The following is a 114,271-nucleotide window of genomic DNA, read 5'->3' as shown; positions in this document are numbered from 1 at the left end:
CCGTCGCGGTTCAGCAGCAGCGCGTGGGTGAACCCGCGCGGGATCTCCTCGACGTGGTGGGTGACCATCACGATGGCCGGCGCCTCAGGAGCCGAGGCATAGCCGCCGAGGAGCTGCAGCAGCTCTTCGCGGGCGCCGAGGTCGAGGCTGGCGGCCGGTTCGTCCAGCAGCAGCAGCTCGGGGTCGGTCATCACCGAACGGGCGATCTGCACGCGCTTCTGCTCGCCGTCGCTGAGCGAGCCGAACAGGCGCTCGGAGAGGTGGTCGAGCTTCCACTCGTTCAGCACGCGCTGGGCGCGACGCAGATCGATGTCTTCGTACGACTCGTTCCAGCGGCCCGTCACCGAGTAGGCGGCGGTGAGCACCACGTTCAGCACGGTCTCGTTGGCCGGAAAACGACGGGCCATCGCGCTCGACGCGAAACCCACCCGCGGGCGGAGTTCGAACAGGTCGACTTCGCCGAGCTTGCCATCCAGAACCTGCACGGTTCCGCCCGAGGGATGGTTCATCGCGGCCGCGATCTGGAGCAGCGTGGTCTTGCCCGCACCGTTGGGCCCGAGCACCACCCAACGCTGATCGCCGTCGACTTTCCAGTTCACTCCGCTGAGGATGGGATTGCCGTCGCGGACCACTGAAACGTCGTCGAAATCGAGCACATTGGGCATGCCCCAAGCCTAACCACCCGAGGCGGACTAGTTGACCAACGACCGGTAGATGTCGGCCGTCTGGGCGGCGATCGCACCCCAGCTGAACTCGGCCTCGGCGCGCGCCCGGCCGGCCTCGCCCATGGCCTTCGCTCGAGCCGGGTCCGACACGACCTCGGTGAGCGCCCTGGCGAGGTCGGCCACGAACCGGTCGGGGTCGGTGGGGGTTCCCGTGCCGTCCTGCGCCTGGTCGATCGGCACCAGCAGACCGGTCACGCCGTCGTCGACGACCTCCGGGATGCCGCCGGTGGCGGTGCCCACCACGGGCAGCCCGCAGGCCATGGCCTCGAGGTTCACGATGCCGAGGGGCTCGTACACCGACGGGCACACGAACACCGTGGCGGCCGTGAGCACCGCGGTGAGCGACGGCTGCGGCAGGATGGCGTCGATCCAGACGATGCCCGAGCGGGTCTCCTGCAGCAGCCGCACGGCGCTGGACACCTCCTCCAGGATGGCGGGCGTGTCGGGTGCGCCGGCGCAGAGCACCACCTGCACCTCGGGGGGCAGCAGGGCGATCGCGCGCAGCAGGTAGGGCAGGCCCTTCTGGCGGGTGATGCGACCCACGAACACCACCGTGGGGCGGTCGGGGTCGATGCCGTGCTCGGCCAGCACCGCGTCGTCGTGGTGGGGCTTCCAGCGCTCGAGGTCGATGCCGTTGTAGACCGTGGTCACCTTCGACTCGTCGAGCGCGGGATACGAGCGCAGGATGTCGCGACGCATGCCGTTCGAGACGGCGATCACCGCATCCGCCGACTCGAACGCATCCTTCTCGATCAGCGACGAGATGCGGTAGCCGCCGCCCAGCTGCTCGGCCTTCCAGGGGCGCAGCGGCTCGAGCGAGTGCGCCGAGACCACGTGCGGCACGTCGTGCAGCAATGCCGCCAGCCGGCCGGCGGCATTGGCGTACCAGGTGTGCGAGTGCACGAGCGAGGTGCCCGCCACAGCCTCGGCGATCTGCAGGTCGACGCCGAGGGTGGTGAGGGACGGATTGGCGCCCTGGAGCTCCTCGGGAACCCGGTAGGCGTACACCCCGGGCTCGTCGCGGGGGGCGCCGAAACAGCGCACGGCCACGTCGAGATGAGCCCGCAGGCTCTTCACCAGCTCGGCGACATGCACCCCCGCTCCTCCGTAGACCTCGGGCGGATACTCTCGGGTGATCACGTCGACTCGCATAGTCGAACCGTAGTACGACCACGGCCGAAACCTCAGTAGGGTTTGGGCTATGGCTGCATCAAAGAAGATCTTCGGCATCGTCCTCGCCGGAGGCGAGGGCAAGCGACTCATGCCCCTCACGGCCGACCGTGCCAAGCCGGGCGTGCCGTTCGGCGGCGGGTACCGTCTCATCGACTTCGCCCTGTCGAACCTCGTCAATTCGGGGCTCCGGCAGATCGTGGTGCTGACGCAGTACAAGTCGCATTCGCTCGACCGCCACGTGTCGCAGACCTGGCATCTCGACGGACTGCTCAACTCCTACATCGCGTCGGTGCCGGCGCAGCAGCGCCTCGGCAAGCGCTGGTTCAGCGGCTCGGCCGACGCCATCCTGCAGTCGCTCAACCTCATCCGCGACGAGAAGCCCGACATCGTCGTCGTGGTGGGCGCCGACCACGTCTACCGGATGGACTTCGGCCAGATGATCCAGGCCCACATCGAGTCGGGTGCGGGGGCCACGGTCGCCGCCATCCGTCAGCCGATCGAGCTCGCCGACCAGTTCGGCGTCATCCAGACCGACCCGGCGAACCCGCTGCGCATCGCCGAGTTCCTCGAGAAGCCGAAGAACCCGGTGGGGCTCGACGACGCCCCGCACGAGGTGCTCGCCTCCATGGGCAACTACATCTTCAACACCGACCAGCTGATCGACGCGGTCATCCGCGACGGTGAGCGCCCGGAGTCGAGCCACGACATGGGTGGCGACATCATCCCCGACTTCGTGGCCCGCGGCGACGCGGCCGTGTACGACCTGAACCGCAACGAGGTGCCGGGCTCCACCGACCGCGACCGGTACTACTGGCGCGACGTGGGAACCATCGACTCCTTCTACGACGCCCACCAAGACCTCATCTCGGCCTTGCCGGTGTTCAACCTCTACAACGAGCGCTGGCCCATCTTCACCCAGCAGCTCAACTCCCCGCCGGCGAAGTTCGTGCGCGACAGCAAGGGCAACCCGGGGGTCACGGTCGAATCGATCGTCTCGCTCGGCTGCCTCATCTCCGGCGCCCGCGTCGAGGGCAGCGTGGTGGGTCCGTGGAGCCGGGTCGACTCCGGTGCCCTCGTGCAGCAGTCGGTGCTGTTCGACCGGGTGCACATCGAGCCCGACGCCGTGGTTCGGCGCGCCATCCTCGACAAGAACGTGGTCGTGGCCGCCGGTGCGCAGGTGGGTGTCGACGCCGACCGGGATCGCGAGCGGGGCTTCACGGTCACCGATTCGGGCATCACCGTGGTGGGCAAGGGCGTGCACGTCCTGCCGTAGCCGCGCGGCGCATCCGGTCTGCCCGGTACGCTCTGCCCACTCGGGTCTGCCCGGCCGGGCGCCGGATGCGCCCCGGCCGTCAGCCGCGGAAGCCCACCAGCGGCAGCAGCTGCGAGAGGTCGCGCACGTCCATCACCACGTCGGCCTTGGCCCGCACGATCGGTTTGGCGTCGAACGCCACCGACAGCGCGGCGACCTCCATCATGCGGAGGTCGTTGGCGCCGTCTCCGACAGCCACGGTGCTGCTGAGCGGGATGCCGCGCCGTTGCGCCCACTCGATCAGCGCATCCGCCTTGCTCTGCGGATCGACGATGGGCCCGCTCACGGCGCCGGTGAGCCGGCCGTCGGCCGAGCCGAGCCGGTTGGCTCGCCAGTGGTCCAGGCCCAGCTCCTCGGCCAGCGGATCGAGGATCTCGTGGAACCCGCCCGAGACCACCCCCACGAATCCGTCGCGCTCGTGGATGCCCGCGATCATCTGCGGCACCCCGGCGGTCACCCGGATCTGCTCCCCCACCTCGCGGTAGCTCTCCGTGCTCAGTCCCTCGAGCGCAGCCACCCGGGCACGCAGGCTGGTGGCGAAGTCGAGCTCACCGAGCATGGCGCGCTCGGTGATGGCGGCCACTTCGGCGTGGCGGCCGGCACAGTCGGCGAGCAGCTCGATCACCTCGTTCTCGATCAGGGTCGAATCGACGTCGAGAACGACGAGCAGCGGCGCCATCGTCAGTGGCCCATGCCGAGGCCGCCGTCGACCGGAACGACTGCGCCGGTGATGTAGGCGGCGTCGTCGGAGGAGAGCCAGGCGACGACCTTGGCCACCTCGGCGGCCGAGCCGTAGCGGCCCGCCGGGATGCTCTTCTTGTACTCGGCCTGCTGCGCCTCGGGCAGCTCGGCGGTCATGTCGGTCTCGATGAAGCCGGGGGCCACCACGTTGGCGGTGATGCCGCGGGCGCCGAGCTCGCGCGAGATCGAGCGGGCGAAGCCCACCAGGGCGGCCTTCGAGGCGCTGTAGTTGGCCTGGCCGGGGCCGCCGTAGAGTCCCACGACGCTCGAGATCAGCACGATGCGACCGAAGCGGGCCTTGAGCATGGCCTTCGACGCGCGCTTCACGACGCGGAAGGCGCCCGTGAGGTTGGTGTCGATCACGTCGGTGAAGTCGGTCTCGCTCATGCGCATCAGCAGCATGTCGCGCGTGATGCCGGCGTTCGCCACCACGACCTCGACCGGGCCGAGCCTGCTCTCGACCTCGGTGAAGGCCGCGTCGACGGAGGCCGCGTCGGTGACGTCGCCCTTCACGGTGAGGGCTCCGGCGGGGCCGCCCTCCCCCGAGCGCGCGGTCACGGCGACGCGGTGGCCCTGGGCCACGAACTCCTCGGCGATGGCGTAACCGATTCCGCGGTTTCCGCCGGTGATGAGCACGGTTCGGGGGGTGGTGGCTGTAGTCACGGATACCAGCATAGAAGCAGCCGGAGAAGCGTAGGGTTGAGGAGACCATGAAGAGCACCCAGCCCTCCCTCACGAGCCTGCCGCCGTCGCCCGACGCCGAGCGGCACGCTCGCATGATCAAATACCTGATCACGATGTCGATCCGCATCGTGTGCCTGGTGCTGATGCTGTTCGTGCACGGCTGGTGGTTGGCCATCTGCGCGGCCGGTGCCATCCTGTTGCCGTACTTCGCCGTCGTGCTGGGCAACGTGGGCACGTCGTCGGTGAAGCCGCACGAGGCGCCCACGGCCATCGAGGTCTACCGTCCGATGCCCGGCGACGGGCCCTCGCGGTGATCTCGCTCGGGCTCGAGCCCGCCGCAGAAGAGTGCTCGCGGGCGGGGTGCCGCACGCACGCCGAGCACCGCATCGAGTGGCGCAATCCGCGCATCCACACGGATGAGCGCCGCAAGGTGTGGCTCGCCTGCGACGAGCACGTCGAGTTCCTGCGCGGCTTCCTCGCCTCGCGGGATTTCCCGCTCGAGGTGCACCGGATGAGTGGAGTCCCGTCCGCATGACCGGCTGGCGGTTTCTGCTCTCCCGCCGCTGGGCCGGGTACCTCGCGCTCACCGTGGTGTTCGCGCTGGTGTGCGTGCTGCTGGCGATGTGGCAGCTGGCGCGCCGAGACGAGGCCGTCGCCGAGATCAACCGCGTCGAGATGAACTACGACGCCTCCCCCACGCCGCTCGGCGAGGTGCTGCCGACGCTCGACTCCTACGACGAGTCGCAGGAGTGGCTCACCGTCACGATGACGGGCGAGTACCTCGTCGACGACCAACTGCTCGTGCGCAACCGCCCGCTGGGCGGCGACGTGGGCTTCGACGTGCTCGTGCCGCTCCGCCTGGCCAACGGCGACGTGTTCATCGTCGACCGGGGCTGGCTGCCCACGGGGCAGACCGAAGACGTGCCAGACACCATCCCCGCCGCCCCCACCGGCACCGTCACGGTCGTCGCTCGGTTGAAGGCCGGAGAGCCCGAGCTCGCCGGGCGCGGAGCCGTGGCGGGCCAGATCGCCACCATCGAGCTCCCGCGCATCGCCGAACAGGTCGGGCAGCCCACCTACACCGCCGCCTACGGACTGATGGCGAGCGAGACCCCGGCCCCTGCCGAGCGGCCCACCGCTCTGCCCAAACCCACGCCCGACGAGGGGGCGCACCTGTCGTACACGTTCCAGTGGTTCTGCTTCGGCCTGCTGGGCTTCGTGGGGCTCGGCTACATCGTGCGCCAGGAGTTCCGCCGCATCAACGAGGACGACCCCGAGGAGCAGGAGCGCGCCGCCGAGCGGGAGCGGCGCCGGGCTGCGCGCAAGAGCGACGCCGACGTCGAGGACGAGATCCTCGACAGCTCGCGCTGAGCCTCTGCGTCTGGGGCTGATCGGCCCGACCCGATCAGGCCAGCGAGATCAGGTCGGCGTAGTCCTTGTTCCAGTGGTCTTCCACCCCGTCGGGCAGAATGAGCACCCGTTCGGGGTTGAGGGCCTCGACGGCCCCCTCGTCGTGACTCACCAGCACGACCGCACCTTCGTAGTGGGCGAGTGCATCCAGGATCTCTTCGCGGCTGGCCGGGTCGAGGTTGTTGGTGGGCTCATCCAGCAGCAGCACGTTCGCGCCGCTCACCACGATCATGGCCAGCGCCAGACGCGTCTTCTCGCCACCGGAGAGCACGCCGGCGGGCTTGTGGCCGTCGTCCCCGGTGAACAGGAACGAGCCCAGCACGCGGCGGGCCTCGGTCTCGGTGAGGTTCGGTGAGGCCGACACCATGTTCTGCAGCACCGTGCGGTTCACGTCGATGGTCTCGTGCTCCTGGGCGTAATAGCCCACGCGCAGGCCGTGGCCGGGTTCGATGCGCCCGGTGTCGGGCTTGTCCGCCCCACCCAGGATGCGCAGCAGCGTCGTCTTGCCCGCACCGTTCAGCCCGAGGATGACCACCTTCGAGCCGCGGTCGATCGCGAGGTCGACGGCCGTGAAGATCTCCAGCGAACCGTAGCTCTTCGACAGGTTCGACGCCATCAACGGGGTGCGACCGCAGGGTGCCGGGGTCGGGAAGCGCAGCTTGGCCACGCGATCCGCCTCGCGGACCTCCTCGAGTCCGGACAGCATCTTCTCGGCGCGAGCCACCATCTGGTGGGCGGCGGCGGCCTTGGAGGCCTTCGCGCCGAAGCGGGCGGCCTGCATCTGCAGCTGACCGGCCTTCTTCTCGACGTTGACGCGCTCCTTCTTGCGGCGCTCCTCATCGGCGGCACGCTGCTTGAGGTAGTTGCGCCAGTTCATGTTGTACACGTCGATCACCTGACGGTTGCCGTCGAGGTAGAACACGCGGTTGACCGTCTCGCCCACGAGCTCGATGTCGTGGCTGATCACGATGAAGCCGCCGGTGTAGTTCTTCAAGAACTCCCGCAGCCACACCACCGAGTCGGCGTCGAGGTGGTTGGTGGGCTCGTCGAGGATGAGCGTCTCCGCGTCGGAGAACAGGATGCGCGCCAGTTCGATACGGCGCCGCTGGCCGCCCGAGAGCGTCTTCAGCGGCTGGTCGAGGATGCGATCGGGAAGGCTGAGGTTGCTCGCGATCGACGCGGCCTCCGCCTCGGCGGCGTACCCCCCGAGGGCGTCGAAGCGCTCGGTGAGGTTGCCGTACTTCTTCATGGCGGCTGCACTGATCTTCGGGTCGTCGCTCGCCATGGCCATCGACGACTCGGTCATGCCCTCCAGCAGCGAACCCAGTCCGCGGGCGTTCAGGATGCGCGTGCGCGCGAGCTCCTCCGGATCACCCGAGCGCGGGTCCTGCGGCAGGTAGCCGAGTTCTCCGGAGCGCTGCACGGCTCCGGCCGCGGGCTGCAGGTCGCCTGCGAGCACCTTCGTCAGAGTGGTCTTGCCCGCTCCGTTGCGGCCCACCAGCCCGACCTTGTCGCCGGAGCCGACTCGGAAAGACACGTCCTCCATGAGGGTTCGTGCCCCGACGCGGATCGCGAGGTCAGTAACGCTGAGCACAGAGATATCCAATTCTTTCGTTGCGTCGCCACAACGCGGGGGGAGGGGGAATCTCTCTAGTATATTTCCATGTCCTCCCTCACTGCGGCCGATGGCCGCTTCTCCCTCGGCCGCGCGACGCTGGCCGACCGGCTGATCAGCCGCAGCGTCCTCACCGACGTGATGCTCGTCGCGGGCGGCGCCGCCTTCACGGGGCTGCTCGCCCAGATCGCCGTTCCGCTGTGGCCGGTGCCCATCACGGGCCAGACCCTCGCCGTGCTCCTGGTCGGTTCGACCCTCGGCGCTCTCCGCGGCGTGCTCTCGCTCACGCTTTACGCCGTGCTCGGCGTCGTGGGCGTGCCGTGGTTCAGTGAGGCCACCTCGGGGTGGCAGGTCGTGGCGGGCCCGACGGGCGGCTACATCATCGGCTTCATCGTGGCCGCCGGCCTCACCGGCTGGATGGCGCAGCGCAGCTGGGATCGCAAGGTGCTCGGCGCCCTCGCGGCGTTCGCCACCGGCACCCTCGTCACCTTCGCGATCGGCCTGCCCTGGCTCGCCGCCTCGCTCGGCCTGAACCTCGAGCAGACCCTGCAGGCCGGCCTCTACCCCTTCATCGTCGGTGGCATCGTGAAGACGCTGCTCGCCGCCGGCATCATCCCGGCCGCCTGGAAGCTCACCGACCGCCTCCCGAAGTAGCCCACCTCCTGCTTCGCGCACGTCTCGCGGCCGCCGACCTTTTCACGGGGTCGGCGGCCGTTTCTCGTGCGGCAGCGTCTCGGCCCGCCTCGCCACCCGATGCCGCGCAGCCCACCGGTGCTCGCCGCGGGCGACGATGCCGCGGACGACGTCGAGGGTCGCCGTCCAGTCGTGCCCCACCTGCGAATAGCTCAGCCGCACGACGAGGTAACCGAGACGCGCGAGCTCGAGGTCGCGTCGGCGGTCGGCAGCGAATGCCTCGTGGCCCGAGTGCCACGCGCTTCCGTCGACCTCGATGACGAGCCGCTCGCCCACCAGGATGTCCACCCGCCCCACCCCGTCGATACGCACCTGGAGCCGGAAGGCGATCCCGACCGAGCGGAGCCCGAGACGCACGAGCGACTCCAACCCCGACTCGGCGGCGCCGTCGACGAACGGGCCGTACTCGCGGTAGCGGCCGGGCAGCTGATCCAGCAGAACCAGCAGCCTCCTCCGGGAGATCAGACGAAGATGCAGGGCGGAGTCGAGGGTCGCGATGGCGGTCGACCGCGTCTGACAGAGGGTGGAATGCACGAGCGCCGACTCGACCGAGTCGACTGCGCCCGACGCGGGCAGCACGCTCCCGAAGACACCCAACGGGCGCAGAACCGACAGGCATGTCACGACTCCGCCGAGCGCCACCGCGTTCACTGCGGCACCGGATGCGCCGGGAAGCGAGACCCAGCCGCGTCGAAGGCGACACAGCTCGCCACGCGCGACCAGACGGTCGACTGCCTGCATCCGGAACCCCAGCGCCACGAGGTCGAAGACGCGTGCCACTCCCCCGGAGTCGCCTACAGCCTGCCCGATCGTCTGCACGAGCCCAGACTCGCGCGGTCGGTCCTCCGGCGGTGGGCGGCGGCCCGATCTGTGCAGGGTGGCGTGCCGACCCGGTCGGTGGAGGAGTGGACTCGCGCACGTGAAACGGCCGCCGACCCCCTGAAAGGGTCGGCGGCCGTCATCCGTGCGCGAACCGCGCGTGGCGGGTCAGATGGAGAAGCCGAGGGCGCGCATCATGTCGCGGCCGTCGTCGGTGATCTTGTCGGGGCCCCACGGCGGCATCCACACCCAGTTGATGCGGAACTGCTCGACCACGCCGTCGAGCGCCTCGGCCGTCTGCTCCTCGAGCACGTCGGTGAGCGGGCAGCCGGCACTCGTGAGCGTCATCGAGATGACGAGGGCGTTCTGGTCGTCGTCCCAGCCGAGGTCGTAGATGAGGCCGAGGTCGACGATGTTGACGCCGAGCTCAGGGTCCATCACGTCTTTGAGAGCTTCTTCGACCTGGTCGAAGAGCTTCGGTTCCAATGTGGTGACCATGTTCTCAGCCTACGTTCGTGCCCTGGAGAAAGCGATCGTAGCCCTCGTTCTCGAGCTGCACGGCAAGCTCGGGGCCGCCCTGCTCGGCCACACGGCCGGCCACGAACACGTGCACGAAGTCGGGCTTCACATAGCGCAGGATGCGGTTGTAGTGCGTGATCAACAGGATGCCCGCGCCCGTCTTCTCCTTGACCCGGTTGACACCTTCGGAGACGATCTTCAGGGCGTCGACGTCGAGACCGGAGTCGGTTTCGTCGAGCACCGCGAACTTGGGCTTGAGCAGCTCGAGCTGCAGGATCTCGTTGCGCTTCTTCTCGCCGCCCGAGAAGCCCTCGTTCACGTTGCGCTCGCGGAACGAGCGGTCCATGCGGAGGTCGGTCATCGCGGCGTCGACCTCTTTGAGCCAGCCGCGGATGGGCGGGGCCGCTCCGTCGATCGCGGTCTTCGCCGTGCGGAGGAAGTTGGCGTTCGAGACCCCGGGGATCTCGACGGGGTACTGCATCGCCAGGAACAGTCCCATCCGCGCGCGCTCGTCGACCGACTTGTCGAGCAGCTCCACGCCGTCGAGGGTGACCGAGCCGCCCTCCACATGGTACTTGGGGTGCCCGGCGATCGCATAGGCGAGCGTCGACTTGCCCGACCCGTTGGGGCCCATGATCGCGTGCGTCTCGCCCTCGCCGATGGTGAGGTCGACGCCGCGGAGGATCTGCTTGGTCCCCTGCTCGGTGTCGACGCTCACCTGGAGGTCTTCGATCTTCAGAACCGACATGCTACTCAATCACTTTCGTCACGGTTGGGTCGATGTAGATGTCCCCGTCGACGACCTCGATCGCGAAGACGGGAACGGGCTCGTAGGCCGGAAGCGTCAACGGCTTCCCGGTCTCGAGCGAGAACTTGGAGCCGTGGGCCCAGCACTCGAGGGTGTCGTCCTCGACGAATCCCTCGGCCAGCGAGATGTCACCGTGGGTGCAGGTGTCGCCGATGGCGTGGCACTCCCCCGCCGAGTCCTTCACCAGGGCGATCGCCACGCCCCCCACGACCACGCGGATCGCCTGGTTCACCGGAACCTCGTCGAGCGCACAGACCTTCTCGGCGCTCATGCGTGGGCTCCGGCGGCGGCGCGAACGACCTCGGCCTGCACGAGCTCGGCCTCGACGGCGGCGGAGAGCCGCTCTTCGAGAGCGGGCGAACCGATCTGGGTGATGATCTCCGCGAGGAACCCGCGAACCACCAGGCGGCGGGCCTCCTCCTCGGAGATGCCGCGCGACTGCAGGTAGAACAACTGCTCGTCGTCGAACCGCCCGGTCGACGAGGCATGCCCCGCACCGACGATGTTGCCGGTCTCGATCTCGAGGTTCGGGATGCTGTCGGCCCGCGTGCCGTCGCTCAGCACCAGGTTACGGTTCTGCTCGTAGCTGTCGGTGCCGTCGGCGTGCGGGCCGATGAGCACGTCGCCCACCCACACCGTGTGCGCCTTCGCGCCCTGCAGCGCACCCTTGTAGTTCACGCGGCTCCGCGTGTTGGCGGCCTGGTGGTCGATGTAGGGCCGCTGCTCGAGGTACTGACCGGCGTCGGCGAAATACAGCCCGAGCGAGTCGGTCGACGAACCGGTGCCGGCGAGGTGGAACGAGGGGTTCACCCGCACGACGGAACCGCCGAGCGACACCACCACGTGGCGCAGGTTGGCATCGCGGCCGATGGTGGCGAAGTGGCTCGACAGGTGCACGGCCGTGTCGGCCCACTCCTGCACGGTCACGACGGTGAGCTGGGCACCGTCTCCCACCACGATCTCGACGTTCTCGGTGAGGTTCGCGTCGCCGCTGTGCTCCAGGATGACGGTACCGCGGCTGTTCGGGGCGGCCTCGATCACGATCTGGGCCGCTCGGGGAGCGGTGTCGAAACGATCGCGTTTCACCACGAGCTCCGCCGAGTCCTCGCCCGAGACGAGGATGTGCAGAACCTTCTCAACGCTCGACCAGGCGAGAGCGGATGCGCGGTCCTCGGGCGCCCCCGCTCGTCCGATCAGCGGCGAACTCCGGTCGATCCACTCGACCGAGGTTCCGGCCGATTCGGAGTACTGGAACGCCACCGGGCCGCCGTCGACGGGCCCTTCGGTGAGGTGCCGAATGCGGTCGAGAGGAGCGAATTTCCACTCGAACTCGAGCCCGGTGACCGCCGGGAAGTCGGCGACATCGGTCGACGAAGGTCGTTCCGATCGGGTCTGAACGGGAACGAACGACGGTGAAGCGATGGCCATCTAGCCTGCATGTCCTTTCGGCGGAGTGAGCGGAGCGGGAGCGGTCAACCGACCGATCCCTCCATGCCCATCTCGATCAGCTTGTTGAGCTCGAGGGCGTACTCCATGGGGAGCTCGCGGGCGATCGGCTCGATGAAGCCACGCACGATCATCGCCATCGCCTCGTCTTCGGGCATGCCGCGCGACATCAGGTAGAACAGCTGTTCCTCCGACACCTTCGAGACGGTGGCCTCGTGGCCGAGCTGCACGTCGTCGACCCGGATGTCGATGGCCGGGTAGGTGTCCGACCGCGAGATGGTGTCGACCAGCAGCGCGTCACACCGCACCGTGTTGGCGGAGTGGTGGGCGTTCTCGGCGATGCGCACCTCGCCGCGGTAGCCGGCACGGCCGCCGCCACGGGCGATCGACTTCGACACGATCGACGACTGCGTGTACGGCGCCATGTGCACCATCTTGGCGCCCGCATCCTGATGCTGACCGGGGCCGGCGAAGGCCACCGACAGGGTCTCGCCCTTGGCGTGCTCGCCGACGAGGTAGATCGACGGGTACTTCATGGTGACCTTGGAGCCGATGTTGCCGTCGACCCACTCCATCGTCGCGCCCTCGTGGGCGATGGCCCGCTTGGTGACGAGGTTGTAGACGTTGTTCGACCAGTTCTGGATGGTCGTGTAGCGAACGCGTGCGTTCTTCTTCACGACGATCTCCACCACGGCCGAGTGCAACGAGTCGCTCTTGTAGATGGGAGCCGTGCAGCCCTCGATGTAGTGCACGTAGCTGCCCTCGTCGGCGATGATCAGGGTGCGCTCGAACTGACCCATGTTCTCCGTGTTGATACGGAAGTAGGCCTGCAGCGGGATCTCGACGTGGACGCCCTTGGGTACGTAGACGAACGAGCCGCCCGACCACACCGCCGTGTTCAGCGCGGCGAACTTGTTGTCGCCGGAGGGGATGACGGTGCCGAAGTACTCGTCGAAGAACTCGGGGTGCTCGCGCAGCGCCGTGTCCGTGTCCATGAAGATGACGCCCTGGGCTTCGAGGTCTTCGCGGATGGTGTGGTACACCACCTCGGACTCGTACTGCGCGGCGACGCCGGAGACCAGGCGCTGACGCTCGGCCTCGGGGATGCCGAGCTTCTCGTACGTGTTCTTGATGTCGTCGGGCAGGTCTTCCCAGGTCTGGGCCTGCTTCTCCGTGGAGCGCACGAAGTACTTGATGTTGTCGAAGTCGATTCCCGACAGGTCGGCGCCCCAGGTGGGCATGGGCTTGCGGCCGAAGATCTGAAGGGCCTTCAGGCGCGTCTTCAGCATCCATTCTGGCTCGTTCTTCAGCGCCGAGATGTTCTCGACGACGGCCTCGTTGATTCCGCGTTTGGCCGAGGCGCCCGCCGTGTCCGAGTCCGACCATCCGAACTCGTACACTCCGAGGTTCGCGAGTTCTGGCCGGTCGATGAGTACGTCTGACATGACTGACTCCCTTCCTTACTGCTGACAACCTCGAAGAGGTCTCCGACATTCCATCGTCACATCGAAGACGACCGTTGAGACGGGACTCAGGGCGGATTGTGTGTCGGGGTGGAGGCTAAGCGCTGAGCGCTGCTTCCTGGGATTTCATTGTATACGGCGTGACCGACACCGGGGCCCAGAGCTGAGGATGCAGATCCAGCATCACCCGGAGCACGCCCACCCACACCAGGGCCGAGCCGAGCAGGTGCAGCACCACCATCCACTCCGGCAGGCCGAGCAGCGCCTGGGCGAGGCCGAGCACGGCCTGCAGCACGACGACCACCACGAAGGTGACCACCCGACGGCGGGCGAGGGCGGCACCAGGGATGCGCGAGACGGCCGCGAGCAGGACGACGCCGAGCACGAGCACCGCCGCTCCCAGGATGCCGTGCACCGTGGTGACCTCGGCCCACACGAACGCCATCCGGGGCACATCGGCCGAGTCGCCCGCGTGCGGACCGGTGCCCGTGACCAGGGTGCCCACCAGGATGAGCACCGCCGTGACGAGCACGAGCACCCACGACAGGCGGGCGACCCACGAGGGGATGAGCACCTCGGGCGACTGCCCTCGGTGCGCCCGGTGCCAGGTGAGGGTGGTGGTGGTGAGCAGGGCGATCGCCATCACGAAGTGCATCGCCACGACCCACGGGTTCAATTCGGTGAGCACCGTCACTCCCCCGGCCACGGCGTTGGCCACGACCAGCCAGAACTGCGACCAGGCCAGGCGGGTCATGCTGCGGACGCGCGGTTTCTGCAACCGGGCGGCCACGATGGCCCAGCCCACGGCGGCGATGAGCACGCCGGTGAGGGCACGGTTCGCGAACTCGATGAAGCCGTGGATGCCGAGCTCGGGCGTGGTGGTGAGCGAGCCGTCGTCGCAGGCGGGCCAGGTGGGGCAGCCGAGCCCCGACCCGGTGACGCGCACGACACCGCCGGTGACGATGATCAGGATGCTGACGACGAGCGCCGCGGTGGTGCCCCAGCGCAGGGCGCGGGGAGTGAGCGTGACGCGGTCGGCCAGCCAGCCGAGAGGAGTCTTCATGGCGTGCCTCCTACAGCGGGAAGATCGTGACCAGCGGGTCGATCGCGACCGCGAGGAACACCAGCGTGAGGTACGTGATCGAGCCGTGAAACACGCGCATAGGCTTGATCGTGAGGTCGCGGATGGAGCGGCTGTACAGGCGGTGCGACTCGTAGAGGAACCAGGCCCCCGCGGCGATCGCCGTGACGGAGTAGATCAGGCCCATGTGGCCTACGGGGATGAGCAGCAGCGAGCACGCCACCATCGCCCAGGCGTAGAGCACGATCTGCAGCCCCACGACCACGCGGCCGCGAACCACGGCGAGCATCGGGACCCCGGCCGTCTTGTAGTCGTCGCGGTACTTCATCGACAGCGGCCAGTAGTGCGGCGGCGTCCAGAGGAAGATGATGCCGAAGAGGATCAGCGCCTCCCAGGACAGCGAGTTCGTCACGGCCGCCCAGCCGATCAGCACCGGCATGCAGCCGGCCGTGCCGCCCCAGACGATGTTCTGCGGGGTGCGGCGCTTGAGCACCAGGGTGTACAGGAGCACGTAGATGAGGATCGCGACCAGGGCCAGCCCGGCAGCCAGCAGGTTCGTCGTGAGCGCGAGCCACAGGATGGCCACGACGCCCGTGGTCCACGAGAACACCAGCGCCTCACGATCGGAGAGCACCCCGGTGACGAGGGGCCGCTTGGAGGTGCGGTTCATCAGGCGGTCGATGTCGCGATCGATGTAGCAGTTGAACGCCGAGGCGCTGCCGGCGGAGAGCGCCCCGCCGACCAGGGTCGCGAAGACGAGCCAGAGATCCGGGATGCCGCGTTCCGCGAGGATCATCACCGGGAAGGTCGTGACGAGCAGCAGCTCCATCACCCGGGGCTTGGTCAAGGAGATGTAGCCCTTGACCTTCTCCTTCGGGCTGATGCGCCGCTCGGCCACCAGGCCGTCAACCGCTACGTCCATTACTCCTCTTTACGTACCCGATGCCATCCCCGGCCCCAAGTCTATTGGATCGAACGGGCTCGCCCGTCCGCGTCGATATGATTGGAGGACGTGGGCCTGGAACTGGTCCGCACTAGAGAAGGGGTCCATTTCCTCGTGGCTACACTCCAATGGGATTCCATTGACGACAAAGCAGTTTCGACCGCCAAGATCCTCGCGGCAGACGCCGTAGAGAAGGTCGGTAACGGCCACCCCGGTACTGCGATCAGCCTTGCGCCCGCTGCGTACCTCCTGTTCCAGAAGGTCATGCGCAAAGACCCGGCCGACCAGGACTGGCTCGGCCGTGACCGCTTCATCCTCTCCGTGGGCCACTCCTCGCTCACCCAGTACATCCAGCTCTACCTCGGCGGCTACGGCCTCGAGCTCGACGACCTCAAGGCGCTCCGCACCTGGGGTTCGCTGACGCCCGGCCACCCCGAGTACGGGCACACCAAGGGTGTCGAGATCACCACGGGCCCGCTCGGCCAGGGCCTCGCCTCCTCGGTGGGCTTCGCCTACGCGCAGCGCTTCGAGCGCGGTCTGTTCGATCCGGATGCCGCGCCCGGCACGAGCCCGTTCGACCACTTCACGTACGTGATCGCCGGCGACGGCGACATGGAGGAGGGCGTCACGAGCGAGGCCTCGTCGCTCGCCGGCCACCAGCAGCTCGGCAACCTGATCGCCATCTACGACTCGAACCAGATCTCGATCGAGGACGACACGAACATCGCCTTCACCGAGGACGTCAAGGCGCGCTACGAGTCGTACCACTGGCACGTGCAGGTCGTCGACTGGAAGAAGACGGGCCAGTACGTCGAAGACGTGCAGTCGCTCTTCGACGCCATCGAGGCGGCCAAGGCCGAGACCTCCAAGCCCTCGCTGATCATCCTCAAGACGATCATCGGCTGGCCGTCGCCGAAGAAGCAGAACTCCGGCAAGATCCACGGCTCCGCCCTCGGCGCCGACGAGCTGCGCGGCCTCAAGGAGGTCGTGGGCTTCGACCCCGAGCAGACCTTCCAGGTCGACGCCGACGTCATCGAGCACACGCGCAAGGCGCTCCAGCGCGGCTCGGAAGAGCGCGCCGAGTGGCAGAAGGGCTTCGACGCCTGGGCCGAGGCCAACCCCGAGAAGAAGGCCCTTCTGGACCGCCTCGAGGCCGGCGAACTGCCCGAGGGCCTCGAGGACGTGCTGCCCGTGTTCGAGGCCGGCAAAGAGGTCTCGACCCGTGCCGCCTCCGGCAAGGTCATCAACGCCCTCGCTCCCGTGCTGCCCGAGTTCTGGGGCGGCTCCGCCGACCTCGCCGAGTCGAACAACACGACCATCGAGTCGGCGGCGTCGTTCGTGCCCTCCGAGCACTCCACCCACGAGTGGACGGGCAACCCGTACGGCCGCGTGCTGCACTTCGGCATCCGCGAGCACGCGATGGGCTCGATCCTGAACGGCATCGTGCTGCACGGCAAGACCCGCCCGTTCGGCGGCACCTTCCTCATCTTCAGCGACTACATGCGCCCCGCAGTGCGTCTGGCCGCCCTGATGAAGGTGCCCTCGATCTTCGTCTGGACGCACGACTCCGTCGCCCTCGGTGAAGACGGCCCCACCCACCAGCCGGTGGAGCAGCTCACCGTGCTGCGCGCCATCCCGGGCCTTGACGTGGTTCGCCCCGCCGACGCCAACGAGGTGGCCTACGCCTGGCTCACGATCCTGGGCCGCAAGCACAACCCGGCCGGCATCGCCCTCACCCGCCAGAACATCCCGGTGTTCGAGCGCGGCGACGGAGAGGCCTCTGGCGACGTGTTCGCCTCCGCCAAGAACGTCTCGAAGGGCGCCTACGTGCTCGCCGAGGCCGCCAACGGCACCCCCGACGTGATCTTCATCGCCACCGGGTCCGAGGTTCAGCTGGCCGTGAACGCCCGCGAGATCCTGGCCGGCGAGGGCATCAACGCCCGCGTCGTGTCGGCTCCCTCGCTCGAGTGGTTCGAGGAGCAGACCGAGGAGTACAAGGAGTCGGTGCTCCCGGCATCCGTCAAGGCGCGCGTCTCCATCGAGGCCGGCCTCGACATGGGCTGGCGCAAGTACATCGGCGACGCCGGTCGTAGCGTCTCGATCGAGCACTTCGGTGCCTCGGCCGACTACAAGACGCTGTTCCGCGAGTTCGGCATCACCACTGAAGCAGCGGTCGAAGCCGCCAAGACGTCGCTCGCCGCGCTCTGAGCCGGCAACGCACTAGGAGATAGAGAACATGACTGAGAACACCCAGAACCTGTCCGATGTCGGCGTGTCGATCTGGCTCGACGACCTGTCGCGCGAGCGCATCACCTCGGGCGGGCTGCAGAAGCTGATCGCCGAGAAGAACGTGGTGGGCGTCACGACGAACCCCACGATCTTCGCCGCGGCGCTGTCCAAGGGCGAGTCGTACGACGCCCAGGTCGCGGAGCTCGCCAAGGCGGGCACGGATGTGACCACCGCGGTCTTCGAGATCACCACCGACGACGTCGCCGACGCCAGCGACATCTTCAAGCCGATCTACGACGCCACCAAGGGCTTCGACGGTCGCGTGTCGATCGAGGTCGAGCCGGGCCTCGCGCACGACGCTCAGGGCACCATCGATCAGGCCAAGGCTCTGTTCGAGAAGGTCAACCGTGAGAACGTGCTGATCAAGATCCCCGCGACGGTCGAGGGCCTCGAGGCCATCACCGAGACCATCGCGGCCGGCATCTCGGTCAACGTCACGCTGATCTTCTCGCTGGAGCGCTACCGCGACGTCATCAACGCCTACCTCACGGGCCTGGAGAAGGCGAAGGAGGCCGGGCACGACCTCTCGAAGATCCACTCGGTCGCCTCGTTCTTCGTGTCGCGCGTCGACACCGAGATCGACAAGCGCCTCACCGACATCGGCACCGACGAGGCCCTCGCCCTGAAGAGCAAGGCCGGCATCGCCAACGCCCGGCTCGCCTACGAGGTGTGGACCCAGGCGTTCGCCACCGAGCGCGCCCTGCTGCTGCTCGAGGCCGGCGCCAACACCCAGCGTCCGCTCTGGGCATCGACCGGCGTAAAAGACCCGAGCGTGCCCGACACGGCCTACGTGATCGAACTGGCGGCGCCCTCGGTGGTCAACACCATGCCCGAGAAGACGCTCGACGCCCTGTCCGACCACGGCGACGTGCGCGGTGACACCATCGCGAACTCCTACGAGGAGGCCAACAAGGTGCTCGACGCCATCGGCGCCCTGGGCATCTCCTACGCCGAGGTCACCGAGCTGCTCGAGAAGGAGGGCGTCGAGAAGTTCATCGTGTCCTGGAACGAGCTGCTCGACACGGTCACGGCGAACCTCGAAGCCGCGAAATGACGATCGCCGTCCATACCTCGGGCGACGCGAAGGCGGCCGTGCAGTCGCACGTGCCGCAGTTGGTGGCCGACCTCGTCGCCTCCGGGATCACAGCGGCGAACCCCGCCCTGTGGGGCCCGGAGGCCGAGGCCGAAGCCGGGACGCGTCTCGGCTGGACCGAGGCCGTCTCGATCTCCCGGCCGCTGGTCGCCGAGGTCGCGGCGCTGCGTGAGCAGTTCGTCTCGGCCGGCATCGACCACTTCGTGCTCGCGGGTATGGGCGGCTCGTCGCTCGCCCCCGAGGTGATCACCGCGACCCTCGGGGTCGAGCTGACCATTCTCGACTCCACGGCCCCGGAGCAGATCCGCGCCGCTCTCGACGACCGGCTGGCCACCACGGTGCTGATCGCGTCGTCGAAGTCGGGCGGCACGCTCGAGACCGACAGCCAGCGCCGCGCCTACGAGGCGGCCTTCGCGGCCGCCGGCATCGACCCGGCCGAGCGCATCGTGATCGTGACCGATCCCGGTTCGCCGCTGGAGGCATCCGCTCGCGAGGCCGGTTACCGCGTGTTCCTGGCCGATCCGAACGTGGGTGGCCGCTACTCGGCGCTCACCGCCTTCGGACTCGTGCCATCCGGACTCGCGGGAGCCGACATCGGCGAGCTCCTCGACGAGGCCGAGGCCATCTCGCTCAACCTCGCCGAGGACGGCTCGGAGAACTTCGGTCTGATCCTCGGATCGGCCCTGGCCGGAACCTCGCCCCTCCGCGACAAGACCGGCATCGTGGCCGACGGAACCCACATCGTGGGCTTCGCCGACTGGGCCGAACAGCTGATCGCCGAGTCGACGGGGAAGAACGGCACGGGACTGCTGCCGGTCGTGCTCGACCTCGGCTCCCCGGAGCTCACAGAGAACCTCCCCGACCTGCAGGTCGTGCGGTTGGTGGCGGATGCGGGTGCGCGGCACCTGCACGAGCGTCACCCCGGCGAGGTGCTGATCAGCGGTTCCCTCGGTGCGATGTTCCTCACCTGGGAGTATGCGGTCGCGGTGGCAGGGCGCCTGCTCGGCATCAACCCGTTCGACCAGCCCGACGTCGAGTCGGCGAAGTCGGCCGCTCGCGGTCTGCTCGAGAACCGGCCGGAGGCCGAGGCTCCGGCGTTCGTCGAGGGCGGCATCGAGGTGCGCGGCACGGCCGACGTCGTCTCGGTGGCCGACACCCTCGCCGGCTCGGTCGACGCCCTCCTGGCGTCACTGCCCGAAACGGGTTACCTGGCCGTCATGGCCTACGTCGACCGACTGCAGCAGGCCCGACTGGTGGAGCTCCGCGACGTGCTCGCAGCGCGATCGCACCGCCCGGTCACGTTCGGTTGGGGTCCGCGGTTCCTGCACTCCACCGGCCAGTACCACAAGGGCGGTCCGGCCGACGGGGTGTTCCTGCAGATCACCGCCGACACCGTCGACGACCTCGCCATCCCCGACCGCCCGTTCACCTTCGGTCAGCTCATCCAGGCCCAGGCCGCCGGTGATGCCGCCGTCCTCCAGCAGCACGGTCGACCCGTGCTGCGCCTCAACCTCACGAACGCGTCCACCGACGTCGACACCCTGTTCAGCGCCCTGCGCTGACGGTTGCCGACCGCACACTAGGAGTTCAATGCCTCCCGTTGAGATCACCCCGGAGTACAACCCGCTCCGGCTACCCACGGATCGCCGCCTCAACCGCATCGCCGGGCCCTCTGGCCTCGTGATCTTCGGCGTGACCGGCGACCTGTCGCGCAAGAAGCTGATGCCGGCGGTCTACGACCTCGCCAGCCGCGGCCTCCTGCCGCCCGGCTTCTCCCTCGTCGGCTTCGCCCGGCGCGACTGGGAGGACCAGGACTTCGAACGCGTCGTGCACGACGCCGTGAAGGAGCACTCGCGCACCCCCTTCGACGAAGACGTGTGGCGTCAGCTGTCGGAGGGCATCCGCTTCGTCTCGGGAGAGTTCGACGACGAGACGGCCTTCGAACAGCTCAAGGAGACGATCGACGAGCTCGACCGCGACCGCGGCACGAAGGGCAACTACGCCTTCTACCTCTCGATCCCGCCGAAGGCGTTCCCTCTCGTCACCGAGCAGCTGCGCCGCTCCGGCCTCGCCGACCAGCGCGAGGGCTCCTGGCGACGCGTCGTCATCGAGAAGCCCTTCGGCAGCGACCTCAAGACGGCCCGCGAGCTGAACGACGTGGTGGAGTCGGTCTTCCCGCCCGACTCGGTGTTCCGTATCGACCACTACCTCGGCAAGGAGACCGTCCAGAACATCCTGGCGCTCCGTTTCGCGAACCAGCTCTACGAGCCCATCTGGAACGCCAACTACGTCGACCACGTGCAGATCACGATGGCCGAAGACATCGGAGTGGGCGGCCGGGCCGGCTACTACGACGGCATCGGTGCAGCCCGCGACGTCATCCAGAACCACCTGCTCCAGCTCCTGGCCCTCACGGCCATGGAGGAGCCGATCTCGTTCGACGCCGCCGACCTGCGTGCCGAGAAGGAGAAGGTGCTCGCCGCCGTCAAGCTCCCGGATGACCTCAGCACGGTCTCTGCACGCGGCCAGTACGCGGGTGGTTGGCAGGGCGGCGAGAAGGTTCTCGGCTTCCTCGAAGAAGACGGCATGAACCCGCATTCGACCACCGAGACCTACGCGGCCGTGAAGCTCGACATCGGCACGCGCCGCTGGGCGGGTGTTCCGTTCTACCTGCGAGCGGGCAAGCGTCTGGGCCGCCGTGTCACCGAGATCGCGGTCGTGTTCAAGCGTGCGCCGCAGTACCTCTTCGCGGAGAGCCAGACCTCGGAACTCGGCCAGAACGCTCTCGTCATCCGGGTTCAGCCCGACGAGGGTGTCACGATCAGGTTCGGGTCGAAGGTTCCCGGTGCCGGCGTGCAGGTGCGCGACGTGACCATGGACTTCGGTTATGGCCACGCCTTCACCGAAGCCAGCCCCGAGGCCTACGAGCGACTCATCCTCGACGTGCTGCTGGGAGACCCGCCGCTCTTCCCGCGTCAGCGCGAGGTCGAGCTGTCGTGGATGATCCTCGACCCGATCGAGGAGTACTGGAGCACCCAGGGCCAGCCCGAACAGTACCGACCCGGCACCTGGGGCCCGAGCTCCGCCGACGAACTGCTGGCCCGCGATGGAAGAACTTGGAGACGTCCGTGATCGTCGATCTGCCCGACACCACCACCAGCAAGATCTCGAAGTCGTTGGTGAAGATCCGCGAGGAGGGCGGCGCCGTCGCTCTGGGCCGTGTGCTCACCCTCGTGATCGTCACCTCGCTCGGCGAGGAGGAAGACGCGATCGAGGCGGCCAACGACGCCTCCCGTGAGCACCCCATGCGGGTCATCGTCGTGTCGACCGACACCGCGAACGACGGCATGAACACCGGCCGGGGCGCACGTCTCGACGCCCAGATCCGCGTGGGTGGCGACGCCGGCGCGAGCGAGGTCGTCGTACTCCGCGCCTACGGGGCGGCCGCGAGCGACCAGGAAGGACTGGTCACCGGCCTGCTCCTCTCCGACGCGCCGGTCGTCGTCTGGTGGCCGGGAGCGGCCCCCGACGACGTGTCGAACTCCGACCTCGGCCGCATCGCGACCCGTCGCATCACCGACTCGTCGAACCAGCCGAACCCGTACGAGGCGCTGCTGCGCCGCGCGGAGGCCTACGCTCCCGGCGACACCGACTTCGCCTGGACCAGGCTCACCCTGTGGCGCGCCCAGCTCGCCGCGGTGCTCGACCAGCCGCCGTACGAGCCGGTCACGGGCATCGAGGTCTCCGGCGCATCCGACTCGCCCTCCACGCTGCTGCTCGCCTCCTGGCTCCGGCACCAGCTGCAGGTGCCGGTGAAGTACGGGCTGCTGTCGCGCTCGAACGGCTCCAGCGGCATCCACGGCGTGATCCTGAGCCGGCAGAGCGGTGACATCGAGCTCGTGCGTGACGTGCCCAACGTGGCCCGTCTCAGCCAGCCCGACCAGCCCACCCACGACCTGGCGCTGCCGCGACGCAACCTCCGCGACTGCCTGGCCGAGGAGCTGCGACGACTCGACCCCGACGACCTGTACGGTGAAGTGATCACCCAGGGCCTGTCCGAGCTGCTGGAGAACGACGACGCCGGCGTCCGCGACGCGGTCTGAAAGGCTGAAACCCGATGACGACAGATCGCCGAGTCCTGGTCGACCCCGACAAGGAGTCGCTCGCCGGCTCCGTCGCGGCCCGGTTCATCACCAAGATGATCGACATCCTCGACGAGTACGAGGAAGCGAACGTGGTGCTGACGGGCGGCACGATGGGTGAGAAGGTCCTTGCGGCCATCCGCTCCTCCCCCGCCTGCCAGTCCATCGACTGGTCGCGCATCTCGTTCTGGTGGGGTGACGAGCGCTTCGTCGCCCGTGACGACGCCGACCGGAACGAGCTGCAGGCTCGCCGGGCGCTGCTGGACCACGTGGGTGTCGACGAGTCGAAGGTGCACGCGTATCCCTCGACCGACGATCTCGACGACCTCGACGAGGCCGCCCGCATCTACGCGCGCGAGCTCGCCGAAGCAGCACCCGAAGGGCGTGAGTACCCGCGGTTCGACATCATGTTCCTCGGTGTCGGCCCCGATGGCCACATCGCGTCCCTCTTCCCGGGCCACGACGAGATCCGAATCACGGATGCGACGGTCGTACCGGTACGCAACTCCCCCAAGCCGCCTCCGGAGAGGCTCAGCCTCACCCTCCCCGTCATCCAGTCGGCCGACCGCATCTGGATGGTGCTGGCCGGTGCCGACAAGGCCTCGGCGATCGGCCTGGCCCTCGCCGGCGCCAGCGTCGACGAGGTGCCGGTGGCGGGAGCCCAGGGTCGCAAGCGCACCGTGTTCTTCGTCGACCAGGAAGCGGCCTCCGAGGTGCCGGCCGCTCTCATCGCGCCCAGCTACTGATCAGCGGCCGGACCGGGCAGGCACGACGAAAAGGGAGGCCCTCACATCTCTGTGAGGGCCTCCCTTGTGCGTGCGTGACGCGAACTACTTCGTGACGGTGCCGCGTCGCTCGCGCAGTTGCTGGAGCGCGTCTTCGAGAAGCTGCTCCGCCTCCTGCTCGGTGCGGCGCTCCTTCACGTAGGCGAGGTGCGTCTTGTACGGCTCGAGCTTGACCACCGACGGGGGGTTGGCCTTGTCGCGGCCGGCGGGAAGGCCGGACGCGGGGCAGTCGATGACCTCGGGGATCTCTTCGTCGGGCAGGTTCGCCGCGAAGTACCGCACCGTCTCGTTGCCGAGCGCATCCCAGTACGAGATCTGCACGCGCTCGGCGTGGAACCCGCGGTCCTGCTCCCCCATCGGGCCTGCGCCCACACGCGATCCGCGGATCGCGCTTCCTCCTGATGCCATGTCTATTCCCCTACAGGCTGGTGTCGAACTTGGTGATCAGACCGAGCACGACGATACTGGCGACCCAGATGAGTCCCAGGATGACGGTGATTCGATTCAGGTTGCGCTCGGCGACGCCGGACGCTCCCAGGTTGGAGGTGACGCCTCCGCCGAACATGTCGGAGAGGCCTCCACCACGCCCCTTGTGGAGCAGGATCAGAAGAGTCAGAAGCAGGCTCGTGATGGCGAGAACCACCTGAAGGATGACCTGAAGGATTTGCACTGCTTGCCTTTCACGTACGGGAGCGGGGCCGCCCCCGAAGACCAGAGGTTAGTCTACACTCCCACGTGCTTCTGGTAACGGACGATGGCCGCGAACTCGGCCACGTCGAGGCTCGCGCCTCCCACGAGTGCTCCGTCGACGTTGGGCTCGCGCATGAAGCCGGCGATGTTGCCCGACTTCACCGAACCGCCGTAGAGGATCCTGGTCGCGGCGGCCGCCTCGGCCCCGAGCTTGTCGGCCAGCACGGCACGCAGGGCCGCGCCGACGGTCTCGGCCTGCTCCGGCGTGGCGGCCTGGCCCGAGCCGATGGCCCAGACGGGCTCGTAGGCCACGACGATGTCGGCGCCGGGCTTCAGACCCTCGATGGCGGCGGTGAGCTGGGCCACCGGCACGGCGCTCTGGCCGTGCTTCTCCAGGTCGTCGGCCGTCTCGCCCACGCAGATGATGGGCACGATGCCGTTCGCGATGGCCGCCTTGGTCTTGGCAGCGACGATCTCGTCGGTCTCGGCGTGCAGCGTGCGCCGCTCGGAGTGGCCGATGATGACGTACTTGGTGTCGAGCTGGGCCAGGAACTGGCCTGAGATCTCGCCGGTGTAGGCACCGGACTCGTGCTCGGAGATGTCCTGTCCGCCGTAGGCGAGCGACAGCTTGTCGGCCGAGACCAGGGTCTGCACCGAACGCAGGTCGGTGAACGGGGGGAAGAGCGCGACCTCGACGTCGTCGAAGCTGTGCTTCGCATCCTCCAGCGACCAGGCGAGCTTCTGCACGAAGGCGATGGCCTGCAGGTGGTCGAGGTTCATCTTCCAGTTGCCCGCGATCAGGGGCGTGCGCTTCAGGACCATCCGAGGACCTCCAGGCCGGGGAGACGCTTGCCCTCGAGGAATTCGAGACTGGCACCGCCTCCAGTTGAGATGTGACCGAACTGGTCGTCTGTGAAACCGAGGGCGCGCACGGCCGCAGCCGAGTCACCGCCCCCGACCACGCCGAGGCCGTCGACCTCGGTGAGTGCTTGCGCCACGGCCTTGGTGCCCGCGGCGAACGGCTCGAGCTCGAACACACCCATCGGGCCGTTCCAGAACACCGTCTTGGAGTCGGCGATGATGCCGGCGAAGGTCTTCGCGGTGTCGGGACCGATGTCCAGGCCAAGGCCCGAAGATCCGAACGGGGTCTCCTCGATGGCGTCGGCGGCCGTGACGGCGGTGTCGGCATCCGCGCCGAACTTCGAGGCCACCACGATGTCGGTGGGGAGCACGATCGTGACGCCGAGTTCGTCGGCCTGGGTGAGGTAGCCGCGCACGGTGTCCAGCTGGTCCTCCTCGAGCAGGCTGGAGCCCACCGGGTGACCCTGGGCCTTGAGGAAGGTGAAGAGCATTCCCCCGCCGATGAGCAGCGTGTCGACCTTCGGCAGCAGGTGGCCGATGACGCCGAGCTTGTCGGAGACCTTCGAGCCACCGAGCACCACCGTGTAGGGGCGCTCAGGTGTGGTCGTGAGCCGGTCGAGCACGTCGAGCTCGGCCTGGATCAGCAGGCCCGCAGCGCTGGGCAGCAGCTCGGCGAGGTCGTAGACGCTCGCCTGCTTGCGGTGCACCACGCCGAAACCGTCGGAGACGAAGGCGTCTCCGAACGCAGCCAGCTGCTCGGCGAACGCGCGACGCTCCGACTCGTCCTTGCTCGTCTCACCCGCGTTGAACCGCAGGTTCTCCAGAACGGCGATCTCGCCGTCGCCGAGCCCGGCCACCGCATCCGTCGCCGACTGCCCCACCGTGTCGGTCGCGAAGGCGACCGGCCGGCCCAGCAGTTCGCCGAGGCGCTTCGCCACCGGCTCCAGGGAGTACTTCGCCTCGGGCGCGCCGTCGGGCCGGCCGAGGTGGCTCACCACGATGACACGGGCGCCCTGCTCGAGCAGCGCGGTGAGGGTGGGGAGGCTCGCGCGGACGCGTCCGTCGTCGGTGATGACCCCGTCCTTCACAGGAACGTTGAGGTCGCACCGCACGACGACGCGCTTGCCGGCGAGGGATCCGAGGGAATCGAGTGTTCGGAGCGTCACGGGACTGCTTTCATCAGAAGACGGTGGCGCCCCGACAATACTCCGCCGCTACAGGCGGGAGTATCGGGGGCGCCACCGGCTGGGTGGCACTGGGTCAGAGCTTGGCGCCGACGAACTCGGCGATGTCGACGAGGCGGTTGGAGTAGCCCCACTCGTTGTCGTACCACGAGGCGACCTTGACCTGGTTGCCGATCACCTTGGTGAGGCCGGCGTCGAAGATCGAGGAGTGCGGGTCGGAGACGATGTCGCTCGAGACGATCGGGTCTTCGGTGTAGCTCAGGATGCCGGCGAGTTCGCCCTCGGCTGCGTTCTTGTACGCCGCGTTGATCTCCTCGACCGTGGCCGGGTTGGTCAGCTCGACCGTGAGGTCGGTGATGGAACCGGTGGGAACCGGAACGCGCAGCGCGTAGCCGTCGAGCTTGCCGACGAGCTCGGGGATGACGAGACCGAGGGCCTTCGCCGCACCGGTCGAGGTGGGGATGATGTTGACGGCGGCGGCGCGGGCGCGACGCAGGTCGCTGTGCGGACCGTCCTGCAGGTTCTGGTCGGCGGTGTAGGCATGCACCGTCGTCATCAGGCCGCGCTCGATGCCGAAGTTGTCCAGCAGCACCTTGGCGAGCGGCGCGAGGCAGTTCGTGGTGCAGGAGGCGTTCGACACGATGTCGTGCACCTGCGGGTCGTAGGTGCCCTCGTTCACGCCGAGGACGATGGTGGCCACGTCGTCGCCGGTGGCCGGAGCCGAGACGATGACCTTCTTGGCGCCGGCGGTGATGTGCTTGCGTGCATCCTCGCTCTTGGTGAAGCGGCCGGTCGACTCGATCACGATGTCGACACCCAGCTCACCCCAGGGCAGGTCGGCGGGGTCGCGCTCGGCGAGCACGATGATCGGCTTGCCGTTGACGACGATCTTGTCGCCGTCGAGCTCCACCTTGGCGTCGAGACGGCCGGTGATGGAGTCGTACTTCAGAAGGTGCGCGAGCGCCTTGTTGTCGGTCAGGTCGTTGACGGCGACGATCTCGATGTCGCTGCCCTTGGCGAGGGCGGCGCGGAAGAAATTACGGCCGATACGGCCGAAGCCGTTGATGCCGATCTTTACGGACACAGATTGCTCCTGTTGCTGGGGCCCTGGCGGGCAGTTGTGGTGGTAAGCCGTGGAGAAGGATGCCGGGGCGACCTGCGTGGTCGGCCCCGGCATCCGGCGTCGCTATGACAGTACCAGCAGGCCTTCGGTCTTCGTGCGAGCCGCCTCGAGGCGGGCGGCGACGTTCTGCCAGTTGGCGATGTTCCACACGGCCTTGATGTAGTCGGCACGCACGTTGAGGTAGTCGAGGTAGTAGGCGTGCTCCCACACGTCCAGCATGAACAGCGGGACGACGCCGAACGGCACGTTGCCCTGCTGGTCGAACAGCTGGAAGACGGTGAGCTGCTGGCCGATGACGTCCCAGCCGAGCACGGCCCAGCCTGAACCCTGCACACCGAGCGCCACGGCGGTGAAGTGCGCCTGGAACTTCTCGAAGGAGCCGAAGGCGTCGTCGATGGCCGAGGCGAGCTCACCCTCGGGGGTCTGGGTGTCGGGAGTCAGGTTCGTCCAGAACACGGAGTGGTTGACGTGCCCGCCGAGGTTGAAGGCGAGGTCTTTCTCCAGCTTGTTGACGTTCGCCAGGTTGCCCGATTCGCGGGCCTCGGCGAGCGACGCCAGGGCGGTGTTGGCGCCGGCCACGTAGGTGGCGTGGTGCTTGTCGTGGTGGAGCTGCATGATCTTGCCGCTGATGTGGGGCTCGAGCGCAGCGTAGTCGTACGGCAGCTCAGGCAGAGTGTACTCAGCCATTGATGATCTCCTCGTGTTAGAGGCCGCCGACCAGATGCGCGGCGGCTGTGAGTGACCTGTTCAGTCTATTCCTGCTGCGCTGTGCCGCGGCCCGGCATCCAGCCACCGTTCACCTGGCGGATCGCTGACCGAGAACCGTCGGCAGCTCGCTGCGGTTCCGGATGCCGAGCTTGCGGTACACCCGCAGCAGGTGGGTCTCGACGGTGCGTACCGAGAGCACCAGTTCGGAACCGATCTCGCGGTTGCTGCGGCCCTCGGCGGCCAGCGCTGCGATCTCCTGCTCCCGCCGCGAGAGCAGGGTGCTCGTGAGAGCGGGCATCAGGGGTGCGGAGGTGATGCCGCAGACAGCGAGCTCGCGCGCGGCGCATCGCGACGAGGCAGCTGCCTGTCGCTCGTGTCCGGCCTGCCCGTGCAGGAGCGCTGCCCGGCTGAAGGCCTCTGCAGCGTTCAGGTGGAAGCTCACCGCTGCATAGTCGGCGCCGACGGCGTCGAACTCGTCGGCCATCCGCTCCGGGACGTCGCCCTCGTGGACGTCGCCCTCGTGCGCTCGGGCATTGTGGGCCTCGAACCACGCGAGGACGCGTCCGTGTCTGATCAAGACCGCGCAGTTCGCGCCCTGCACCACCTCTGCTCGCTCGTCGAGCCGGGCCAGAACCCGGCGGGCCGCGCCCGCACGAGCCGCCTCCACGAGCGGCACGACCGCGATGAGCTCGTGACCCAGCGAGTCGTAGGTGTCCGCCGCGGCGATGAAGCTCTCGACGGCATCGTCTCGTCGACCCGCCGCGGCGTGGATCCAGCCGGCCGCCTGATGGGCGGTCGCCACGATGGCGAAGCGATCGTCCGGAGCGACCAGGGCGGGAGCGAGGGTCTCGGCCGCCGTGACCGTCTCCCCGAGCTGGCCGAACGCGATGGCCGCCTCGGCTCGAGCCAGGAGCGCGGTGCGCTGCATGCCGGTCCGATCCATCATCCTGGCTGAGGCGGTGAGCGTGAGGGTCGCATCGACCAACCGGCCGGAGTAGAGCAGGAGGTGACCGGTGAGCCAGGTGGCGACGGCCTGGTTGACCGCCTGTCCCTCGACCGCCGCCTGCTCCGCCAGGGCTTGGGTGATCTCGATGCACTCGCCGAGCTTTCCGTCGAGACTGTCGGCGAACAGGCGCCGGAGCTGCAGTGCGAGCGAATCGGCATCCACGTCGGTGACCAGGGCCTCGCCCGCGTCCAGGTGCTCGTGCGCGACGATCAGATCGCCCTTCATCGCCGCGATGATCGAATCCTGCACGTGGCGCTCTCCCCCGAGCATCGCGTGCAGCCGTTCGGGCACCGCAGGTTCTCCATCCCGCACCGGCGCCAGCTTGTCCCGCGTCCAGTCCAGCCGAAGGACCGAGGCGAGGTCGAGCCCTCGGGCGTCGACGAGCGCGTCGGAGGGCAGATCCCACCCGAAGACGGGTTCGCCCAGTTGCTCGAGAACATCTCCCGTGAGGGTCGTGAGCGCCTCCAGTCGCGCCGGGTCGCCCCCGGCCTCCTCGACGAGCGCATCCAGCCGGGTCAGGGCGGCTCGTCCTTGTCCCAACCGGGACTCGGCGGCAGCGAGCACCAGCTGAGCGTCGAAACCACCACCGTGTCGAACGGCAGTCGAGCCGAGTTGCAGGGCGAGCTCAAAACGAGACCCTTTCATGGCGGCGACGGCTGCGCCGGTCATGGCAGCGGGGTCGATGGAACGTCCGAGCGGCAGCGCATGCTTGGCGAGCGCTGCGAGTTCGGGCCCTGCCAAGTCGTCGAGGACGTAGCTGCCGAGCAGATCGACGAGCGCGGTCGTCAGCCGGTTGCGGCGAAGCACACCGATCGTCTGGGGCATCACGAGTTCGACGACAGGATCATGGATGCGCAACCGCAGTTCGTCCGGCGCACCGAGGACATCGATGACCCCGCAGCTCTCGAGCTGCTCGAGCACCGCCAGCATGTCGTCGGTGCGCGCTTCGCCCGCAGCCACCGAGACGCAATGACCCAGACGCAACTCCGGTGCGAGTCCGAGAACATCCAGAACGAGCGCAGCCTCCGACTCCATCGCGGGCGGCAGATCCAGCCGCGAATGGATCAGACGGCGGAGTCGCTCACTCGGCGGCACGAGGGTCGTCAGTCGCCAGTATCCGTCGTCCTCCTCGAGCGCGCCGGCCTCGATGGCATCGAGAACGGACTCCCGCAGCACCACGAGATCACCGCCGCGGCGTCGCGGAAGGAACGCGGGGACGCACTCAGGATGCAGCGGCAGATCCAGTGCCCCCTCCACGAACCGCAGCAACTCGCCCGCAGTGAGCTCGGGGAGCTCGATCGTGATCACCAGACCCTCGCCGCAGAGCCGCTCGATCTGTCGGGGAAGCGGGTGACGCGAAAGCGCGGTGACCAGGGGCCGGGTCGTGCCGGCTCTCACCGCACGGGCGAGCCGATCGGCCTGCTCCGGCTCGAGTCGGTGCACGTCGTCGTCGATCCAGAGCGATCCGCGCGTCTCGGGGCTCGACTCCGCGAGCACGCTCTGCAGGAACCGGGTACGGCCGGAACCGCGCTCTCCGACGATGACGACTCCGGAACCGCGCCGCAGGGCGGCCAGCGCCGCGGTCAGCGTCTCTGATCGAGCGGTGCCCTGGCCCTCGCGCATGTGCTCCCCCACCCGATCGGCCGCCCGCCGCGATCGGCGGGTGGAGGCATGTCTACCACCGCTGGGGTGATGGCTGCCACTGGGGATGCTCGCCGATAGGCCGAGTCCGCCGAACTCGTCGTGATCGACGAGCGCGGTGCTGAAGAACGCGGCTGATCAGTCGTCGAGGTCGGGCGGGAGATTCGCGTCCGTGCCCGGGATGCCCTGGTCGACTGCCTGCTTGTCGGCCATGGCCAGCAGCCGGCGGATCCGGCCGGCGATCGCGTCCTTCGTCATCGGCGGGTCGGCGTGGTGGCCGAGCTCGTCGAGGCTGGAGTCCCGGTGGGCCAGCCGGAGCTCGCCGGCATACTTCAGGTGGTCGGGGATGTCGTCGCCGAGGATCTCCATCGCGCGCTCGACCCGGGCGCAGGCGGCGACCGCGGCCTGCGCCGAGCGGCGCAGGTTGGCGTCGTCGAAGTTCACCAGGCGGTTGGCGGTGGCGCGCACCTCGCGGCGCTGACGCATCTCCTCCCAGGTGGTGACCGTCTGGGCGGCACCCATCACCGAGAGCATCGCGGCGATGGCCTCGCCGTCGCGGATGACCACGCGATGCACGCCACGCACCTCGCGTGCTTTCGTGGCGATGCCCAGGCGCGAGGCGGCACCCACGAGGGCCATGGCAGCCTCGTTCCCGGGACAGGTGATCTCCAGCGCGGCGGAACGGCCCGGGTCGGTGAGCGAGCCCGCCGCGAGGAACGCGCCGCGCCAGACGGCGGCGAGATCGTCGCGACCACCCGTGGTGAGCCGATTGGGCAGGCCGCGGATGGGGCGACGGCGCGCATCCAGCAGCCCCGTCTGACGGGCCAGGGTCTCACCGCCGTCGATCACGCGCACGAGGTAGAACCCCTCGCGCCGGGCGCCTGAGGGCGCCACCTTCGACACGTCGCCCTTCACGCCGTACAGCTCGGCCAGATCGCGCAGAACGCGCTTGACGATGTCGGGGGTGTCGAGTTCGGCCTCGATGGCGATGCGGGAGGAGATGAGGTGCAGCCCGCCCGCGAACCGCAGCACGGTCGCCAGCTCGGCCGCCCGGGTCGTCGTCTTGCTGACGACAACGCGGGCGAGCTCCTCTTTCACGTCGGCGGTGAGTGCCACTATGCAGAACCTTCTTCTATTGCTCGATGCGCGTTCGCGCGATGTTCGTTCGGAGTTCGCGCCGCGTCACTCGCGGCCGAGGTCGCGGTGCTTGACGTTGACGACCACGCCGGGGAATGCGCCGATGAGCTCGGAGAGCTCGCGCGCGATGGCCACGGAGCGGTGCTTGCCACCGGTGCACCCGATGGCGATGGTGGCGTGACGCTTGTTCTCGCGCTGATAGCCGGCGAGCACGGGTTCGAGGGCCTTGGCATAGGCCTCCACGAACTCGCGGGCGCCGGACTGACCGAGCACGTACTCGCTGACGTCGGCGTCGAGACCGGTGTGCGCCCGCAGCTCAGGCACCCAGAACGGGTTCGGCAGGAAGCGGGCGTCGGCGATGCCGTCGGCATCGGTGGGAGCTCCGTACTTGAACCCGAAGCTCATCACCGTGACCTGCACCCCCGCGGTGCCGGCGTGCGAGAACTTCTCCTGCACGACCGTGGCGAGCTGATGGATGTTGAGGTCTGAGGTGTCGATGATGATGTCGCTCGACTCGCGGATGGGGCTGAGCCGCGAACGCTCTGCCCCGATGCCGTCGAGCAGGGTGCCGTTGCCCTGCAGCGGATGCGGCCGGCGCACCTGTTCGAAGCGGCGCACGAGGGCCTGGTCGGTGGCCTCGAGGAACACCACGCGCAACTGGGTGCCGCCACGCAGCGCCTGGATCATGTCCTGCAGGTCGGCGAAGAAGTCGCGGCCCCGCACGTCGACCACGGCGGCGATCCGCGGCAGCGTCGATCCGGCGTGCTCCGCCAGGTCGACCAGCGGGCGCAGCATCTGCGGCGGCAGGTTGTCGACCACGTACCAGCCGAGGTCTTCGAGGGCGTTGGCCACGGTGGAACGGCCCGCCCCCGACATGCCCGTGACGATCAGCACTTCCTGCTGCTGGGGGGAGTCGGGAGACATCACGCGCTTTCGCTTCGGGTAATTCGGACGGGGAGGTTCCAGACTACCGGTCGAGGGTGGTACGGATCTGCTCGGCGAGCACCGGACCGATGCCCTTCACCTCGGCGATGGCCGCGGCATCCGCCTTCTTCAGCTCGGCGACCGAGCCGAAGTGCTTGAGCAGCTCACGCACCCGCGACGGGCCGAGGCCCGGTACCTCAGTGAGCACGCTGTTGATGTCGCGCTTGCGCCGCGATCGCTGGTGCGTGATGGCGAAGCGGTGGGCCTCGTCACGGATGCGCTGGATCATGAACAGGGCCTCGCTGCCACGGGGCAGGATGACCGGGTAGTCACTGTCGGGCAGCCAGATCTCTTCGAGCCGCTTCGCGATGCCGGCGAGGAAGATGCCCTGCACGCCCGACTCCTCGAGGGCCCGGGCGGCGGCGTTCACCTGGGGCTGGCCGCCGTCGACGATGAGCAGGTTCGGCGGGTAGGAGAATTTCTTCTTCTTCTCGGGCTCGACCGGCCCCTCGCCGTCGCTGAAGATCTGCGCCTGGGCGGCAGCGGCCGCCGCGGCCTTCGCCTCGGCGCTCTCGTCTGACTTCAGGTAGGCCAGCCGCCGGGTGATGACCTGGTAGATGGACTCGGTGTCATCCGTGGAGTCGGCGATGGAGAAGCGCCGGTACTGGTCTTTGCGCGCCAGGCCGTCTTCGAACACCACCATCGAGGCCACGATGTTCGTGCCCTGCAGGTGCGAGACGTCGTAGCACTCCATACGCAGCGGGGCGTCGGCCATGCCGAGCGCCTCCTGGATGTCGGTGAGCGCTTGCGACCTCGCCACGAAGTCGGACGAGCGGCGCATCTTGTAGAGCATCAGGTTGTTCTTGGCGTTCATGGTGGCGGTCGACATCAACGCCGCCTTCTCGCCGCGCTGGGCGGTTCGCAGGTGCACCTGGCCGCGACCGCGGCGCTGGCCGAGCCAGGCCTCGAGCTCGTCGGTGTCGTCGGGCAGGGCCGGCACGATGATCTCCTTCGGCGGAGTCTCGTCGTCGTAGGCCTGCAGCAGGATGGTGTCGACGAGCTCACCGGTGTCGATGTCGATCTCCTTGTCCACCGTCCACGAGCGTTCACCCCGGATGCGCCCGGCACGCACGATGAACTGCTGAACGCTGGCGGCCAGCTCGTCGTGCTCGATGCCGAACAGGTCGGCGTCGACCTTGTCGCGCAGCACCACCGCGCTCTTCGCCAGCACGGCCTCGAGCGCCTGCAGCTGATCGCGATACTTCGCCGCCGACTCGTAGTCCTGCTGTTCGGCTGCAGCCTTCATGTTCTTGGTGGCGGCGGTGACGAAGCGCTTGTCGCCACCGGCCATGAAGGCCACGAAGTCGTCGACGATCAGCCGGTGCTCGGCGATGGTGACCCTGCCCGAGCACGGCCCGCCGCAGCGGCCGATCTGGCCGGGGAAGCAGGGCCGCCCCGTCTGCATGGCCTGCTTGTAGCTCGAGTCGGAGCAGGTGCGGATGGGGAAGGCCTTCACCATCAGGTCGATGGTGTCCCGAACCGCCCAGATCTTGGGATAGGGGCCGAAGTACCTCGCGCCCTTGATGCGGTGGTTGCGGGTCACCATCACCCGGGGTGCCTCGTCGCCGAGCGTGACCGCCAGGAACGGGTAGGTCTTGTCGTCGCGGAACTTGACGTTGAACGGCGGGTCGAACTCCTTGATCCAGGTGTATTCGAGTTGCAGCGATTCGATGTCGGTGGCCACCACCGTCCACTCCACGCCCGAAGCGGAGAGCACCATCCGCCGGGTGCGCTCGTGCAGGCTGCGCAAGGGGGCGAAGTAGTTGCTCAGCCGTGCGCGGAGGTTCTTCGCCTTGCCGACGTAGAGCACGCGGCCGTTCGCATCCTTGAACCGGTACACCCCGGGCTGGGTGGGGATCTCCCCCGCCTTCGGGCGGTACGAGACGGTGTCTGCCATGGTTCCTTACTTCGGCCGTGCGTGGACGCTTACTTCGTGAGGGCGGGCCGCTTCGCGGCGTGCTCGCCCTTCTCGCCCGTGACCGTGCGCGGGCGGCGGGTGGAGGCTCTGCCCGTGCTGGCCGGGCTGGGGAGCACCTCGGCGAGGAACCGGCCGGTGTGGCTCGCCTCGACCTTGGCCAGCGCCTCCGGAGTACCCGAGGCGATGATGGTACCGCCTCCCGAGCCGCCCTCGGGCCCGAGGTCGATGAGCCAGTCGGCCGACTTGATCACGTCGAGGTTGTGCTCGATCACGATCACCGAGTTGCCCTTGTCGACCAGGCTGTTCAGCACCATCAGGAGCTTGCGCACGTCTTCGAAGTGCAGACCGGTGGTGGGCTCGTCGAGCACGTAGATGCTGCGGCCGTTCGAGCGGCGCTGCAACTCGGTGGCGAGCTTGACGCGCTGCGCCTCGCCGCCACTGAGCGTGGTGGCGCTCTGACCGAGCCGCACGTAGCCGAGGCCCACCTCGACCAGGGTCTTCAAGAAGCGGTGGATGGCCGAGATGGGCTCGAAGAAGTCGGCCGCCTCGCTGATCGGCATGTCGAGCACCTCGGCGATGTTCTTGCCCTTGTAGTGCACGCTCAGGGTGTCGCGGTTGTACCGCGCTCCCCCGCAGACCTCGCACGCGACATAGACGTCGGGCAGGAAGTTCATCTCGATCTTGATGGTGCCGTCACCCGCACACGCCTCGCAGCGGCCGCCCTTGACGTTGAAGCTGAACCGGCCGGGCAGGTAGCCACGGGCTTTCGCCTCTGCGGTCTCGGAGAAGAGCGTGCGGATGCGGTCGAAGACTCCCGTGTAGGTGGCAGGGTTCGACCGCGGGGTGCGGCCGATGGGCGCCTGGTCGACGTGCACCACCTTGTCGAGGTTGTCGAGGCCCGTCACCCGCTTGTGCTTGCCGGGCAGCTTGCGCGCCCCGTTCAAGCGGTTCGCGAGCACGCGGTACAGGATGTCGTTCACCAGCGACGACTTGCCGGAACCGCTCACACCGGTGACCGCCGTGAGAGTGCCCAGCGGGAAGTCGGCGGTGACGTTCTTGAGGTTGTTCGCCTCGGCGCCCACCACCGAGATCATGCGCTTCTTGTCGATCGGGCGCCGCTTCTTCGGCACCTCGATCGACTTGCGGCCCGACAGATAGTCGCCCGTGAGCGACTCGGTGTTCGCGAGCAGCTCGGCGTAGTGGCCCGAGTGCACCACCCGGCCGCCGTTCACCCCGGCGCCGGGGCCGATGTCGACGATCCAGTCGGCCGTGCGGATGGTGTCTTCGTCGTGCTCCACCACGATCAAGGTGTTGCCGAGATTCTTGAGCTTGACGAGCGTGTCGATCAGCCGCCGGTTGTCGCGCTGATGCAATCCGATGGAGGGCTCGTCGAGCACGTAGAGCACGCCGGTGAGGCCGGAGCCGATCTGGGTGGCCAGCCGGATGCGCTGGGCCTCGCCGCCCGAGAGCGACCCGGCGGCGCGGGCGAGATCGAGGTAGCTGAGGCCGACCTCGATCAGGAAGTCGAGGCGGGCCCGGATCTCGCGCAGCACCTGCGCCCCGATCATGGCCTCACGGTCGGTGAGGGTGAGCGTGCCCATGAAGTGCTGGGCGTCGCTCAGGCTGAGCTTCGCCACCTCGGCGATGTTGAGGTCGTTCACCGTCACGGCGAGCACCTCGGGCTTCAGGCGGTTGCCGTTGCAGACGGGGCACGGCACCTCGCGCAGGTACTCACCCCAGCGCTGACGCTGCGAATCGCTCTCGGCCTGCAGGAACTGACGCTCGATGTAGGGCATCACGCCCTCGAAGCCGGAGGTGTAGCTCATCTCGCGGCCGTACCGGTTCTTCCACTTGACCTTGACCTCGAAGTCGTTGCCGCGCAGGATCGCCTCCTGCACCTCGGGCGACAACTTCTTCCACGGGGTGTCGAGCGAGAACTTCAGGTCGCGGGCGAGCCCGTCGAGCAGCTTCTCGTAGTACTGGAACAGGCCCTTGCCCTGGGTGGTCCACGGGATGATGACACCCTCGTTCACGCTGAGGTCTTCGTCGCCGAGCAGCAGGTCGGCGTCGACCGACATCCGCGTGCCGAGGCCGGAGCACTCGGGGCAGGCGCCGAACGGGGCGTTGAACGAGAACGTACGGGGCTCGATCTCGGTGAGCTGGATGGGGTGCTGGTTGGGGCAGCTGAGCTTCTCGGAGAACGTCGCCCACGCCTCGGGGCCGTTCTCGTCGACGTAGTTGATCTGCACCAGGCCGTCGGTGAGGCGCAGCGCCGTCTCGAGCGAGTCGGTGAGGCGGCCGAGGATCTCGGGCCCGGCGACCAGGCGGTCGACCACCACGGAGATGTCGTGCTTGAACTGCTTCTTCAGCTTCGGCGGCTCGGCGAGCTGGATCATCTCGCCGTCGACGATGGCGCGTGAGTAGCCGCTCGCGCTCAGCTCCTTGAAGAGGTCGACGAACTCGCCCTTCTTCTGCGACACCACCGGGCTGAGCACCTGATAGCGGATGCCGGCGTCCAGCTCCATCAGCTGGTCGGCGATCTGCTGCACCGTCTGCGCCGAGATGCGCTCCCCGCAGATGGGGCAGTGGGCCACGCCGATGCGCGCCCAGAGCAGACGCATGTAGTCGTAGATCTCGGTGATGGTGCCGACGGTCGACCGCGGGTTGCGGTTCGTCGACTTCTGGTCGATCGACACCGCCGGGCTCAGACCCTCGATGAAGTCGACGTCGGGGCGGTCGACCTGGCCGAGGAACTGGCGGGCGTAGGCGCTCAGGCTCTCGACGTAGCGGCGCTGACCCTCGGCGAAGATGGTGTCGAACGCCAGGCTCGACTTGCCCGAGCCCGACAGCCCGGTGAACACGACCAGCGAGTCACGCGGGATCTCGATGTCGACGTCCCGCAGGTTGTGCACTCGGGCACCGTGGACACTGAGTTTTCCAAGGGAATCTACGTTCGAAATCGACACCCTCCAACACTACGGTGACCCACCGACACTCACGTCGCCGTTCGCTCGGAGCACCACCCCACGGCCGTCCTCGACACCCGACAACGAAGGAGTTTCGTGCCGGATGCCGCGAACGACGGAGCCTCGACCCGTCAGTGCCGTGATGCTCCGTCGTTCGCGAACCGGCTAGTTGATGTGGCCGGCCTTCTCCATCTGGCGGAGTTCGCGCTTGAGTTCGGAGACCTCGTCGCGGAGGCGGCCCGCGAGCTCGAACTTGAGCTCGGCTGCCGCCTCGAGCATCTGGCTGTTGAGGTCGGCGATGATGGCCTCGAGGTCGTTCGCGCCCTGCGCCGCGATGCCCTCTCGCCGGAGGTTCGGGGTGGGGCTCTTCTTGCCGCGGCCCGACCGCTCCTTGAGCAGCTCGGCCGTGTCGGCACCCTCCCGTGCCAGCGCCTCCGTGATGTCGGCGATCTTCTTGCGGAGCGGCTGTGGGTCGATGCCGTGCAGCGTGTTGTACGCCACCTGCTTCTCGCGCCGCCGGTCGGTCTCGTCGATGGCCAGGCGCATCGAGTCGGTCATCTTGTCGGCGTAGAGGTGCACCTCGCCCGACACGTTGCGGGCCGCGCGGCCGATGGTCTGGATGAGCGACGTCGACGAGCGCAGGAAGCCCTCCTTGTCGGCATCCAGGATCGACACCAGCGACACCTCGGGAAGGTCGAGACCCTCGCGCAGCAGGTTGATGCCCACCAGCACGTCGTACACGCCCATCCGGAGCTCGGTGAGCAGCTCGACCCGGCGCAGGGTGTCGACATCCGAGTGCAGATAGCGCACGCGCACGCCGGCCTCGGTGAGGAAGTCGGTGAGCTCCTCGGACATCTTCTTGGTGAGGGTGGTGACCAGCACCCGCTCGTCGCGCGCCGCCCGGATGCGGATCTGCTCGAGCAGGTCGTCGATCTGGCCCTTCGACGGCTTGACGATGAGCGTGGGGTCGATGAGGCCGGTGGGGCGGATGATCTGCTCGACTACGCCGTCGGCGATGCCCATCTCGTAGCGACCCGGGGTGGCCGAGAGGTACACCGTCTGGCCCACGCGGTCTTTGAACTCGTTCCATTTGAGCGGCCGGTTGTCCAAGGCGCTCGGCAGCCGGAACCCGTGGTCGACGAGGGTGCGCTTGCGCGAGGAGTCGCCCTCGTACATCGCGCCGATCTGGGGCACGGTGACGTGCGACTCGTCGATGACGACGAGGAAGTCGTCGGGGAAGTAGTCGATCAGGCAGTGCGGGGCCTCACCGGGGTTGCGCCCGTCGATGTGGCGGGAGTAGTTCTCGATTCCGGAGCAGAAGCCGATCTGCTGCATCATCTCCAGGTCGAAGGTGGTGCGCATGCGGAGCCGCTGCGCCTCGAGCAGCTTGCCCTCGCGTTCGAGCTGGGCGAGCCGGTCGTGCAACTCGGTCTGGATGGTCTCGATCGCGCGGTGCATCACGTTCGTGTCGGCCACGTAGTGCGAGCCGGGGAACACCGAGACGCTCTCGAGCTTCTGCACGATGTCGCCGGTGAGCGGATGCAGGCTGTACAGCCCCTCGATCTCGTCGCCGAACATCTCGATGCGGATGGCCAGCTCTTCGTACATCGGGATGATCTCGATGGTGTCGCCGCGCACGCGGAAGTTGCCGCGCGAGAAGTCGACGTCGTTGCGCTGGTACTGCATCGACACGAACTTGCGGATGAGCCAGTCGCGGTCGACCTTCTGACCGAGCTGCAACGCCATCATCGCGTTCAGGTACTGCTCCGGCTTGCCGAGGCCGTAGATGCACGACACGGTCGACACCACCACCACGTCGCGCCGGGAGAGCAGGGAGTTGGTGGTGGAGTGCCGCAGCCGCTCGACCTCGGCGTTCACCGACGAGTCCTTCTCGATGAAGGTGTCGGTCTGCGGAACGTAGGCCTCCGGCTGGTAGTAGTCGTAGTAGGAGACGAAGTACTCGACGGCGTTGTTGGGCATCAACTCGCGGAACTCGTTCGCCAGCTGCGCCGCCAGGGTCTTGTTGTGCGCGAGCACGAGCGTGGGCCGCTGCACCTGCTCGATCAGCCACGCGGTGGTGGCCGACTTGCCAGTACCGGTCGCGCCGAGCAGCACCACGTCGGTCTCTCCCGCGTTGATGCGGCCCGCCAGTTCGGCGATGGCTGCAGGCTGGTCTCCGCTCGGCGTGTATTCAGAGATGACTTCAAAGGGGTGCACGGAGCGGGTGGGTTCCATGCAATAAGTTTAGGGAGGGCCACCGACACCAGCGTCGGTGCTCGCTCTCAGCGTCATGCCGAGCGTCCCACCCTCACCACCACAACGAGGCAGACATCACCATGCGAATCGGAATCCTCACCAGCGGCGGCGACTGCCCCGGTCTGAACGCCGTCATCCGCGGCGCCGTGCTCAAGGGCACGGAGATCAACGACCAGGAGTTCGTCGGCTTCAGAGACGGCTGGCGCGGCGTCGTCGCGGGCGACATCCGCCCGCTCGATCGCAGTGACGTGCGCGGCATCGCGAAGCAGGGCGGCACCATCCTGGGCACCTCCCGCACGAACCCGTTCGAGGGCAACGGCGGGCCCGAGCGCATCCAGGAGACCCTCGACCGGCTCGGCATCGACGCCATCATCGCCATCGGCGGCGAGGGCACGCTCGCCGCGGCGAAGCGGCTGACGGATGCGGGGCTGAAGATCGTGGGCGTTCCCAAGACCGTCGACAACGACCTCGACGCCACCGACTACACCTTCGGCTTCGACACCGCGGTCGAGATCGCCACCGAGGCGATGGACCGGCTGCGCACCACGGGCGACTCGCACAGCCGCTGCATGGTGGCCGAGGTGATGGGCCGACACGTCGGCTGGATCGCGCTGCACTCCGGCATGGCCGCCGGCGCCCACGCCATCCTCATCCCCGAGCAGAAGACGAGCATGGAGCAGGTGGCCGCCTGGGTGCGCAGCGCCGCCGATCGCGGCCGCGCCCCCCTGGTGGTGGTGGCCGAGGGGTTCACCCCCGACCACGCCGACGACGCGCACTCCGAACGCGGCCTCGACGCCTTCGGCCGGCCCCGCCTCGGCGGCATCGGCGAACGACTCGCCCCGATGATCGAGGAGATGACCGGCATCGAGACGCGCGCCACCACCCTCGGCCACATCCAGCGCGGCGGCGTGCCCACGGCCTACGACCGGGTGCTCGCCACGCGCCTCGGCATGGCGGCCAGCGACATCGTCCAGGAGAGCCAGTGGGGCAAGATGGTCGCGCTGCGCGGAACCGAGATCGAGACGGTCGGCTTCGAAGAGGCGCTCGGGAAGCTCAAGACGGTGCCGCAGCACCGCTACGAGGAAGCGGCGATGCTGTTCGGTTGATGCCGATGTCGGTTCCGGTGCCGGGCACGGTGCCGGTGCCGGGCACTGCGGCTCTGTCGCCGGCTCAGGCGGCTCCGCGGATGCCCGGGCCGTCGCCGTCGCCGAACCGCACGGGGTCGCCCGGGCGCAGCTGGGCCGCGAGGTCGATCGACGCCTCCGTCAGCACGCCGATCACGGGGTAGCCCCCGGTCACCGGGTGATCGCGCAGGAAGACCACAGGTTGACCGCCCGGGGGCACCTGCACGGCCCCGGCGACCATCCCCTCGCTCCGTCCGGTCGCCACGGCGGCCCACCCCGGTGCCGCCGGGTCAGGCGCATCCAGCCGCACCCCCACCCGGTTCGACCGGGCCGACGTCACCCACGCCGTCTCGACCAGCTGCCGCCATCCGGCCGCCCCGAACCGGTCGTCGTGCGGGCCGCGGAGCACCGTGAGCACCCCGCTGGGCCGCCATCCGATCGTCGACGGGAGCAGATCTGCCGCGGGCCACTCCCCAACCGAATCGCCCAGGTGCAGCACGTCGCCCGGTCGGATCGGTGCCGGCCCGAGCCCGCTGAGCACGTCGGCGGAACGGCTGCCGAGCACAGCCGCCACCTCGATGCCGCCGCGCACGGCGAGCACGGTGCGGAGACCCGTGGCGGGCGGATCGAGCCGCAGCACCTCCCCGTTCCGCACCACCATCGATGAGCCAGAGGGATGCCTGATCGGAGCCCACGACCCGCCTCGCTCCAGCCAGGCCGACGTGGGAGCACCCGTCACCGCCACGAGCAGGGTTCCCCACGCCCGCACCACGAGGCCGCCGAGCACCGACTCCAGCACCGCGGCCCCGGGTTCGTTGCCGACCAGCCGGTTCGCCGCGCGCAGTGCGCCCCGGTCGGCGGCTCCGGATGCGGGCACGCCGAGGTGAGCCCAGCCGGGCCGGCCGGCATCCTGCACCAGGGTGAGCGGCCCGGTGGCCAGCACCTCGAGGGCCGACTCGAGCGGCATCGACGCAGCACGAATCGACTCAGGCGGCATCGACGAACCTCACGTGGGTGCCTGGCGCGATGAGTGCGGGGTGGGCGCGGTCGAGGTTCCAGAGGTCGGCGTCGGTGCGGCCGATCAGGTGCCAGCCACCGGGTGACTCCCTGGGGTAGATGCCGCAGTAGCCCGCCGCCAATGCCACCGATCCGGCGGGGACACGGGCCCGGGGAACTGCGCGCCGAGGCAGCGTGAAGCGGTCGTCGCCGCTGGTGAGGTACGCGAAACCGGGCGCGAAGCCGATGAACGCGGCTGTCCACGGTGCTGAGGTGTGGGCCAGCACGAGCTCTGCCGCGCTCATGCCGAGCGCCTCGCCCGCCTCGTGCAGGTCGATACCGTCGTAGTGGACAGGGATCTCGACGAGGGTGCGAGCCCCGGCCGGCTCGTTCCTCGGCGCGACGCCAGCGGGCCGCGGCGCGGAGGTGCGGTCAGAAGCGGCACGCACCCAGCGCTCCACACCGGAGGCACTCACGCGAGCGGGGTCATAGGTGACGAGAACGGTGCGTTCGGCGGGGACGACGTCGACGATGCCGTCGAGCGCCGGGGCTGCTGCGGGGTGCGCCCGCAGTCGGGAGTAGGCGGCGAGCACCGCTGCGGCATCCGGGAACTCGGCGAGGAGTGCCGCCTCGCCGACGCGGCGAAGCCGGAGCGGCTGCACGGTGGGGTCCTCGGCGTCGGGCTGCTGGGGCCCGGGTCGTTCGGAACCGGCCATGCTCAGCGCGGCGCGAAGGCGCCCACGACCAGGCCCGACCGCTCAAGGGCGTCGCGGACCGCCCGGGCGATACGCACCGACCCCGGGGTGTCGCCGTGCACGCAGATGGTCTCGGCCGAGAGGGGCAGGTCGGTGCCGTCGACGGCGGTCACGATGCCCTCGGCGGCCAGCCGGAGCATCCGGTCGGCGATCTCATCGGCGTCGTGCAGCACGGCGCCGGCCTCGTTGCGCGGCACCAGGGTTCCGTCGGGCCGGTAGGCGCGATCGGCGAAGGCCTCGGGCACGAAACGCAGGCCCTCGGCCTCGGCGATGCGGCCGACCTCGGAGTCGGGCAGCCCCACGATCGGTAACGTCGCGTCGATCGCGAGCACCGCTTCGACCACGGCCGCGGCCTGCTGCTCATCGTGCGCGATGCGGTTGTAGAGGGCCCCGTGCGGCTTGAGGTACGCCACCCGGGTGCCGGCTGCGGTCGCCAATGCCTGCAGGGCACCCAGTTGGTAGATCACGTCGGCCGTCAGGTCGGCCGACGGGAGGTCGAGGTCGCGCCGGCCGAAGCCTCGGAGGTCGGGGTAGGCGACATGGGCGCCGACGGTCACCCGATGGGCGACCGCTTGGCGCAGGGTGTCGAGCAGCCCCGTGGGGTCGCCCGCGTGGAAGCCGCAGGCCACGTTCGCGCTCGAGACGAGCTCGAGCATCGAGCGGTCGTCGCCCATGGTCCACGCGCCGAACGACTCGCCGAGGTCGGCGTTGAGGTCGATGGAGGCGATGGGCGTGGTCATCATGGTGCCGGCGTTCAGCGCGACTGCGCGTCGTCGGCTGCGGTGCGGATGCGCAGCCAGGCCTGGTCGGTCTGCTGCAGCGTCTCGTCGAGCGTGCCGCCGCTGTCGATCACGACGTCGGCGAGGGCGCGCCGCTCGGTGTCGCTCGCCTGGGCGTGCACGCGCCGGGAGGCTTCCTCCTCGGAGAGTCCACGCAGCTCCACCAGGCGCTGGATCCGCTGCCCGACCGGAGCCTCAACCACCACGACGAACTCGAACAGCCCGTCGCGGCGCCCACCCGACTCGGCGAGCAGCGGAACGTCGTAGACGACGACGGCGTGCGCATCCCGCTCGGCCGTCTCGGCCAGTCGTGCCGCGAAGAGCTGGGCGACAGCGGGGTGGGTGATGGCGTTGAGGTCGAGCCTCGCCGCCTCGTCGGAGAACACGACGGCACCGAGGGCCGTGCGGTCGAGCCGCCCCTCCGAGTCGAGAACGGATGCGCCGAACCGCTCCCGGATCGCGTCGAGCCCCGGGGTGCCCGGCTCCACCGCCTCGCGGGCGAGCCGGTCGGCGTCGATCACCACCGCTCCGTGCTCGGCGAAGCGGCGGGCGACGGTGGATTTTCCGGCGGCGATGCCCCCGGTGAGCGCGATCACGAACACGGTGCCCATGCTAGCGGGAGGCGGACAGCCGGTGTGGAAACGACGGATGGCCGCCCCTCGAAAGGGACGGCCATCCGGTGCTGATCAGCTCAGGAGCCGATCGTGCGGAGCGACTCAGTTGTTCGAGCTGAGCTTCTCGCGCAGTGCGGCGAGGGTCTCGTCGTCGGCGAGGGTGCCGGCGCCGGTCGACTCGCTCGAGAACGAGTTGCCCGCGGACGGCACGTCGCTGGTGAGCGCCTCGGCGTTCGACGTGGCGACCTGCTTCTTGTGGGCCTCCCAGCGGGCCTGCGCCTCGGCGTAGTCCTGCTCCCACTTCTCGCGCTGGGCCTCGAAGCCCTCTTTCCACTCGTTGGTCTCCGGGTCGAAGCCCTCGGGGTACTTGTAGTTCCCCTGGTCGTCGTACTCGGTGAGCATTCCGTAGAGTGCCGGGTCGAACTCGGTGCCCTCGGGGTCGACGCCGTCGTTCGCCTGCTTCAGCGACAGGCTGATGCGGCGACGCTCGAGGTCGATGTCGATGACCTTGACGAAGACCTCGTCGCCGACCGACACGACCTGCTCGGCGAGCTCGACGTGCTTGCCGGAGAGCTCGGAGATGTGCACCAGGCCCTCGATGCCCTCGGCGACGCGAACGAACGCACCGAACGGAACCAGCTTGGTGACCTTACCCGGAGCGACCTGACCGATCGCGTGGGTGCGGGCGAACACCTGCCACGGGTCTTCCTGCGTGGCCTTGAGCGACAGCGAGACGCGCTCGCGGTCGAGGTCGACCTCGAGGATCTCGACGGTGACCTCCTGGCCCACCTCGACGACCTCGGAGGCGTGCTCGATGTGCTTCCAGGAGAGCTCGGAGACGTGAACCAGACCGTCGACGCCGCCCAGGTCGACGAACGCACCGAAGTTGACGATCGACGAGACGACGCCCTTGCGGACCTGCCCCTTCTGGAGGTTGTTGAGGAAGGTGGTGCGGCTCTCGGACTGCGTCTGCTCGAGCAGGGCGCGGCGCGACAGAACCACGTTGTTGCGGTTCTTGTCGAGCTCGAGGATCTTCGCCTCGATCTCCTGGCCCAGGTACGGGGTCAGGTCGCGAACGCGGCGGAGCTCGATGAGCGAGGCCGGGAGGAAGCCCCGGAGGCCGATGTCGACGATCAGGCCACCCTTGACGACCTCGATGACCGAACCGGTCACCACGCCATCGGCGTCCTTGATCTTCTCGACGTCGCCCCATGCACGCTCGTACTGAGCCCGCTTCTTCGACAGGATGAGGCGGCCTTCCTTGTCCTCCTTCTGGAGGACGAGGGCCTCGACCAAGTCACCGACCTTGACGACCTCGGTGGGGTCGACGTCGTGCTTGATGGAGAGTTCTCGCGAAGGGATGACGCCCTCCGTCTTGTAACCGACGTCGAGGAGGACCTCGTCGCGGTCGATCTTCACGACGGTGCCCTCGATGAGGTCTCCGTCGTTGAAGAATTTCAGAGTCTTTTCGACCGCGGCGAGGAAGTCTTCAGCAGATCCGATGTCATTGATGGCGACCTGCTTGGTTGCCTTTTCGGTCGTTGCGATTGTCATGTAGTGGTTGCTCCGTTGTGGACATGAATCGGGCCGGTCGCGGGTGTTCATTCGTGGTTTTCCGCGACTGGCAGGCGGATAGGAGTCACAGAAGTGACGCTCTAGTCTAGCTGTGCGCTTCTGTGCTGTGCAACGCCCCGTCGCCGCCGGCCATTCCCGGTGGCGAGTAGTCCATCGCCGCCGCCAGATCGGAACGCCGACGTACGCCCAGCTTGCGGAACGCCCGCAGGAGATGGGTCTCGACCGTTCGCACCGAGAGCACCAGCCGGTCGGCGATCTCACGATTGGATGAGCCCGCCGCCGCCAGCAGCACGATCTCCTTCTCTCGCAGAGACAGGCCGGTCGACGCAGCTGTGCCGGGTACGTCCGGCAGTGTGGTTCCACAGATCGAGGCCTGACCGGCAGCGAGCCGGGCCGAAGCGGCCGCGGCCCTGGGATCACCGCCCGCGGCACGGTGGAGCTCGGCCGCCCTGCTGTAGGCCTCCGCCGCATGGCCGTGCATCCCCAGGTCGACCGCACAGAGACCGACATCGTCGAACTCCGCTGCGAGCTCGGGCCCGCCCCGACCCGTGATGGATGCCTCCGCTCTCGCCTGTCTGACCAGGAGCGCGACGCACCGACCGTCGACGGTGTCGGCGAGTGCGTCGATCGTGTCGATGACCTGGAGCGCGGCGCCCGTTCTCGCCGCGGCACTGAGCGCGATGATCTGGGAAAGAGAGAAGCCCAGTGCGCCGTGCAACGACGCCGCGGTCATGAACGCCTCGGCGGCCTCGGCGACCCGCCCCGACCCGCGCAGAACCCAGCCACGAGCCTCGTGGGCCCAACCGTCGACGAGCGGCTTGTCGGCGGAGACCTCGAGGACGGGCGCCAGCACCGCATCGGCCTCGTCACTCTGGCCCAGAGCGGCTAGAGCCTCGGAGAGCGCGACCCGTGCGAGCAGTGCCGCTTCCGCGAGGTCGAGTTCTTCGAGTGTGGTGAGGGCGCACCGCAGTTCGGACACCGCCTCCGCGGCCTTGCCCGCATGCCCGAGTGTCAGCGCGGCCGACCATCGGCACAAGACCTCCTGCTCGGCCTGGCCCAGACTGGCTGCCTCGTCGGCCAGAACGGACAACTCGTCGTACGTTGTGCCGAACGGCTGATCCCAGAGGCGCGAATAGGCCTGGCCCCATCGAACCCGGAACGTGTCGGCACCGGCATCGCGCAGCATCGACTCGGCCCGGGTCAGCATGGCGATCGCCTCATGGGATCTCCCCTGCATCACGGCCAATGACGCCTCGAAGGCGTTCCTCTCGCCTTCGAGGACGGCCGCGTGGTCGACGATCGAGCCAGAGGCGAGAGCGCCCTCGACACGCCGGCGATCATCGGCGTCGGCAGTCGTCAAGCCGGTCAGACCGGCGGAATCGCCGTGGGAACCGCCGGGCTCGAAGGGTCGGTCAGGGAGACTCCACGCCATGGTGGGATCGCTCACCCGGGCGGTGACGAGACGGATGAGCTCGCGTCGCGTCCGGGCGCGTCGCGGTTCTGCGGTCTCGTCCACCTGGAGGCTCTCGAGTCTCGCCAGCGCCTCCTCGGAGCGGCCGGACTGCGATTCGGCTGCCGAGAGCACGAAGGAGGCCTCGACCGGCGCGCCGGTCGCGATCGCCGCGGTCGCGAGACGAGCGGCCAAGTCCACTCGCGACGCCCGGAGAGCCGTCTCCGCGGCCGTGGTCAAGGCCTCAGGATTGACCTCCCACCCCAACGGCAGAGCGAGTCGGGCTATGGCGAGGAGGTCGCTCTTCGTGGAATCCTCCGCCGGCCGATCGGAGAGAGCCCGGACGATCGCGCTGGAGAGTCGTCGACGGCGCAGGCGTCCGATGGTGTGCGGCAGGTGGAGCTCGACGATCGGGTCACGCACCCGGCATCTCAGGTCACCGTCCTGATCGATCACGTCGATCACCCCGGCCGCCTCGAGACCTTCCAGAAGAAGGTCGGGGTCGATCACCTCCATGTCTTCGAGCAGCCGCCCGGTGCGGGCGACTCCCAGCTCGGGGGCGAGAGCGATCAGGTCGAGTGCGGTTTCGGCATCCGACGGAAGTACCGCCGCCATCCGGTTCACGATCACTCGTCGGAGCCGTTCGAGTGGCGGCATGGTTCCGGAAACGGTCCATACGCCGTCCTGCAGAGCCAACGAGCCCTTTTTCCGGAGCTCGATCACGGCTTCCCGGAGCACCACCAGGTCTCCGCCCGCCCGTCGGGGAATGAGCTCCGGAACCGCCTCCGGGTGGAGCTGCCCGTGCAGGAATCGCTGGCAGATGCCGAGGACGGCCGACGGGGTGAAGGGATCGAGGTCGACCCGGGTGAGATCCCGCTCCCACGACCTCGTGACACTCCGGCCATCGATCCGGCCGCGGCCGACTCTGACGACCACCGGAAGGACGTCGTCACCCGACGGGGCATCGCGCGCTCGTCTCGACGACTCGTCGTTCATCGTCTCGTCGCGGATCCACAACCGAGAACGGAGTGCCGGATCGAGCTCGGACACCAGCGATCGGACGAAACGGGTGCTACCCCACCCCGGCTCGCCCACGACCAGAACTCCTCGGCCGTTCTCTAACGCCTGCCTCGCCAGTCGACGCGCCTCGCCGCGTTCGGCATCTGCTTCTCCTCGGTTCAACCGGGCCCCTCATCCGTCGCGATCCGCCCCGCCGCAGAAACTCATCGTATGGAGGCATCATTCTGTCGTACCGGCCGCGCAGAAGCCATCGCCATCTCGCCGCCATCCGGCGTGGACTACCTCGGCGCGCGACCGGAGCGGCGCTCGGCGACGACGGCCGCCAGAGCCGCGTCGTGGTCGCGGTAGCGGAACTCGTAACCGGCGGCCTCGAGGCGCTCGGGCAGAACCCAGCGGCTCTTCAGCACCAGCTCGGTCTCGGTGCGGATGACGAACGAGCCGAGCTCGAGCATCCAGCGCCAGGTGGGCAGGCCGAACCGGGCGCCGACGGCCTTCCGCACCGAGGCCATGAAGGTGCGGTTGTCGGTGGGGTTCGGCGCCGAGACGTTCAGCACGCCCTCGAGCGACGGATGCTCGTCGACGAACCGCACGACGCCCACCACATCGTCGAGATGCACCCAGCTGAACCGCTGACGGCCGCCGCGTGATGAGCGGCGGTAGCGGTGATGGGTGCCCGCCGCGAGGCGCGAGCGGGTCGTCGGCCAACGGCCGTCGAACTGCGGACCCCCGAGACCGAAGCGCGCGAGCATCATGATGGGTGCCAGCGCGCTGCCGTCACCGAGCACGATCGCGGTGCGCAGCGCCACCCGGCGGGTTCCGGGCAGCTCGCCGCGGAAGAATTCCGTCTCCCAGCTCGTGGCCACGTTCACCGAGAAGCCCTCGCCGATCTCGCCGGTGGACTCCGTCATCGGCCGATCGTCGGCGTGTCGGTAGACGGTGGCCGTCGAGGAGTTGATCCAGAGCCGGGGCGGATGGGCGGCAGCCGCCACCGCGGCGTGCAGCGCCCGGGTGGTCTCGGTGCGCGAACGGAGGATCTCGGCACGGTTCGCGGCGTCGTAGCGGCAGTTCACGCTCTTGCCGGCCATGTTGATCAGGAGATCGGCACCGTCGACGGCCGCCGCCAGGCCTGCCGGGTCGTTCCAGCGCGCATCCGGACCCCGGCGGCCGATCAGCACGACCCGAGCGCCCTCGTCGCGGAAGGACTGGACCAGCCGGGCGCCGATGAACCCCGAGGCTCCGGCGAGCACCACCGTGCGCGGCTCGGTCACCGTGCCCGCCCCGGCTTCGCGGCGGCCCGGGCCCGCGACCGGTGCGCGCCCGGAGGGGTGCGGACCGCCGGCGCCGGCTCGGGCCGGATCTCGTAGTGGAAGGTGCCGGTGTACTCGTAGACCCGCCCGATCAGCGGCACCTCGACCGTGGCGGTGACGCGCTGGGCACCCTCCCCCGCATTCGCCGCGTCGTCGAACCGCTCCACCACGCGCACGCGGGGCGACAACGCCGCGGGCACCGGCAGGTGGTGGCGGCCGAAGCGCAGCTCGAACGCCGTGGAGGTGAGGTGCAGCTCGCCGCGCACCACGCGGGTGGACAGGCGCATCCGGAACCGCCGGTCGAGGCCGAGGTGGTCGACCAGGCCGTCGGGGCCGGGGTTCTCCGCGGTGATGGCGTCGACCATGGCCCCGGCTCCGCCGAGGAAGTGGAATCGGCGCACGGCCACGATCGCGGTGCGGCCGTCGCGGTCGGTGAGGGGCGCGTTGACGACGCTGAACGGCACGTTGTGCTCCCACACCGGGAACAGCATGCCCTGACGGGCGAGCAGCCTGAGCGCCGGCCACAGCCAGCGCCTCGGTGTGCCGACCTGCTCGAACACGCCGCTGCCGTAGCCGCGGAAGCCGGGCTTGACGCCGGAGACGTAGCGGCGCACCTCGGGATGCAGGTCGTCGAGGGCCGAACCGGAGGTGAGCTCGTAGGGGGAACGCGATCGGGGTGCCATGTCAGCCCAGCAGCGCCGTGCGCAGGGTGTCGAGGCCGACGCCGCCGATCTCGAGGGCGCGACGGTGGAACGCCTTCGACGAGAAGGCCTCCTTCTCGCGGGCGCGCAGGGTGTCGCGCACCTCCTCCCAGATGCGCTGGCCGACCTTGTACGACGGGGCCTGGCCCGGCCAACCCAGGTAGCGGTTGACCTCGAAGCGGATGAAGGCGTCATCCATGTTCACGTTCTGGCGCATGAACTCGAGAGCGTATTCCGCATCCCACACGCCCCGGCCGTCCAGGCGCGGCTTCTGGAGGTGCACGCCGATGTCGAGCACCACCCGGGCGGCGCGCATCCGTTGGCCGTCGAGCATGCCGAGGCGGTCGGCCGGGTCGTCGAGGTAGCCCAGTTCTTCCATCAGGCGTTCGGCGTAGAGGGCCCAGCCCTCGGCGTGGCCGCTGGTGCCGGCCAGCTGACGGCGCCAGGTGTTGAGCTGGGCGCGGTTGTAGACGGCCTGGCCGACCTGCAGGTGGTGGCCGGGAACACCCTCGTGGTAGACGGTGGTGAGCTCGCGCCAGGTGTCGAACTCGGTGACGCCCTCGGGCACCGACCACCACATGCGGCCGGGGCGGGAGAAGTCGTCGGTGGGGCCCGTGTAGTAGATGCCGCCCTCGTGCGTGGGGGCGATCATGCACTCGAGGGCGCGGATCTCGTCGGGGATGTCGAAGTGCGTTCGGCCGAGCTCGGCCACCGCGCGGTCGCTGGTGGCCTGCATCCATTCGCGCAGGGCCTCGGTGCCGTGCAGCTTCCGGCTGTCGTCTCCGTCGAGGAAGGCGATGGCCTCGTGAACGGATGCCCCGGGCGTGATCTCTTCGGCGATGGCCTCCTGCTCGCGCACCATCCGGCCGAGCTCCTCGATGCCCCACTCGTAGGTCTCGTCGAGGTCGATCGTGGCGCCGAGGAAGCGGCGGGACTGGAGGGCGTAGACGTCGCGGCCCACCGCATCCTGCTCGCCGGCGACCGGGGCCAGCTCGTTCTCGAGGAACTGGGCGAGCTTGGAGTAGGCCTCGGAGGCGGTGCCGGCGGCGCGTTCGAGGTCGGCGGCGAGGGCGGTGGGGAGTGCCGTGCCGTCGCTCACGCTGGCGCTCGCGCGTGCGGCGAAGGCGGTGAAGAAGCTGTCGGGGCCGGAGTTGCCGCGCGACTGGGCCAGCACCTCGACCACCTGCCGGCGCGCGGGAACGACCGAGCGGCGCATGCCCTCGCGGAGGGTGAGGATGTAGCCGTCGACGGCCTCCTCGACGGCGGAGAGCCGCTTCGCGATCACCGACCAGTCGTCGACGGTGTCGGTGGGCATCAGGTCGAACACCTCGCGGATGTGCTGGCTGGGCGAGTCGATCACGTTGAGGTCGCGCAGCGGCAGCTCGGCCTCGATGCTCGCCACACTCAGACGCAGCTCGTTGGCGAGGTCGGTCTTGGTAACCTCGTCGACGACGTCGACCGTTTTGGCCGAATCGAGCTCGGCCAGAACCGCCTTGGCGGCGCCGACCCGGCGCTCGTGCCCGGCGGGTGAGAGGTCGCCGAAACGGTCGTTCACCTCGGTTCGGCCGATGTAGGTGCCGAGCACCGGTTCGAGCTCGACCACGGTGTCGACCCAGCGCTCGGCGATGCGGTCGATGTCGGTCGGCGGGCGTACTGTCGAACTGCTCATCCTTCGACCCTAGGGCACCCTGACGACACCGGCTCGAGGGCTGTGTGCACAGGCTCCGGATGCTCTCCACAGCCTTCCTGGCCCGATTGACTTCTTCGAACATATGTTCGAAGCTGAGGGCATGACAGACGCGGCGCGCAGCCTCTCCTCCTCCGTTCCGGCGGGCGAGGAGATCCGCGCGCTGCAGTCCCGCATCTCGCAGATGCAGGCCACCAAGCTCGACACCCGGGCCGTGCGCACCCATCCGGCGATCGCCTCACTGCTGCCCGGGGGCTCGCTGCGCGCCGGCGCCGCCTACTCGGTCGAGAACTCGACCGCGCTCGTGATGGCCCTGATGGCCGGTCCCTCGGCCGACGGCATCTGGTGCGGGGTGGTGGGGCTGCCCGATTTCGGGGTCGAGGCGGCCTCACGGTTCGGGGTCGCCCTGGAGCGGCTGGCGCTGGTGCCGCATCCGGGAGACGAGTGGCTCACCGTCACCGCGGCGATGGCCGATGTGGTGGGAGTGGTCGTGACCCGGGTGCCGGGGCGGGTTCCCGCCGCCGCGCTGGCGCGGCTGCAGGCACGCATCCGGCAGCGCGAGGCGACACTGATCGTGCTCGGCGACTGGCCGCAGAGCGAGGCGACGCTGCGCATCACCGAGAGCAGGTGGACGGGCATCGGCTCGGGGCACGGCTACCTGGCCGGGCGGCAGGCGATGGTGTCGGTCAGCGCGCGCACCGGCAACGGGCGGCCTCGGCGGGGGCGGCTGTGGCTGCCCGACGGCGACGAGCTGTTCCGGCCGGTGATCGAGCTGCCGGGGATGGCGGGGCGCGATGAGACATCTGCCCCCATGAGGCTGCTGCACGAGGTGAACGGATGAGTGCGGGCGCGGCGGCCGGCGCCGTGCGCACCATGGTGCTGTGGTGCCCCGACTGGCCGGTGGCGGCCACGGCCGAGGCGGAGGGGCTGACACTCGACGACCCGATCGCGGTGATCGAGAAGGGGCTGGTCTACGCCTGCTCGGAAGGGGCGCGCTCCGACGGGGTGCGCCGAGGGCTGCGGCTGAGGGAGGCGCAGGCGCGGAGTCCGCGACTGCGCGACTTCCCCTACGATCCGGTGCGGGTCAACCGCGCCTTCGAGCCGCTCATCGGCGCCCTCGAAGAGATGAGCCCGAACGTGCAGGTCATGCGTGCGGGCAGCTGTGCCCTGCGCGCCCGCGGTCCGAAGCGGTTCTACGGCAGCGAGCACGCGGCGGCCCTCGCCTTCCTCGAGCGCTTCGCCGAGCTCGGGGTGACGGAGGCGCGAGTCGGTGTGGCCGACGGGCTGTTCGCGGCCGAGCAGGCGGCACGGTTACCGGGGGTCGACCTCATCCGCATCGTGCCGGAGGGGGCCTCCCCCGAGTTCCTGGCCAGACTCCCGCTGCAGCTGTTGGCCGAGGACGAGCTCTGCACCCTGCTCTGGCGCCTGGGCATCCGCACCCTGGGCGACTTCGCGCGGCTGCCGGCCGAAGACGTGCGGTCCCGCTTCGGTGAACCAGGGGCACGGGCGCACGAGCGGGCGAGCGGCACCGATCCGCGACGGGTCATCCCGCGCATCCCGCCCGAGGTGCGCGAGAGCGTCAACGCCTTCGAACCGCCGCTGGAGCGAATCGACCAGATCACCTTCAGCATCCGGGCCGAGGCCGATCGCTTCGTCGGCGAACTCGCGGCCGCCCGCCTGGTCTGCACCGAGCTGCGGGTCGAGATCGCGACCGAGCGGGGTGAGGTGCGGGAGCGCACCTGGCTGCATCCGCGCTGGTTCGGTGCGAGCGATGTGGTCGACCGGGTGCGCTGGCAGCTGCAGGGCGGCAGCACCATCGAGAGCACGCTCTCGGCCCCGGTGGTGCGGGTGCGGCTCACCGCCGAGACGGTCGACGACAGCGCCCGCCACGAGGTCGGTCTCTGGGGAACGGGCTCCGAGGAGCGCATCCATCACGGCCTCTCGCGGGTGCAGAGCATCGTGGGCCACGAGGGGGTGCTCACCGCCTCCATCGGCGGTGGTCGCTCCTCGCACGAGCGTCAACTGCTCGTGCCGTGGGGCGATCGCCCGCCGGTGCCCGTCGCCACCCGTCCCTCGCCCCCCGCGCGCGCCGCCGCGCAGGCGGCGGCGGCCGGTTCCCGAATCGCACTGGCCGGAACGGACGCCATGATCGGGCCTGTCGCTCCAGCCGGCACGGCCAGGCCTTCGTCGGCCGGTGGCCGGCGCCGTGGGCCGACGAGTTCGGCCGGAGCCGAGGTGGCACCCTGGCCGGGCAGCCTTCCGCCGCCGCTGCCGACCACGGTGTTCGAGCATCGCCGCCAGGTGCTGCTCGTGACGAACCGGAACGAGCTGGTCGACGTCGACGAGTCCGGTGAGCTCGTCGGGGTGCCCGCACGATTCTCCCCGGACGTCTCCAGCCGGTCGCTCCGCCCGGTGCAGGCGTGGGCCGGCCCCTGGCCGATGTCCGAACGCTGGTGGGACGACCGCAAGGCCCGTCGTCTCGATCGCCTCCAGCTCGTCGACGCCGACGGCGTCGCCTGGCTCCTCACCCTCGACCGCCACCTGTGGTGGGCGGAGGCCCGCTATGACTGACGGTCTCCGTCTTCGCCTACACCCCTGCATCCGCCCACGCCCGGGTCGAACGAGGGGGTGCTGATGGGGTTCAACAATCCTGCGATCCCGTGGTCGGAGCTCGAGCGCACCCTGTCCGACCGCACGCGGCCGGGGCCGCCGCCGGGCGACGGAGTGACCGAGTCGGCCAAGCGGTCTCCCTACGATCCCGAGGCCGTCGAACCCGGCCGGCCGAGGGAGCCCGTCGAGCCGGCGGTGCCGTACGCCGAGCTGCACGCGCACTCCAACTTCAGCTTCCTGGACGGCGCGTCCTCGCCCGAGACCCTCATCGAAGAGGCCGCGCGTCTTCGCCTGAACGCTCTCGCGCTCACCGACCACGACGGCTTCTACGGCATCGTGCGTTTCGCCGAGGCCGCCGAGAAGCACGACGTGGCCACGGTCTTCGGCGCCGAGCTCTCGCTCGACCTCAGCAGGCCGCAGAACGGCGTGGCCGATCCCGAGGGCTCCCACCTGCTCGTGCTCGCCCGGCAGAAAGAGGGCTACCACCGCCTGGCCGGCGCCATCACCTCCGCCCAGCTCGCGCCGATGGCCGAGAAAGGCCGCCCGCTGTACGACCTCGACGACCTCGCCGCCCAGGCCCACGGCGACTGGATGGTGCTCACCGGCTGCCGCAAGGGCCCCGTGCGCCAGGCGCTCGAGTTCGAGGGGGTCGACGGCGCCGCCCGCGAGGTCGACAGACTCGTCGCGCTGTTCGGCCGGGAGAACGTGCTGGTCGAGCTCACCGATCGCGGCGATCCGCTCGACAGCACCCGCAACGACGCCCTGGCCGGTATCGCCGACCAGCAGGGTCTCGGCACGGTCGCCACCGGCAACGTGCACTACGCCACCACGAAGCAGCACCGGCTCTCCCAGGCACTGGCCGCGGTGCGCGCCCGACGCAGTCTCGACGAGCTCGACGGCTGGCTGCCCGCCGCGCCCACCGCCCACCTGCGCTCCGGCGCCGAGATGGCACGGCGCTTCGCCCGGTACCCGGGCGCCGTCGAGCGCACCGTCGAGGTGGCGGCCGACCTGTCCTTCGAGCTGCGCATGGCGAAGCCGCGGCTCCCCCGGCAGAAGGTGCCCGAAGGCCACACTCCGATGTCCTGGCTGCGCCGTCTCGTCCGTGACGCGATCCCACGCAAGTATCCCCGCGCGAGCGACGACGACCTGGCGCGCATCGAGCGGGAACTCGACGTGATCGAGCTGAAGGACTTCCCCGGCTACTTCCTCATCGTCTACGACATCGTGCGCGAGGCCCGCAGCCGAGGCATCCTCTGCCAGGGTCGTGGCTCGGCCGCGAACTCCGCCGTCTGCTACCTGCTCGACATCACCGCGGTCGACGCGATCGCATGCAAACTGCCCTTCGAGCGCTTCCTGTCGAGCATGCGTGACGAAGAGCCCGACATCGACGTCGACTTCGACTCGGAGCGCCGTGAGGAGGTGATCCAGTACGTCTACGAGAAATACGGGCGCCGGAACGCCGCTCAGGTGGCGAATGTCATCCAGTACCGCCCCAAGTTCGCGGTGCGCGACATGGCGAAGGCCCTCGGCCACAGCCCGGGCCAGCAGGATGCCTGGTCCAAGCAGATCGAGCGTTGGGGGCCGGCCGTCGAGAGCGACGACCACGACATCCCCGACGAGGTGATCGCCCTCGCCACCGAGGTGCTGAAGTTCCCGCGCCACCTCGGCATCCACTCGGGCGGCATGGTGCTCACCGACCGCCCGGTGGGCGAGGTCTGCCCGATCGAGAACGGCCGCATGGAGAACCGCACGGTGCTGCAGTGGGACAAAGACGACTGCGCGTGGATGGGCCTCGTGAAGTTCGACCTGCTCGGCCTCGGCATGCTCTCGGCGCTGCAGTACTGCTTCGACCTCGTGCACGAGTCGACCGGCCGGCGGTGGACCCTCGACACCCTTCCGAAAGAGGAGGAGGCCGTCTACGACATGCTCTGCCGGGCCGACTCCATCGGTGTGTTCCAGGTGGAGAGCAGGGCGCAGATGGGCACGCTCCCCCGGCTGCAGCCCCGCGCCTTCTACGACCTCGTGGTCGAGATCGCGCTGATCCGGCCCGGTCCGATCCAGGGCGGTGCCGTGCATCCGTACATCAGGCGCAAGCTCGGGCAGGAGCCGGTGACCTATCTGCACCCGAAGCTGAAACCGGTGCTGGAGCGCACCCTCGGGGTGCCGCTGTTCCAGGAGCAGCTGATGCAGATGGCCATGGCCGTCGGCGACTGTTCGGCCGAGGACGCCGATCTGCTCCGCCGGGCGATGGGCTCCAAGCGCGGGCTCGAGAAGATCTCGAGCCTGCGCGAGAAGCTCTACGAGGGCATGGCGAACAACGGCATCAACGCGGCCGACTCCGACATCATCTACACGAAGATCGAGGCCTTCGCGAACTTCGGTTTCGCCGAGAGCCACTCCACGAGCTTCGCCCTGCTGGTCTACGCGAGCTCGTGGTTCAAGCTGCACTACCCAGCGGCCTTCCTCGCCGCGCTGCTCCGGGCCCAGCCCATGGGGTTCTACTCCCCTCAGACCTTGACGGCGGATGCCCGTCGCCACGGTGTCGAGGTGCGTCGCCCCGACATCCAGCGCTCGGGCGTGCAGGCGGGGCTCGAGCCACTTCTGCTCGCCGGGAACCCCGCGGGCGGTTCGGGGGCAGAAGCCTTCGTCGCCGAAACCGGGCTCGACCCCTGCCTCGAAGAGCCGGGGCCGGTGCCGGTGGTCTTCGACCGCTCGAAGCCCGACCGCACAGCCGAGCACCGGCGCGACGGCAACGTCGCAGTGCGGCTCGGTCTCGCCGAGGTGACGTCGATCGGTGCCGCCCTGGCCGAGAAGATCGTGGCCGAGCGCGACGAGAACGGTCTCTTCGAGAGCATGTCCGATCTGGCCCGACGGGTGGGTCTCAGCACCCCTCAGCTCGAGGCCCTCGCCACCGCCGGTGCCTTCGAGAGCCTCGGACTCACCAAGCGTGAAGCGCTCTGGGAGGCGGGCAACGCCGCTCAGGAGAAGGCGGAGTATCTTCCCGGCACCTTCGTGTCGGTGCAGCCGCCGCTCTTGCCGATGCTCTCGGACGAGGAACAGGTGGTCTACGACCTCTGGGCCACCGGCATCTCACCCGATGACCACCCGCTCGCCCACGTGCGCGACGAGCTCCGGCAGCGCGGCGCCCTCTCGGTGGCCGATCTGGCGACGGCGGAGAACGGTCGGCGCATCGAGGTGGGCGGCGTGGTGACGCACCGGCAACGGCCGGCCACCGCGAGCGGAATCACGTTCATGAACATCGAAGACGAGACGGGCATCCTGAACGTGATCTGCGGGGTCGGGGTGTGGAAGCGCTACCGCCGCATCGCGCGCGACTCCCCCGCGCTGGTGGTGCGTGGCATCCTCGAACGCTCGGAAGAGGGAATCACCAACCTCGTGGCCGATCAGCTCGAGCCGCTCACCCTCACCGCCAAAACCGCCTCCCGTGACTTCCGCTGACCCACGCCCCACGCCCCACGCGCGTTGCGTCGCGAAAAGTCGCTCCCAAGAGCGCTCGAGCACGACTTCGCGCGACTCTCCGCGGCGCAGCGGCTGTGCAGAGCTTTGGGTGCAGGGCTAGTGGGCTGCTTCGTTCCAGTTCTCGCCGCGGCCGAGCTGCACCTCGAGGGGTACGCGGAGGGAGGCCGCGGTCGACATGCGCTCCGTGACGATGGCGGCCAGCGCATCCCACTCGCCCGGCGCCACGTCGAACACGAGTTCGTCGTGCACCTGAAGCAGCATCTTCGACGCCAGCCCCTGGGTCGCGATGTCGGCGGCCACGTTGATCATGGCGATCTTGATGATGTCGGCCGCCGTGCCCTGGATGGGTGCGTTCAGCGCGGCCCGCTCGTCGTTGTCGCGCAGCACCCGGTTGGCGCTGTTGAGGTTCGCGAACGGCCGGCGGCGGCCGTAGATGGTCTCGGTGTACCCATCGACCTTGGCCTGCACGACCACGTTGCGGAGGTAGTCGCGCACCCCGCCGAAGCGTTCGAAGTAGTCGCTCATCAGCTGCTTGGCCTCGGCGGTCTCGATGCGCAGTTGTTTCGACAGCCCGAACGCCGACAGCCCGTAGGCCAAGCCGTACGACATGGCTTTCACCTTCGTGCGCATGTTCGGCGTGACGTCGGCCGGGTCGACCGAGAAGATCCGTGAGCCCACGAAGCGGTGCAGATCTTCACCCGACTGGAACGCGTCGATCAGCCCCTGGTCGCCCGAGAGGTGAGCCATGATGCGCATCTCGATCTGCGAGTAGTCGGCGGTGAGCAGGCACTCGTAGCCCTCACCCACCCGAACGGCGTGACGGATGCGACGGCCCTCCTCGGTGCGCACCGGGATGTTCTGCAGATTCGGGTCGGTCGAGGAGATGCGCCCCGTCGACGAACCGGTCTGCACGTAGGTGGTGTGCACGCGACCGTCGGGGGCGATGGCCTTGTCGACGCTCTCGATGATCTGACGCAGCTTCGTGGCATCGCGATGCGCCAGCAGCAGCCCCAGGAACGGATGCGGGTTCGACGCCTGCAGATCGGCCAGCGCGCCCGCATCCGTGGAGAACCCGGTCTTGGTGGCCCGCGTCTTCGGCATGTCGAGCTGGTCGAACAGCACTTCCTGGATCTGCTTGGGTGAACCGAGGTTCACCTCGCGGCCGATGATGCCGAACGCCTCCGTGGCGATGGCGGCCGCCGACTCGCCCAGTTCGTTCGACAGGGCCGTCAGTTCGTCGTGACTGACGGTCACGCCGGTGAGCTCCATCTCGGCCAGCACCATCAGGGTGGGCATCTCGATCTCGGTGAGCACCCGGAGCGTGCGCTCGTCGAGCTGCACGGCGAGGGCTCGGGCGACCCGCAGCGCGTACCAGGCCTCGCCGGCCGGGCCCACCACGAAATCGCTCTCGGGCACGAGTTGATTGGGGTCGGGCGTGGGCAGGGTCTCGAGCAGGTGCCGATCGACGAGCTTGTCGAGCGAGCGGTCGGCGCTGGACTCGGGCTTGAGCAGCCACGCGGCGATCACAGGGTCGAACGAGAGGCCGGCGACGGCGAGCCCGGCCGAACGGAGAGCCTTGATCTGGCGCTTGGCATCGAAGAAGACCTTCGGGGCGTCGCCGGCCAGCCACTCCTCGAACGGCGCGTAGTCGCGGCTGTTCGGCGTCCACGGAAGGAACACCGTCTCGTGCAGCGTGGCCAGCCCGACCGCGACGGGGAACCCGTCGATCGTCTCGACCTGCACCGAGATGGCTGCGGTGACATCGGCGGCAACCTCGGCGTCGGTGGCGGTGGAGTGCCGTGCCAGCCAGGCCGCGAGCTCTTCGTCGAGCAGCGTGACGGGTGTAGGGGCGTTCTCGGCCTTCTCGGCGGCGGCCGCCGCCGCGGCCTGGCCCACCTCGGAATCACCGGCGATGCCCTCGAGCTTCAGCACCCGGTCGAGCAGGGTACGGAACTCGAGCCGGGCGAACACGTCGCGCACCTGCTGCTCGTCGGCCGGTGCGCGCAGCAGCTCCGACGGGCCGACCGGGAGCTCGACGTCGGTGAGCAGCCGGTTCAACCGGCGGTTGCGGATGGCGTTCTCGGCGTAGGTGCGGAGGTTCTCGCCCACCACGCCCTTGATCTCGTCACGATGCTCGAGGATGGCGTCGAGCGAGCCGAACTGGTTCAGCCACTTCACCGCGGTCTTCTCGCCCACCTTCGGGATGCCGGGCAGGTTGTCGCTGGTCTCCCCCACGAGCGCCGCGATCTCGGGGTACTGCTCGGGGCGGATGCCGTAGCGCTCGAACACCTTCTCCTGGTCGTACCGGGTGAGGTCGGAGACGCCCTGGCGCGACGGGTACAGCAGCGTCACGTCGTCGTTCACGAGCTGGATCGCGTCGCGGTCGCCCGAGACCACGAGCACCCGGTAGCCCTCCGCGCGACCCTGGGAGGCCAGGGTGGCGAGGATGTCGTCGGCCTCGAAGTCTTCTTTCTCGATGGTGATGATGCCGAGCGCGTGCAGGCACTCCTGCAGCAGGGGCACCTGCCCGATGAACTCCGCCGGCGTCTCGCCGCGCGTGCCCTTGTACTCCGGGTATTCGCGGGTGCGGAAGGAGAAGCGCGAGATGTCGAAGGCCACCGCGAGGTGGGTGGGCTTCTCGGCTTTGAGGAGGTTGATCAGCATCGCCAGGAAGCCGTGGATGGCGTTGGTGTGCTGCCCGTCGCGGGTCTGGAAGCTGTCGACCGGAAGGGCGTAGAAGGCCCGGAAAGCGAGCGAATGACCGTCGATGAGGAGGAGGGTAGGCTGATCTTTGTCCGGCACAGGGCCAGCCTAGCAAGGCCCTCCGACAGTCCTTCGAGACAGGAATCCGCACCGATGACGCAGCCAGAGACCTCCGTTCCGACGCCTGAGGCCGAGCCTCTTCCGATCGATGTGATGGAGGTGTTCGGCTACCGCGGCATCGGCGCGTTGGCGGAGCGGATGGGCATCCAGTTCCTCGAGCTGAGCGCCGAGCGCTCGGTGGCGCGGATGCCCGTGGAGGGCAACACACAGCCGCTCGGTCTCGTGCACGGCGGCGCCTACGTGGTGCTCGCCGAGAGCCTCGGATCGACGGCGGCCAACCTGCACGCCGGCCCCGGCAAGGTGGCCATGGGCATCGAGATCAACGCCAGTCACTCCGGTTCGGCGACCGCGGGCTGGGTGATCGGCACATGCACCGCCATCCACCTCGGCAAGAGCCTCGCCACCCACCAGATCGAGATCGACGACGAGAACGGCCGCCGGCTCTCAACGGTGCGCATCACGAACATCATCAAAGACCGACGGCCGGGCCAGGTCTTCGAGTCGAAGTAGCCGCTGCCGAGGGAACGGCTAGCTCTTCTTCGGGCTCAGCTGCTCGATGATGGCCTGCGCCACGTCGTGCATGGTGAGGCGGCGATCCATCGACGCCTTCTGGATCCAGCGGAAGGCCTCGGGCTCGGTGAGCCCCATCTTCTCGTTGAGCAGGCCCTTGGCCCGGTCGACGAGCTTGCGGGTCTCGAAGCGCTCGACGAGGTCGGCCACCTCGGACTCGAGGGTGATGATCTGGGCGTACCGCGAGAGGGCGATCTCGATCGCGGGCAGCAGGTCGTTCGGGGTGAACGGCTTCACCACGTAGGCGAGGGCACCGGCCTCGGTGGCGCGCTCGACCAGCTCTTTCTGGCTGAACGCGGTGAGCAGCACCACGGGGGCGATGTGGTCTTTCGAGAGGCGCTCCGCGGCGGAGATGCCATCGAGCTGGGGCATCTTGACGTCCATGATCACCAGGTCAGGCCGCAGCTCGGTGGCGAGGGCCACGGCCGTCTCACCGTCTCCGGCCTCACCCACGACATCGAACCCGTTGTCGCGCAGGATCTCGACGATGTCGAGGCGGATCAGGGATTCGTCTTCGGCCACCACTACACGGCGGGGCACTGCTGTCGTCGGTTCTTGGTCAGTCACATTTCAACCCTACGGTATTCTTGACCTCGCTCGTAGCAAGCCGGTGTGGCGGAATGGCAGACGCTGCGCACTCAAAATGCGCTGTCCGAAAGGGCGTGTGGGTTCGAGTCCCACCACCGGTACGGCCGAAGAACACCTGAAAAGACGAACGGATGCCCGGGTTCAGAACCCGGGCATCCGTCGTTCGGGGCGAACCCCGGTGCTGTGGTGCTAGCCCGCCGGAATGGGTGTGGGGGTGACGGTCGGCGTCGGTGTGGTCTTGGCGGCAGCCACGTCGGCCTCGGAGAAGATGGCCACCGGAACGTACTGGTGCACCACCTGGGTCATGTAGGTGTTGGCCAGCGGCGCCGTCTCGAACGACACCTGGAAGGCGAAGTCGAGCATCAGGCCCTGGGTGTCGTCGGCCACGACGCCGATCTGCTGCGACTCCAGCTGGAACCCTCCCTTGGGAGAGGTGATGAGCAGCCCAAGGCCCTGCTCCGAGCGGAGCGCCTCGGGGTCGAGGGTGATCTTCAGCGGGTCGGTGTTGAGGGCGTAGGGCGTCTCGACGGTGCCCGAGGCCGTGGTGGTCTTGGCGGTCACCGTGATGTTCGACATGTACACGCGGCGCTTCTGGTCGAACGGCGCCTCGGGGGCGACCTTGTTGTCGTAGACGCCGATCACGAACGAGAACCGCTTGTCGGCCATCGGCGTCCAGTCGTGCGTCTTCTGTTCCGTCCAGACGTCGAGCCGCAGCTGCAGCTTGTCGGCGATGTCGACGGTGGGGTGAACCGAACCCATGTCGGTGAACACCGAGGCGAACTGCAGCGCCTGATCGGTGGTGTTCGCGCTGAGGTCGGCGGCGGTGGAGTCGGCCGAGGTGGAACCGGCGGACGCGCCCGCTGCCCCCGGGGCCTGGGTCGGCTGCACTCCGAGGAGGGGCATGATCGTGGAACAGCCGGAGAGGGCGACAGCCGTCGCAATGGCCGCTCCCGCGCCGACGAGGCGCAGGATGAGTCGCTTTCTGGGCATGGCGTGTGTGTTCTTTCACTCGGATCGACAGCAGTCGCACCGGGGTACGGCGCGGCATCCGAAATCTATCGGTCGGTGACACGCCGCAACAGGAAACGGCCAGGAACCGATCAAAGCTTGATCGAATCCTGGCCGAATCCTGAGGTAGCCTCCGAGCCGAAAGCCGTGCCCTAGTTGTCGAAGGTCTCGGGCACCAACGGGTTGTGTGCCGAACCGATGATGTGCACCCGCATGTCGTTGGTGGTGCCGGCCACTCCGGGAGGGGAACCGGAGATCACGATCACCTTGTCGCCGATCTGGGCGCGGCCGAGGCCGAGCAGCACGTCGTCGACCTGGCCCATCAGCTCGTCGGTGTGCTTCACACGATCGACCAGGTACGACTGCACGCCCCAGCTCAGCGCCATGCGGTTGCGGATGCCGGGCTCGGGCGTGAAGCCCAGAATCGGGATGCTCGACCGCAGGCGCGTCATCCGTCGCACCGAGTCTCCCGACTCCGTGAACACGCAGAGGAACTTGGCGCCCACGAAGTCGCCCACCTCGGCGGCGGCGAGGGTGACCGCGCCGCCCTGGGTGCGGGGCTTGGTGCCGAGAGCGGGGATGCGCTCCAGGCCGTGCTCCTCGGTGGACTCGATGATGCGTGCCATGGTCTGCACGGTGATCACCGGGAACTCGCCCACGCTGGTCTCGCCCGAGAGCATGACCGCGTCGGTGCCGTCGAGCACCGCGTTGGCGCAGTCGGAGGCCTCGGCGCGGGTGGGGCGGGGCGACGAGATCATCGATTCGAGCACCTGGGTGGCCACGATCACGGGCTTCGCCATGCGGCGGGACAACTCGACCGCACGCTTCTGCACGATCGGCACGGCCTCCAGCGGCAGCTCGACGCCGAGGTCGCCACGGGCGACCATGATGCCGTCGAAGGCGTCGATGATCTCCTCGAGGTTTTCGACCGCCTGCGGCTTCTCGATCTTGGCGATGACGGGCACACGACGGCCCTCCTCGTCCATGATGCGGTGCACGTCGTCGACGTCGGCGGCGTTGCGCACGAACGAGAGCGCGATGTAGTCGGCGCCGAGGCGCAGGCCCCAGCGCAGGTCGGCGATGTCCTTCTCGCTCATGGCGGGCACGTTCACGGCCACACCGGGCAGGTTGATGCCCTTGTTGTTCGACACGGCGCCGGGCACCTCGACCACCGTGGTCACCACGGTGCCGTCGGTCTCGAGCACGCGGAGGGTGACCTTGCCGTCGTCGATCAGCAGCGGATCGCCGGGCGAGACGTCCTGCGGCAGACCCTTGTAGGTCGTAGAGGAGATCTCCTTGTTGCCGATGATGTCGTCGACGGTGATCTTGAAGATGTCACCCTCGGCCAGATCGTACGGACCGTTCTCGAACTTGCCGAGGCGGATCTTCGGGCCCTGGAGGTCGACCAGTACCGCGATCGCGCGGCCGGAGTCCTCCGCCGCCTGACGCACGTTGCGGTAGACCGACTCGTGCACGTCGTAGCTGCCGTGGCTCAGGTTCATGCGGGCCATGTCGACGCCCGCATCGATGATGGCCCTGATGGTTTCATAGGTCGACGTCGCCGGCCCGAGTGTTGCGACGATCTTCGCGCGTCTCATCTGTGTCAACTGCTCCATGTTCTGCGCCCTGGGGCGCATGTGGTGGTGGTGGAGGTGGAGGTCGGAAGTCCCGGGCGAGGCTATCAGACCGCGATGGCGCGATCGGTCGGCTTCACGGGGAAGGGCAGCTCGGTCTCGCCCTCGAGGTACCGGTCGACCGCCGAGGCCGCAGCACGGCCCTCGGCGATCGCCCACACGATGAGGGACTGCCCGCGGCCGGAGTCGCCGGCCACGAACACGCCGGGCACCGAGCTCATGTAGTCGCCCGCCCGCTCGACGTTGCCGCGCTGATCGAACTGGGCTCCGAGCTGGTCGGTCAGGCGGTCGTTCTCGGCTCCGGTGAAGCCGAGGGCGAGAAGCACGAGGTCGGCGGGGATCTCGTGCTCGCTGCCGGCCTTGGGAACGCGCCGTCCGTCGACGAACTCGGTCTCGGCGACGCGGATGGCGCGCACCTCGCCCGACTCGTTCGACAGGAACTCCACGGTCGAGGCCAGGAACTTGCGCTCCCCGCCCTCCTCGTGAGCGCTGGAGACCTCGAACAGCTGAGCGGCCATCGGCCAAGGCTGGTGCTCGGGCCGCTCCGACGGGGGCTGCTTGCCGATGGCGAGGTTGGTCACCGAGAGGGCACCCTGGCGATGTGCGGTGCCGATGCAGTCGGCACCGGTGTCGCCGCCGCCGAGCACCACCACGTGCTTGCCCTCGGCCGTGATCTGGCCGAGCACGTCGTCGCCGGCGCCCACCTTGTTCTGCTGAACCAGGTACTCCATGGCGAAGTGCACGCCGTCGAGGTCGCGCCCCGGAACCGACAGGTCGCGCGGCACGGTCGCGCCGGTGCAGACGATCACGGCGTCGTAGCGGGCCCGCAGGTCGTCCCAGGTGATGTCCTTGCCGATCTCGATGCCGGCGCGGAAACGGGTTCCCTCCGACATCATCTGGGTCAGTCGCGCCTCGAGGTGCTTCTTCTCCATCTTGAAGTCGGGGATGCCGTAGCGCAGCAGGCCGCCGATGCGGTCGTCGCGCTCGTACACGGCCACCGTGTGACCGGCGCGGGTGAGCTGCTGCGCGGCGGCGAGGCCGGCCGGGCCCGAACCGACGACCGCGATGGTCTTGCCGGTGAGGCGCTCCGGCGGGTGCGGCTGCACCCAGCCGTTCGCGAAGGCCTGGTCGATGATCGACACCTCGACCTGCTTGATGGTCACGGGCGGCTGGTTGATGCCGAGCACGCACGCCGACTCGCACGGCGCCGGGCAGAGCCGGCCCGTGAACTCCGGGAAGTTGTTCGTGGCGTGCAACCGCTCGATGGCCGCCCGGCCCTCGTCGCGCCAGGTGAGGTCGTTCCACTCCGGGATCAGGTTGCCCAGCGGACAGCCGTGGTGGCAGAACGGGATGCCGCAGTCCATGCAGCGCCCGGCCTGGCGCCGCGTGGTCGCCGCGTCGCCCTGCTCGTAGACCTCTTTCCAGTCCATCAGCCTGACCGACACCGGCCGGCGCTTGGGGAGCTCGCGCTCCGGCGTCTTCAGGAAGCCCTTGGGATCAGCCACCCGTCACCTCCAAAATACGTCCCCAGACGACGTCGCCGTCCGGGTCGAGTCCTTCTTCGACCGCCGTCTGCCGGGTGGCGAGAACGGCGGCGTAGTCACGTGGGAGCACCTTCACGAATTTCGCGACGGTGGTGTCGAAGTCGTCCAGCATCCGCCCGGCCAGCGGTGAGCCGGTCTCGGCCTGGTGCCGCTGCAGCAGGTCGCGCACGATCTCGATGTCGGCGCCGCCGAGCGGCAGCAGCTGCAGTTCGCCGGAGGCCAGCGAGTCGGCGTTCACGCGCTCGGGGTTCAGGTCGTGGATGTAGGCGGTGCCACCCGACATGCCCGCTCCGAGGTTGCGGCCGGTGGAGCCCAGGATGACGGCGAGACCGCCGGTCATGTACTCCAGCGCGTGGTCGCCCACGCCCTCCACCACCGCGGTGGCCCCGGAGTTGCGCACCAGGAAGCGCTCGCCCACGATGCCGCGCAGGAACATGCTGCCCTGGGTGGCGCCGTAGCCGATCACGTTGCCGGCGATCACGTTGCGCTCGGCCGGGAAGACCGAACGGCGGTCGGGGCGCAGGATGATCTGCCCGCCCGAGAGCCCCTTGCCCACGTAGTCGTTCGAGTCGCCCTCGAGCCGCAGCGTGATGCCCGAGGGCAGGAAGGCGCCGAGCGACTGCCCGGCCGAGCCCAGCAGCGTGATCTGGATCGTGCCGTCGGGCAGTCCCTGCTCGCCGTGCCGCTTCGTGACCTCGTGGCCGAGCATCGTGCCCACGGCCCGCTCGGTGTTGCGGATGGGCAGGGTGATCGCCACGGGCTCGCCGTGCTCCAGAGCCGCTCGCGCCTCGTGGATGAGCCGGTTGTCGAAGTGCTTCTCGAGCTCGTGCTCCTGCTTACGACGGTTGTTGCGCGGCTCGTCGTCGGAGAACGCCGGACCGACCAGCACGGGGCTGAGGTCGAGGCCGTCGGTCTTCCAGTGCTCGATCGCCGCGTCGGTGTCGAGCAGCTCGTGGTGGCCCACGGCCTCCTCGAGGGTGCGGAAGCCGAGCTCGGCGAGGTACTCCCGTACCTCCTGGGCGAGGAACTCGAAGAAGTTCACCACGAACTCGGGCTTGCCCGAGAACCGGGCCCGGAGCTCGGGGTTCTGCGTCGCCACACCCACCGGGCAGGTGTCGAGGTGGCACACCCGCATCAGGATGCAGCCCTCGACCACCAGAGGAGCGGTGGCGAAGCCGAATTCCTCGGCTCCGAGCAGGGCGCCCACGATCACGTCGCGGCCCGTCTTCATCTGGCCGTCGACCTGCACCACCACGCGGTCGCGCATCCCGTTCAGCATCAGGGTCTGCTGGGTCTCGGCGAGGCCGATCTCCCAGGGCGTGCCCGCGTGCTTGAGGGAGTTGAGAGGGCTCGCGCCGGTGCCGCCGTCGTGGCCGGAGACCAGCACCACGTCGGCCAGGGCCTTCGTGACGCCGGCTGCGACCGCGCCGATACCGTTCTGGCTCACCAGTTTCACGTGCACCCGGGCCTCGGGGTTCGCGCGCTTGACGTCGAAGATGAGCTGCTTGAGGTCTTCGATCGAGTAGATGTCGTGGTGCGGCGGCGGCGAGATGAGGCCGACGCCGGCCGTGGCGTGCCGGGTGCGCGCGATCCACGGGTAGACCTTCGTGGGCGGCAGCTGGCCGCCCTCGCCGGGCTTGGCGCCCTGCGCCATCTTGATCTGGATGTCGGTGGCGTGCGTGAGGTACATGCTCGTCACGCCGAACCGGCCCGAGGCCACCTGCTTGATGGCGCTACGGCGCTCGGGGTCCAGCAGACGGTCGACGTCCTCCCCGCCCTCACCGGTGTTCGACTTGCCGCCGAGGCGGTTCATCGCGATGGCGAGGGTCTCGTGCGCCTCCTTCGAGATGGAGCCGTAGCTCATCGCGCCGGTGGAGAAGCGCTTGACGATCGACGAGACGGGCTCGACCTCGTCGATCGGGATCGACGGCCGCGCATCCGTTCGCAGGCGGAACAGGCCGCGCAGGGTCATCAGGTTCTCGGCCTGGTCGTCGACGAGCTTGGTGTACTCGCGGAAGATGTCGTACCGGCGGGCGCGCGTGGCGTGCTGCAGCCGGAACACCGTGTCGGGGTTGAACAGGTGCGGCGGCCCCTCGCGGCGCCACTGGTACTCCCCGCCCACCGCGAGCGGCTCGTGGGCGACGATCGCCACGTCCTCCGGGTAGGCCTGGCGATGGCGCGCGGCGCTCTCGGCCGCGATGACGTCGATACCGACGCCACCGAGCTTGGACGACGTGCCCGTGAAGTACTCGGCCACGAACTCGGGGGCGAGTCCCACCGCCTCGAAGGTCTGCGCACCGGCGTACGACGACACGGTGGAGATGCCCATCTTCGACATGATCTTCAGCACGCCCTTGCCGAGCGCCTTGATCACGTTCTTCACGGCCTTCTCGGGCGTGATGCCGGTGATCGAGCCCGAGCGCACCAGGTTCTCGCACGTCTCCATGGCGAGGTACGGGTTCACCGCCGAGGCGCCGTAGCCGATCAGCAGGGCGACGTGGTGCACCTCGCGCACATCACCGGCCTCGACGATCAGACCCACCTTCATGCGGGTCTGGCGGCGGATGAGGTGGTGGTGCACGCCCGCGAGCATGAGCAGCGACGGCACCGGTGCGAAGTCCTTGTTGGAGTCGCGGTCGCTCAGCACGATGAACAGGGCGCCGTTCTCGATCGCCTCGTCGGCCTCGGCGCACATGGCCGCGATGCGGTTCTGCATGGCCTTCGGCCCCTCGTCGACCCGGAACAGGCCCTTGAGGGTGGTGGTGAGACGGCTGCCCGACGTCGGGTCGATGTGCTGGATCTTGGCCAGCTCGTCGTTGTCGATCACCGGGAAGTCGAGCACGACCTGACGGGTGTGCTCCGGCGTGGCGTCGAGCAGGTTGCGCTCGGGGCCGAGGCCCAGGCGCAGGCTCGTGACGACCTCTTCGCGGATGGAGTCCAGCGGCGGGTTGGTGACCTGGGCGAACTGCTGGGTGAAGTAGTCGAACAGCAGTCGCGGGCGGTCGCTGAGCACGGCGATGGGCGTGTCTGAGCCCATCGCGCCGAGGGGCTCGGCCGCGTTCTTCGCCATCGGCGACAGCAGGATGCGCACTTCCTCCTGCGTGTAGCCGAAGATGCGCTGACGCCGGGTGACGGACGCCGGCGTGTGCACGATGTGCTCACGCTCGGGCAGGTCGCGCAGGTTGATGCGACCCTCGTCGAGCCATTCGGAGTACGGCTCGGCCGAGGCGAGGGACGACTTGATCTCGTCGTCCTCGATCAAGCGACCGGCCGCCGTGTCGACGAGGAACATCTTGCCGGGGCGCAGGCGGCCCTTGCGCACGACGCGCGAAGGATCGACGTCGGGGAAGACACCGATCTCGCTCGCCAGCACGACGAGACCGTCGTCGGTGATGAGGTAGCGCCCGGGGCGCAAGCCGTTGCGGTCGAGCGTCGCGCCGGCGAGGGTTCCGTCGGTGAAGATCAGCGCGGCCGGCCCGTCCCACGGCTCCATCAGCATGGAGTGGTACTCGTAGAAGGCGCGGCGGGCGTCTTCGAAGTCGGCCTGGTTCTCCCACGCCTCGGGCACCATCATCATGATGGCGTGCGGAAGCGACCGGCCGGCGAGGGTGAGCAGCTCCACGACCTCGTCGAACGATCCGGAGTCGCTCAGACCCGGGGTGACGATGGGGTAGAGCGGGCGCAGGTCGCCGAGCAGCTCGGATTCCAGCTGCGACTGACGGGCGCGCATCCAGTTGCGGTTGCCCTGCACCGTGTTGATCTCGCCGTTGTGCGCCATCATCCGCAGCGGCTGCGCGAGCGGCCACGACGGGAAGGTGTTGGTGGAGTAACGCGAGTGCACCAGCGCCAGCTTCGACGCGAACCGCTCGTCGGAGAGGTCGGGGTAGAACGGCTCGAGCTGGAGGGTCGTCACCATGCCCTTGTAGGTGATGGTGCGGCTCGACAGCGACATGAAGTACACCTGGTGCTGCAGTTCGACCCGCTTGCGCAGCCGGAAGGTCTGGCGGTCGAGGTCGATGCCCGAGAGCGTCACGCCCGACTCGGTGGTGCGCATCGACTCCACGAACAGCTGCCAGATGGCGGGCATGGCGTCGCGCGCCAGCCGGCCGAGCTCGTCGGGCCGCACGGGCACTTCGCGCCAGCCCAGGATGCGCAGGTCTTCTTCGACCGCCACCTCGCGGATGCGGTCCATCACGCCCTGACGCTCGGCCTGGTCGAGGGGCAGGAAGGCGTTGCCCACCGCGTAGCGGCCCACCGGAGGCAGTTCCACCGGCGCGACCGCCCGCAGGAACTCGTCGGGGATCTGCGTGAGGATGCCCGCGCCGTCTCCCGTGCCCGCGTCGGACCCGACGGCCCCGCGGTGCTCGAGGTTGCGCAGGGCGTCGAGCGCGGTGTCGATGATGTCGTGCCCCGCGGTGCCGCGGAGCGTGGCGACCATGGCGAGGCCGCAGGCGTCTTTCTCGTCGGCCGGGTCGTACAGACCCTGGGCGGCGGGCAGCGCGCTGAAGGGAACCGCGCGTGAGCGGGACTGGTGTGCGGGCTGATCGGCCATAGAGAACCGTCCTCTACGTCATTCTTAGGGAACTGGGACGCCTGTGGCCCATGGATATCAGGGATGCCTCGGTGCGATCAAGCAACCGAGGTGTCAGCCGCCGCGCCTGGTGCTGTGGTGGTTGCGCGGGGGTGGCTTCGCTCCGATTTCACTTGTGGCGCTCGGGTCGACTGCCTCGTTCTCGGAAGCCCTCGGGGCAACGTCGCCCGTCGACTCGTCATCCGATCACGTGTCGACATGATTCTAGCCCAGCCAGGGCCACTGACCGCTCATCGGCTCAGCGTCGGGTGCCCTCGGACAGTTCGGCCGCCAGCCGCGCCACCGCCGGGACTCCCCCGTCGGCCAGCGCGCGCACCAGGGCGGAGCCCACGATGGCACCGTCGGCGTAGCCCAGGATCTCCGCGATCTGATCGGCCGTCGAGATGCCGATGCCCACCGCGAGGCTCTCGGCGCCCTGCGCGCGCAGCCGCGTCACCAGGGTGCGGGCAGCCGCATCCAGATCGGCCCGAGCACCGGTGATGCCCATGGTCGACACCGTGTACACGAAACCCCGGCTGCTGTCGACGGCGAGCTTCAGCCGCTCATCGGTGGAGGTAGGAGCGGCGAGGAACACGCGGTCGAGGCCGGTGCGATCGCTCGTGGCGAGCCAGTCGGCGCCCGAGTCGACCGTGAGGTCGGGCGTGATGAGGCCGGCGCCGCCCGCCGAGACGAGGTCGTCGGCGAAGCGGTCGACGCCGTACTGCAGCACGGGATTCCAGTAGGTCATCAGCAGCACCGGGGCATCGACCCGGGAACGGATGCGCTCCACCGCGGTGAAGGCGTCGCTGAGGCGCACTCCCGCTTCGAGCGCGGCGACGGTGGCGGCCTGGATGACCGGGCCGTCCATCACCGGGTCGGAGTACGGCAGGCCGAGTTCGAGCACGTCGACGCCGTTCTCCACCAGCGCCACGGCGGCGTCGATCGAGCCTTCCAGGCTCGGGAAGCCGACGGGCAGGTAGCCCACCAGAGCTCCGGCGCGCTCGGCGTTGGCCGCGGCGATCCTCGAGGCGACCGGGCTCACGATGGTGTCGCTCATACCCGGGCGTTCCCGTTCTCGTCGAGCACGTCGAAGTACCGGCCGGCGGTCTCGACGTCCTTGTCGCCGCGCCCGGAGAGCGAGACGAGGATGGTGGCGTCGGGGCCGAGTTCCCGGCCGAGTTCGATCGTGCCCGCCAGGGCGTGCGCCGACTCGATGGCCGGGATGATGCCCTCCGTGGTGCAGAGCAGCCGGAACGCCTTCATGGCCGCCTCGTCGGTGACGGGCAGATAGGTGGCGCGCCCGATCGACGACAGCCACGCGTGCTCGGGGCCCACGCCCGGGTAGTCGAGGCCGGCCGAGATGGAGTGCGAGTCGAGGGTCTGGCCGTCGGAGTCCTGCAGCATGAAGCTGCGCGACCCGTGCAGCACGCCGGGGCGGCCCTTGGTGATGGTGGCCGCGTGGCGCAGCGTGTCGACGCCGTCGCCTGCCGCCTCGTAGCCGTAGAGGCCCACCGAGGTGTCGTCGAGGAAGGCGTGGAAGATGCCGATGGCGTTCGAGCCGCCGCCCACGCACGCGGTGACCGCATCCGGGAGCGCGCCCGTCAGGTCGAGCACCTGCTGGCGGGCCTCCTCGCCGATGATCTTCACGAAGTCGCGCACCATGGCCGGGAACGGATGCGGCCCGGCCACCGTGCCGAGCAGGTAGTGCGTCGACTCGACGTTCGCCACCCAGTCGCGGAAGGCCTCGTTGAGGGCGTCTTTCAGGGTACGCGTGCCGCTGGAGACGGGGATGACCTCGGCGCCGAGCAGGCGCATCCGGGCCACGTTCAAGGCCTGGCGCTCGGTGTCGACCTCGCCCATGTAGACGACGCACTCCATGCCGAACAGCGCGGCGGCCGTCGCCGTGGCGACGCCGTGCTGGCCGGCACCGGTCTCGGCGATCAGGCGGTGCTTGCCGATGCGCTTGGCCAGCAGGGCCTGGCCCAGCACGTTGTTGATCTTGTGCGAACCGGTGTGGTTCAGGTCTTCGCGCTTCAGGATGATGCGGGCGCCACCGGCGTGCTTGGCGAACCGGGGCACCTCGGTGATGATCGAGGGCCGCCCCGTGTAGGTGCGGGCGAGCTCGGCCAGTTCGCGGTGGAACTCGGGGTCGATCTTCGCCAGCTGGTAGGCCTCGTCGAGCTCGTCGAGCGCTGCGATCAGCGACTCGGGCATGAACCGCCCGCCGAACTCCCCGAAGAAGGGCCCGGTCTCGGCGCGCAGGGAATGGGTGGTGTCGGTCATACGGAGAGGAACTCCTTCAGTGTCGCCACCGGGTCGTGCCCGGTGACGAGGGCTTCGCCGACCAGCACGACGTCGGCGCCGGCCTCGCGGTAGTGGGCCACGTCGGCGACGCCGAGCACGGCGGATTCGGCCACCTTGACGGTGCCGGCGGGGATGCGGTCGGCCAGCCGGCCGAAGAGATCGCGGTCGAGCTCGAACGTGCTGAGGTTGCGGGCGTTCACACCCACGAGCTTCGCCCCGAGATCGACGGCCCGCGACACCTCGACGGCGTCGTGGGTCTCGACGAGGGGCGTCATGCCGAGCTCGACGATCAGATCGTGCAGGTGCTGCAGGGCCGGCTGGTCGAGCGCAGCCACGATCAGCAGCACCAGGTCGGCGCCGGCTGCCCTGGCCTCGAGCACCTGGTAGTCGGTGGCGATGAAGTCCTTGCGGAGCACGGGAACGTCGACCTGGGCGCGCACGGCTTCGAGGTCGGCGAGCGACCCCTTGAACCGGCGGCTCTCGGTGAGCACGCTGATGGCGCTGGCTCCCCCCTCGGCGTACGAGGCGGCCAGCAGTGCGGGATCGGGGATCTCGGCGAGGGCACCGCGCGAGGGGCTCGCGCGCTTGACCTCGGCGATGATCTTCACGCGATCGGCGGGCGCGAGGAACGACAGGGCGTCCAGCGCGGGCTGCCGGGCGGCGGCGGCCGCTTCGATCTCGGCCAGGCTGCGCGTGGTCTGCCGGGCGGCTGCGTCCTCGAGCGCTCCGGCTACGAGTTCGGCGAGCACCGGGTCAGTGCTCCTTCTGCAGCGACTTCGCCCCGTGCACGCCGTAGCCGGCGCGGGACAGGATGAAGCCCGCGATGAAACCGATCAGGGTGAGCCCGGCGCCGGCCCAGACGAGCCACTCCAGCTCGAAGAAGAACGCGACGGTGCCGATGGCGATGCCGACCAGGGCGATGATCACGCCGGTCCATGCTGCGAGCGAGTGGCCTTCTCCGAGTTCATCTTCGTGGCTCATCGATACTCATCCTTTTCGTTCGGGCGTACGCGGTGAAGTCTACCGGGTCAGTTCGACGGCGGCCCGTCGGACGGGGCGGTCAGCGAGTGGGGTCGGTGCCGCGGCTGAGGTCGTCCCAGCTGTCGACGGCGGCGTCGCGGGCGGTGGTCGCCGCCGGCCGGGCCGGACGTGCGGGGGCCGCGTCATCCCGTTCGGACAGGTCTGCCAGGTCGGTGAAGTCGTCGTCGATCAGATCTGCCGGGTCGGAGCTCTGCCGCCCGTCGGCGGCCTCGAAGGTGACCGCCTGGTAGCGGCGGCTCGAGGCGGGCCAGCGGCGGACCGTCACGACGATCACCACGCCGGCCAGCGCCATCAGCGCACCGAGCACCACCGTGAGGGCGGGCCAGGGCGTCTCCCCGCCCACCGTCACCAGCTCGCGGATGGACGAGGTGCCCGCCACGCCCGTGCTGCTGGTGACCACCGAGGCTCCGGCGGCCACCGGATCGGTGAGCGCGAGCACGCCCGACCAGATCACGCTCACCCCGAGCAGCACCTCAAGGGCACCGAGCACGATGCGCACCAGTGGTCCGGCGATCGCCAGGGCGCCGGCCAGCGCGATACCGGCGAGACCGAGGGCCGACAGCGCCGGAGCGGCGACCGAACCCGGCACGTCGAGCACGGTGGCCGTGGTGCTGCCGCCGGCGAGCTCGAGGGTTCCCCACGACTGGGACCACGCGAGAAAGGCGAGGGCACTCAGCACGAGCACCCCCAGGATGACGGTCGACTTCAGCCGACGCCCGGTCGTCGCCGCCGCCGGCGTCGCCTCGGTCTCGGTCATCAACGCACCCGTGTCATGGCGTTGGCGATGGCCACGGCCCGCAACGGCGCCGCCGCCTTGTTCTGCGACTCCTGGAACTCGCTCGCCGGGTCGGAGTCGGCCACCAGACCGCCGCCGGCCTGCACACGGGCCACACCGTCGCGGATGGTGGCCGTGCGGATGGCGATGGCGAGATCGGCGTCTCCCCCGAACCCGAAGTAGCCGACCACCCCGCCGTACACCCCGCGCTGAGCCGGTTCGAGCTCGTCGATGATCTCCAGCGCGCTCGGCTTCGGCGCACCCGAGAGCGTGCCGGCCGGGAAGGTGGCCCGGAACACGTCGATCGCGTCGACGCCCTCCCGCAGCAGTCCCTCGACCGAGGAGACGATGTGCATGATGTGGCTGAACCGCTCCACCCGCATGAACTCGGTGACCTCGACCGACGAGGCCTCGCACACCTTCAGCAGGTCGTTGCGCGCGAGATCGACCAGCATCAAGTGCTCGGCGCGCTCCTTGTCGTCGCCGAGCAGCTCCTGCTCGAGCTCGAGGTCGTGCTGGGGAGTGCTGCCGCGCGGCTTCGATCCGGCGATGGGGTGCGTGTGCGCCCGGCCGCGCTCGACCTTCACCAGGGCCTCGGGGCTGGAACCCACGATCTGGTACGGCGAGCCGTCGGGGTCGACCAGCGTGAGCAGGTACATGTAAGGGCTCGGGTTGAGCGTGCGCAGCACCCGGTACACGTCGAGCGGATGCGCCGGGCAGTCGAGTTCGAAGCGCTGCGAGATCACCACCTGGAAGATGTCGCCGTCGCGGATGCGCTCCTTCGCCACCTCGATGGCGGCGAGGAAGTCGTCGCGTTCGGTGCGATGAGCCGGTTCTGCCACCACCGAGAAATCGGTGCGGGCGAGCCACGCCTCGGCCGGCTGCGCCAGCCCGGACTGCAGCTCGTCGAGTCGCCGCTGGGCGCCTGCCCAGAGCGCGTCGGCATCGGCGTCGCCGTCCGTCAGCACGTTCACCAGCAGCTGAACGCTGCCCTGCAGGTGGTCGACCACGACCAGCTCCGACACGAAGGCGAGGCCCTGGCTCGGGATGCGGTAGTCCAGCGGGGGCCGGTTCGGCAGTCGCTCCAGCTGGCGCACGGTCTCCCAGCCGATGAAGCCCACGATCCCGCCGGTGAGGGGCGGATGCGCGGGAACCGCCGGGGTCTTCCAGTGCTCGTAGAGCGCCGAGACCGCGTCGAGCGGACCGTCGGGCAACCCGGCGGGGAAGACGCGTTCGGCCGGCAGGCCGAGGTCGAGCCAGACGGCGCGGTCGTCGGCCTCGGTGAGCACGCCGAAGCTGTTCACGCCGATGAAGGAGAAGCGCGACCAGATGCCGCCCTGTTCGGCCGACTCGAGCAGGAAGGTGCCCGGGCGGCCGTCGGCGAGCTTGCGGTAGATGCCCACCGGGGTCTCGCCGTCGGCGAAGAGCTCGCGGATGACGGGCAGCACGCGGTGGGTGCCGCTCAGGGCGTCGAACTCGGCCCGGGAGGTCGTGGCCGTGGAGGAGGTCGTCATGGTCTCTCGAGTATCTCAGGCTCGCCCGACACGGGCTGGGTGAGCCCGGACTGGTCCAGCACGGTCGGGTCGAGCGGGTCGACGTCGAAGCACCGTCGGGCTCCGGTGTGGCAGGCGGCACCGACCTGGTCGACCTGCACGAGCAGGGTGTCGTCGTCGCAGTCGAGCGCGGCACCCTTCACCCACTGCACGTGGCCGGAGGTGTCGCCCTTGCGCCAGTACTCCTGCCGGGAGCGCGACCAGAAGGTGACCCGCCCCTCGGTGAGCGTGCGGCGCAGCGCCTCGGCATCCATGTAGCCGAGCATCAGCACGTCTTTGGAGTCGTACTGCTGGATGACGGCCGGCAGCAGACCGGCGTCGTCGAAGCGCACGCGGCTCAGGATCTCGTCGGTGTCGGTGACGGTGCTCATCGCACGTCCACCCCTTCTCGTCGGAGTTCGTCCTTCACGTCGCCCACGGTCATCTCGCGAAGGTGGAAGACGCTGGCGGCGAGCACCGCGTCGGCGCCCGCCTTGATGGCCTGGCCGAAGTGCTCCACCCGTCCGGCGCCACCCGAGGCGATCACCGGCACCGAGCTCAGCTCGCGCATCAGCCCCACGAGTTCGAGGTCGAAGCCGTCTTTGGTGCCGTCGGCGTCGATGGAGTTGACCAGCAGCTCGCCGGCCCCGCGTTCGATCGCCTCACGCGCCCACTCCAGCGCATCCAGTTCGGTCTCGCGACGGCCGCCGTGGGTGGTGACCACGAAGCCCGATGGGGTGCGGCCCGGGTCGGCGGCACGCTTGACGTCGAGCGAGAGCACGAGCACCTGCGCCCCGAAGCGGTCGGCGATCTCGTCGAGCAGGGCCGGCCGGGCGATGGCGGCGCTGTTGACTCCGGCCTTGTCGGCTCCGGATGCGAGCAGCCTGGCCACATCGTCGGTCGAGCGCACTCCCCCGCCCACCGTGAGCGGGATGAACACCTGCTCGGCCGTCTGCCGCACCATGTCGTACATGGTGGCGCGGTCGTCGACCGTGGCCGTGACGTCGAGGAAGGTGAGCTCGTCGGCGCCCTGGGCCGCGTACAGCGCCGCGAGCTCGACGGGGTCACCCGCGTCGCGCAGGTTCTCGAAGTTCACGCCCTTCACCACGCGGCCCGCGGCCACGTCGAGGCAGGGGATGACGCGGACGGCGAGCGACATCAGATGCGCGCCGCGTGAATCGGGCTGACGAGGATGGCGCGGGCGCCCGCGGCGTAGAGGTCGTCCATCACCTGGTTGGTGTCGCGCTGCGGCACCATGGCGCGCACCGCCACCCACTCGGGGTCGTGCAGCGGGGAGATGGTGGGCGACTCGATGCCCGGGGTGAGCGCCACGGCGTCGTCGAGCCGACTGACGGGCACGTCGTAGTCCATCAGCACGTACTGCCGGGCCACCAGCACGCCCTGGAGGCGGCGCAGCAGCGTCTCGGCACCCGGGTGCGTGGTGCCGGAGCTGATCAGCACGGCGGTGGACTCGAGGATGACCGGGCCGAAGATCTCCAACCCTGCCTTGCGCAGGGTGCCGCCGGTGGAGACCACGTCGGCCACCGCATCCGCCACACCGAGCCGCACGGCGGACTCGACCGCGCCGTCGAGCCGGATCAGCTGGGCGGTGATGCCGTGACGGGCGAGGAACGCGCCGACCAGGCCCGGGTAGCTGGTGGCGACGCGGGCGCCGTCGAGGTCAGGCAGCTCGATCGACGTGCCCTCGGGGCGGGCGAAGCGGAAGGTCGACTCGCCGAAGTCGAGCGAGGCGGTCTCGGTGGCGGGCGACTCGGAATCGAGCAGCAGGTCGCGGCCCGTGATGCCCACGTCGAGGGCGCCGGAGCCGACGTAGGTGGCGATGTCGCGGGGGCGCAGGTAGAAGAACTCGACGCCGTTGCGCGGGTCGGCGATCACGAGCTCACGCGAGTCGCGGCGCCCGTTGTATCCGGCCTCGGCGAGCATCTGGGCGGCGATCTCGGAGAGGGAGCCCTTGTTGGGCACGGCGATCTTGAGCATGGGGTCGGGTGCTTTCCGTGGAAGAAGAGTGGGTCTCGGACGCGGGGTCTACAGCTGTCGCCTGGTTCAGAGATGTCGGTAGACGTCGGCCGGGGCGAGGCCCTTCGCGAGCATGAGCACCTGGAGGTGGTACAGCAGCTGCGAGATCTCCTCGGCCGTGTTCTCGTCGGACTCGTACTCGGCCGCCATCCACACCTCGGCGGCCTCTTCGACGATCTTCTTGCCGATCTGGTGCACGCCGGCGTCGAGCTCGCGTACGGTGCCAGAGCCCTCAGGGCGCTCGAGGGCCTTGGCGGAGAGCTCGAGGAACAGCTCGTCGAAAGTCTTCACAGGTCAAGGGTACCGGTGTCAGTGGGTGTGACCGGCCGCGAGGGCGCGCAGGTGGTCGACCTGGGCGGAGGCGCTCTCGGCCCCGAACACGCTCGAACCCGCCACGAACACCGTCGCCCCGGCCTCGGCCGCGATGGAGATGGTGTCGTCGTTGATGCCGCCGTCGACCTGCAGCCACACGTCGAGCCCGGAGGCGCGCACCGCCTCGGAGAGGCGCCGCAGCTTCGGCATGGTCTCGGGCATGAAGCTCTGGCCGCCGAAACCGGGCTCGACGGTCATCACGAGCACCATGTCGAACTCGGGGAGCAGGTCGAGGAAGGGTTCGGCGTCGGTGCCGGGCTTCAGCGCGAGACCGGCCCGGGCGCCGCGCTCGCGGAGGCTGCGGGCCACCGTCACGGGGTCGGAGTCGCGGCCAACGGCCTCGGCGTGGAAGGTGACGGAGTAGGCGCCGGTCTCGGCGTAGACCGGGGCCCAGCGTTCGGGGGCGTCGATCATGAGGTGCAGGTCGAGCGGGATGGGCGAGACCTGTTGCAGGCGCTCCACGATCGGCAGCCCCAGCGTGAGGTTCGGCACGAAGTGGTTGTCCATCACGTCGACGTGCGCCAGGTCGGCGTTGGCGATGCGGCCGAGCTCGCTCTCGAGGTTGGCGAAGTCGGAGGCGAGGATGCTGGGGTTGATGCGAAGAGCCACCCTTCAGACTTTACCGGCTGGATTCGCCCGGCAGCTGGGCGTAGAGCGCCACGTCGTGCCGGTGCGCCCCCACCGGGAGAGCGGAGCGGAGCACGCCCTCGAGGTGGAAGCCGAGCCGCTCGGCCACCGCCCGGCTGCGCACGTTGCCCGTCGCGGCGCGGATCTCCATCCGGGCGAGCCCGCGTGCGAAGCCGGCGTCACGGAGCGCGGCGGCCGCCCGGGTGACCACGCCCCGGCCCTCGTGGGCCTCATCGATCCAGTACCCCAGCTCGCCGATCGCCGTCGCCGGGTCGATCTTCAGCGACACGCTGCCCACGGGGAGGCCGTCACGCACGAGCACCCCGGGCACCGTCTTGCCCTGGTCGTACAGGGCGAGCACGAAATCGGTGAACGCGCGCGTGCCGGCGAGGCTCTGCTCGGGCTGGGCCCACGGTTCCCAGGCGCGGAGGCGTGCGAGATTGCGCTCGGTGAGGGCGTGCACGGCGGGTACGCCCTCACGGGTGCGCAGCTCGAGCGTGTAGCCGTCGCCCAGGCCACGCGGCAGGAGGTCGCCGAAGCGGTCGGCGGGCATGGTCGTCATGTCTTCGGGAGCCCGGCTTCAGCGCTTGACGAACAGCGCGATGAACATGGCGTCGGTGGTGTTCCGGTGCGGCCAGAGCTGCACCGCTCGGTCGGCGGCACCGAGTTCCACGGAACCGCCCGAGATCTCGCGCAGCACCTCCTGGGTGTCGAGCTGCTCGAGGGTGTCACCCCAGCGCCGAAGAGCCCCCTGCACCTGCCCGCGGGTCTCGGCGACGTGCGGCGAGCACGTGACGTAGGCCAGGATGCCGCCCGGCTTGAGCGCTCGCACCGCCGAGTCGACGAGGTTCTGCTGCAGGGCCACCAGGTCGGCCACGTCGGCGGGGGTCTTGCGCCAGCGGGCCTCCGGACGACGGCGCAGGGCACCGAGCCCGGTGCAGGGCGCATCGACCAGGATGCGGTCGAAGCCCTCGGGGCTCTGCTCCCCCACCCGGGTTCCGTCGCGCTCCCACACCACGATCGGCTCGGGCAGCGCGGCCACCGCGCGGCGAACCAGCCCGGCGCGTGCGGGCACCGGCTCGTTGGCGATCACGGTCGCTCCGGCCAGGCGCGCCTCAGCGGCGAGCACCGCCGTCTTGCCTCCCGGGCCGGCACAGAGGTCGAGCCAGAGCTCCCCCTCCTCGATCGGCCGCGCCCGGCTGAGGGCGAGCGCGGCGAGCTGTGAGCCCTCGTCCTGCACCCGCACGACGCCGGCGCGCACCGCGGGGATGGCGGCGGGGTCGCCCGTGGGCGCCACGAACCCGATCGGCGACAGGGGCGCGGGGGCGAAGTCGGCCGGGGCTGCGTTCGCCACGGCGGTTCCGGATGCGGCGGGCGTGGCGTCCAGGCCCGTTCCGTCGTCGTCGGCCGGGTCGCTCACCACGTCGAGCACGGTCTCCAGCTCGACGAGCTCGGTCTCGGGATGTGCGGGGCCGACCTCGGCGAGGGCTCCACCGCCGCCGGCCGGGTCGAGGTCGGCGCGATCGGCCAGCCCGGGAAGCGCGACGAGGCTGAGCCTGGCCGGGGTGTTGTCGGCCTCGAGCAGCTCCTCCAGCTCCCGGGCGACCCGGTCGGCGGGCACCCCGTCGGCGACCAGCGCACGGCGGAACGCGCGGATGATCCACGCGGGGTGGGACGAGAGGATCTCGAGGCGCTCGTCGTCGTCGGCCGCCGCATCCGTCGCCCGCTTCAGCCACTCCTCGGCGGGAGTCCTAGTGAGGGCCCGGAGCACGCCGTTGACGAAGCCGGTCGACGAGCGGGACGCCACCGCACGGGCGAGCTCCACCGATTCGTTCACTGCTGCGTGCTGGGCCACGCGCATCGACAGCACCTGATGGGCGCCGAGCTCGAGCACGTCGCGCACCGGACCGTCGATCTCGTCGATGCTGCGGCCGGAGGCGAGCTCGATCACCCGGTCGTAGTAGCCGCGGCGGCGGAGGGTGCCGTAGGTGAGCTCGGTGGCGAGGCCCGCGTCGGCGGGCGACAGCCGGGCGGCCGAGATCTTCGTGGGCAGCAGCAGATTGGCGTAGGCGTCGTCGGCCCGCACCGCCGTGATCACCTCGAGGGCGATCCGGCGCGCCGGCTGCACCGCTCCGGGCGCGGGTTCGGGCGAAGCGGGCTTGCGCCGCTGGGGGCCACGCCGGTCACCCCGGGCCGCCCGGCCGTCCCTGGCGCCCCGCGAAGCACCCCGTCGGTCGTCGTCGCTCATCGCGCCACCATTCCTTCCGCGCCCGCACCGCGCCACCAGTCGGCGGCCGCCATCGCCTTCTTGCCCGCCGGCTGCACCGTCACGAGTTCCAGCGGATCGGTCGCCGTTCCCACGAGGAGCGACCGGCCGGAGGCCTGCAGCGCGCCGGGCTCCAGCCGCGGCCGGTCGCGGGCCGGCGAGGCCTCGAGCACCTTCACCCGCTGGCCGTCGATCTCGGTGAAGGCCCCGGGCTCCGGGGTGACCCCGCGCAACCGCCGGTAGACGGTCTCGAGGTCACGACGGAAGTCGAGCCGCGCATCCTCGAGGCCCAGCTTGGGCGCCAGGGTCACCTCACCCTGCTGCTCACGGGCCGAGAGCCGGCCGGAGCCGATGCCGTCGACCGTGTCGGCCAGCTGCTCGGCGCCCGACACGGCCAGGCGGCCGAGCAGGTTGCCGGCGGTCTCGTGGGGCGCGATGGGGGTTTTGGTCTCCGACCAGATCGCCCCGGCATCCAGGCCCGGCACGAGCTGGAACACGGTGGCGCCCGTCTCGGTGTCGCCCTCGATGATGCTCCACTGCACGGGGGCGGCGCCGCGCCAGCGCGGCAGCAGCGAGAAGTGCAGGTTGATCCAGCCGCGGGCGGGAGTGCTCAGCAGCGGCTCGCGCACGAGACCGCCGTAGGCCACGATCACACCGAGCTCGGCACCCACCGCGGCGATGCGCTCGGTGGCCTCCTCGCCGAGCCGGGCGGCTTTGATCACCTCGATGCCGAGCTCGGTCGCCGCCTCCGCCACCGGCGACGGCGTGAGAACGCGCTTCCGGCCGAGCGGCGCATCCGGGCGGGTGACCACCGCGGCCACCTCGTGGCGCTCGGCCAGGGTGCGCAGTGCCGGCACGGCGACCGCCGGGGTGCCCGCGAACACGAGTCTCATTCCATGATCTCCGAATCGTCGAGCCGAACCCGCAGGCTGGGCGGCGGCCTGAATCCCGGACCTCGCCCGGGTTTGGCCCGCCGGGTCGTGGCGTTCTTCACCACGAGCGCCCGCAGGTGCCGGGCCACGGCTGCACCCACCGCGTAGTCGAAGCGCACGATGGCGCGCACCAGACCGTCGTCGGCGGGCACCGGGCCCAGGGTATCCATCTTCGCCCATTCCGCCTCGGTGACGAGCCGCTCGAGATCGGACAGCGCGGCGGCGACCGTGTCGGGGGCTCCGGTGAGGGTGGCGAGCCGCACCGCCGGCGGAAAGCGCAGCCGCCGCCGGTCGGCGAGCTCGGCCGAGGCCACGGCCTCCTGCTGCCAGGTGACGAGCGCCTTCGCGAGATCGCCGCCCACGCCGACGAGCACGTTCGTGGCCCGTGGCGCCGAGAGCGCGATGGCGTTCGACCACCAGCGCAGACAGTCCTCGGCGACGCGCAGTGACTCGCGGGCCAGCATCCGCGGGCCGTCGAGCAGCAGCACCGCGCGATAGCCGCCCTCCGCCACCGGCTCGGCACCGCGCGTCGCCACCACGAGGGCCGGCTGTGCATCGACGGTGAGCACGCTGCGCTCGCCGTCGGAGACGATCACCCGGATGCCTGGGAAGGCCCGCCCCAGCTCGTCGGCCGTGCGCCCGGCCCCGATCGAGGCGAAACGGAACGTGCGGCTCTGGCAGTGCGAGCACGACCAGTCGGCGGCGATGGCGCCGCAGAGCGTGCACGAGGGCCGCTCCCCCGCCCGGTGCACGTGCAGCGGTCCGCCGCACACGGTGCAGGTGGCGGGATGTCCGCAGTTCTGGCACGCGAGCACCGGCGCGTACCCCGGGCGCGCCACCTGCACCAGCACCGGACCGTGCTCGAGGGCCCGGCGGGCGGCCTGCCAGGCCGAGGTGGGGATGCGCGCCGAGTTCTGCGGGGCGTCGGCGTCGTCCTGCTCCGCGGTGGGCACCACCCGCGGCAGGTAGCGCGGGGTGGGCTGCACAGGGTGCAGGAAGCCGAGCTCCACCAGCCGCTCCACCTCGGTGCTCCGCGAGTGCGACACGAACGCGAGCCGGCTGCCCGACTGCTCCTGGCGCACCAGCGCCGCATCCCGCAGGTGCACGTACGGCGCCAGCGGTTCGCTCTGCAGCGAGTCGCCCTCGTCCCACACCACGATCTGGCCGAGGTTCGCCACGGGCGCGTAGATGCTCGACCGGTTGCCCACCACGATGCACGGCCGGCCGTCGAGGGCGGTCAGGAAGTTGGCGTACCGCTCGTTCCGCGCCTGGCGGGCGTCGAGCCGCACGATGGCGTCGGCCGCGCCGAGGCTCTCGAGCGCCTGCTCGACCGCGAGCTGGTCGCGGTAGTCGGGCACGGCCACGATCACCGACTGGCCGGCCCGGTGAACGGATGCGGCGAGCTCGCCGACCGTGAGCGCCCAGTGCCCCACGGTGTGCGTCGTGCCGTCGGGCGCCGCCACGCTCGTGACCGTGGCGACCGCGTCGATCGCGCTCCTCGCTCCCGCCTCGGCGAGGTGCCGACCGTCGGACTCCGAGTACCCCGTGAGCGGGAACGCGTCCGGGCCGGTGGCACCGGCCACCGCACCGGGACGGTCGGCCGCTCGAGCCGAGTCGTCCGCGGCGGAAGCCGCCGCAGCAGACGCAGCCGCGGCTGCCTCCTCGTCTGCCGCGCGCCGCGCCAGGAACGCCTTCTCGACCCGCACGAATCGCGGCGGGATCGCCAGCCGCACGATGTCGCAAGCGCTGCCGGCGGCCCGGTCGGCGAGCCTCCTGGCGAGAGCCCACACCTCGGGCGTGAGCACCGGCAGGGGCGACACCACGTCGTCGAGCTCGCTCAGCGCGCGCCCGCCCGCGTCGTGCGGCACCACCTCGATGATGTAGCCGCGCGCGGTGCGCCCCGCTGAGCGCAACGGAACCTTCACCCGCACGCCCGGCAGGGCGACGGCCACCAGCGCCGGCGGCACCAGGTAGTCGAACAGCCGGTCGAGCTGCGGCAACGGCGACTCGAGCATCACCCGCGCGACGACTCCCCGCGGGCCGGCCGCCGGGGCGTCGGTCGGTGCGGTTTCGAGCGGCACGGCTTCGAGCGGCATCACCTCGAGCGGCACCGCCTCGTCACCGGCGACCGGAGCCGCCGCCGTCACAGCCCTGCGGCAGCCCGGATCTCCGAGACCCGGTCGAGTCGCTCCCAGGTGAAGTCAGGCAGTTCGCGGCCGAAGTGCCCGTAGGTGGCGGTCTGCGCGTAGATGGGCCGCAGCAGGTCGAGGTCGTCGATGATGGCACCCGGGCGCAGGTCGAACACCTCGCGCAGGGCGTTGGTGATGACCTCGTCCGACACCACGCCGGTGCCGAAGCTCTCGACGTAGAAGCCCACGGGTGCCGCCTTGCCGATGGCGTAGGCGATCTGCACCTCGAGCCGCGAGGCGAGCCCCGCGGCCACCGCGTTCTTCGCCACCCACCGCATCGCGTAGGCCGCCGAACGGTCGACCTTCGACGGGTCTTTGCCGCTGAAGGCGCCACCACCGTGCCGCGCCGCCCCGCCGTAGGTGTCGACGATGATCTTGCGGCCGGTGAGACCGGCGTCGCCCTGCGGCCCGCCGATCTCGAACCGCCCGGTGGGGTTGATCAGGATGCGGGCATCCGCCGAGGTGAGCGACACCCCGTCGGCCTCGGCCTGCTCCAGCACGGGCCGGATGACGGTCTCCTCGACCTCGCGGCGCAGGTCGTCGAGCCCGATCGAGGGCGCGTGCTGGGTGGAGAGCACGACGGTGTCGACCGTCCTGGGCACCACCCCGTCGTAGCCGATGGTCACCTGCGTCTTGCCGTCGGGCCGCAGGTAGTCGAGCACGCCCTCTTTCCGCACCGCGGCCAGCCGGGCCGACAACCGGTGCGCCAGCCAGATGGGCAGCGGCATGAGCTGCGGGGTCTCGGTGGTGGCGTAGCCGAACATGATGCCCTGGTCGCCCGCGCCCTGCCGGTCGGCCTCGTCGGTCGACGAACCCTCGCGGGTCTCGAAGGCGTTGTCGACGCCCTGAGCGATGTCGGGCGACTGCCCGCCGATCGACACCGAGACACCGCACGAGCGGCCGTCGAACCAGACGTCGGACGAGGTGTACCCGATCGAGGAGATCTTCTCGCGCACGATGGCCGGGATCTCGACGTAACCGCTCGTGGTGACCTCGCCGGCCACGTGCACGAGGCCCGTGGTCACGAGGGTCTCGACGGCCACCCGGGAGTACGGGTCGACCGTGAGCAGCGCGTCGAGGATGCTGTCGGAGACCTGGTCGCAGATCTTGTCGGGGTGGCCTTCGGTGACCGACTCGGAGGTGAAGAGGCGAAGGGAGGTCATAGTGCTCCTGATAGGGCGGCGGCGAACACTCCGAGAATGCCATCAGCCACCGACGTCTTGCTGCCGGACGCCTCGAACACTACCCCGCCGGTGGAGTCGAGAACGGTGACGCTGTTGTCTTCCGTCACGAAGCCGGTCGACCACCCCACGCCGTTCACGACGAGGTAGTCACAACCCTTCCGGGCGATCTTCGCGCGGCCGAGGGAGACCAGCTCGTCGCGGGTCGTGGCGGTCTCGGCGGCGAAGCCCACGATCAGCCGGCCCTCGCGCGAAACGGCCGAGATCTCCGCCAGCACGTCGGGGTTCTGCACGAGTTCGAGGGTGAGGGTCTGGCCGGTGTCGGCCTTCTTGATCTTGGCGTCGCTCACGGCGGCCGGCCGGTAGTCGGCGACGGCCGCCGCCATCACCGTGAGATCGTGCAGCGGTGAGGCCGCCCCGGTCGCCTCGAGCAGTTCGGCCGTGGTCTCCACCCGCACCACGTCGACGCCCTCGGGCAGGGCCACCTCGACGTGCGCGGCGATCAGCGTCACCCTGGCTCCCCGGTCACGCGCGGCCTGGGCGATGGCCACGCCCTGCCGGCCGCTGGATCGGTTGCCGAGGTAGCGCACCGGGTCGAGGGGTTCGCGGGTGCCGCCGGCCGTCACGAGAACCGAACGGCCCTCGAGATCCCGGATGCGCGTTCCGCCGCCATCCGTCGCCGCACCCTGCGACCCCGTGCCCGCCTGACGCGCCGCCACGGCGAGGGCCTCGGCCACGATCTCGTCGGGCTCCGCCATCCGCCCGACCCCGGAGTCGGTGCCGGTGAGCTGCCCGCTGACCGGGCCGACGAGGTGGATGCCGCGGGCTCGCAGCGTGGCGACGTTGGCCACGGTGGCCGGGTTCTGCCACATCTCGGTGTGCATCGCGGGCGCGATGACGATCGGCGCGCGGCTGGCGAGCACCGTGTTGCCGAGCAGGTCGTCGGCGAGGCCGGCCGCGAGCTTGGCGATGGTGTTGGCCGTGGCGGGCGCGATGACGATGAGCTCGGCGGCCTGGCCGATGGCCACGTGCCGCACCTGGGCCACCCCGTCGTACAGATCGGTGGCGACCGTGTTGCGGGAGATGGCCTCGAGCGTCGGGCGCCCCACGAACCGCAGGGCGGCCTCGGTTGCCACGACGTGCACGTCGTGCCCGGCCAGAACGAGACCACGGACGACATTCACGGCCTTGTAGGCCGCGATGCCGCCCGTGATTCCGACGACGATGTTCACGTGTGCTCCGATGGGAGAGGTCTCCCGCGGGAGATGCGAACGGGTGTTACTCGATGGGGGCTGCCGGGCGCACGGTCAGCTTGTCCTCGTTGATCTCGTGCATGGCCACCGACAGGGGCTTGTCGTCGATGGTGGAGTCGACCAGCGGGCCGACGTTGTCGAACAGGCTTCCCTCGTGCAGGTCGGCGTAGTAGTCGTTGATCTGGCGGGCACGCTTGGAGGCGAAGATCACCAGGGCGTACTTCGAGTCGACCTTCGAGAGAAGCTCGTCGATGGGCGGGTCGATGATGCCGAGTTTGTTGGTAGGCACGGTGTTCACTCCTTGCTGCGAAGGCTGGTCGCCTTCTGAATCTGCATCAATTCTACGACCTCTGCCGCCGCGGCCTCGACATCGCGGTTCACGACGCGGTGGTCGAACTCCGCCTGGGCGGCCAATTCGACCTTCGCGGTGGTCAGCCGGCGCTCCTGCTCCTCGGCCGTCTCGGTGCCGCGGCCGATCAGCCGGCGCACCAGTTCGTCCCAGGTGGGCGGCAGCAGGAAGACGAGGGTGGCCGAGGGCTCGGCCGCCTTCACCTGGCGCGCGCCCTGGATGTCGATCTCGAGCAGCACGCTCGTGCCGGCCGCGAGGGCGCGGTCGATCGGCGTGCGGGGCGTGCCATAGCGCGACTTGTTGTGCACCACCGCCCACTCCAGGAACTCGCCCGCCTCGATCATGCGGTCGAACTCCTCGTCGCTGACGAAGTAGTAGCTCACGCCCTCCACCTCACCGGGCCGGGGGGCGCGGGTGGTGGCCGACACCGACAGGTGCACCTCGGGATAGTTCTCCCGGATGAACGTCGACACCGTGCCCTTGCCCACCGCGGTCGGCCCGGCGAGCACCACCAGACGGCTGTCGCCCGTCGGCAGCACCTTCGGGGCACGGGCCTGGAGGAACTCGCGCAGGCGCACCTGCTGGTGCACGCCCAGCCCGCCCAGTCGCTTCGAGGCGGCGATGCCCAGCCTGTCCATCACGCGGTCGACGCGGATGGGGCCGAGGCCTGGGATGCTCATCAGCAGGTCGCGCACCCGGAGCGACGCCTCGATGCTCTCGGTGCTGCCGAGGCCCGTCTCGAGCACCGAGACGGCGCTCAGCCGCTTCTCGTTGACGGCGTTCTTCACCGCGGCCCTGGCACGCCGAGCCGCGACGGCGGCGCGGGAGGCGGCCACGCGGTCGACCTCAGGGGGCCTCATCGCAGCACCTCCGCGAGTGCGCCCGCCTCGCGTTCGATCGCTTCGGCGAGACCCGCGGCGCCCGCGGCTCCGGCCGCGCCCAGCGCGAGCACCGAGCGCGAGACGCTCACCACGAGGTTCGGCGCGAGCTGCCCGAACACCGCGGGGATGGAGCCGAACTCGGCCCCCTGGAACCCGAAGCCCGGTGCGAGCACGGGGGTGGTGGAGAGCACGCGCACCGCGTCGTTGGTGAAGCCGTACTCGTCGAGCCGCTTGGTGGCCCCGAGCACGAGGCCGTGATCGCCGAGGCGGGTGCGGTCGATGTTGCGGGCGGCCACCTCGTCGGCGACGAGTCTCGACACGCTCTCCCCCGCATCCGTTCTCGCGGTCTGCAGATCGCGCGACTCGGGGTTCGAGGTGGCGCTCAGCACGAACACGCCCTTGCCCGATGCCTCGGCGCGCTCGAACAGCCCGGCGAGGGCACCCACGCCCGTGTAGGCCGTGACGGTGAGCGCGTCGACCTCGAGCGGCGAACCGTCGGTGAGCCAGGCCGCGGCGTAGCCGTCGTTCGTGGAGCCGATGTCGCCGCGCTTGGCGTCGCCGATCACGAGCAGCCCGGCCGCGCGGGCCGCGGTCAGCACCTCCTCGAGGGCGGCGAAGCCCGCCGAACCGTGGGCTTCGAAGAAGGCCACCTGCGGCTTCACGATGCCCACCCGGCCGGCGGCCGCGTCGACCACGCGCAGGCCGAACTCCCGCACCCCGGCGGCGTCGCCGCCGAGGCCCCATTCCTCCAGCAGGTACGGATGCGGGTCGATGCCGACGCACAGGTGCCCCGAGGCCGCGAAAGCGGCGTCGAGACGGGCGCCGAAGGTGGCTGCGCTCATCCGCGGGCGCTCCGGGCGAGCGCGTACTCCTGCAGCGAGGTGACCTCGAAGCCGTCCTTCAGGGCTTCGAACGACGCCACGGCCGCGCCCAGCTGGGCGATCGTGGTGAACAACGGCTTGTCGGCCGCCACCGCCGCCGCCCGGATCTCGTAACCGTCGACCCGGGCCGAGCGGCCAGAGGGCGTGTTGATCACGATGTCGACCTTGTTGGCGTTGATCAGGTCGACGATGGTCTCCGGCGCATCCTCGTCTCCCGAGGCCTTGCCCTCGAAGTGCTTCGCCACGATGCCGGCGTGGATGCCGTTGCGGTTCAGCACCTCGGCCGTGCCGCTGGTGGCGAGGATCTCGAAGCCCAGCTGCTGCAGGCGCAGCACCGGCAGCACGATGGCCCGCTTGTCGCGGTCGGCCACCGACACGAACACGGTGCCCGACAGCGGCAGCCCGCCGTAGGCCGCTTCCTGGCTCTTGGCGAACGCGCGCGGGAAGTCGCGGTCGATGCCCATCACCTCGCCGGTGGAGCGCATCTCCGGGCCGAGCACCGAGTCGACGATCAGGCCCTCCTTGGTGCGGAAGCGCTTGAACGGCAGCACGGCCTCCTTCACGGCGACCGGGGAGTCCAGCGGAACCCGCGAGCCGTCCTGCTCGGGCAGCAGGCCCTCGGCCTTGAGCTCGGCGATGGTGACGCCCACCATCAGCCGCGAGGCGGCCTTGGCGAGCGGGATGCCCAGCGCCTTCGACACGAACGGCACGGTGCGCGAGGCCCGCGGGTTCGCCTCGAGCACGTAGAGGATGCCGGCGCCGATGGCGAACTGCACGTTCAGCAGGCCCTGCACCCCGATGCCCTCGGCGATCTTCAGCGTGGCATCGCGCACGGCGTCGATCTGCGCCCGGCCGAGCGTCACGGGCGGCAGCGAGCAGCTCGAGTCGCCCGAGTGCACCCCGGCCTCCTCGAGGTGCTCCATGATGCCGCCGATGTAGAGCTCGTGGCCGTCGTAGAGGGCGTCGACGTCGATCTCGATCGCGTCGTCGAGGAACCGGTCGACCAGCAGCGGGTTGGCGCTGCCCACCATGCCCTGGCCGGCGATGCGCTCGAAGTAGTCGGCGAGCGACGGGGTGTCGTAGACGATCTCCATGCCGCGGCCGCCCAGCACGTAGCTGGGCCGCACGAGCACCGGGAAGCCGATCTCCTCGGCCACCACGACGGCCGACTCGTAGTCGATCGCGGTGCCGTTCTTCGGCGCCAGGATGCCGGCGGCGTCGAGGATGCCCGAGAACAGCCCCCGCTCCTCGGCCAGGTCGATGGCCTCGGGGGTCGTGCCGAGGATCGGCACGCCGGCCTCCTTCAGGCCCTTCGCGAGACCGAGCGCGGTCTGGCCGCCCAGCTGCACCACCACGCCCACGAGCTCGCCCGACTGCGACTCCGCGTGGATGACCTCGAGCACGTCCTCGAGGGTGAGCGGCTCGAAGTAGAGCCGGTCGCTCGTGTCGTAGTCGGTGGAGACCGTCTCAGGGTTGCAGTTGATCATGATGGTCTCGTACCCGGCGTCGTGCAGGGCGAACGAGGCGTGCACGCAGGAGTAGTCGAACTCCACGCCCTGGCCGATGCGGTTCGGGCCCGAGCCCAGGATGACGACCTTGCGGGCGTCGGAGGGCTCCACCTCGGTCTCGAGGTCGTAGCTGGAGTAGTGGTACGGCGTGAGCGCGGGGAACTCCCCCGCGCAGGTGTCGACCGTCTTGTAGACCGGGCGGATGCCGAGGATGTGGCGCACCTCGCGCACGTCCTTCTCGCCGAAGCCGCGGAGCGACGCGATCTGGGCATCCGAGAAGCCGTGCTCCTTCGCGAGCGTGAACATGGCGTGGTCGGCGTTCTCCGAGGCGCGGATGGCCTCGGCCACCTCGTTGATCAGAACGATCTGGTCGAGGAACCAGGGGTCGATCTTGGTGGCCTCGAAGGCCTCCTCGATGGTGGCTCCGGCCCGCAGGGCCTGCTGCACCGTGACGATGCGGCCGTCGGTGGGCACCGCGGCGATCGCCAGTAGCTCCTCCTTCGACGCGCTGATCGGCTCCCAGTGGAACGACGAGCCGCGCTTCTCGAGCGAGCGCAACGACTTCTGCAGCGCCTGGGTGAAGTTGCGGCCGATGGCCATCGCCTCGCCCACCGACTTCATGGTGGTGGTGAGGGTGGGGTCGGCGGCCGGGAACTTCTCGAACGCGAACCGGGGCACCTTCACCACCACGTAGTCGAGCGTGGGCTCGAAGGATGCCGGGGTCACCTTGGTGATGTCGTTCGGGATCTCGTCGAGCCGGTAGCCGATGGCGAGTTTGGCCGCGATCTTGGCGATCGGGAAACCGGTGGCCTTCGACGCCAGCGCGCTCGACCTCGAGACACGGGGGTTCATCTCGATCACGATGATGCGGCCGTTGGCCGGATCGACCGCGAACTGGATGTTGCAGCCGCCGGTGTCGACGCCCACCGCGCGGATGATGTCGATTCCGATGTCGCGCAGTTTCTGGTACTCGCGGTCGGTCAGGGTCAGCGCGGGCGCCACGGTGATCGAGTCACCGGTGTGCACGCCGACGGGGTCGACGTTCTCGATCGAGCACACCACCACCGTGTTGTCGGCGTTGTCGCGCATGAGCTCGAGCTCGTACTCCTTCCAGCCGAGGATCGACTCCTCCAGGAGCACCTCGGTGGTGGGGCTCTGGTGCAGGCCGTCGCCGACGATGCGGCGCAGCTCCTCCTCGGTGTAGGCGAAGCCGGAACCGAGGCCGCCCATGGTGAACGAGGGGCGCACCACGAGCGGGTAGCCCAGGTCTTCGGCGAAGCCCACGGCCTCCTCGACGGTGTGGGCGATGTGCGAGCGCGCCACGTCGGCACCGCACTGCAGCACCAGCTCCTTGAAGACCTGCCTGTCTTCGCCTTTGTTGATGGCCTCGAAGTTCGCGCCGATCAGCTCCACGTCGTACTTCTCGAGGATGCCGTGCTCGTGCAGCTGGATGGCCGCGTTGAGCGCCGTCTGGCCGCCGAGGGTGGGCAGGATCGCGTCCGGTTTCTCCTTGGCGATGATGGTCTCGATCACCTGCCAGGTGATCGGTTCCACGTAGGTGGCGTCGGCGAAGTCGGGGTCGGTCATGATGGTGGCCGGGTTCGAGTTCACCAGGATGACGCGCACGCCCTCCTCGCGGAGCACGCGGCACGCCTGCGTTCCCGAGTAGTCGAACTCCACGGCCTGACCGATCACGATCGGGCCGGAGCCGATGACCAGAACGCTCTGGATGTCGTCTCTCTTGGGCATTACTCGTGGTCTCCTTCGGAGGAAGCGGGTGCGAACGAGCCGTCGACCGCGGCGGCAGCGGCACGCCGGGCCAGGATCATCTCGCGGAAGCGGTCGAACAGGTACATGGAGTCGTGCGGGCCGGCGGCCGCCTCGGGGTGGTACTGAACCGAGAACGCGTCGAGGTCGAGGCAGCGGATGCCCTCCACCACGTCGTCGTTGAGGCTCACGTGGCTCACCTCGACCCGGCCGAAGCCGGCGGGCGACTCCACCACGCCTTCACGCGGGGCGTCGACCGCGAAGCCGTGGTTCTGGCTGGTGATCTCCACCCGCCCGGTGAGCCGGTCGAGCACCGGCTGGTTGATGCCGCGGTGGCCGAACGGCAGCTTGTAGGTGCCGAAGCCCAGGGCGCGGCCGAGCAGCTGGTTGCCGAAGCAGATGCCGAAGTACGGCACACCGCTCCGCAGCACGTCGCGCAGCAGCTCGACGTGACTCTCGGATGCCTCCGGGTCGCCGGGGCCGTTGCTGTAGAAGAGGGCGTCCGGAGCGAGCGACAGCACCTCGTCGACCGTCACCGACTCGGGCAGCACCTCCACGTCGAGCCCGCGCTCGGCGAGGTAGTTCAGCGTGGAGGTCTTCACGCCCAGGTCGAGCACGGCCACCGAGCCGATGCGCTCGCCGACGGCGGGCACCTGGTAGCGCTCGGCGGTGGAGACGACGGCCGAGAGCTTCCGGCCGGCCATCTCAGCACCCGCGCGCACGGCGCCGAGCTGCTCGGTGGCCGAGAGCCCGTAGTCGTCACCCGAGAAGATGCCCGCGCGCATGGCGCCGGCGCTGCGGATGTGGCGGGTGACGGCGCGCGTGTCGATGCCGGAGATGCCCACCACGCCATCCGTCTCGAGGTCGTCGTCGAGGCTGCGCTGGGCGCGGAAGTTCGACACGATGCGGGAGGGGTCGCGCACCACGTAGCCGGCCACCCAGATCTTCGACGACTCCTTGTCGGTGTCGTTCACGCCGGTGTTGCCGATGTGCGGCGCCGTCTGCATCACGATCTGGCCCGCGTACGACGGGTCGGTGAGGGTCTCCTGGTAGCCGGTCATGCCGGTGGCGAAGACGGCCTCGCCGAGGGTCCGTCCTCGGGCGCCGTAGGCACGGCCCTCGAAGCGTCGACCGTCTTCCAGCACGAGAACGGCGGGTTCGGTGGTGATCACGAGGAGGTTCCTCCCTGGGGGGTGTGGTTCGGGATGATGGCCGACGCGGCCTCGATCAGGCGTGGCGCGTCGCCGAGTTCGGTGGCCCTGAGGTAGCTCTCCACGTCGACCGGGCCGGTCTTCGACGTGAACGTCCAATCGATGCGCACCAGGCCGCCGGGCTCGACCACCCGGTCGATGGTCCAGGTGGAGGTGCCGATCGAGCGCAGGTGCTCGCGGGCGATGAACGTCTCGGGCTCGCCGGGGATGGCGATCGCGAGTCCGGTCTCGTACACCGCGAGGGTGCCGCGGCCCCTGAACGCCAGGCCCGGGATGGTGAGCCGGTCCAGCGGGTCGCCCGCCGTGGTGGTGGCCACGTAGAGAACGGATGCCCGCAGCTTCTCCTCGCCGCGCAGGGCTTCGTCAGGGGCTCCGGTGGGTGCGCCGAAGGCCGACTGGCGGCGGCGGCGCGCCCGCCAGCCCCACACCATGGCCAGCAGCACCAGCAGGGCGAAGGCGGTGACGAGGGCGCCGGGGACGAGTCGTTCCATCAGCGCACCGCCGTCTCGTCGACGGGGGCCAGCACGCCGTCGCGCAGGGTGGGGAAGCCGTGGTGGAACGTCCAGCGCACGCTGCCCGAGAGGGTCACGCCCAGATAGGGCGTGTTGCTGCTCGCGCCGTGCAGCCGGTCGAGGTCGAACACGCTCGAGGCGGCGGGGTCGACGAGGGTGACGTTGGCGGGCGCTCCGGCCTCGAACGCGTGGCTGTGACCCTCGAGCCGGCCGATCCGCGCGGGGGCCGTCGAGAGCACCCGGGCCACGTCGGCCCAGCTGAGCAGACCGGTGTCGATCAGCGCGGTCTGCACCACCGGCAGCGCCGACTCCAGGCCCACCATGCCGAAGGCCGCGGCATCCCACTCGCACTCCTTCGCCTCGCGCGGATGCGGTGCGTGGTCGGTGGCGATGATGTCGATGGTGCCGTCGGCGACGCCCTCGCGCAGGGCCCGCACATCCTCGTCGCGGCGCAACGGCGGGTTCACCTTGTAGCGGGCGTCGTAGCTGCGGATGAGTTCCTCGGTCAGCAGCAGGTGGTGCGGCGTCGCCTCTGCCGTGACCTGGATGCCGCGGGCCTTGGCCCAGCGCACCACGTCGACCGAGCCGGCGGTGGACAGATGGCAGATGTGCAGCCGGGCACCCACGTGCTCGGCCAGCAGCACGTCGCGGGCGATGATCGACTCCTCCGCCACGGCGGGCCAGCCCTTGAGGCCGAGCTCGGAGCTGAGGGCGCCCTCGTTCATCTGCGCGCCCTCGGTCAGCCGCGGGTCCTGCGCGTGCTGCGCGATCACGCCGTCGAAGGTCTTCACGTACTCCAGGGCGCGGCGCATGAGGAGCGAGTCGTGCACGCATTTGCCGTCGTCGGAGAACACCCGTACGCCGGCGCGGGACTGCGCCATCGCGCCGATCTCGCTGAGCCGCTCGCCCGCCAACCCGATCGTCACGGCGCCGATGGGCCGCACGGTGGCGTAGCCGGCCGCCTGGCCGAGGGCCTGCACCTGCTCCACCACTCCGGCGCTGTCGGAGACGGGCAGGGTGTTGGCCATGGCGAACACGGCGGTGAAGCCTCCGGCGGCGGCGGCGCGGGTGCCGGTGAGCACCGTCTCGCTCTGTTCGAAGCCGGGCTCGCGCAGGTGGGTGTGCAGGTCGACGAGACCCGGCAGGGCCACGAGCCCGTCGGCGTCCACGACGACGGCATCCGCAACCGGCCCCGACGGCGCGGTCGACAGGATGCGGCCACCCTCGATCAGGACGTCGGCGGGCGAGCCGTCGGCCAGGGTCGCACCCTTCAGCAGGTAGCGGTTCGCGCTCAACTCAGGGCCTCTCGTTCGCCGGACAGCAGCAGGTAGAGCACAGCCATCCGGATGGACACCCCGTTCGCGACCTGCTCGAGAACGGTCGACCGGGGCGAATCGGCCGCGGCGGACGAGATCTCGAGGCCGCGGTTCATCGGGCCGGGATGCATCACAATCGTATCCGGGCGAAGGCGCGCCAGACGCTCGTCGCCCAGACCCCACTGCCGGGAGTACTCGCGGGCGTTCGGGAAGTAGGCCGCGTCCATCCGCTCGCTCTGGATGCGCAGCATCATCAGCACGTCGGGTCGCACGTCGGCGAGGGTCGCATCGAGGTCGAAGCTCACCTCGGCGGGCCAGCTCGCCGCACCCACCGGCACCAGCGTGGCGGGGGCCACGAAGGTCACCTCGGCGCCGAGCGTCTCGAGCAGCCAGAGGTTCGACCGCGCCACCCGCGAGTGCAGGATGTCGCCCACGATCACCACCCGCACGCCGTCCAGCGCCCTCCCGCGGCTGGCGGCGCCGTGCAGTCGTCGGCGCATGGTGAAGGCGTCGAGCAGCGCCTGGGTGGGGTGTTCGTGGGTGCCGTCGCCGGCGTTCACCACCCCCGCGTCGATCCAGTCGCTCTGCGCGAGCACCTGCGGGGCACCCGAGGCGTGGTGTCGGATGACGACACCGTCGGCCCCCATGGCCGCCAGCGTCTGCGCCGTGTCTTTGAGGCTCTCGCCCTTCGACACGCTCGAGCCCTTGGCCGAGAAGGTGATCACGTCGGCCGACAGGCGCTTGGCGGCGGCCTCGAACGAGATGCGGGTGCGCGTGGAGTCCTCGAAGAAGAGGTTCACCACGGTCTTGCCGCGCAGGGTCGGGAGCTTCTTCACCTCGCGGTTCTGCACGTCGGCCATGTCCTCGGCCACGTCGAGGATGCGCACGGCCTCGGCCCGGCTGAGGTCTTTGGTGGAGAGGAGGTGTCTCATCCCTCGATCGTCACCTCCTCGACGCCGTCGAGGTCGGTGAGGCGCACGTTGATGCGCTCGGTGCGCGAGGTGGGCAGGTTCTTGCCCACGAAGTCGGCGCGGATCGGCAGGTCGCGGTGACCGCGGTCGACCAGCACCGCGAGGCGCACCGCGCGCGGCCGGCCCAGGTCGTTCAGGGCGTCGAGCGCAGCCCGGATGGTGCGGCCGGAGTAGAGCACGTCGTCGACGAGCACCACGGTCTTGCCATCGATGCCCTGGCGGGGCACCTGGGTGGGCTGCGGCGTACGGGTGGGGTGCCGGCCCAGATCGTCGCGGTACATGGTGATGTCCAGCGCACCCACCATCTGCGCGGGATCGGCGCTCTCCTCGATTCCGCCGATCAGCTGCCCGATGCGCTCGGCCAGCAGCACGCCCCTCGTGGGGATGCCCAGGATCACCAGATCGTCTGCTCCCCGGTTGGACTCCAGGATCTCGTGGGAGATCCGAGTCAACGCCCGGGCTATCTCAGCCTGCTGCAGCACTGTGCGTGCCATGCAACCGACCTCCTTCCCCGCCTCTCGGACGGCTTTAAAGGATGCCTTCGTCTTGCCTCCCCCACCCTACCAGCGCCTGGGCCGGTGGAGACGACGGAGAGTTCGGGCCCGTGAGGGGAACGACGGAGGATCAGTCCGTCGTTTCGACCGAACTCCGACGTTGTCAGGCGCTCTCGGCGACCTTACCGAGCACGCCGTTGACGAAGCTGGAGGAGTCCTCGGTGGAGAGCGTCTTGGCGAGTTCGACCGCCTCGGCGATCGCCACGCCCGACGGCACCTCGTCGTTGTAGAGGATCTCCCAGATCGCGATTCTGAGGAGGGCGCGGTCGATGGTGGGCATGCGCGCGATCGTCCAGCCCTGGGAGTAGGTCTGGATGGTCTCGTCGATCTCGGCGAAGTGGTCGACCACCCCGTCGACGATCTCGCGGGCGTAGAGCCACGAGGTCTGCCGGTCGGGTTCACCGGCCGCCCGTGCCGCCTCGGCCCCGAGGGACTCCACGATCGCGATCTGCCGCACATCGGCGGCATAGAGGATGTCGAGGGCTCGCTTGCGGGCCTTCGTGCGTGAGCTCAACGGCCGAGACCTAGTTGACCCGGCCGAGGTAGTCACCCGTGCGGGTGTCGACCTTGACCTTGGTGCCGATCTCGAGGAACAGGGGCACCTGGATCTCGTAGCCGGTCTCGACGGTGGCGTTCTTGGTGCCACCGGTCGAGCGGTCGCCCTGCAGGCCCGGCTCGGTGTAAGTGATCTCCAGCGTCACCGACGCGGGGAGCTCGACGTAGAGCGGCTCGCCGTCGGTCAGCGCGATGGTGGCCGTCTGCTGCTCGAGCAGGAAGTTGGCCGCGTCGCCCACGATCGTGCCGGGGATGGTGATCTGGTCGTAGTCGCTCGTGTCCATGAACACGAAGTCGTCACCGTCTTTGTAGAGGTACTGGAAGTCGCGGCGGTCGACATTGGCCGTCTCGATCTTCGCTCCGGCGTTGAAGGTGCGGTCGACGAGCTTGCCGGTGCGCACGTTCTTGATCTTGGTGCGAACGAAGGCTCCGCCCTTGCCCGGCTTGACGTGCTGGAACTCGATGACGTTCCACAGCTGGCCGTCGATGCTCAGCACGGTGCCGTTCTTGATGTCGTTCGTTGAAGCCATGAAAGAGGTGATCCGTTTCGAAGATGGGTGGGACCGACGTGCGGTCGTGAAGATTCCTGAAGAAGTGTACCGGCTCAGCCTTCGGGCCCGAGGAGCGCCTCGAGCGCGAGCCGGTACGAGCCGAAGCCGAAGCCCGCGATCACCCCGGTGGCGACCGCGGAGATGACGCTGGTGTGCCGGAAGGTCTCCCGCGCATGGGGGTTGGAGATGTGCACCTCGATCAGCGGCACGCCGGCCTTCGCGACGAGGGCCGCCGCATCCCGGAGCGCGTAGGAGTAGTGCGTGAACGCCGCGGGGTTCAGGATGACCGGGGTCGCCGTGTCGACGGCCTCGTAGAGCCATGAGATCAGCTCGGCCTCGTCGTTGGTCTGACGCAGGTCGACATCGATGCGACCGGCGGCCTGCGCGACGAGCAGGTTCTTCAGCGCGTCGAGGTCCTGCGAACCGTAGACGTCGGGCTCGCGGCTGCCGAGCCGGCCGAGGTTGGGCCCGTTGAGGACCAGGACGGATGACATGCGGCGGCTCCCTAAGACGCGATCTCTTGGTAGGCGGCGAACAGCAGCGACGAGTCGGGGCCCTGCAGCACCGAGGGCCGGGCCAGGTCGTCGAGCACGATGAACCGCAGCATCCCGCCGCGCGACTTCTTGTCGCGCTGCATCGTGGCCAGCAGCGTCGGCCACCGGCCGCCCGGGTAGGTGGTGGGCAGCGACAGCGAGTCCAGGATGGCCCGGTGACGGTCGACCACGGCATCCGAGAGCGAGCCGGTGAGCCGCCCCAGCTCGGCCGCGAACATCATACCGACGGCCACCGCCGCGCCGTGGCGCCACTGGTAGCGCTCCGCGTGCTCGATGGCGTGCCCCAGCGTGTGCCCGTAGTTCAGGATCTCCCGGAGCCCCGCCTCCTTGAAGTCGGAGCTCACCACCCGCGCCTTCACGCCCACCGAGAGCTCGATCAGGCGGCGCAGCTCGTCGGAGGCCGGGTCGGTCGCCCGGTCGACGTCGGCCTCGATGATGTCGAGCACCTCGGGCTCGGCGATGAAGCCGTACTTCACCACCTCGCCGAAGCCGGCCAGGATCTCGTTGCGCGGCAGGCTCGTGAGCAGGTCGAGATCCTCCACCACCAGGCTCGGCGCGTAGAAGGCACCCACCAGGTTCTTGCCCTCGTTGGTGTTGATGCCGGTCTTGCCCCCCACGGCCGCGTCGACCATGCCGAGCAGCGTCGAGGGCACCTGCACGAGCGTGACTCCCCGCAGCCAGGTGGCCGCCACGAAACCGGCGAGGTCGGTGACAGCGCCGCCCCCGAAGCCCACCACCGCATCCGTGCGGGTGAAGTCGGCCTGGCCGAGGATCTGCCAGCAGAACGAGGCGACCTCGATCCGTTTGCCGGCCTCCGCATCCGGAATCTCCGCGAGCAGCACCTCGTAGCGGTCGGTGAGCGACTCGCGCAGCTCTGCCGCGAGCTGACCGAGGGTGGGCGGGTGCACGATCAGCACCTTCTTGGTGCCGGCGCCGAAGCCCTCGGCGACCCGGCCGAGGATGCCCCGGCCGATCAGCACGTCGTAGCCGTTCTCTCCGGTGACGGGGATGGCGGTGGCGTCGGTCATCGACTGCTCTCTTCCGGAATGGGGGTGGACGCCACCGTGCGGCGGGCCCAGTCGGCGATCTCGGCGGCGAGCTGGTCGCCCGGCCGATCGGAGGTGTCGACGGTGTGGTCGGCGAGCTGCTGGTAGAGGTCGCGGCGCCGCTCGAAGAGGGCCGTCCAGGATGCGACGTCGCCGACGAGCGGTCGCTTGCCGTTCGAGAGCCGGCCGGCCACCGCGTGCGGCTGCACGGTGAGCAGCACCACGGGCACCTCGGCGATGTCCCGCTGCGTGTCGGTGTCGAGCACCGCTCCCCCGCCGAACGAGATCACACCCTCGCCGCCCAGGGCACGCACCACGGCGGCGCGTTCCAGCGAGCGGAAGTGCGGCTCGCCGTAGCCGGCGAAGATGTCGGCGATCGCGCCGTGCTCACGCACGACCAGGGCGTCGGTGTCGACGAAGGGCACGCCCAGCAGGCGCGCCACGCGCTTGCCGATGCGCGACTTGCCGGCCGCCGGCGGCCCGATCAGCACGAGCTTCATGCTGCCGGCCCTCAGCCGCGCACGATGTCGGTGCGCAGCGATTCCGGGATGGCGGCGAGGTACGACTCGAGGTTGCGGCGGGTTTCGCCGATGGAGTCGCCCCCGAACTTCTCGAGCACGGAGTTCGCCAGCACCAGCGCGGTCATGGCCTCGGCCACCACGCCCGCGGCGGGCACGGCGCAGACGTCGGAGCGCTGGTGGTGCGCCGCCGCATCCTCCCCGGTGGCCACGTCGATGGTGTGCAGGGCGTGCGGCACGGTGGCGATGGGCTTCATGCCGGCGCGCACGCGCAGCACGGTGCCGGTCGACATGCCGCCCTCGGTGCCGCCCGCGCGGTCGGTGGAGCGGGTGATCTCGGAGCCCTCGCGGTAGAGCTCGTCGTGGGCGGCGGAGCCACGGCGGCGCGTGGTCTCGAACCCGTCACCCACCTCGACGCCCTTGATGGCCTGGATGCCCATCAGGGCGGCGGCGAGCTGGGAGTCGAGCCGGCGGTCCCAGTGAACGTGCGAACCGAGTCCGGGCGGCAGGCCGTAGGCGAGCACCTCCACGACGCCGCCCAGGGTGTCGCCCTCCTTGTGTGCGTCGTCGATCTCGGCCACCATGCGGTCGCTGGTCTCCGGGTCGAAGCAGCGCACCGGGTCGGCGTCGAGGGCGTCGACGTCGCTCGGCCGAGGCAGGGGGCAGCCGTCGGGAACCCGAACGGGGCCGATCGAGAGCGTGTGGCTCACCAGGGTGATGCCGAGCTCCCCCAGGAAGGCGCGGGCGATCGCGCCGAGCGCCACCCGGGCGGCCGTCTCACGGGCGCTCGCGCGCTCCAGGATGGGACGGGCCTCGTCGAAGTCGTACTTCTGCATGCCCACCAGGTCGGCGTGACCCGGGCGGGGCCTGGTCAGCGGAGCGCTCCGGCCGCGGTTGGGGAGCTCCTCGTCGAGGGGCTCGACGCCCATCACCTCGGTCCACTTCGGCCACTCGGTGTTGCCGATGCGCAGGGCGATCGGGCTGCCGAGCGTGCGGCCGTGCACGACGCCGCCGGTGACGGCGAGCTCGTCCTGCTCGAACTTCATCCGGGCGCCGCGGCCGTAGCCGAGCTTGCGCCGCGCGAGGTCGGCGCGCAGCTGATCGAGTGTGACGGGGATGCCGGACGGAAGACCCTCGACGATCGCGACGAGTTCTTGACCGTGGGACTCCCCGGCGGTGAGCCAACGAAGCATGACTACGATCCTCCCACAGACCGGGCACCGCCCTGCGCGGCCGGGCCGGCGCGCGGCCGACGGCGTGCTCAGTCCAGCAGGCGCCCCGCGCCGTCGAGGCCGATGGCCGCCAGCATCGCGGCGGTGACGCGGTCCTCCCCGTCCAGCGGCAGCAACGGGTCTCCATGCACGAACACCCTGATCTGGGCGACGGCCTGATGCGCCAGCATGGCGAGCCCGGGCACCGCCGCGCTGCCCGCCGCATTCCAGACCGAGGCCAGCTCGCTCGGCCACGGGTGGTACGCCACGTCGAGCAGGGTGGAGGAACGCGGCGCGGCAGTGCCGGTGAAGTGTGCCGCGGCCCCCACGCCGCCGGGCAGCGTGCTGATGGTGAGGTCGGGCTCGAGCCCGCGCATCCGCTGGTCGTCGAGGGCGACCACATCGCTGGAGACCCCGGCCGCGCGGGCCGTCTCGACGACACCACCCGCCTTCTCGGGGCTCCGCAGAACGACGTCGACGTGCTCGGCGCCCGACTGCGCGGCCGCGACCACGGCCGATCGTGCGGTGGCTCCCCCGCCGATCACCATCACCCGGCGCGCGGTCGTGATCCCGGCCCGTTCGAGCGCCTGCCGGAGACCGTACACGTCCGTGTTGAATCCGGCCAGGGTGCGACGGCCGTCGGCCCAGTCGACCAGCACGGTGTTCACGGCGCCGCTGGTGCGCGCGACGGTGTCGATCGAGTCCAGCAGGGGCAGGATCTGCTCCTTCAGCGGCATGGTCAACGACAGTCCACGCCAGTCCGGCGTGAGGCGGTCGACGAACCCCGGCAGCCGCTCGCCCGTCACATCCTGGGCGTCGTAGCTCCACGGCAGCCCGAGAGCCGCGTAGGCCGTACGGTGCAGCAGCGGCGACCGCGAGTGGGCGATCGGGGAGCCGAGCACCGCCAGCCGGAACCGCCGATGCAGCTCATCGGGGGCTCCGGCCGCGAAGGTCTCAGACACGGTGCTACTGGATCTCGGGGTGATCGGCCCACCACTGCTGCAGACGCTCCACCGCGGCGGCGTGCTCGTCGGCGGTGGTGGAGAACACCGTCTCGCCGGTGTCGAGGTCGACCGTCACGAAGAACATCCACGGGCCGTCGGCCGGATGCAGCGCCGCATTGATCGCGTCGTCGCCCGGGTTCGAGATGGGCCCGGCCGGCAGGCCTGGGTAGAGGTAGGTGTTGTAGATGTTGTTCGGGTCGTCGCGTTCGGCCTGGGTGGTCTCCACCCGGCTGTGCCCGGCGCCGTAGGCGATCGTCGCGTCGGACTCCATGTTCCAGCCCTGCTCGAGCCGGTTGGTGAAGACGCGGGACACCTTCGCCATGTCGGCGACGCTGCCCGCCTCCTTCTGGATCAGGGCGGCGAGGGTCACCACGCGCAGACGGTCGTCGGGGGCGACGCCGGCCGCGTCGAGCGACTGGAACGTGCGCTGCACCATGGTGTTGATCATGTCGGCCGGGGTCTGGCCGGGCTGGAACACGTAGGTCGCCGGGAAGAGGAAGCCCTCGATGCTCGGCGCGTTCGCCGGAACACCCAGCGCCGCGTAGTTCGCGCCCGCGGCCTCGAACTCGGCCAGCGGCAGCCCCGTCGCGTCGGCGAGCTCCTGGTAGATGCCCTTCGCGCTCGACCCCTCGGGGATGGCGACGGTGAAGTCCACCTTGTTCGCCGGGTCCTGCAACGCGTCGAGCGCCGCCTGGGCGCTCATCTTCTCGGCGAGTTTGAACGTGCCGGCCTGGAAGACGGGGGTCGGATCCTGCTTCAGGAGGAGGTCGTAGAACGCCTTGGAGCTCGCCACGATGCCCGCCGAGGCCAGGTTGTCGCCGATGGTCTCGCCCACGTCGCCGTCGTTGATGACGAAGGTCACCTCGCCCTCACCCGAGCCCTCGAAGTCGGCGGCCGCCGGGCTTCCGGCCAGAACGCTCTGCACCTGCTCCCCGAACACGTTCCACACGAACACCCCGGCTCCTGCGATGAGGCCCAGGATGACCGCGGTCACGATCACCGGAGTCACCCAGCGGCGCCGGCGCTGCCGCGGTGGCCGCCCTCCGCCCGACGAGCGGCGCCCGCCGCCCGACCCGCGGCCTCCACCCGATCCGCCGCGGCCGTCACCCGTATCCGCACCCGCACCGAGCCCGAGGTCTTCGAGCCCGACCACCTCGACGGGGGTCTCCGGACTCTCGGCCGTGGCGACCGCTCCCGTCCGACGCGGACCCGGATCGGCCGCCTCCGCCTCCCGGGCCTCGGCCGCCTGGCGGGCGGCACGACGCGGCGACTCTGCCGGGCTCGCGTGGGGCGCCGGCGGCGGTGCCGGGTCCTGTCGGAAGAACTCGGCGAACGGATGATCCTGGGGTGGCTGTCGGTCAGTCACTACCTGTTCCTTGGCTCGGGTCGATGAGTATGCCAGGGGGCTTACCCGAGGCACGCTCGCTGTCGAGGGCGTGCTGCATGAGTATAACGGCGGCGACCTGGTCGATCACGGGGCGGGAGCTCCGAGTGTTCCGACCGGTGCGGTGCAGCGCTGCCTGGGCCGAGACGGTGGTGAGCCGCTCGTCGATCATGCGCACCGGGAGGCCGCCTTCCGTGGCCAGCCGCGTCGCGAAGTCCCGCGCATCCTGGGTCGACGGCGTCTCGTGACCGCTCAGCGACAGCGGCAGACCCACCACGAACTCGACCGCGTCGAGTTCGTCGGCGATGGCCAGAATGCGAAGCACGTCGGGCGCCGACCCCGACGCGGGCACATCGGCGACCGGGGTGCGGGGCACCGTCTCCACCGGGGTGGCGAGCATGCCGTGCAGGTCGGTGCGCGCCACACCGACGCGGGCCTTGCCCACGTCGACGCCGACGCGCACCCCGCTCCGCATGCGCTACCCGGCCGCCTGCGACACGGAATCGGTGATGGCTGTGAGGGCCGCACCCAGCGCCGACGCGTCGGTTCCGCCACCCTGGGCGAGGTCGTCCTTGCCGCCGCCGCCGCCACCGAGCACTCCGGCGGCGAGCTTGGCCAGCGCTCCGGCCTTGACCCCCTGGGCACGGGCGCCCTCGGTGGTCGCCACGATCACCACGGGCTTCGCGTTCACCACGGCGGCGAGGGCCACGACTCCGGCCTCGGTGCCACCGGCGACGAGGGCCTCACGCACTCCCGTGGCCAGCTGACGCACGTCGTCGGGCGACCGCAGCTCGCCCAGATCGGTGGCCACCAGGGTCACCCGACCCACGGCGCGGGCGCCGGCGGCCAGGCCAGGGATGCGCGTGGACAGCTGCGACGACTCGAACGCCGCGATCTTCTTCTCGGCGGCCTTGAGGTTGGCGGTGAGGTCGGCGATCCGGGCGGCGATCTCGTCGCGCGGAGCCTTCAGCGACGACGTCAGCTGCGAGACCAGGGCGCGTTCCGCGGCGAACTCGCGGAACGCCTCGAGGCCCACCAGCGCTTCGACGCGCCGGTTCGTGGAGCCGATCGACGACTCCCCCTGCAGATTGATCAGGCCGATCTGGGCGCTCGTGGCCACGTGGGTGCCGGCGCAGAGTTCGCGCGACCACGGGCCGCCGATGTCCACCATGCGCACCACGTCGCCGTACTTCTCACCGAACAGGGCCATGGCCCCCATCGATCGCGCCTCGTCGATGGGCAGCTCCCGGGTGACCACCTGCAGGTCGTCCCGGATGGCGTTGTTCGCGATCTCCTCGATCTCCGTGCGGGTCTCCACCGAGAGCGGCTGGTTCCACGAGAAGTCGAGCCGCATGTAGCCGGCCTTGTTGTACGAGCCCGCCTGGTGGGCCTCCTCGCCCAGCGTCTGACGGAGAGCCGCGTGAATGAGGTGCGTTGCGGAGTGGGCCTGGGTGGCACCCCGGCGCCACGACCGGTCGACGACCGAGCGCGCCTGGTCGCCCACGGCGACCTGACCGCTGGTCACCTCGACCCGGTGGCTGATCAGACCCTTCACGGGCTTCTGCACGTCGAGCACGGTGAGCTCGAAGCCGTCGCCCACGATGGTGCCGGCGTCGGCCTCCTGGCCGCCCGACTCCGCGTAGAGGGCGGTCTCGGCGAGGATGACCTCGACCTGCTCCCCCGCGACAGCCGAGGTCACGGAGACACCGTCGACGATCAGCCCGAGCACGGGTGACTCCGCCTCGAGCTCCTCGTAGCCGCGGAACACGGTCTCGCCGAGGGCGCGGAACTGGCTGTAGACGCTGAGGTCGGTGATGCCGAGCTTCTTCGCCTTGGCGTCGGCCTTGGCGCGCTGCTTCTGCTCGGCCATCAGCGACTCGAAGGCCACCCGGTCGACGGCGAGGCCGGACTCCTCGGCGATCTCGAGGGTGAGGTCGATCGGGAACCCGTAGGTGTCGTGGAGCAGGAAGGCGGTGTCGCCGGCCAGCACCGGGGCGTCGCCCGCCGCGGTGGCCTGCTCCTTCACGGCGGTGACCGCGGTGTCGAGGATGGTGGTGCCGCCGGTGAGCGTGCGCAGGAAAGACTCCTCCTCGGCGTAGGCGCCGCGCGAGATGCGGCTGAAGTCGGTGGACACCTCGGGGTAGGCGGCCTTCATGGCGTCGCGCGAGGCGGTGAGCAGTTCGGGCATGGTGGCCGTGTCGACGCCCAGCAGACGCATCGACCGCACCGTGCGGCGCAGCAGCCGGCGCAGGATGTATCCCCGGCCCTCGTTCGACGGGGTGACGCCGTCGCTCATCAGCATCAGGGCGCTGCGCACGTGGTCGGCGACCACGCGCATCCGCACGTCGTCGTCGTGGTCGGCGCCGTAACGCCGGCCGGAGATCTCGGCGGCGCGGTCGAGCACCGGGCGCACCTGGTCGATCTCGTACAGGTTCTCGACACCCTGCTTCAAGAAGGCCACGCGCTCCAGGCCCATGCCCGTGTCGATGTTCTTGCGGGGCAGTTCGCCGAGGATCTCGAACTCGGTCTTCGAGGTTCCCTCACCACGCAGGTACTGCATGAACACGAGGTTCCAGATCTCGATGTAGCGATTCTCGTCGGCGGCCGGCCCGCCCTCGACGCCGTAGGCCGGGCCGCGGTCGAAGTAGATCTCCGAGCAGGGGCCGGCGGGACCGGGCTGCCCGGTCGACCAGTAGTTGTCCTCTTTGCCGAACCGCTGGATGCGCGAGTCGGGCACGCCCGCCACCCGCTTCCAGATGTCGATCGCCTCATCGTCGTCCTCGTAGACCGTCACCCACAGGTCGCGCTCGGCCATCCCGAGCCCGCCGTCGGACTCCGGCGTGGTGAGCAGCTCCCAGGCGTAGCCGATCGCGCCCTCCTTGAAGTAGTCGCCGAACGAGAAGTTGCCGTTCATCTGGAAGAACGTGCCGTGCCGGGTGGTCTTGCCCACCTCCTCGATGTCGAGGGTTCGGATGCACTTCTGCACGCTCGTGGCGCGCGGGTACGGCGCGGGAACGAGGCCCGACAGGTATGGGATGAACGGCACCATGCCGGCGACGGTGAACAGCAGCGACGGATCGTCGGAGACGAGCGAGGCGGAGGGCACGACGGTGTGGCCGCGTTCTCCGAAGAAGTCGAGCCAGCGGTTGCGGATGTCAGCGGTGAGCATGGGTGCGGTGGTGTTCCCGGTTCGGATAGACGTGGACGACCCGCCGGCGAGAGCGCCGGCGGGTCGATGAGGTCACTTGGAGAGGGTGTCTCCGGCGTCGGCGATCACGGCGCGCAGCTCGGCCTCGCGTTCGCGGTAGCCGTCGACCAGCGAGTCGCCGAACTCCTTGGTCTTCTTGTCGAGGTCGCTGAAGAACCGGCGGCCCGACGAGGTCTGGTTCACCTGGTGCGCCACGGCGAATCCGATGCCGACGCCGACGATCAACCACAGGAACTTCTTCATTGCCTTCTCCTCGTTCGTTCCGGCGACGCCGGTGAGCCTTGTTTCAGACTATCGCTTCGACTTCTTCTTCTTGGCGGCACCCGATCCGCTCGCGGCCGGCTTCGCCGAGCGCAGGCTCAGCAGGCCCGCACGCACGGCTGCGCTGAAGCCCGCGATCTTGATCAACGGCCCGCCGACGGATGCGGCGAAGAGCGAGACCAGCGAGGTGACGTTGCCGGTCACCTCCTCCACGTTGCGGGTGATCGCATCCACCCGGGCGAGCTGCTTGTTCGCCTCCTGCACGGTCACCGTCGACTCGGCCAGGATGGGCGTGATGCCGTCGCTGACGTCTTTGATCGAGTCGCGCGTCTGGTCGAACACGCCTCCGAGCTTCAGCAGCGGAACCGCGATCAGGCCCACCAGCACGGCGAACACCCCGGCCGCGATCAGCCCTGCGATGTCTCCACCGGTCATCGTGAAACTCCTTCGATAGACGACGAAAGCGGGCCGCCCTGGGGCGACCCGCTCTCTAGTATGTCGTGACCTCGGGCCTTATCGGGCCGCGTAGTACTCGACGACGAGCTGCACTTCGCAGGTCACGGGAACCTGGGCGCGCTTGGGGCGTGCCACCAGGCGTGCCTGGAGCTTGTCGAGCTCGACCTCGAGGTACGCCGGGGTCTTGGGCAGCAGGTCGATGTGACCGCCGGCCGCAGCCACCTGGAAGGGCTCGGTGCCCTCGGAGCGCGTCTTGACGTGGATGAGCTGACCCGGCTTCACGCGGAACGACGGGCGGTCGACGAGCTGGCCGTCGACCATGATGTGGCGGTGCACGACCATCTGACGGGCCTGGGCCGTGGTGCGGGCGAAGCCGGCACGCAGGATCAGGGCGTCCAGACGCATCTCGAGCAGCTCGACCAGGTTCTCACCGGTCAGGCCCTTGGCCTTGCGGGCCTCCTCGAACGCGATCTTCAGCTGCTTCTCGCGGATGCCGTACTGGGCACGCAGACGCTGCTTCTCACGCAGACGCACTGCGTAGTCGCTGTCCTGCTTGCGCTTGGTGCGGCCGTGCTCACCGGGAGCGTAGGGGCGCTTCTCGAGGTACTTGGCCGCCTTCGGGGTGAGGGGGATGCCGAGTGCCCGCGAGAGGCGGGTCTTGCTGCGCGTACGCGACTTGGTAGCCACTTACGTCCTTTCATAGAAGTTCTTACGAGATGGATGCGCGCACCGGGGTGCGCTTGACTCCACGGGAGTCCAAGTAAGAGGGGTGTCTGCCGGGCGGTTCGGCTAAAGAACGCGATCCCGTCATCGAGCGTCGATCGGCAGCCGCTCCGAAATGACGCTGATTAGGCGACTGCAAGGTTAGCACAGCGGATGGCCCCAGATGATATAGACATCACCCCTGCTTTCCCCGCGTGATGTCGCGCAGTTTCGCGAGCCGCGCCGACACCTCCCGTTCGTGACCGTGATCGGTGGGGTCGTAGTAGGTCTTCCCGACGAGCTCGTCGGGAAGGTACTGCTGCTTCACCACACCCAGGTCGTCGTCGTGCGGATATCGGTAGCCCTTGCCGTGACCGAGCCGCTTCGCGCCGGAATAGTGGGCGTCCCGGAGGTGCTTGGGCACCCGGCCGAAGTTGCCGGCCTTCACATCCGCGATGGCGGCGTTGATTCCCAGGTACGCGGCGTTCGACTTCGGGGCGGTGGCCAGGTACACGACCGCTTCGGCCAGGGGCAGGCGCCCCTCCGGCATGCCGATCATCTGCACCGCCTCCGCGGCGGCCACGGCGATCGGCAGGGCCTGCGGGTCGGCGATGCCGATGTCCTCCGCCGCCAGGATGATGACCCGGCGGGCGATGAACCTCGGGTCTTCCCCGGCCTCGAACATGCGCGCCAGGTAGTGCAGCGAGGCGTCGACGTCGCTGCCGCGCACCGACTTGATGAAGGCACTGATCACGTCGTAGTGCTCGTCGCCGTTGCGGTCGTAGCGCAGCAGCGCCCGGTCGACCGACTGCTCGAGCACCGTGCCGGTGATCACGGGCAGCTCGTCGTCGTCCTCGCCGGCGTCGGCCGTCGCGGCGGCGAGGGCGGTGCCCGCGGCGGCTTCGAGGGCCGTGAGGGCGCGGCGGGCATCGCCCGACGCCATCCGGATGATTGCGGCCCGTGCTTCGGGATCGAGCTCGACGCTGCCGGCCAGACCCCGCGCATCCGTCACCGCGCGGTCGATCAGGATTCCGAGATCGTCGTCGGTGAGCTGCTCGAGGGTGAGCAGCAGCGAGCGCGACATGAGCGGCGAGATCACCGAGAACGAGGGGTTCTCGGTGGTGGCGGCCACCAGGATGACCCAGCCGTTCTCGACGCCGGGGAGCAGGGCGTCCTGCTGCGCCTTGGTGAAGCGGTGGATCTCGTCGAGGAAGAGCACGGTCGACAGGCCGTAGAGGTCGCGGTTGCGGAAGGCGTCCTCCATCACCTGCCGCACGTCTTTCACGCCCGCCGTGACAGCGGAGAGCTCGACGAACTTGCGGCCCGAGGAGTGGGCGATGGCCTGGGCCAGCGTGGTCTTGCCCGTGCCGGGCGGGCCCCAGAGGATGACCGACACCGATCCGGCCGCGCCCGAGCGGTCGGTGGCGAGGTTCACCAGCGGCGAGCCGGGGCGCAGGAGGTGCCGCTGACCGGCCACTTCGTCGAGGCTGCGAGGGCGCATCCGCACGGCGAGAGGAACCGCCCCGGAGTGGAGTCCCGGTTGCTGATGAGCCATACGTCTAGGGTACTGTGATGGGCCGACAGCGCCCGTCGGCACTAACACTGGAGGACCTGTGGCACCCAGCAATCAGGAGCGCGCCGCTCGCGAGGCACGAACCAGGCTGCGCGAGTATCAGGCCCGCCAGCAGGCGCACACCGAGCGCATCCGCCGCCGGGTGCGCGACAACGTGATCGCGGCCGTCACGGTCGTGGTGCTGATCGCCGGAGTCACCGCTGCCCAGCTGTTCTACTTCAGCGGCGGGCCGGGTGCGCCGGTCGCCTCCCCGTCGGCCACGCCGACCCCCGCCGCCACGGATGACGCGGCGCCCGAGGGCCAGAACACCGGAGACGTGCCCGCGTCGACCATCGCGGAGGGCCGCGACTGGACCGGGACGCTCACGATCAACGACATCCCGCTCGGCATCGAGCTCGACGGCGCCGCCGCACCGCAGGCGGTCTCGGCCTTCATCGCCCAGACCCAGGCCGGATACTTCACCGGCACCTCCTGCCACCGCCTCACCACCAGTGGCATCTTCGTGCTGCAGTGCGGCGACCCGACCGGCACCGGCACGGGTGGCCCCGGCTACAGCTACGGCCCGGTCGAGAACGCCCCCGCCGACGACGTGTACCCGAAGGGCACCCTGGCGATGGCCCGCCAGGGCGGCGACGGCTACAGCATGGGCAGCCAGTTCTTCATCGTCTACGACGACTCGACCATCCCCTCCGACGCGGCCGGCGGCTACACCGTGCTCGGCACGATCACCTCCGGGCTCGACCAGCTCCAGTCCACCGTGATCTCCGCCGGCACCGCCGACGGTTCGCAGGACGGCAAGCCCGCGTCGCCGGCCGTCATCACCGGCGTCACCGTTCAATAACCCGACACGGCCCGTGCAATAGGCTGGGGCCGTACTCCAGACATCGTCGACAGGATGGTTCCACCGTGACCGATAGTGATCAAAACCCGTGGGGTCGAGTCGACGACGACGGCTCCGTCTACGTTCGTGAGGCCGAGGGCGAGCGCCTGGTCGGCCAGTATCCGGATGGCACGAAAGAAGAGGCACTCGCCTACTTCGAGCGCAAGTACGTCGACCTCGCCGGTCAGGTGACGCTGCTCGAGCAGCGCGCCAAGCGTGGCGCTCCGGCGGCCGACATCGCCAAGACCCTCGCGTCGCTCACCACCTCGGTGGCCACGGCCAACGCGGTGGGCGACCTCGCGTCGCTGCAGAGGCGGCTGGAGGCGCTCACGTCCACCGTGAGCGAGATCACCGAGAAGCAGTCGGCCGAGGACAAGGCGCTCGTCGAGCAGGCCGTGCTCGACCGCACCGCGATCGTGGTCGACATGGAGACGCTGGCCGCCCACGATCCCGCCAAGGCGCAGTGGAAGAACGTCACCGCCACCATCGACGAGTTGTTCGCGCGCTGGCAGAAGCACCAGCAGGAGGGGCCGCGACTGCCCCGTGCCGAGGCCGGCGAACTCTGGAAGCGGTTCCGTGAGGCCCGCACCTCGCTCGAGACGCAGCGCAAGGCGTTCTTCAGCGAGCTCGACCAGGTGCACCGCGATGCGCGCACGCGCAAGCAGGCGCTGGTGGAGCAGGCCGAGGCGCTCGCGCCCCGCGGTGTCGACGGCATCGGCGCGTACCGCGACCTGCTGGCCCAGTGGAAGTCCACCGGCCGCGCCGGTAAGAAGTACGACGACGCGCTGTGGGACAAGTTCAAGGCAGCGGGCGACGTGCTCTACTCCGCCCGAAGCGAGGTCGTCGCCCGCGACGACGCCGAGTTCGGCGAGAACCTCACCGCGAAGCTCGCTCTGCTCGACGAGGCCGAGCCGCTCCTGAAGGAGACCGACCGCCTCAAGGCGCGCGAGGCCCTGATCTCCATCCAGCGCCGCTGGGACGAGATCGGCAAGGTGCCGCGCGATCAGGTCAAGCCCGTCGAGGAGCGTCTGCGCCGGGTCGAAGCCGCCGTGCGCAAGCTCGACGAGGATCACTGGAGCCGCAACAACCCCGAGAAGAAGGCCCGTTCCGAGGGCCTCGCCTCGCAGCTCACCGACGCGATCGACAAGCTGCAGCGCGAGATCGACGACGCCAAGGCCGCCGGCGACACCAAGAAGGTGGCCGAACTGCAGGAGTCGCTCGACGCCCGCAAGGTGTGGCTCGACGCCCTGGGCTGATCCGCGCTGGGCTGATCCGCTGGGCTGATATCCGGCTGTTTCTCCACAGCATCGGCACGGGCGCCCGTTGTCCACAGATGACGGATGCCCGTGCCGTTTCGGTGCGTCCTCTGCCAGCATCGGCGCATGACACCCGCACCTCCGTTCCTGCTCGACGAGACCGACCTGCCCGGCACCGAGCTGCGCGCCGCCACGCTGGACGGTGATCTGCTGGCCGTCGGCGGCCGGTACTGTCCGGTAGACGTGGCTCGCTCGGCCGACGCGGCCGGCCGCCGCGATCTGCGCGCGCTGGCGCTCCTGCCCGCCGTTCCCCGCGGCCTTGTGGCCGAGCTCACCACCGCCGCCTGGGTGCACGGCGCCTGGGCCGGAGTTCCTCGCCCGCTGGCGCTCTGCGTGCGCAGCGACCACCGAGTGCGGGCGGCCCCGAGCCCGGAGCGTTCGGTGCGGCAGACGGTGCTCCGGCCCGCCGACGTGATGGAGGTCGCCGGCCTTCTGGTGACGTCGCCGCAGCGCACCGCCGTCGATCTCCTACGCGTGCCCGAACGCTTCGACCGCCGCCGGGCCGCCTGCGTGGCGACGCTGCTGCTGATGACCGAGGGTGGCTTCGACCACTGCGCATCCGCTCTTCACGGGGCGGCTCATGTGCCGCACAAGCAGCGGGCACTCGAACGGCTCGACGAGGTGCGCCGGATGACGGTTTCCCGAGGGCCAGAGGCGACCGGGAGACCTCGGGGTCAGCCCCCGGAGACCCGGTACACGTCGTAGACGGCGTCGATGCGGCGCACCGCGTTCAGCACCCGGTCGAGGTGCGTGGTGTCGCCCATCTCGAAGACGAAGCGGCTGATCGCCAGCCGATCACTCGACGTGCTCACCGAAGCCGAGAGGATGTTGACGTGATGCTCCGAGAGCACCCGCGTCACATCGCTCAGCAGCCCCGAGCGGTCGAGTGCCTCCACCTGGATCTGAACGAGGAAGACGCTCTTGGAGGAGGGTGCCCACTCCACGTCGATGATTCGTTCGGGCTCATTGAGCAGAGACGCCACGTTGTGGCAGTCGGCCTGGTGCACCGACACACCGGAGCCACGGGTGACGAAGCCCACGATGTCGTCGCCCGGCACCGGGGTGCAGCACTTCGCGAGCTTCACCAGGATGTCAGGGGCGCCGCGCACGAGAACGCCGGAGTCGCTGTGCGTGACACGCGGCCGGTTGCCCACGAACACGTCGACGTCGGAGTCGTCGCTCTCCACCTCGGTCTGCAGCGAGGCGATGACCTTCTCGATCACCGACTGGGTGGAGATGTGCCCCTCACCGATGGCGGCGTAGAGCCCCGACACGTTGTCGTAGTGCAGCTGCGAGGCCACATCGGCGATCGAATCCTGGCTCATCAGCTTCTGCAGAGGCAGGTTCTGCTTGCGCATCGCCCGGGCGATGGCGTCGCGACCCTGTTCGATGGCCTCGTCGCGGCGCTCCTTCGTGAACCACTGGCGGATCTTGTTGCGCGCCCGGGGGCTCTGCACGAAGCTGAGCCAGTCCTGCGACGGGCCGGAATCGGGATTCTTCGAGGTGAAGACCTCCACCACGTCACCGGAGCCCAGCGTGGAGT

The 114,271-nt window shown here is 69.6% G+C and carries 100 protein-coding genes and 1 tRNA gene (2 of these 101 cut by a window edge); 20 read left to right on the top strand and 81 right to left on the bottom strand.

The window, feature by feature from the left end; translation table 11 throughout:
• Together ACEXOR_RS10420 and glgA are read right to left on the bottom strand one after the other, a co-directional pair.
• Positions 1-665, bottom strand: partial view of an ABC transporter ATP-binding protein gene (locus ACEXOR_RS10420; protein WP_374849562.1) — the 5' portion only. It extends 118 nt beyond the left edge of the window; the window shows 665 of its 783 coding nt (coding positions 1-665); it begins with the start codon at positions 663-665; the stop codon falls past the left edge of the window.
• 27 nt (positions 666-692) lie between these two features.
• Complete coding sequence (glgA, locus tag ACEXOR_RS10415; protein ID WP_374849561.1) at positions 693-1,877, bottom strand: glycogen synthase; 1,185 nt, start codon at positions 1,875-1,877, stop codon at positions 693-695.
• A gap of 49 nt (positions 1,878-1,926) precedes the next feature.
• Here glgA and glgC point away from each other — a divergent pair, with 49 nt between their 5' ends.
• Entirely contained in the window at positions 1,927-3,171 is a 1,245-nt protein-coding gene (glgC, locus tag ACEXOR_RS10410) for a glucose-1-phosphate adenylyltransferase (protein ID WP_374849560.1), read from the top strand.
• A 79-nt stretch (positions 3,172-3,250) separates the two neighbouring features.
• On the opposite strand, the gene serB is transcribed toward glgC, so the two are convergent.
• On the bottom strand, positions 3,251-3,889 hold the full coding sequence (gene serB / locus ACEXOR_RS10405) for a phosphoserine phosphatase SerB (RefSeq protein WP_374849559.1): 639 nt from the start codon (positions 3,887-3,889) through the stop codon (positions 3,251-3,253).
• Between the two features lie 2 nt (positions 3,890-3,891).
• Positions 3,892-4,626 (bottom strand): beta-ketoacyl-ACP reductase, encoded by a 735-nt coding sequence (locus tag ACEXOR_RS10400; protein ID WP_374849558.1) that lies wholly within the window; start codon positions 4,624-4,626, stop codon positions 3,892-3,894.
• A 35-nt stretch (positions 4,627-4,661) separates the two neighbouring features.
• Between ACEXOR_RS10400 and ACEXOR_RS10395 the strand changes: the two genes are divergently transcribed.
• Genes ACEXOR_RS10395 through ACEXOR_RS10385 form a run of 3 tightly spaced genes read left to right on the top strand, consistent with a single transcriptional unit; the run spans position 4,662 to position 6,006 of the window.
• Positions 4,662-4,949, top strand: a complete 288-nt coding sequence (locus tag ACEXOR_RS10395) for a DUF3099 domain-containing protein (RefSeq protein WP_374849557.1) — start codon at positions 4,662-4,664, stop codon at positions 4,947-4,949.
• On the top strand, positions 4,946-5,170 hold the full coding sequence (locus ACEXOR_RS10390; RefSeq protein WP_374849556.1) for a hypothetical protein: 225 nt from the start codon (positions 4,946-4,948) through the stop codon (positions 5,168-5,170). Before ACEXOR_RS10395 ends, ACEXOR_RS10390 begins: the two co-directional genes overlap by 4 nt.
• A complete protein-coding gene (locus ACEXOR_RS10385) occupies positions 5,167-6,006 on the top strand; it encodes an SURF1 family cytochrome oxidase biogenesis protein (protein ID WP_374849555.1) in 840 nt (279 codons plus the stop codon). The genes ACEXOR_RS10390 and ACEXOR_RS10385 overlap by 4 nt, the downstream gene beginning before the upstream one ends.
• A 34-nt stretch (positions 6,007-6,040) precedes the next feature.
• On the opposite strand, the gene ACEXOR_RS10380 is transcribed toward ACEXOR_RS10385, so the two are convergent.
• Positions 6,041-7,639 (bottom strand): ABC-F family ATP-binding cassette domain-containing protein, encoded by a 1,599-nt coding sequence (locus ACEXOR_RS10380; RefSeq protein ID WP_374849554.1) that lies wholly within the window; start codon positions 7,637-7,639, stop codon positions 6,041-6,043.
• 69 nt (positions 7,640-7,708) lie between these two features.
• Here ACEXOR_RS10380 and ACEXOR_RS10375 point away from each other — a divergent pair, with 69 nt between their 5' ends.
• Positions 7,709-8,314: a biotin transporter BioY gene (locus ACEXOR_RS10375; protein WP_374849553.1), complete on the top strand. Its 606-nt coding sequence runs from the start codon at positions 7,709-7,711 to the stop codon at positions 8,312-8,314.
• Between the two features lie 42 nt (positions 8,315-8,356).
• Here ACEXOR_RS10375 and ACEXOR_RS10370 read toward each other — a convergent pair whose 3' ends face one another.
• The 8 genes from ACEXOR_RS10370 to ACEXOR_RS10335 all read right to left on the bottom strand — a co-directional run bounded on the left by ACEXOR_RS10370 (position 8,357) and on the right by ACEXOR_RS10335 (position 15,411).
• Positions 8,357-9,133: an endonuclease domain-containing protein gene (locus tag ACEXOR_RS10370; protein ID WP_374849552.1), complete on the bottom strand. Its 777-nt coding sequence runs from the start codon at positions 9,131-9,133 to the stop codon at positions 8,357-8,359.
• 207 nt (positions 9,134-9,340) lie between these two features.
• Entirely contained in the window at positions 9,341-9,670 is a 330-nt protein-coding gene (locus ACEXOR_RS10365) for a metal-sulfur cluster assembly factor (RefSeq protein ID WP_374849551.1), read from the bottom strand.
• Between the two features lie 4 nt (positions 9,671-9,674).
• Positions 9,675-10,439 carry a Fe-S cluster assembly ATPase SufC gene (sufC, locus tag ACEXOR_RS10360; RefSeq protein ID WP_374849550.1) on the bottom strand — a complete coding sequence of 255 codons (765 nt, stop codon included), beginning with the start codon at positions 10,437-10,439 and terminating at the stop codon, positions 9,675-9,677.
• Between the two features lies 1 nt (position 10,440).
• Positions 10,441-10,770, bottom strand: a complete 330-nt coding sequence (locus ACEXOR_RS10355) for a non-heme iron oxygenase ferredoxin subunit (RefSeq protein ID WP_374849549.1) — start codon at positions 10,768-10,770, stop codon at positions 10,441-10,443.
• On the bottom strand, positions 10,767-11,927 hold the full coding sequence (sufD, locus tag ACEXOR_RS10350) for a Fe-S cluster assembly protein SufD (RefSeq protein WP_374849548.1): 1,161 nt from the start codon (positions 11,925-11,927) through the stop codon (positions 10,767-10,769). Before sufD ends, ACEXOR_RS10355 begins: the two co-directional genes overlap by 4 nt.
• A gap of 44 nt (positions 11,928-11,971) precedes the next feature.
• A complete protein-coding gene (sufB, locus tag ACEXOR_RS10345; protein ID WP_374849547.1) occupies positions 11,972-13,390 on the bottom strand; it encodes a Fe-S cluster assembly protein SufB in 1,419 nt (472 codons plus the stop codon).
• A gap of 115 nt (positions 13,391-13,505) precedes the next feature.
• Complete coding sequence (locus tag ACEXOR_RS10340) at positions 13,506-14,471, bottom strand: COX15/CtaA family protein (RefSeq protein WP_374849546.1); 966 nt, start codon at positions 14,469-14,471, stop codon at positions 13,506-13,508.
• Positions 14,472-14,481: 10 nt separating this feature from the next.
• Entirely contained in the window at positions 14,482-15,411 is a 930-nt protein-coding gene (locus tag ACEXOR_RS10335; RefSeq protein ID WP_374849545.1) for a heme o synthase, read from the bottom strand.
• A 135-nt stretch (positions 15,412-15,546) separates the two neighbouring features.
• On the opposite strand from ACEXOR_RS10335, the gene tkt reads away from it, so the two are divergent.
• Genes tkt through pgl form a run of 6 tightly spaced genes read left to right on the top strand, consistent with a single transcriptional unit; the run spans position 15,547 to position 23,702 of the window.
• Positions 15,547-17,640 carry a transketolase gene (tkt, locus tag ACEXOR_RS10330; RefSeq protein ID WP_374849544.1) on the top strand — a complete coding sequence of 698 codons (2,094 nt, stop codon included), beginning with the start codon at positions 15,547-15,549 and terminating at the stop codon, positions 17,638-17,640.
• Positions 17,641-17,668: 28 nt separating this feature from the next.
• Positions 17,669-18,775 (top strand): transaldolase, encoded by a 1,107-nt coding sequence (gene tal / locus ACEXOR_RS10325; protein WP_374849543.1) that lies wholly within the window; start codon positions 17,669-17,671, stop codon positions 18,773-18,775.
• Positions 18,772-20,376 (top strand): glucose-6-phosphate isomerase, encoded by a 1,605-nt coding sequence (locus ACEXOR_RS10320; RefSeq protein WP_374849542.1) that lies wholly within the window; start codon positions 18,772-18,774, stop codon positions 20,374-20,376. Before tal ends, ACEXOR_RS10320 begins: the two co-directional genes overlap by 4 nt.
• A 28-nt stretch (positions 20,377-20,404) precedes the next feature.
• On the top strand, positions 20,405-21,946 hold the full coding sequence (zwf, locus tag ACEXOR_RS10315) for a glucose-6-phosphate dehydrogenase (protein WP_374849541.1): 1,542 nt from the start codon (positions 20,405-20,407) through the stop codon (positions 21,944-21,946).
• A complete protein-coding gene (locus ACEXOR_RS10310; RefSeq protein WP_374849540.1) occupies positions 21,943-22,917 on the top strand; it encodes a glucose-6-phosphate dehydrogenase assembly protein OpcA in 975 nt (324 codons plus the stop codon). Before zwf ends, ACEXOR_RS10310 begins: the two co-directional genes overlap by 4 nt.
• A 14-nt stretch (positions 22,918-22,931) precedes the next feature.
• Complete coding sequence (pgl, locus tag ACEXOR_RS10305) at positions 22,932-23,702, top strand: 6-phosphogluconolactonase (RefSeq protein WP_374849539.1); 771 nt, start codon at positions 22,932-22,934, stop codon at positions 23,700-23,702.
• Between the two features lie 84 nt (positions 23,703-23,786).
• On the opposite strand, the gene ACEXOR_RS10300 is transcribed toward pgl, so the two are convergent.
• The 12 genes from ACEXOR_RS10300 to uvrB form a co-directional block, all read right to left on the bottom strand.
• Entirely contained in the window at positions 23,787-24,149 is a 363-nt protein-coding gene (locus tag ACEXOR_RS10300; RefSeq protein ID WP_374849538.1) for an RNA polymerase-binding protein RbpA, read from the bottom strand.
• 10 nt (positions 24,150-24,159) lie between these two features.
• Positions 24,160-24,411, bottom strand: a complete 252-nt coding sequence (secG, locus tag ACEXOR_RS10295; protein WP_374849537.1) for a preprotein translocase subunit SecG — start codon at positions 24,409-24,411, stop codon at positions 24,160-24,162.
• 53 nt (positions 24,412-24,464) lie between these two features.
• Positions 24,465-25,253 (bottom strand): triose-phosphate isomerase, encoded by a 789-nt coding sequence (gene tpiA / locus ACEXOR_RS10290; RefSeq protein ID WP_374849536.1) that lies wholly within the window; start codon positions 25,251-25,253, stop codon positions 24,465-24,467.
• The gene (locus tag ACEXOR_RS10285) at positions 25,244-26,458 is read right to left on the bottom strand and encodes a phosphoglycerate kinase (protein WP_374849535.1); all 1,215 of its coding nucleotides are present in this window, start codon (positions 26,456-26,458) and stop codon (positions 25,244-25,246) included. The genes tpiA and ACEXOR_RS10285 overlap by 10 nt, the downstream gene beginning before the upstream one ends.
• Before the next feature lie 94 nt (positions 26,459-26,552).
• Positions 26,553-27,560 (bottom strand): type I glyceraldehyde-3-phosphate dehydrogenase, encoded by a 1,008-nt coding sequence (gap, locus tag ACEXOR_RS10280; protein ID WP_374849534.1) that lies wholly within the window; start codon positions 27,558-27,560, stop codon positions 26,553-26,555.
• Positions 27,561-27,662: 102 nt separating this feature from the next.
• Entirely contained in the window at positions 27,663-28,286 is a 624-nt protein-coding gene (locus ACEXOR_RS10275; protein WP_374849533.1) for a superoxide dismutase, read from the bottom strand.
• Between the two features lie 109 nt (positions 28,287-28,395).
• Positions 28,396-30,936, bottom strand: a complete 2,541-nt coding sequence (locus tag ACEXOR_RS10270) for a helix-turn-helix transcriptional regulator (protein ID WP_374849532.1) — start codon at positions 30,934-30,936, stop codon at positions 28,396-28,398.
• A 156-nt stretch (positions 30,937-31,092) separates the two neighbouring features.
• Positions 31,093-32,070 (bottom strand): DNA-binding protein WhiA, encoded by a 978-nt coding sequence (gene whiA / locus ACEXOR_RS10265; protein ID WP_374849531.1) that lies wholly within the window; start codon positions 32,068-32,070, stop codon positions 31,093-31,095.
• Positions 32,071-32,136: 66 nt separating this feature from the next.
• Complete coding sequence (gene rapZ, locus ACEXOR_RS10260) at positions 32,137-33,015, bottom strand: RNase adapter RapZ (RefSeq protein WP_374849530.1); 879 nt, start codon at positions 33,013-33,015, stop codon at positions 32,137-32,139.
• A gap of 43 nt (positions 33,016-33,058) precedes the next feature.
• Entirely contained in the window at positions 33,059-34,972 is a 1,914-nt protein-coding gene (uvrC, locus tag ACEXOR_RS10255) for an excinuclease ABC subunit UvrC (RefSeq protein WP_374849529.1), read from the bottom strand.
• Between the two features lie 29 nt (positions 34,973-35,001).
• Positions 35,002-37,959 (bottom strand): excinuclease ABC subunit UvrA, encoded by a 2,958-nt coding sequence (uvrA, locus tag ACEXOR_RS10250; RefSeq protein ID WP_374849528.1) that lies wholly within the window; start codon positions 37,957-37,959, stop codon positions 35,002-35,004.
• 165 nt (positions 37,960-38,124) lie between these two features.
• Positions 38,125-40,194 carry an excinuclease ABC subunit UvrB gene (gene uvrB / locus ACEXOR_RS10245; RefSeq protein WP_374849527.1) on the bottom strand — a complete coding sequence of 690 codons (2,070 nt, stop codon included), beginning with the start codon at positions 40,192-40,194 and terminating at the stop codon, positions 38,125-38,127.
• A gap of 101 nt (positions 40,195-40,295) precedes the next feature.
• On the opposite strand from uvrB, the gene ACEXOR_RS10240 reads away from it, so the two are divergent.
• Positions 40,296-41,321, top strand: coding sequence for a 6-phosphofructokinase (locus ACEXOR_RS10240; RefSeq protein WP_374849526.1), 1,026 nt, complete (start codon positions 40,296-40,298; stop codon positions 41,319-41,321).
• A 64-nt stretch (positions 41,322-41,385) separates the two neighbouring features.
• Here the strand turns inward: ACEXOR_RS10240 and ACEXOR_RS10235 are convergent, their stop codons facing one another.
• The 9 genes from ACEXOR_RS10235 to ACEXOR_RS10195 all read right to left on the bottom strand — a co-directional run bounded on the left by ACEXOR_RS10235 (position 41,386) and on the right by ACEXOR_RS10195 (position 52,205).
• Positions 41,386-42,336, bottom strand: a complete 951-nt coding sequence (locus tag ACEXOR_RS10235; protein WP_374849525.1) for a 5-oxoprolinase subunit C family protein — start codon at positions 42,334-42,336, stop codon at positions 41,386-41,388.
• The gene (locus tag ACEXOR_RS10230) at positions 42,326-43,051 is read right to left on the bottom strand and encodes a 5-oxoprolinase subunit B family protein (RefSeq protein WP_374849524.1); all 726 of its coding nucleotides are present in this window, start codon (positions 43,049-43,051) and stop codon (positions 42,326-42,328) included. The genes ACEXOR_RS10235 and ACEXOR_RS10230 overlap by 11 nt, the downstream gene beginning before the upstream one ends.
• Before the next feature lie 2 nt (positions 43,052-43,053).
• On the bottom strand, positions 43,054-43,833 hold the full coding sequence (locus ACEXOR_RS10225) for a LamB/YcsF family protein (RefSeq protein WP_374849523.1): 780 nt from the start codon (positions 43,831-43,833) through the stop codon (positions 43,054-43,056).
• Between the two features lie 11 nt (positions 43,834-43,844).
• Positions 43,845-44,471 carry a dephospho-CoA kinase gene (gene coaE, locus ACEXOR_RS10220; protein ID WP_374849522.1) on the bottom strand — a complete coding sequence of 209 codons (627 nt, stop codon included), beginning with the start codon at positions 44,469-44,471 and terminating at the stop codon, positions 43,845-43,847.
• Positions 44,472-44,585: 114 nt separating this feature from the next.
• On the bottom strand, positions 44,586-46,037 hold the full coding sequence (rpsA, locus tag ACEXOR_RS10215; protein ID WP_374849521.1) for a 30S ribosomal protein S1: 1,452 nt from the start codon (positions 46,035-46,037) through the stop codon (positions 44,586-44,588).
• Positions 46,038-46,143: 106 nt separating this feature from the next.
• Positions 46,144-48,024, bottom strand: coding sequence for a helix-turn-helix transcriptional regulator (locus ACEXOR_RS10210; protein ID WP_374849520.1), 1,881 nt, complete (start codon positions 48,022-48,024; stop codon positions 46,144-46,146).
• A gap of 782 nt (positions 48,025-48,806) precedes the next feature.
• Entirely contained in the window at positions 48,807-49,796 is a 990-nt protein-coding gene (locus ACEXOR_RS10205) for an epimerase (protein WP_374849519.1), read from the bottom strand.
• Complete coding sequence (locus tag ACEXOR_RS10200) at positions 49,793-50,518, bottom strand: DUF4166 domain-containing protein (protein ID WP_374849518.1); 726 nt, start codon at positions 50,516-50,518, stop codon at positions 49,793-49,795. The genes ACEXOR_RS10205 and ACEXOR_RS10200 overlap by 4 nt, the downstream gene beginning before the upstream one ends.
• A gap of 1 nt (position 50,519) precedes the next feature.
• The gene (locus ACEXOR_RS10195) at positions 50,520-52,205 is read right to left on the bottom strand and encodes a DUF885 domain-containing protein (protein WP_374849517.1); all 1,686 of its coding nucleotides are present in this window, start codon (positions 52,203-52,205) and stop codon (positions 50,520-50,522) included.
• A gap of 121 nt (positions 52,206-52,326) precedes the next feature.
• Between ACEXOR_RS10195 and imuA' the strand changes: the two genes are divergently transcribed.
• The 3 genes from imuA' (at position 52,327) to ACEXOR_RS10180 (ending at position 58,292) form a co-directional block, all read left to right on the top strand.
• Entirely contained in the window at positions 52,327-53,064 is a 738-nt protein-coding gene (imuA', locus tag ACEXOR_RS10190; protein WP_374849516.1) for a DnaE2-dependent mutagenesis accessory factor ImuA', read from the top strand.
• Complete coding sequence (locus tag ACEXOR_RS10185) at positions 53,061-54,794, top strand: DNA polymerase Y family protein (protein WP_374849515.1); 1,734 nt, start codon at positions 53,061-53,063, stop codon at positions 54,792-54,794. Before imuA' ends, ACEXOR_RS10185 begins: the two co-directional genes overlap by 4 nt.
• 63 nt (positions 54,795-54,857) lie before the next feature.
• Positions 54,858-58,292 carry an error-prone DNA polymerase gene (locus tag ACEXOR_RS10180; RefSeq protein ID WP_374849514.1) on the top strand — a complete coding sequence of 1,145 codons (3,435 nt, stop codon included), beginning with the start codon at positions 54,858-54,860 and terminating at the stop codon, positions 58,290-58,292.
• 117 nt (positions 58,293-58,409) lie between these two features.
• On the opposite strand, the gene polA is transcribed toward ACEXOR_RS10180, so the two are convergent.
• Entirely contained in the window at positions 58,410-61,115 is a 2,706-nt protein-coding gene (gene polA, locus ACEXOR_RS10175; RefSeq protein ID WP_374849513.1) for a DNA polymerase I, read from the bottom strand.
• A gap of 114 nt (positions 61,116-61,229) precedes the next feature.
• Here polA and ACEXOR_RS10170 point away from each other — a divergent pair, with 114 nt between their 5' ends.
• Positions 61,230-61,646 (top strand): PaaI family thioesterase, encoded by a 417-nt coding sequence (locus ACEXOR_RS10170; protein ID WP_374849616.1) that lies wholly within the window; start codon positions 61,230-61,232, stop codon positions 61,644-61,646.
• A gap of 18 nt (positions 61,647-61,664) precedes the next feature.
• Here ACEXOR_RS10170 and ACEXOR_RS10165 read toward each other — a convergent pair whose 3' ends face one another.
• A complete protein-coding gene (locus ACEXOR_RS10165; RefSeq protein WP_374849512.1) occupies positions 61,665-62,273 on the bottom strand; it encodes an ANTAR domain-containing response regulator in 609 nt (202 codons plus the stop codon).
• Positions 62,274-62,312: 39 nt separating this feature from the next.
• On the opposite strand from ACEXOR_RS10165, the gene ACEXOR_RS10160 reads away from it, so the two are divergent.
• Positions 62,313-62,395, top strand: a tRNA-Leu gene (locus tag ACEXOR_RS10160).
• A gap of 88 nt (positions 62,396-62,483) precedes the next feature.
• On the opposite strand, the gene ACEXOR_RS10155 is transcribed toward ACEXOR_RS10160, so the two are convergent.
• From ACEXOR_RS10155 to ACEXOR_RS09940, 44 genes are all read right to left on the bottom strand, one after another.
• A complete protein-coding gene (locus tag ACEXOR_RS10155) occupies positions 62,484-63,284 on the bottom strand; it encodes a hypothetical protein (RefSeq protein ID WP_374849511.1) in 801 nt (266 codons plus the stop codon).
• A 170-nt stretch (positions 63,285-63,454) separates the two neighbouring features.
• A complete protein-coding gene (gene pyk / locus ACEXOR_RS10150) occupies positions 63,455-64,918 on the bottom strand; it encodes a pyruvate kinase (protein ID WP_374849509.1) in 1,464 nt (487 codons plus the stop codon).
• Between the two features lie 65 nt (positions 64,919-64,983).
• Positions 64,984-66,441 carry a glutamate synthase subunit beta gene (locus ACEXOR_RS10145; protein WP_374849508.1) on the bottom strand — a complete coding sequence of 486 codons (1,458 nt, stop codon included), beginning with the start codon at positions 66,439-66,441 and terminating at the stop codon, positions 64,984-64,986.
• Positions 66,434-71,032, bottom strand: coding sequence for a glutamate synthase large subunit (gltB, locus tag ACEXOR_RS10140; RefSeq protein WP_374849507.1), 4,599 nt, complete (start codon positions 71,030-71,032; stop codon positions 66,434-66,436). Before gltB ends, ACEXOR_RS10145 begins: the two co-directional genes overlap by 8 nt.
• Positions 71,033-71,309: 277 nt before the next feature.
• Positions 71,310-72,107, bottom strand: a complete 798-nt coding sequence (gene trpA, locus ACEXOR_RS10135; RefSeq protein WP_374849505.1) for a tryptophan synthase subunit alpha — start codon at positions 72,105-72,107, stop codon at positions 71,310-71,312.
• A complete protein-coding gene (trpB, locus tag ACEXOR_RS10130) occupies positions 72,104-73,333 on the bottom strand; it encodes a tryptophan synthase subunit beta (RefSeq protein ID WP_374849504.1) in 1,230 nt (409 codons plus the stop codon). The genes trpA and trpB overlap by 4 nt, the downstream gene beginning before the upstream one ends.
• Positions 73,330-74,103: an indole-3-glycerol phosphate synthase TrpC gene (gene trpC / locus ACEXOR_RS10125; protein ID WP_374849502.1), complete on the bottom strand. Its 774-nt coding sequence runs from the start codon at positions 74,101-74,103 to the stop codon at positions 73,330-73,332. The genes trpB and trpC overlap by 4 nt, the downstream gene beginning before the upstream one ends.
• Before the next feature lie 4 nt (positions 74,104-74,107).
• A complete protein-coding gene (locus tag ACEXOR_RS10120; RefSeq protein WP_374849501.1) occupies positions 74,108-74,335 on the bottom strand; it encodes a DUF6704 family protein in 228 nt (75 codons plus the stop codon).
• Between the two features lie 79 nt (positions 74,336-74,414).
• Positions 74,415-75,152 (bottom strand): Trp biosynthesis-associated membrane protein, encoded by a 738-nt coding sequence (locus ACEXOR_RS10115; RefSeq protein WP_374849500.1) that lies wholly within the window; start codon positions 75,150-75,152, stop codon positions 74,415-74,417.
• Positions 75,152-76,684, bottom strand: a complete 1,533-nt coding sequence (locus ACEXOR_RS10110) for an anthranilate synthase component I (RefSeq protein WP_374849499.1) — start codon at positions 76,682-76,684, stop codon at positions 75,152-75,154. The genes ACEXOR_RS10115 and ACEXOR_RS10110 overlap by 1 nt, the downstream gene beginning before the upstream one ends.
• The gene (gene hisI / locus ACEXOR_RS10105; protein WP_374849498.1) at positions 76,681-77,094 is read right to left on the bottom strand and encodes a phosphoribosyl-AMP cyclohydrolase; all 414 of its coding nucleotides are present in this window, start codon (positions 77,092-77,094) and stop codon (positions 76,681-76,683) included. Before hisI ends, ACEXOR_RS10110 begins: the two co-directional genes overlap by 4 nt.
• Positions 77,091-77,861: an imidazole glycerol phosphate synthase subunit HisF gene (hisF, locus tag ACEXOR_RS10100; RefSeq protein WP_374849497.1), complete on the bottom strand. Its 771-nt coding sequence runs from the start codon at positions 77,859-77,861 to the stop codon at positions 77,091-77,093. Before hisF ends, hisI begins: the two co-directional genes overlap by 4 nt.
• Complete coding sequence (gene hisG, locus ACEXOR_RS10095; protein ID WP_374849496.1) at positions 77,861-78,700, bottom strand: ATP phosphoribosyltransferase; 840 nt, start codon at positions 78,698-78,700, stop codon at positions 77,861-77,863. Before hisG ends, hisF begins: the two co-directional genes overlap by 1 nt.
• 66 nt (positions 78,701-78,766) lie before the next feature.
• Positions 78,767-79,030: a phosphoribosyl-ATP diphosphatase gene (locus ACEXOR_RS10090; RefSeq protein ID WP_374849495.1), complete on the bottom strand. Its 264-nt coding sequence runs from the start codon at positions 79,028-79,030 to the stop codon at positions 78,767-78,769.
• An 18-nt stretch (positions 79,031-79,048) separates the two neighbouring features.
• Entirely contained in the window at positions 79,049-79,720 is a 672-nt protein-coding gene (gene rpe, locus ACEXOR_RS10085; protein ID WP_374849493.1) for a ribulose-phosphate 3-epimerase, read from the bottom strand.
• Between the two features lie 10 nt (positions 79,721-79,730).
• Positions 79,731-80,300, bottom strand: coding sequence for a GNAT family N-acetyltransferase (locus ACEXOR_RS10080; protein ID WP_374849491.1), 570 nt, complete (start codon positions 80,298-80,300; stop codon positions 79,731-79,733).
• 18 nt (positions 80,301-80,318) lie between these two features.
• Positions 80,319-81,986, bottom strand: a complete 1,668-nt coding sequence (locus ACEXOR_RS10075; RefSeq protein ID WP_374849489.1) for an RsmB/NOP family class I SAM-dependent RNA methyltransferase — start codon at positions 81,984-81,986, stop codon at positions 80,319-80,321.
• Positions 81,983-82,897 carry a methionyl-tRNA formyltransferase gene (gene fmt / locus ACEXOR_RS10070; protein WP_374849488.1) on the bottom strand — a complete coding sequence of 305 codons (915 nt, stop codon included), beginning with the start codon at positions 82,895-82,897 and terminating at the stop codon, positions 81,983-81,985. Before fmt ends, ACEXOR_RS10075 begins: the two co-directional genes overlap by 4 nt.
• Positions 82,894-85,083 (bottom strand): primosomal protein N' family DNA-binding protein, encoded by a 2,190-nt coding sequence (locus ACEXOR_RS10065; protein ID WP_445451949.1) that lies wholly within the window; start codon positions 85,081-85,083, stop codon positions 82,894-82,896. The genes fmt and ACEXOR_RS10065 overlap by 4 nt, the downstream gene beginning before the upstream one ends.
• Positions 85,080-86,288, bottom strand: a complete 1,209-nt coding sequence (gene metK, locus ACEXOR_RS10060; protein WP_374849487.1) for a methionine adenosyltransferase — start codon at positions 86,286-86,288, stop codon at positions 85,080-85,082. The genes ACEXOR_RS10065 and metK overlap by 4 nt, the downstream gene beginning before the upstream one ends.
• Positions 86,285-87,538: a bifunctional phosphopantothenoylcysteine decarboxylase/phosphopantothenate--cysteine ligase CoaBC gene (coaBC, locus tag ACEXOR_RS10055; RefSeq protein WP_374849486.1), complete on the bottom strand. Its 1,254-nt coding sequence runs from the start codon at positions 87,536-87,538 to the stop codon at positions 86,285-86,287. Before coaBC ends, metK begins: the two co-directional genes overlap by 4 nt.
• Before the next feature lie 46 nt (positions 87,539-87,584).
• Positions 87,585-87,848 carry a DNA-directed RNA polymerase subunit omega gene (rpoZ, locus tag ACEXOR_RS10050; protein ID WP_259484579.1) on the bottom strand — a complete coding sequence of 88 codons (264 nt, stop codon included), beginning with the start codon at positions 87,846-87,848 and terminating at the stop codon, positions 87,585-87,587.
• Positions 87,849-87,853: 5 nt separating this feature from the next.
• A complete protein-coding gene (gene gmk, locus ACEXOR_RS10045) occupies positions 87,854-88,768 on the bottom strand; it encodes a guanylate kinase (protein ID WP_374849485.1) in 915 nt (304 codons plus the stop codon).
• Entirely contained in the window at positions 88,765-89,631 is an 867-nt protein-coding gene (gene pyrF / locus ACEXOR_RS10040) for an orotidine-5'-phosphate decarboxylase (RefSeq protein ID WP_374849483.1), read from the bottom strand. The genes gmk and pyrF overlap by 4 nt, the downstream gene beginning before the upstream one ends.
• Complete coding sequence (gene carB, locus ACEXOR_RS10035) at positions 89,628-92,927, bottom strand: carbamoyl-phosphate synthase large subunit (RefSeq protein WP_374849481.1); 3,300 nt, start codon at positions 92,925-92,927, stop codon at positions 89,628-89,630. Before carB ends, pyrF begins: the two co-directional genes overlap by 4 nt.
• Positions 92,927-94,114, bottom strand: coding sequence for a glutamine-hydrolyzing carbamoyl-phosphate synthase small subunit (gene carA / locus ACEXOR_RS10030; protein ID WP_374849614.1), 1,188 nt, complete (start codon positions 94,112-94,114; stop codon positions 92,927-92,929). Before carA ends, carB begins: the two co-directional genes overlap by 1 nt.
• A complete protein-coding gene (locus ACEXOR_RS10025) occupies positions 94,114-94,647 on the bottom strand; it encodes a PH-like domain-containing protein (protein WP_374849480.1) in 534 nt (177 codons plus the stop codon). The genes carA and ACEXOR_RS10025 overlap by 1 nt, the downstream gene beginning before the upstream one ends.
• The gene (locus ACEXOR_RS10020) at positions 94,647-95,963 is read right to left on the bottom strand and encodes a dihydroorotase (RefSeq protein WP_374849479.1); all 1,317 of its coding nucleotides are present in this window, start codon (positions 95,961-95,963) and stop codon (positions 94,647-94,649) included. Before ACEXOR_RS10020 ends, ACEXOR_RS10025 begins: the two co-directional genes overlap by 1 nt.
• Entirely contained in the window at positions 95,960-96,916 is a 957-nt protein-coding gene (locus ACEXOR_RS10015) for an aspartate carbamoyltransferase catalytic subunit (protein WP_374849478.1), read from the bottom strand. Before ACEXOR_RS10015 ends, ACEXOR_RS10020 begins: the two co-directional genes overlap by 4 nt.
• Positions 96,913-97,449, bottom strand: a complete 537-nt coding sequence (gene pyrR / locus ACEXOR_RS10010; protein WP_374849477.1) for a bifunctional pyr operon transcriptional regulator/uracil phosphoribosyltransferase PyrR — start codon at positions 97,447-97,449, stop codon at positions 96,913-96,915. The genes ACEXOR_RS10015 and pyrR overlap by 4 nt, the downstream gene beginning before the upstream one ends.
• A gap of 163 nt (positions 97,450-97,612) precedes the next feature.
• Positions 97,613-98,023 carry a transcription antitermination factor NusB gene (nusB, locus tag ACEXOR_RS10005; RefSeq protein WP_374849476.1) on the bottom strand — a complete coding sequence of 137 codons (411 nt, stop codon included), beginning with the start codon at positions 98,021-98,023 and terminating at the stop codon, positions 97,613-97,615.
• Between the two features lie 10 nt (positions 98,024-98,033).
• Positions 98,034-98,594: an elongation factor P gene (efp, locus tag ACEXOR_RS10000; protein ID WP_374849475.1), complete on the bottom strand. Its 561-nt coding sequence runs from the start codon at positions 98,592-98,594 to the stop codon at positions 98,034-98,036.
• A gap of 74 nt (positions 98,595-98,668) precedes the next feature.
• Positions 98,669-99,109 (bottom strand): type II 3-dehydroquinate dehydratase, encoded by a 441-nt coding sequence (aroQ, locus tag ACEXOR_RS09995; protein WP_374849474.1) that lies wholly within the window; start codon positions 99,107-99,109, stop codon positions 98,669-98,671.
• Between the two features lie 11 nt (positions 99,110-99,120).
• Positions 99,121-100,197: a 3-dehydroquinate synthase gene (gene aroB, locus ACEXOR_RS09990; protein ID WP_374849472.1), complete on the bottom strand. Its 1,077-nt coding sequence runs from the start codon at positions 100,195-100,197 to the stop codon at positions 99,121-99,123.
• Complete coding sequence (locus ACEXOR_RS09985; protein WP_374849470.1) at positions 100,194-100,715, bottom strand: shikimate kinase; 522 nt, start codon at positions 100,713-100,715, stop codon at positions 100,194-100,196. The genes aroB and ACEXOR_RS09985 overlap by 4 nt, the downstream gene beginning before the upstream one ends.
• Positions 100,716-100,726: 11 nt before the next feature.
• A complete protein-coding gene (aroC, locus tag ACEXOR_RS09980; protein ID WP_374849468.1) occupies positions 100,727-101,926 on the bottom strand; it encodes a chorismate synthase in 1,200 nt (399 codons plus the stop codon).
• 68 nt (positions 101,927-101,994) lie between these two features.
• Positions 101,995-102,906, bottom strand: a complete 912-nt coding sequence (locus tag ACEXOR_RS09975; protein ID WP_374849466.1) for a shikimate dehydrogenase — start codon at positions 102,904-102,906, stop codon at positions 101,995-101,997.
• A 4-nt stretch (positions 102,907-102,910) separates the two neighbouring features.
• A complete protein-coding gene (mltG, locus tag ACEXOR_RS09970; RefSeq protein WP_374849465.1) occupies positions 102,911-104,314 on the bottom strand; it encodes an endolytic transglycosylase MltG in 1,404 nt (467 codons plus the stop codon).
• Complete coding sequence (ruvX, locus tag ACEXOR_RS09965) at positions 104,307-104,807, bottom strand: Holliday junction resolvase RuvX (protein ID WP_374849463.1); 501 nt, start codon at positions 104,805-104,807, stop codon at positions 104,307-104,309. The genes mltG and ruvX overlap by 8 nt, the downstream gene beginning before the upstream one ends.
• A 3-nt stretch (positions 104,808-104,810) precedes the next feature.
• Positions 104,811-107,501, bottom strand: a complete 2,691-nt coding sequence (alaS, locus tag ACEXOR_RS09960) for an alanine--tRNA ligase (RefSeq protein WP_374849462.1) — start codon at positions 107,499-107,501, stop codon at positions 104,811-104,813.
• Positions 107,502-107,573: 72 nt separating this feature from the next.
• Positions 107,574-107,783 carry a hypothetical protein gene (locus tag ACEXOR_RS09955; RefSeq protein ID WP_374849461.1) on the bottom strand — a complete coding sequence of 70 codons (210 nt, stop codon included), beginning with the start codon at positions 107,781-107,783 and terminating at the stop codon, positions 107,574-107,576.
• A gap of 48 nt (positions 107,784-107,831) precedes the next feature.
• Positions 107,832-108,236 carry a DUF948 domain-containing protein gene (locus ACEXOR_RS09950; protein ID WP_374849460.1) on the bottom strand — a complete coding sequence of 135 codons (405 nt, stop codon included), beginning with the start codon at positions 108,234-108,236 and terminating at the stop codon, positions 107,832-107,834.
• A gap of 78 nt (positions 108,237-108,314) precedes the next feature.
• Entirely contained in the window at positions 108,315-108,944 is a 630-nt protein-coding gene (gene rpsD, locus ACEXOR_RS09945) for a 30S ribosomal protein S4 (RefSeq protein WP_374849459.1), read from the bottom strand.
• 211 nt (positions 108,945-109,155) lie between these two features.
• Positions 109,156-110,514: a replication-associated recombination protein A gene (locus ACEXOR_RS09940; protein ID WP_374849458.1), complete on the bottom strand. Its 1,359-nt coding sequence runs from the start codon at positions 110,512-110,514 to the stop codon at positions 109,156-109,158.
• Between the two features lie 58 nt (positions 110,515-110,572).
• Between ACEXOR_RS09940 and ACEXOR_RS09935 the strand changes: the two genes are divergently transcribed.
• The 3 genes from ACEXOR_RS09935 to ACEXOR_RS09925 all read left to right on the top strand — a co-directional run bounded on the left by ACEXOR_RS09935 (position 110,573) and on the right by ACEXOR_RS09925 (position 113,433).
• On the top strand, positions 110,573-111,373 hold the full coding sequence (locus tag ACEXOR_RS09935; RefSeq protein WP_374849457.1) for a peptidylprolyl isomerase: 801 nt from the start codon (positions 110,573-110,575) through the stop codon (positions 111,371-111,373).
• A 65-nt stretch (positions 111,374-111,438) separates the two neighbouring features.
• A complete protein-coding gene (locus ACEXOR_RS09930) occupies positions 111,439-112,668 on the top strand; it encodes a DUF349 domain-containing protein (protein WP_374849456.1) in 1,230 nt (409 codons plus the stop codon).
• Between the two features lie 126 nt (positions 112,669-112,794).
• Positions 112,795-113,433: a type IV toxin-antitoxin system AbiEi family antitoxin gene (locus tag ACEXOR_RS09925; protein ID WP_374849454.1), complete on the top strand. Its 639-nt coding sequence runs from the start codon at positions 112,795-112,797 to the stop codon at positions 113,431-113,433.
• Here the strand turns inward: ACEXOR_RS09925 and ACEXOR_RS09920 are convergent.
• Positions 113,403-114,271: the final stretch of a RelA/SpoT family protein gene (locus ACEXOR_RS09920; protein WP_374849453.1), read on the bottom strand. 1,390 nt of this gene lie beyond the right edge of the window; the window shows 869 of its 2,259 coding nt (coding positions 1,391-2,259); its start codon lies beyond the right edge, outside the window; it ends in the stop codon at positions 113,403-113,405. The two genes, ACEXOR_RS09925 and ACEXOR_RS09920, sit on opposite strands and share 31 nt — an antisense overlap.

This window comes from Herbiconiux liangxiaofengii (genome assembly GCF_041927335.1).
Classification (GTDB): Bacteria; Actinomycetota; Actinomycetes; order Actinomycetales; family Microbacteriaceae; genus Herbiconiux; species Herbiconiux liangxiaofengii.
The sequence above is the reverse complement of the archived record's forward strand: the minus strand, read 5'-3'. Positions and strand labels throughout refer to the sequence as shown.

What these genes read in the sequence shown, in the direction of transcription:
- glgA (WP_374849561.1), bottom strand. Translation starts at nt 1,877, where the DNA reads ATGCGAGTCGACGTGATCACCCGAGAGTATCCGCCCGAGGTCTACGGA.
- glgC (WP_374849560.1), top strand. Translation starts at nt 1,927, where the DNA reads ATGGCTGCATCAAAGAAGATCTTCGGCATCGTCCTCGCCGGAGGCGAG.
- serB (WP_374849559.1), bottom strand. Translation starts at nt 3,889, where the DNA reads ATGGCGCCGCTGCTCGTCGTTCTCGACGTCGATTCGACCCTGATCGAG.
- ACEXOR_RS10400 (WP_374849558.1), bottom strand. Translation starts at nt 4,626, where the DNA reads ATGCTGGTATCCGTGACTACAGCCACCACCCCCCGAACCGTGCTCATC.
- ACEXOR_RS10395 (WP_374849557.1), top strand. Translation starts at nt 4,662, where the DNA reads ATGAAGAGCACCCAGCCCTCCCTCACGAGCCTGCCGCCGTCGCCCGAC.
- ACEXOR_RS10385 (WP_374849555.1), top strand. Translation starts at nt 5,167, where the DNA reads ATGACCGGCTGGCGGTTTCTGCTCTCCCGCCGCTGGGCCGGGTACCTC.
- ACEXOR_RS10375 (WP_374849553.1), top strand. Translation starts at nt 7,709, where the DNA reads ATGTCCTCCCTCACTGCGGCCGATGGCCGCTTCTCCCTCGGCCGCGCG.
- ACEXOR_RS10365 (WP_374849551.1), bottom strand. Translation starts at nt 9,670, where the DNA reads ATGGTCACCACATTGGAACCGAAGCTCTTCGACCAGGTCGAAGAAGCT.
- sufC (WP_374849550.1), bottom strand. Translation starts at nt 10,439, where the DNA reads ATGTCGGTTCTGAAGATCGAAGACCTCCAGGTGAGCGTCGACACCGAG.
- ACEXOR_RS10355 (WP_374849549.1), bottom strand. Translation starts at nt 10,770, where the DNA reads ATGAGCGCCGAGAAGGTCTGTGCGCTCGACGAGGTTCCGGTGAACCAG.
- sufD (WP_374849548.1), bottom strand. Translation starts at nt 11,927, where the DNA reads ATGGCCATCGCTTCACCGTCGTTCGTTCCCGTTCAGACCCGATCGGAA.
- sufB (WP_374849547.1), bottom strand. Translation starts at nt 13,390, where the DNA reads ATGTCAGACGTACTCATCGACCGGCCAGAACTCGCGAACCTCGGAGTG.
- ACEXOR_RS10340 (WP_374849546.1), bottom strand. Translation starts at nt 14,471, where the DNA reads ATGAAGACTCCTCTCGGCTGGCTGGCCGACCGCGTCACGCTCACTCCC.
- ACEXOR_RS10335 (WP_374849545.1), bottom strand. Translation starts at nt 15,411, where the DNA reads ATGGACGTAGCGGTTGACGGCCTGGTGGCCGAGCGGCGCATCAGCCCG.
- tal (WP_374849543.1), top strand. Translation starts at nt 17,669, where the DNA reads ATGACTGAGAACACCCAGAACCTGTCCGATGTCGGCGTGTCGATCTGG.
- ACEXOR_RS10320 (WP_374849542.1), top strand. Translation starts at nt 18,772, where the DNA reads ATGACGATCGCCGTCCATACCTCGGGCGACGCGAAGGCGGCCGTGCAG.
- zwf (WP_374849541.1), top strand. Translation starts at nt 20,405, where the DNA reads ATGCCTCCCGTTGAGATCACCCCGGAGTACAACCCGCTCCGGCTACCC.
- pgl (WP_374849539.1), top strand. Translation starts at nt 22,932, where the DNA reads ATGACGACAGATCGCCGAGTCCTGGTCGACCCCGACAAGGAGTCGCTC.
- ACEXOR_RS10300 (WP_374849538.1), bottom strand. Translation starts at nt 24,149, where the DNA reads ATGGCATCAGGAGGAAGCGCGATCCGCGGATCGCGTGTGGGCGCAGGC.
- tpiA (WP_374849536.1), bottom strand. Translation starts at nt 25,253, where the DNA reads ATGGTCCTGAAGCGCACGCCCCTGATCGCGGGCAACTGGAAGATGAAC.
- ACEXOR_RS10275 (WP_374849533.1), bottom strand. Translation starts at nt 28,286, where the DNA reads ATGGCTGAGTACACTCTGCCTGAGCTGCCGTACGACTACGCTGCGCTC.
- ACEXOR_RS10270 (WP_374849532.1), bottom strand. Translation starts at nt 30,936, where the DNA reads ATGCGCGAGGGCCAGGGCACCGCTCGATCAGAGACGCTGACCGCGGCG.
- rapZ (WP_374849530.1), bottom strand. Translation starts at nt 33,015, where the DNA reads ATGTCTCCCGACTCCCCCCAGCAGCAGGAAGTGCTGATCGTCACGGGC.
- uvrC (WP_374849529.1), bottom strand. Translation starts at nt 34,972, where the DNA reads ATGGCAGACACCGTCTCGTACCGCCCGAAGGCGGGGGAGATCCCCACC.
- uvrB (WP_374849527.1), bottom strand. Translation starts at nt 40,194, where the DNA reads ATGGAACCCACCCGCTCCGTGCACCCCTTTGAAGTCATCTCTGAATAC.
- ACEXOR_RS10240 (WP_374849526.1), top strand. Translation starts at nt 40,296, where the DNA reads ATGCGAATCGGAATCCTCACCAGCGGCGGCGACTGCCCCGGTCTGAAC.
- ACEXOR_RS10235 (WP_374849525.1), bottom strand. Translation starts at nt 42,336, where the DNA reads ATGCCGCCTGAGTCGATTCGTGCTGCGTCGATGCCGCTCGAGTCGGCC.
- ACEXOR_RS10230 (WP_374849524.1), bottom strand. Translation starts at nt 43,051, where the DNA reads ATGGCCGGTTCCGAACGACCCGGGCCCCAGCAGCCCGACGCCGAGGAC.
- ACEXOR_RS10225 (WP_374849523.1), bottom strand. Translation starts at nt 43,833, where the DNA reads ATGATGACCACGCCCATCGCCTCCATCGACCTCAACGCCGACCTCGGC.
- rpsA (WP_374849521.1), bottom strand. Translation starts at nt 46,037, where the DNA reads ATGACAATCGCAACGACCGAAAAGGCAACCAAGCAGGTCGCCATCAAT.
- ACEXOR_RS10210 (WP_374849520.1), bottom strand. Translation starts at nt 48,024, where the DNA reads ATGGAGGTGATCGACCCCGACCTTCTTCTGGAAGGTCTCGAGGCGGCC.
- ACEXOR_RS10200 (WP_374849518.1), bottom strand. Translation starts at nt 50,518, where the DNA reads ATGGCACCCCGATCGCGTTCCCCCTACGAGCTCACCTCCGGTTCGGCC.
- ACEXOR_RS10195 (WP_374849517.1), bottom strand. Translation starts at nt 52,205, where the DNA reads ATGAGCAGTTCGACAGTACGCCCGCCGACCGACATCGACCGCATCGCC.
- imuA' (WP_374849516.1), top strand. Translation starts at nt 52,327, where the DNA reads ATGACAGACGCGGCGCGCAGCCTCTCCTCCTCCGTTCCGGCGGGCGAG.
- ACEXOR_RS10185 (WP_374849515.1), top strand. Translation starts at nt 53,061, where the DNA reads ATGAGTGCGGGCGCGGCGGCCGGCGCCGTGCGCACCATGGTGCTGTGG.
- ACEXOR_RS10180 (WP_374849514.1), top strand. Translation starts at nt 54,858, where the DNA reads ATGGGGTTCAACAATCCTGCGATCCCGTGGTCGGAGCTCGAGCGCACC.
- ACEXOR_RS10170 (WP_374849616.1), top strand. Translation starts at nt 61,230, where the DNA reads ATGGAGGTGTTCGGCTACCGCGGCATCGGCGCGTTGGCGGAGCGGATG.
- ACEXOR_RS10155 (WP_374849511.1), bottom strand. Translation starts at nt 63,284, where the DNA reads ATGCCCAGAAAGCGACTCATCCTGCGCCTCGTCGGCGCGGGAGCGGCC.
- pyk (WP_374849509.1), bottom strand. Translation starts at nt 64,918, where the DNA reads ATGGAGCAGTTGACACAGATGAGACGCGCGAAGATCGTCGCAACACTC.
- gltB (WP_374849507.1), bottom strand. Translation starts at nt 71,032, where the DNA reads ATGGCCGATCAGCCCGCACACCAGTCCCGCTCACGCGCGGTTCCCTTC.
- trpA (WP_374849505.1), bottom strand. Translation starts at nt 72,107, where the DNA reads ATGAGCGACACCATCGTGAGCCCGGTCGCCTCGAGGATCGCCGCGGCC.
- trpB (WP_374849504.1), bottom strand. Translation starts at nt 73,333, where the DNA reads ATGACCGACACCACCCATTCCCTGCGCGCCGAGACCGGGCCCTTCTTC.
- ACEXOR_RS10120 (WP_374849501.1), bottom strand. Translation starts at nt 74,335, where the DNA reads ATGAGCCACGAAGATGAACTCGGAGAAGGCCACTCGCTCGCAGCATGG.
- ACEXOR_RS10115 (WP_374849500.1), bottom strand. Translation starts at nt 75,152, where the DNA reads ATGACCGAGACCGAGGCGACGCCGGCGGCGGCGACGACCGGGCGTCGG.
- ACEXOR_RS10110 (WP_374849499.1), bottom strand. Translation starts at nt 76,684, where the DNA reads ATGACGACCTCCTCCACGGCCACGACCTCCCGGGCCGAGTTCGACGCC.
- hisI (WP_374849498.1), bottom strand. Translation starts at nt 77,094, where the DNA reads ATGAGCACCGTCACCGACACCGACGAGATCCTGAGCCGCGTGCGCTTC.
- hisF (WP_374849497.1), bottom strand. Translation starts at nt 77,861, where the DNA reads ATGTCGCTCGCCGTCCGCGTCATCCCCTGCCTCGACGTGGCCGCGGGC.
- hisG (WP_374849496.1), bottom strand. Translation starts at nt 78,700, where the DNA reads ATGCTCAAGATCGCCGTGCCCAACAAGGGCTCCCTCTCCGAGATCGCC.
- ACEXOR_RS10080 (WP_374849491.1), bottom strand. Translation starts at nt 80,300, where the DNA reads ATGACGACCATGCCCGCCGACCGCTTCGGCGACCTCCTGCCGCGTGGC.
- ACEXOR_RS10075 (WP_374849489.1), bottom strand. Translation starts at nt 81,986, where the DNA reads ATGAGCGACGACGACCGACGGGGTGCTTCGCGGGGCGCCAGGGACGGC.
- fmt (WP_374849488.1), bottom strand. Translation starts at nt 82,897, where the DNA reads ATGAGACTCGTGTTCGCGGGCACCCCGGCGGTCGCCGTGCCGGCACTG.
- metK (WP_374849487.1), bottom strand. Translation starts at nt 86,288, where the DNA reads ATGACCTCCCTTCGCCTCTTCACCTCCGAGTCGGTCACCGAAGGCCAC.
- gmk (WP_374849485.1), bottom strand. Translation starts at nt 88,768, where the DNA reads ATGAGGCCCCCTGAGGTCGACCGCGTGGCCGCCTCCCGCGCCGCCGTC.
- pyrF (WP_374849483.1), bottom strand. Translation starts at nt 89,631, where the DNA reads ATGAGCGCAGCCACCTTCGGCGCCCGTCTCGACGCCGCTTTCGCGGCC.
- carB (WP_374849481.1), bottom strand. Translation starts at nt 92,927, where the DNA reads ATGCCCAAGAGAGACGACATCCAGAGCGTTCTGGTCATCGGCTCCGGC.
- ACEXOR_RS10025 (WP_374849480.1), bottom strand. Translation starts at nt 94,647, where the DNA reads ATGGAACGACTCGTCCCCGGCGCCCTCGTCACCGCCTTCGCCCTGCTG.
- ACEXOR_RS10015 (WP_374849478.1), bottom strand. Translation starts at nt 96,916, where the DNA reads ATGAGACACCTCCTCTCCACCAAAGACCTCAGCCGGGCCGAGGCCGTG.
- pyrR (WP_374849477.1), bottom strand. Translation starts at nt 97,449, where the DNA reads ATGGCACGCACAGTGCTGCAGCAGGCTGAGATAGCCCGGGCGTTGACT.
- efp (WP_374849475.1), bottom strand. Translation starts at nt 98,594, where the DNA reads ATGGCTTCAACGAACGACATCAAGAACGGCACCGTGCTGAGCATCGAC.
- aroQ (WP_374849474.1), bottom strand. Translation starts at nt 99,109, where the DNA reads ATGTCATCCGTCCTGGTCCTCAACGGGCCCAACCTCGGCCGGCTCGGC.
- aroB (WP_374849472.1), bottom strand. Translation starts at nt 100,197, where the DNA reads ATGACCGACGCCACCGCCATCCCCGTCACCGGAGAGAACGGCTACGAC.
- ACEXOR_RS09985 (WP_374849470.1), bottom strand. Translation starts at nt 100,715, where the DNA reads ATGAAGCTCGTGCTGATCGGGCCGCCGGCGGCCGGCAAGTCGCGCATC.
- aroC (WP_374849468.1), bottom strand. Translation starts at nt 101,926, where the DNA reads ATGCTTCGTTGGCTCACCGCCGGGGAGTCCCACGGTCAAGAACTCGTC.
- ruvX (WP_374849463.1), bottom strand. Translation starts at nt 104,807, where the DNA reads ATGCGGAGCGGGGTGCGCGTCGGCGTCGACGTGGGCAAGGCCCGCGTC.
- alaS (WP_374849462.1), bottom strand. Translation starts at nt 107,501, where the DNA reads ATGCTCACCGCTGACATCCGCAACCGCTGGCTCGACTTCTTCGGAGAA.
- ACEXOR_RS09955 (WP_374849461.1), bottom strand. Translation starts at nt 107,783, where the DNA reads ATGAAGAAGTTCCTGTGGTTGATCGTCGGCGTCGGCATCGGATTCGCC.
- ACEXOR_RS09950 (WP_374849460.1), bottom strand. Translation starts at nt 108,236, where the DNA reads ATGACCGGTGGAGACATCGCAGGGCTGATCGCGGCCGGGGTGTTCGCC.
- ACEXOR_RS09940 (WP_374849458.1), bottom strand. Translation starts at nt 110,514, where the DNA reads ATGGCTCATCAGCAACCGGGACTCCACTCCGGGGCGGTTCCTCTCGCC.
- ACEXOR_RS09925 (WP_374849454.1), top strand. Translation starts at nt 112,795, where the DNA reads ATGACACCCGCACCTCCGTTCCTGCTCGACGAGACCGACCTGCCCGGC.